Raw genomic sequence first — 90,604 nt, forward strand, 5'->3', positions numbered from 1 at the left:
TTGAAGCTCTTTTTATAGGGTTCCTTTCTTCGTAAATAGGCTTGAACTTGGCTTTCTTCTTTCGCCACATCCAGGCCTATGACAGGATCCATATGTCAATCACTTCCCCTTTTAAAATATTTACCGGCAACCTCTATCTCTCCTACAGTGTCATATCTTCGCTTGTTATACGAGATCATCTTAGATGTCCCAACCAGCCTCACCCATGTTGCTGTAAGTAGAGGGGGAACATTTTTGTGGACGGGATCAATTGAAGTCCCACTGGCCCGTTCGTTCTCCTCCGGCTACCTCTATTAAACCATTAAAAATGGCCAACCAGAAAATAAAATTCTGATTGACCTCATAATACGATATGGCCCGTTTACCGAAGAATTTATTAAATCATATAATTTGTTCTGAAGGTTTTTCTATTGCTGCTACAGACCCATTTTCACTAGTTAAATTTTATATCCTAATACTGTAACTCCTGAAAGGTGCTTAGAATGTCCCAAATTCATTTCTTATCTGATTTGAGTGGAATTCCCTTGAAGTCGTATTGTCAGTAGCTGCTGCAAATTAGAAATCATATTCAACAGAAACTAGTTATGCCTGACGTTGCTCGTTTTCAAATAACCTTAAAAGTAGCCGGCAATCTCACCAAGCACTTCTTCTTCCCTCACACTCATTCAAATGCACCTTTATCAAAAAAGTCATTCACAAAAATCATCGAACTGGGCTTTGTTCCCATCTAAGAAATTTCTCTTATTACAATCCTACTATAATTAGACAAAATATTCCATCACTATACATTATGCTAAGGATATGCAAAAAGTGGTGAACCTCTATACATACATAATATATCTGGGCGATAATACCAACAGAAGCAGAGAAACAGATTCTTGAAAAATCGTGGATCCGCTTACATAATAAAATGATATTTCTGCACATAATTCCAATGTATATGACATTTGTCATACACATAACTGACGTTTATGACTTTTAAAACTTATTGGTTTTCTCTAGCATATAGATTAGATGTATTGACAAAAGTAATTTATTGAAGGGGAAAATTATGAGTAAACAAAAACAAGCACAGTTAAAAAAGAGCGTCGCAGCTTTTGCGAAATCAGATACGAAGGCAAGTATACAACAGCTGATCAATACGATTCCTCCCTTTTTCCTAATTTGGTTTTTGGCCTATCAAAGCTTATCTGTCTCTATCTGGTTGACACTTCCACTCTTAGTGGTTGCATCGGGGTTTGTCGTTCGAATCTTTATTATTTTCCACGACTGTACACATGGATCATTTTTCAAGAATGGCAAGGCGAATCGGGTTGTTGGGTCGATAACCGGAATCATCACGCTGTTTGCTTTTGAAAAATGGAAACGAAGTCATGCGATTCATCACGCCACAAGCAGCAACTTGGATAAGCGTGGAACGGGAGATATATGGGTAATGACGGTTGATGAATATATGAACGCATCTTTTTGGGGCAGGTTGACTTACCGGCTTTACCGCAACCCGATTGTGATGTTCGGATTAGGACCGTTCTATCTATTTCTCCTATCCAATCGTTTTAACCGAAAAGGTGCCAAACAGAAGGAACGGCTGAACACGTACCTCATCAATGCATCTGTTGCCGTCATTTACGCCCTGTTAATCTGGACAATTGGCTGGCAAGCCTTTCTCATTATCCAGTTGCCCATTATCTTTATGTCAGGTTCACTGGGAATTTGGCTGTTTTATGTGCAACACCAGTTTGAGGATTCTTACTTCGAAAATGAAGAAGAGTGGGATTTTGTCAAGGCTGCTGTTGACGGAAGCTCCTATTATAAACTGCCAAAAGTTATCCAGTGGATGACAGGCAGCATTGGCTTCCATCACGTGCACCATCTAAGCCCGAAAGTCCCGAACTACCATCTGGAAAAAGCTCATGAATCGACTCCGCCGTTACAGCAGGCTACAACGATAACATTAGCCTCCAGCTTGAAGTCAATCCGCTTCCGGCTGTTTGATGAAGCGAACAAGTCTTTTGTCAGTTTTAAAGAAGTTAAAGCACTATTACGAAAGAGAAAACGTGGCATCCAAATGAATCCAAAAACATCCACCCCGCATGAAAAATAAATACGAAAAAATGACCCTCCATCGATTTGTATGGGAGGGTCATTTTTTCTGTTATACTTAACGAAAGCAGTTAGGAGGACCTGTATGCAGAAATGGTACCACATTATTCCGAAAAACACGGGGCTTAGTATTTATGCATGGATTATATTTTGTATTCTGCCTTTTTATTTTATCTTCCGTACATCTGGAACATTGGAAATTATTTTCGGTATTTTAATGATATTGCTGTTTTTCACTGTATATAGAGTATCTTTCCTGTCTGAAGGTTGGACTGTTTATCTGTCAGTGGGAATCGAAATGGTCATTAGTCTCGTAATGACAGTTCTTCTGGGGTATGTTTATTTCGCGTTGTTTTTGGCTTTTTACATCGGGAATATTCAACATAAAACCGGATTTATAACACTGTACGTGGTTCATCTAGTTACAACAATTGCTGCAGTGACAATTGGTTTTTTTACCCAAAACGACATATTCCTATCCCAACTGCCGTTTATTGTCTTTAGCGTTATTGGTGTTATGCTGCTGCCGCTAACCATTTATTTCCGAAACAAGCGGGAAGCATTGGAAAGCCAATTAGAAGCTGCTAATCAAAAGTTGTCCCAGTTGGTTGTGCTGGAAGAGCGTCAGCGGATCGCCCGTGACTTGCATGATACACTTGGTCAAAAGTTGTCAATGATTGGTCTTAAAAGCGATTTGGCAGGCAAACTGGTGGATGTAAAACCTGATAGGGCAAAAAATGAAATAAATGATATCCATCAGATAGCACGAACGGCGTTAAAAGAAGTGCGTGAAATGGTGTCAGATATGAAAGGTGCAAAACTGGAAGATGAAATTCCCCGTGTCCAAGAAATGCTGAAGGCTGCCCGGATTGATTTTCATGTGGAAGGGAACCCAGAGCTCACCAATACACCTTTATTTGTTGAAAACGTGCTCAGCATGTGTTTAAAGGAGGCTGTAACCAATGTTGTCAAGCATAGCGAGGCGTCTTCCTGTACAATCATCATTACATCATCAGCGGAAGAGATACTTATTGAAGTACACGATAATGGGATTGGTATGGTGAATAAAAAAAATATATATGCAGAAAACGGGCTTCAGGGGATGAGAGAACGGCTGGAATTTGTCAATGGCAATCTGGATATTAAAACAGGGAACGGTACAATACTGACAATTCAGGTGCCAAAAGTAATCCAGCGGACAAAATAGGAGGGTTTGTTGTGATACGCATTGTGATAGCAGAAGACCAGCGTATGCTCCTTGGGGCACTGGGATCACTGCTCGACCTGGAAGATGATATGGAAGTTGTCGGTAAAGCCAGGAATGGTGAAGAAGCGTTATCGCTTGTGCGACAGCATCATCCGGATATTTGCATGATGGATATTGAAATGCCAGTAAAAAGTGGTCTTGACGCAGCCGAAGAATTGAAGAATGACCTTTGTAAAATTATTGTATTAACAACCTTCGCACGAACGGGCTACTTCGAACGTGCGCGAAAAGCTGGTGTGAGCGGTTATTTGCTGAAAGACAGCTCGAGTGAGGATTTAGCAAACTCCATCCGTGCGGTTATTAACGGAAACCGGATTTATGCTCCGGAACTGGTTGATATGGCATACGATCATGATAACCCACTGACTGATCGGGAAAAACAAGTCATTAAGCTGATTGCTGACGGTGAAAGCACCAAAGAAATTGCCAGCCAGCTCAATCTGACAAATGGCACGGTCCGTAACTATGTCTCCGTTATCCTCGATAAACTGGAAGTGACGAACCGGATAGAAGCCATTTCAAAAGTGAAGGAAAAAGACTGGCTTCACTAAGTGGCATTGTAGAAGCACATCCTTCATCCAAAACGAAAACATCGTTCGAACAAGGACAATCATATAAAGAAAAATACTATACCAGACAAAATATCCTTTATCCGTCTGCAGTTACTTCATTCAGATAATATATTAATTGCAGATCCATCGTCACTAATGGCATGAATGGTCTCTCCAACTCATCACTATGATCTCCTGAAGTTTCCTATTACTTCAGCAGTTTCACTGATGCTGACAAACGCTTTCGGGTCAACATTTTTTATAAGCGATTTGACTAATGCCAGTTCATAGCGGGTTATAACGGTATACAGCACTTTATTTTCATGATTCGAATAGGCACCATATCCGTTCATAACGGTAATACCCCGAATTAAATTTGCAATAAGCTCATTTTTAAGCTCTTCACCTTTATGTGTGACCACCATTAGACTTAATTTTACATGACGAGTATGAACACGGTCAACGACAACGCCGGTAATGTAAATTGAAGCCATCGTATATAATGCTAGCTCCCAGGAAAAGAAAAACCCGGATACAAATACAACGATACTATTGATACCGAAAATTAATACACCCAAAGGAATATCACGTCTCTGGGTGACAACCAGCCCAATGATATCTGCTCCCCCGGTGGATCCGTAAAACCGCACAATGAACCCAATGGAAACACCTACAATGACTCCGCCGAAGACCGCAGACAGCAATGCATCATCGGTTACCTTTAGTACGGGAATATACTGCATCGACATTGACGTGATAAAGACGGAAAATATACTGTTCACTATGAATTCCTTCCCTAACCTCATCCATCCAATCATGAAAACAGGAACATTGAAAATGACGAGCCAAATACCAGCGTTTATTGGCGAAACCAGTCCCAAAATCATAGCAAGACCTGTAACGCCGCCTGATAAGACTTCATGAGGAAGTAGGAACATATTAAAAGCGAATCCTAAAACAACGGAAAATACAAATAGTACAGCATATTTATATAGATGATACATTGTATGCCTCTCCAATCCGGTTAATATAAACACCTAATGAATTTTAGGGGCAGTAAACATAAAAGTCAATATGTTATCAAAAACGGGTAGCCTATGTTAAAAAATTACTTAAACAAAGCAAAACAATTCAATAAAAATAAGTAGATGCATTCAGCAATCTATAAGAAATCAAAACATAATCAAAATAGTAAAATAAATAAAAATACGTTAGGAGGAATCACTTTGACAAAAACAAATCAAATCATCGTTCCACATTTGTGGTATAACAAGGAGGCGAATAAGCAGCAGCGTTTTATGTTTCCATTTTCCCGAATTCAAGAATTACGAATGTAACAACACTCGAAGACACACCATCAGGAGACTCCGATTTAGTCTCTTTTGAGCTGTTGGGACAGAAATTCATGGCAATCAGTGCAGGGCCTTATTTCACATTCAACCCATCGGTGCCTTTCATGGTTAATTTTGACCCCTCGCGAGAAAAAGATGCAAGCCAACAATTAGATAAAGTTTGGAGCAAATTGTCCGAAGATGGAACAGTGTTAATGCCACTCGATAAGTACCCATTTTGTGAGAAGTATGGCTGGGTTCAAGATAAGTATGGTTTGTCATGGCAGTTAATTCTTACCAATCCAGAAGGTGAAGAGCGGCCTTCTATAGTGCCTTCGCTAATGTTTGTCGGTGATAAATGCGGCAAAGCTGAAGAAGCCGCTAATTTTTATTTGTCCGTGTTTAAGCGTTCAAAACAGGGCCATATTACCCGCTATCCTCAAGGGATGGAACCTGACAAAGCAGGAACAGTCATGTTTACTGATTTTGTGGTTGAGCATTATTGGTTTGCCGCAATGGACAGCGCAAGAGATCCTAAATTCAGTTTCAACGAGGCAATCTCATTTATGGTATACTGCGACACACAAGAAGAGGTTGACTACTATTGGGATAAGCTATCTGCAGTACCTGATTCCGAGCAATGTGGCTGGCTGAAAGATAAGTATGGCGTTTCCTGGCAAATTGTGCCGAGAAAAATGGAAGAGATGATGAGCAGCCATAGTACACCGGAACAAATTGCTCGTGTTGGTCGGGCAACTCTTAAAATGAAAAAACTTGAGCTTGCAGTGTTGCAGAAAGCATACAACGGGTAACTTACCTGCATACGACGATACCCCCAGGATATCAGCTGTATTAGCTGTTCCTGACATGAAACCTCTACCGTTGCAGTGACAATATTTTCACTTGTTCAATGACTGAAAGAGACTCTGGATCCGAGAATGTATAGAACTTTCTATGATGGCCATTCTCTGGAATATTTCATGATGCGGCCATTCAAGATAACTAACAGGCGACACCAGTTGTAGGTAGATGCTCTCCCTGACTGGAAATCAGTAATTTAATTGGCTATTCAATTAATTTTATTTGATATCAATGAAAATGAGAAAAATCCTCTGCAATGGAATCTATCCATACGCAGAGAATTTTGCCTTCTTACCTACTGCAAGTTTTCTACCAATTCCGCACCCTCATTCTGAAGGGCCTCTTTCGCTTCAGCTGTAACAAATTTATCCATGCCTTTGTTGTTCAAATGTTTCAGAAAGTCATCAACTTTTTTAACAGCTTGCTGATGATGACCTTTTTCCAAATGATGTTCAGCCTGTCGTAGTTTATTGGTCAGCTGAACAGCCAATGGATGCTGCACATCACCTGAATTTATATAGTCTGTTACGGTTTGGTTTACTGATTCTATTGTTACCGTCTGCGATAAATCGAGTCCATACTTGCTAAACCCGTCTTCTCCTTCACCGATATAGGCAATATCACCATCAGTATCGACAAACTCCTGTGCATCAGGTGACGACTGGAATGTCAGTTCCGGACTGCCATTGATTGGTGCAAATGACCAGTTTCCATCAGCTGATGGATCAATCATACCGTTTTCCTGGATATAGTCGATAATGGCCTGGCGGTTTTCTATCTGCGGTGAAAGGACTACTTGGCTTCCATCCAGATTAGGGAAGTTGCCGCCCCCGCTTGCCCGATAGTTGTTGGTTGCAACAAGGAATTCCTGATCTTCTGCCACCGGTTCATCATTGTAACGTAAATATTTAATCCGATTAGCATCCGGGTTAATCAGTTCACCGTCATTATTGTATCTGGTCGGCTCTGTCACATCAATTTCATATGTGACTCCGTCAATGATATCAAAATTATAGGTTGAAAAATCGTTGTCAACAAGCCCTTGTTCCCCTTCAGCATCAGGATCAATCTGGTTAAACTGCCCGGCAGACATTTCCAGCCACTGACGGATTTCCTCACCCGTCAATCTAACGACTTTGAGCGTGTTCGGATAAACATATAAATCTGCCACATTCTTGATGGCAATCGGACCTTCTGGAATATGCGTGTAGTAGCCAGGGCCGCTTCTGCCACCTGCTTTGAACGGTGCAGCTGCTGACAGAATCGGCATGTCGTCATATTCAGTTCCCTCTACTGCATTCTCTGTATACCACTTTTGAGCATCTGACACAATTTGAACGGATGGATCATCTTTTGCCAGTGCAAAGTAACTATATATCGGAGCGGTTGTCTGACCAACTTCGGAACGGATATAATCCAATGTAGCCTGATGGTCCTCTTCTATGGCATCAAGAATTTCTTGATCAGGTTCAACAAGTGCTTCACCGTTCTCTTCATCAAACATAGCTCGCACTTGTGAACTGGAATCAATCACATCCCAATCGTTACCGTTTTTTTGCAGTTTCAGATCAACAATTCCCAAGTGATTGCCCCAGTAACCTGCTTCAACCGATGGCACACCATTTATGGTTCCTTTATCTAAGTCAACGCCAGAGATTCCGGCAAACGAATCGCCAGGAAAAACTTCGTGAGCATGTCCGAACAAAATGGCGTCAATGCCGTCAATTTGTGTCAGATTATATGTAGCATTTTCTTCACGTTCCCGCAGTTCTGTTGACCCAAGACCCGAATGTGGAACGGCCACAATCACATCCGCACCTTCCTCTTGCATAATCGGGACATATTGTTGAGCCGTTTTGTAAATATCTTTCGTAATGACTTCTCCTTCAAGATGTGCATTATCCCATTGCATGATTTGCGGCGGGACAAAACCGATCACACCAACATCCACAGTTTGCGTATTTCCATCCGTATCTGTCACTTGTTTCGGGATAATTTTGTATGGCTCAAAAAAGTGTTCATCATTGGTTTGATCATCATCGCCATCATCATAATAGACATTGGCATTAACATATGGGAAATTCGCATCATCTATCGATTCTTGCAAAAAATCGATGCCATAGTTGAATTCATGGTTGCCAATATTGCCTGTATCATAGTCCAATAAATTCATAGCCTTATAGACCGGATGAACGTCACCTTCCTCAAGTCCGTTCCTGGCAGTATAATCACCAAGCGGATTCCCCTGAATCAAGTCCCCATTATCAAACAGCATACTGTTTTCAGTTTCTGCTCTTGCCTCCTTGATGCGTGTTGCCGTCATTGCGAGTCCATATTCACTGGTCGGACTGTCCTGATAATAGTCGTAGTTGACAAGATTAACGTGAATATCCGTTGTTTCCATAAGTCTCATATCCACGATGGAATCCTCTGATTCGGCCTGAACAGAATCGGTTCCAAGCGGTATGAGTATGAATATTAGCAAGAAACCAATGAAAGATAGATTTCCTAAAGTTCCCTTTCCCATAATGCAACCCCTTTCAAAATAAGTTCATCTCTATATTAAGACAATCATAAATAGATTGAAATAGTCCAATTGACGGAAGTCAAATGGACTAATGGGGTCAGGGAAATGTCAAATTTTATAGAGAAAAATCCAGTTTTCAGGGGTAAATTCGTCAAATAATACCTCGCCGAGACGTAACCGCTGCATAAGGCGGTTACGTCTCTTTTCTACCGGTTAATCGATGCTGCCATTCTGACATACGTATGTCGTTTTCCGCGAATGGCAATCGAATAATCCATCATATTTTCTGGTATGGCGATGCCATGCTGACCGGCATCACCGATATGATGAATATCCGCTCCGGCCATTTTATTTTGCAGTGCCATTTGTTGTATCGTTTCTGTTGCTGCACCTTCCTGGCTTGTTCCAATAGCGGTTAATGCCAGTGAACCTTGTTCGTGGACGGCTTGAACCAACTGCTCTGTCTTAGCAAGTGTTGTCCCCGGAACACTGCCGACAGCCGGAAGCAGAACAGCATCCGTACCAGCCCGGGCAATTTCCGATACAACATCCTTACGTACGATGCTGCCGCCTGCCTCATTTCTGACACCGGCTCCATGCATCTTGCCGGCAATAATCATGATGTCATCCTGGAAAATATCCTTTGCCTGTCTGACTGACTTTAAAATAGCTGTATTGGTGACACCGGTTTTGGGATTGCCGGTCAGGCAGACAAAATCCACACCCAAATCCTTTGCCTTTTCCAGTGATGTACGGATTGCAGTACGCCCTTCTGGAATATTTTGGAGCGTTTCCATATGATCTGCTTCAGGATCAACCGGCTCCAAATTAATCCCCACAGGACGGCCAATCATTTTTTTCAGTTCTTCGATAACACGATGCGGATTTTCGGCAGCCAGGCCCTCAATCGCCGGTTGATCAACATCAAATAAGTTCAGCAATATCATATCCGCCCCGAAAGCAGCAGCATATTCCGCATTAGTCAATCCGGGATAGAGCGGTGTTGATGCACAAACCACCTCCGATAACAGCACCCTGCCTTCCGATGCTTCAATCGCTTGTCTCAGCTGCCGCCCATTCATGTCGGTAAAATCAGATGCGGTACAATTCAGGAATCGTTTCATATGCTACAACACCCTTTCTGAAAAATTGTGGTCTTCCTATCTTCCTATTACGACAATCATACACAAATCCCGAAAAGGGGGCATAGAAAAATTTAAATTTTATGCCCCCTGAACGCATTTCATTTCTTTTGTAGATATGAAGACTCTGACTTTTTATTACGGTACATGCTTTTCTCTCTTACATTCCGCTAATTACTAGCATTTTACAAAAGGAAGTAACCGCCTATATTACAGCGGTTACATTCATTTTTCCATATTTGATTGAAAAATTCTACCCGTACAATCAAGCTTACGGCTCACCGAATAGCATTCTGCGCTTCCATCAATATCCTTAAGTTTTCTTCAGCACGCTGAAATTGGTGTTTTTGCTCAGCGGTTCCACTATACCCCTTTTGTCTTACTTCTCTTAATAACTGCTGTGCACGCATGAGTTCCTGCTGGGACTTTTGAAAATCCTGGGGGTTATTATTTCCCTGTGCCTGCGTTACCGATCGTTCTGCTTCAAACACGGCATCAATAGCCGACTGCATATGATTGTTTTCCTGCATACCGTCACACTTTCTTTTTTACCTAGGTTTTCCCTTTAAAAGCCTTTCATTCATGTCGGATAATTTTTTAGTGGTAACTAAATGCTGATATGAATAGACATAAAGAAGACATGCTATTTGATGTTAAAGGGAAGTGTATCGATTGAGTGTTTTTATAAGTTATATTTTATTGGGATTATCACTGGCTGCTCCAATTGGTCCTGTTAATGCTGCACAGTTGGACAGGGGGATCAAAGGTGGATTCTTGCCTGCCTGGTTTGTCGGCCTTGGAGCCATCACGGCAGATGGCATTTATATGCTCGTTGTTTATTTAGGGATTGTACACGTTGTTGACACGCCGTTTATCCAAACATTTCTATGGATATTCGGTGGATTCATCTTAATTTATACTGGTATTGAAAGCATGGTCAGTGCCAAAGAATTAAAAGCAGCGCACACAAGACGTGCTGAACCTTTACATAGATCCTTCATGACCGGATTTATGCTGTCCATTATGAACCCGCTGACGATTCTATTCTGGCTTGGTATTTACGGATCTGTACTTGCTAAAACCGCAACAGAATACGGTAACCAGACACTTCTTTTGTACAGCATTGCCATTTTTATCGGACTGTTATCATGGGATGTCATTATGGCGGCTGTGTCAGGCGGATTCCGGAAAATCCTGCATCACAAAATGCTCACCATTATCTCGATCATTTCCGGGATAGCACTGATTGGGTTCGGTCTATATTTTGGTGCACAGGGTTTTTTGCTTCTGATCGAACATTAACGCGTCTCCCTGTTCCATTGACGCATCATAACGAAAACAACGATTCCGATGACTGCCAAAATTCCGATACTGATAAAAAATCCCGGCCGGTTCGTCTTATCCAAAAGAGTTCCGCTGACCCCGGCCAGGATCAATACCAAACCAGCGTAATACACCATATTTTCTTTAAAATCCGGTTTCAGCAGTTTCCGGGCAGATAGAATGATAAATGACCAGTTATACAACAACATCAACCCGGCTCCAGTCGTAACATAGGTATAAATTTTTTCCGGCAAAACAAATGACATGACTATCGATCCGACAAGCCCAAAAGCAAGCATGCCAAACGATGGGAGAGGGACAGCCAGTTTTCCTTTTTTCGCAAATAAAGCAGGAGCATCCCCATCTTCGGCGAGCGAAACAAGCACCGTTGTGATCCCATAAAATGACGCAACCATCGTTGAAAAACCAGCAATAATCAGCGCGCCATTAAACAGATGTGGGACAAAAGCAAGGCTAAAGTCATCAAGTGCAACGACAAAAGGGCTCTCATTCGTCGTAAAGTTTTCCCAGGGTACTAACATCAGCGCCAGTCCTAACGCCAGAACGTAGATCACAACAAGTGATAAAATCATGATTCTGCCGGATTTTGGTGCTTCTTCCGGCTTTCCTAAATGAATAGCCATCAGCCCCATAATCTCAATTCCGCCAAAAGCATAAAAGGCAAAAATAAGACATGCCCACAAACCTGTAAACCCAGTTGGAAACATCTCACGGACGGAATCCGGTATTTGCAATTCGGTTATCCCATCAACAATTCCAAATGCAAAAGCACCCGCTATCACGATAAACATCACAATGGCAGCTATTTTTATGACGGCAAAAATATTCTCCAGCTTGCTTAAACCCTTGGAGCCTATCAGCAATACAAACAGCCCCAAAACAGCATATCCGGATGCAAATAACCACAATGGGACATTCGGAAACCAAAAGCGGGAAAAAATGGATAAAGCAGTCAACTGGCTGCCCATGATTAATATCTCTGAGCACCAGTACATCCAGCCAACACTGAAACCTGCCCAATGGCCAAACGCCTTCCTGGCATAGGTTCGGAATGCACCTTTTTCAGGATGATCAGCGGTCAGTTTTGCCAGCGCATTAAACACGATATAGGTTGCGATTCCAGCCAGCACTATGGCGATCAGGATTGCTGGGCCGCCTAACTGAATACCAATGCTTATCCCAAGAAAAAAGCCCGTGCCAATCGTGCAGCCAATACCAAATAACGATAATTGCCACCACTTCATGTTATTGTTCTGCTGTTTACTGTCTTCTGACTGCCCCATTATAATCCTCCTCATACACCACACCATTTACAATCCCCTAAAACAGGAAAAATAATGAACAGGAAAATTTTTTGTAAATAGAGCACTTTTAGTGATACATTTTTCATAAGAAATTAGACAATGGGAGGTATGAACATTGCTGAAAAATTGGCTCAACGAAGCGAATCATACGGTTGTTTTTACTGGTGCCGGCATGTCCACGGAAAGCGGGCTGCCCGACTTCCGCTCGGCCAATAGCGGATTGTGGAATCAAAAAGACCCAGAAAAAATCGCCAGCACGGAAGCATTGAATAACAATGTAGGGGAGTTCATCGATTTTTACCGGACACGGGTGCTTAGCGTAAAAGATTACAAACCGCATAAAGGACATCGTATTTTAGCGGAATGGGAAAAGCAGGGACGTTTGCATTCCATCATTACGCAAAATGTGGATGGTTTTCACCAGGAGGCGGGCAGCGAGCGTGTTACTGAACTGCATGGAACCTTGCAAAAACTGCACTGCAAGTCATGCGGAAAAGAATATAACAGTGAGGAATATGTCAATCAGGAGTACCATTGCGAGTGTGGCGGTATATTGCGGCCTTCTATTGTACTTTTCGGGGAAATGCTGCCACAGGATGCTTTTCAATTTGCCCTATCTGAAGCGGAAAAAGCCGATTTGTTTATTGTGCTCGGATCTTCGCTAAGTGTGACACCTGCCAACCAATTTCCGCTGATTGCCAAGGAAAATGGCTCAAGACTGTTGATCGTCAACCGTGAGCCAACCGAGCTTGATAGGTATGCAGATCAAGTTATTCACGAACGGGAAATTGGTGATGTTTTGGAAGAATGGAATCGTTAATGGCGATGCGGCAGTCATCCGCAAAAGACAAAGCTGCCGCAAGAAAGGTTTAACATTTAATTACCAGTTAAATGCTTCTTTAAAATACTGGAAATGTTATCCAGCATGTCCTGGTTAATTTCCTTATAATATATGCCATTATTCATTTTAGGTTCCAGCCCTTCATTCATATCAACCACTTCAATTGAATTCGTTCCGCTATTGACTTCGAGCGTATTCAATTTATCTTCCGGCATATTCGTTTCACTTTGGCTGATGAGGTTCTTTATTTTGTCAATTGATAAGTTTTTCTTGACTTTACTTGCAGCTTGATCGTTTCGCACATCATTCTTGGTAAGTACTACAGAATCAGCAAATTCTTTCGTTGGAATAACGGCATAATAATCAACTGTCACGCTAAATAAATCTGACACACTTGCCATTGCCGACTCGGGTCCTGAGCCATAGACGTAAGCGTACAAAAGTTTATCCCTTGTAATCATCTCACCGTCTGCATCAAAAATCGGTGCATATGTATCACGTGGGATCGGTACCATTTTTATCGTCCGGTTATCACTGTTGTACGTCAGTAAAATGTTTACAGTCATACGATTATTAGTATCTTCTTTTCCCAATAATAAAACAGAAAAGGACGCATTGATCTCCGGGTGGACTGCCTGTTGGCTGTCAGATTGGATAATACCAGTATTACTGTCAGACATAAGTGAAGGGAGTAGCACAATCGTCAATATTATCACTAGGGCAGACACTGTAATCGGACCTGCATGGTTTTGAAATATTCGTAAGAAACCTTCCTTTTTACCAGGCAAGTGCTGATGATTGTCCCTAATCTTGGATATGGTTTTTTGGCGGTCTTCTTCGGTGAACTGTAATTCTTGTTCATCCAAAAAAGCAAACGTATCTTTTCCGAGCTTTTTATCACCCATAAATACCTGCCTCCTCCATCATCAATTTCAGTTTTTGCCTTGCTCTTCTCAGTCTTGTCTTAACAGTACTTGCATTAAGTTCAGTTACTTCTGCTATTTCATCAATAATGAGAGATTCATAGTAATAGAGAATGATGACTTCACGATATATTTTGGGAAGCGATAGGATATACTTACTTATTTCCTGTTTTTCTTCTTCCCTGATCATGTTATCTTCTACAGAAGGCAAGAGTGATTTCACTGCTTCCTGGACAAAATTTTTCACCTGAACCTTTCTGTGATGCCAGCTTCTCAGATAATCTTTGCATCCATTGATCGTAATGCGGTAAAGCCATGTTTTCAAAGTTGATTCATAGCGGAATTTTTCAAGATGTTGATAACATTTGATGAAGGTATTTTGAACGATATCTTTGGCGTTTTCTTCATTTTTCACATAAGTGAATGCTAATCTGACTAAATCGTTTCCATGTTCTAACATAATTTCTTCCAGAATGCTCTCTTTTTTATGATCTTCCATAACCCTGCTTGCCCCCAATCTTTCTGAAAGTCATTGTTTAGACGATACTCGAAGCAAAATGGATTCAGTATATATTGACTATGTTTAATTGATGTTACATGTCGTATTTTGTAATGTTTTGACTTTGTTTGCAGAATCTATTGCATTTTTTTCAAGTACTGGCATAATAGTTTTTGTGCGTATTTAAGACAAAGGTCCTACTATTTTTACATAATTTTGAAGGAAGGATGTTATAATGGAAGTCTTTGAACCAGAACCAACCCAGCAAGTTTTAAGAACGGCAATTTCGAACAAAAAGAGGGAAATGATTGACCTCGGAATGAAGTACGGCTTGACAGATAAAAGGACGGTTCAATGCAGTCAGCAGCTCGATTATCTTTTGAATCTGCAAAGAAGCATGAGAGAATTTTTTGAGCTTACTGGTTGATACAGATGATGTTTTACATCGTACAGGCCTAATGATACCGGAAATTGATGCTTTCCAGATCATTTAAAAATTGCTCAACTTCCTCCGGGCTTAGGCGGACAAGTATTTGATCATACAGGGTGAGAACTTGACCATCAGCTTGATCGCTGTTTTTATGCAGATAGTCAGAAAGCGTGTTCAGCTGGTTTTCGTTAAGGACTGACTCCGTTGATAGATGTTTCACTTGTTGCAGCGTAAACTCGTTTGTTCGCTCATCGAATTCACCGGATATAATTTCTCCGTTAAATTGCATGCTTTCACTCCTAAAAATTCATCATGATGCTTTTAGTTTACCCAAAATGGAGAATTTCTATTAAAAGTGCAGGATGCCAAAACGCTGAAATCGGCATGCAGTTAGAAAACTTGTCTTAACGGTTGCAGCGTCAGTTTACTGATTTCCGAATATCCGTTTTGTCCGTTTCCTGATGTTTTTTTGTCATGAACGTGACACATAAAATAACGGCCAGCACACAGCTATTTTCATTATCATGATTGATTCATCCAACCAGATGGATGCACCAATCATCGTGACAATCGGAAGGTAAACTAAAAATCTTAAAGCCTGCGAATCGCCCGAAATCTCGACCACAAAATTATAAAAAATGAATGCAATAAAAGATGAGACATACCAAGATAAGCACGTCTCGCTATGTTCAATAGTGCCACGATTGACGTTGGTATTTCGGTCATGGTCCTTTCAACACGACTAGGAGTAATAAGACCATATTGGAAATACCGCTATGACCAAAAGAGCGCCAAATTGCGGAAATAAGTGCATGTTTTTTTTACCAGTATGGAGTAGACCATCCCCCAGGAACCGATTGCCCTAATATCATACCATCGCCTGGTTCCAGTTCATATTGATGATTAAAAAAATATTGCCATCCAGTTCAATCCAAACAGTATCGAGCAAGAACACAACATCACTGATTCTCTGCAATGGAAGTGCACACAGCAAAACAGTTGCAACAGACATATAACATTTACTTGTATTATTTTTTTAATTAGAACTCATTTAACGCTTATATCCGATACAATAAAAATTCCATATCCCCGGATAAAAGAGATACGGAATTTTTGAGAAAATGACATCCTAAGAGCTTTCCAATTCTTCTTCATGACATTCCACGTTTTGAACAAGGAAGTTGGAACAGTCTAATACGCCAGCCAGCCTGCATCTGCACGGATAACTTCAGCATTAACAAATTCTGAATCATCAGAGGCCAAAAATAACGCAATTTTAGCAACTTCCTCCGGTTCACCGTTTCTAGGATTATTGTTGCTTCCGGACATAGCCCTTGCTGCACCAAATTCATCCGGATTTGCCATTGTTGTGGCGATATTCGTGTTGACACCACCAGGTGCGATTGCATTACAACGGATACCTTTTTCTGCATATTGAAATCCAACATTTTTCGTATAGCCAACGACAGCATGCTTGGAAGCCGTATATGCTGCTCCCGCTCTTGATCCGGCTATCCCTGCTGATGAAGCCATATTTACGATCACACCGCTCTCTTTTTCGAGAAAAATAGATAACGCTTTGCGAGTTGCCCGCATTAAACCTGTCGTATTAACGGACAGCACTTTTTCCCAGAGATCATCCGTTAGCTCGACTGCAGGCATCATGTTGTCCATAATACCGGCATTATTAACCAGGATATCCAGAGTGCCATACGTATCAACTGCTGCATTGATCATGTTCTGTACGTCGTCTTCTTTGGCCACGTTAGCAACAGCAGTTCTAGCAATACCTCCATTTGCTTCGATTTCGTCGACGGTTTTTTTTGCACCCTCATCGTTAAGATCCGATACAACTACTTTTGCGCCTTCTTTTGCATAAAGAATCGCTATTGCCTTTCCCATGCCAGATGCCGCACCAGTTACCACTGCAACCCTGTTCTGAAGTTTCATTGAAATCTCCCCCTATTTTGAATGCGCTTTCAAACTTTTTATCTAGTATAATTTAACTAGATAAATAAAGCAACCATTCAAGCCAATTAACCAATGTCATCCATGAAGAATTCCTGAGCGATAACAAGTTAATCATGTATTGCTTCACATACTGTGTTGATCAATCAGCTTTCTGCAAGTTTAGCCCTCTATTTAGTTATTCAGCGAAAATCAGTGCTTTTCAATTCTATTAACCTTTCTGAAAATCTCTTGACATTCAAAAATAACGGGTGTAATCTAAGTATTAATATCATAACTGAATTATAAACGTTCTTATCCAGAGAGGTGGAGGGACTGGCCCTTTGAAGCCTCAGCATCGGTCAATGACTGTGCTAATTCCAGAAAGCGTTATGCTTAAAGATAAGAAGAGTGAGCGATTGTGTATCCGGAGCCTCTTCTTATATGAAGGGGCTTTTTATATTTCCGTTTTTGATTCAGTAATTTCCTAATGGAGTGATACAATGAACAACAAATTAATTGAAGCAGTCAATTTATTGAAAGAAAAAGAATGGGTGGATCTGACACATGCATTTGGTCCTGACTCCCCTCATTTTTCAGCATTTGATCCGGCAGCGTTCGAGACGCTTTTTGATCATGATGACGGATTTTTTGCCCAGCAGTTCACTTTTCCGGGGCAATATGGAACACATATTGATGCTCCGATTCACTTTGTACCGGGAGATAAGCGCTATGTACATGAGCTGGAACTGCAGGAGCTGGTTCTCCCGCTAGTCGTCATTGACAAATCCAAAGAGGCTGATGAGGACTCTGATTTCACACTATACCCGGATGATATTCTGGAATTTGAGAAAGAACATGGTGAAATTGAACCAGGATCATTTGTCGCACTGCGCACTGACTGGAGTAAACGCTGGCCGGATCAGGATACGTTTGATAACCAAGACGAAAAAGGCAACAGTCATGCACCCGGCTGGTCTGTCGAAGCACTGCAATTTTTGTTTGAACAGCGCAACATTAAAGCCATCGGACATGAGACCTTTGACACTGATGCCGCTGTTGACATTCAGAAAAACGGGGCACTTGTTGCCGAATATTATGTACTTGACCAGGATACATTTCAGGTGGAAGTCATGACCAATCTCGATAAAGTCCCCGCAAAAGGCGCCGTAATTTTCAACATTGTGCCAAAAGTAAAAGGGGCAACTGGATTTCCGGTACGATCCTTTGCAATACTGCCTTGAACTGGCAGATTCATCAATAGCTCCACTTTTTATAAAAATACAAAAGGAAAGAGGGAATGAAAATGACTACAACTACTACAAAAGCACCATTCCGCGCAGATCATGTGGGAAGCCTGCTGCGCCCTGACCGCTTGCATGAGGCAAGAAGTGAATTTAAGAAAGGCAGCATTTCTGCTGAACAACTGCGTGAGGTGGAAAATGAAGAAATTAAACGCGTTGTGGACAGGCAAATTGAGGCCGGATTGCAGGCAGTTACCGATGGTGAGTTCCGCCGCACATTTTTCCACCTTGATTTTATGGAACATTTAAACGGATTTGAAGGCTATGTTCCGGAACACGGTTATGCGTTTAAAGGCCAGGAATCGGAAAAACGCAATGTGAGGAACACTGGTAACGTATCCTTTAATCCGGATCACCCGTTTCTACGGGATTTGAAAGACCTGATTGACATTGTTGACAGACGGAATGCTGTAAAATTTACAATTCCAAGCCCAAACATGTTTTTTAACGATGGAATCAGAAACCCAGAAATATATCCGGATCTTGAAAAATATGCGGAAGATATTATTAAAACATATCAGGATGCGATTCAGGCATTTTACGATGCGGGCCTCCGTTATTTGCAGCTGGATGATGTTTATATTGCCGGCCTTGCTTCTGACAATGTACCGTGGAATGAGGACCCGGGTGAGCAGCGTGATTATCGGATTGACCTGGCAGTCCGTGTCCTGAACGAAAGTCTGGCGAACAAACCGGATGACTTAACTGTGACAGTGCACTTATGCCGTGGTAATTACCGCTCCACATGGGCATTCGAGGGTGGTTATGACCGGATTGCTCCAAAGTTGTTTGCAAAAGGTAATGTGGACGGATTTTTCCTGGAGTACGATGATGAACGTTCAGGAGGATTCAACCCGCTCAAATACATTCCAGAAGGTGGCCCGCGAGTTGTACTCGGCGTCATTACATCCAAGTCTGGAGAATTGGAAGACAGAGGTGATGTGGTTGCACGCATTAAAGCTGCATCCGACTATGTGCCGCTTGATCAGCTATGTCTCAGTCCGCAATGCGGGTTTGCCTCCACCCATCATGGCAATGAATTAACCGAAGAACGGCAATGGGCAAAATTGAAATTTGTTGTGGACGTTGCAAAAGAAATTTGGGGATAACGATAAACAGCTTGCAGGATACAGACTCTGCAAGCTGTTTTTTTATCATGATAATCTATAAAGTGCTTTGTCCCGCTGTTTCTCGCTCGTTTTCCGCTTTGATTATTCTATGATTTTTCCTGGATTCAACGTATCATCCGGATCCAACACGCGTTTGATTTTGCGCATAACACTGAGCGCATGCCCGTGTTCGCGTTCCTGATATTTTTGTTTGCCTGTGCCCACGCCATGTTCGCCGGTACAGGTGCCGCCGCGCTCCAGTGCATAACCGACAATTCTCTCATTCAGCTGATTTGCTCGTTCAATATCGTCCGGATTTCCGGGATCAAGCATCAATAGGATATGATAATTCCCATCACCGACATGTCCGACAATACCGCCGGAAAGTCCGGATTCACCAATCGCTTCTCTAGCGTCTTTCACCGCACCAGCCAATTCGGAAATAGGTACGCAAACATCGGTGACCATCTGTTTTCTTCCCGGATGATTGTGAATGAATGCATATGCCGCATTGTGCCGTGCTTCCCACAACTTATTGCGTCCAGCCGTATCCGTCTCAAATTCAATTTGCCGGCATCGCATATCACGGACAATTTCTTCCATAAACGTGATATCTTGCTTTAGTCCTGCCTTATTTCCGTGCAGCTCCAGAAATAACGTAGGAACTTCATGATAATCAGTATCACTATATAGATTCATTTGCTTAATAGCTTCCTCATCCACGAGCTCCACCCGGGCAATCGGGATTCCAGCTTGCATAATAGCGATGACAGCATCCACTGCATCATCAACACTGACAAACTCTGCCCTCGCAGCCATAATATGCTCAGGAATCCCGATGACTTTCAGTGTCAGTTCAGTAAAACAGCCCAGTGTCCCTTCTGATCCGACGAAGAGCCCGTTCATATTATAACCTGACGATGATTTGGCTGCCAAACTGCCGGTATGTATGATCGACCCATCTGCCAGTACAACTTCCAGATCACGTACACTGTCCCGCATGATGCCATATTTAACCGATGTTGTACCACTGGCGTTTGTCGCCGCCATTCCCCCAAGTGTTGCATCAGCACCAGGGTCAACCGTAAAAAAAAGACCATACTTTTTCAGTTCCTTTTCCAACTGTGATCGGGTTACGCCTGGCTGCACTTTAACAAGAAAGTCATCTTCCCGTACTTCCAAAACCCTGTTCATATTGGCAAAATCAATCACAATGCCGCCCTGCTGTGGGATAACACTAGCCTCAAGACTGGATCCATACCCATATGGCACAACAGGTGCATCATACTTGTTCGCCAGTTTAATCGTATCCCTTACTTCATCAGCATTTTCCGGAAATACGACAATGTCCGGCAAGTACGGTGTGTGATATGATTCGTCCGAACTATGCTGCTCCAATATAGTCTCATTGGTTGTCACACGGTCTTCAGCTAAAACTTCCCGCAATTCCTCCAAAAGCTTCACACTCACTTGTGTCCCCTCCATAAAAACGTTCCCCCTCGTTATACTTTTTCCAACTACGCGAACTATCTCGCCTGCGAAATTTGAATTAGGTTCCCACACGTATCATCGAAAATCGCAAACATAACCGGACCTGCATCAGTCGGCTCCATCGAAAATTCCACCCCATGCTTTTTCAGACGGTCATATTCCGCATGAATGTCATCCACGACAAAAGACGTGATCGGGATTCCCTGCTCATAGATCACCTTTTGATAAGTTTTGGCCGCATCGTTATCATTCGGCTCCAAAAGCAGTTCCACGCCATCCGGATCTTCAGGCGATACAACGGTCAGCCATTTATAATCTCCTGCAGGCATATCCATTTTTTTCTGGAACCCTAGAACCTCCGTATAAAATTGCAGCGCTTTCTCCTGATCTTCTACAAATACACTTGTGATTTTAATTCGCATTTTAATCCTCCGTTCTGTTGCTTCCATTATAGCAGGAATGCTGGATTAATTTAATTCAAGGAGTTCTTTTTACCTGTTTTTTTTTAAAACCTCTCATGTCATAGGCTACTATGCAATTACGAGAGGTTTGTCCACTATGCAGTTGTTACTACACGACCACTTTCGTTGTCAACCTTACTTTTTGCCGACACTACTTTGTGAAATAGTAATTCCCTTTGCCTGACCCTTGCCTGATCAATTCCCTTGTTCTTATTGCTATATGGCCCCGTAACACTTTATATCTGTACTTTGTCACCCATATCACATGATACTTGATATCATATACCCCGTATGACTATTTTTTCGATAACCGTTCATACTTTTCAGCTTACAACTCAAGTATGGACATTTAGGATAAAGCTAAAAGCTGATGAAGCTGGGACAAAAGCTACCTCCACTATTACTTATCGGCTGATACACCTTATTAATACCAGTATATCAAATCGTGAAAGCGGTTTTATTTGCTTATTTCGAATTTGATATTCCTGCTGATGGCTACCGGATTATTCCCAATAGCGAAAACTCGTAATGTTATCTCAGGCAAACCTGGCAAAAGCAACCGCATCACCCTGGTCACACAATGTGAATTCCATGGTTTTCATAAAAAGATCTTATTACCGGTTCATTATGTGTCAAAAGCACTTTCTCGCGCACACCCTGATATCCTAACTAACAACTTCTCCATCAATTGTGATTCGAGGCCAGCATTCTGGTAATCAGGCAAAACCAATATGTCCTGGACATAGATAATCATGTACCAGTTCCCGACAACGCATTAAATTAAGTCCAAAAAAGCCGATCACCTCCAAATCTTTTATAACAGCGAAGGCGTGCTTTCCCGTTGATCAGATTTTCTTCATCGGTATCCATATCATAAAAAGCATACTTACCATCATAGTGCCATTGGTATGCGATTTCTTCTGCCTGCTGTTGTGTTATTATTTTAAAATCCATTTTTTCATCCCTCCTCTCTTGGATTCGATATATGTCACAAAACTCCTTTCATGATTGCAAAAATGAAATCTTTCAACTATAATATGATTGATTAATCAATCATTTAAAAAAGGAACCTCCTAAAATGGCTAAACCTAAATCCAATGAAAAACGTCAACAAATTTTTCTAGCCGGACTAAAGCTTTTCGCTGAAAACGGCTATTCCAAAACGACGATTAAAGACATAGCGCAAGAAGCCGGTATCAGCTTTGGCACGGTTTTTACCTATTACGAAAACAAAGCAGCACTTTTCCGGATCTGTGTGACAGCACCGCTCCAGGAATTCAGAAATCACATACACGATGCCCGTGAGGATATGGCATCCATGACACTGATCAAATTGAAAAATCTTGTAGAACAGCATATTAACTTTTTTATGGAAAGAGAGCATTACTTACGAGTCATTCAGTATGTCATCGGCCAGCCTGAACGCTTCAAGGAGATCGAGGCACTCGATGAATTTGCAAACGAGTTCCGGAAATTCATTCAAGACATTGTGAGAACCGGAGTGAATAAAGGATTTTTACCGGAAAGTAATCCTGAAGAGGTTAGCTATGGCTATCTTGCTTTCCTCATGGGCATGCGCCTCTCGTTTACCGACCATGCTAACGCCCACCAAACCAGCACATTTAAAAATCAGGCTCTTCGCCTATTTGGAGTTTAGGAGGTACATCAATGAGCCAATTTAGCCAGCTGCACCGCTCCATTAAAATACGGCTGTATCTGCAGTTTGCCACCACCATGACAACAATGGCCATTATGCCGTTCATAGCCATCTATTTTAGTCAGCTTGTCGGGGCAAAAATCACCGGTATTCTTGTCATGCTGGTGATTAGCTCGGGCATCATCGGTGGCTTCCTGGGCGGTTACGTGTCCGATCAGATTGGCCGCAAAAAACTGCTTGTTCTGTCCGAAATAGCAATGGGGCTTTCCTTTCTGGCGATAGCCTGCTTTAATTCACCCTGGACAATCATGCCATATGTCAGTTTTGTGCTTTTTATGGTAAACATGTTTTTCAACGGACTGTACCTTCCTGTATCAACGGCGATGATTTACGATCTCGTCCGTAAAAAAGAGCGGAATTTTGTTTTCACTGCCCAGTACTGGGTTTCCAACTTGGCCATGGCAATCGGCAGCATAACTGGTGCTTTCCTGTTTGAAGACTTTCATTTTTATTTGTTCTTGGCGGTAGCAGCAGTCACGCTGGCTTCCGGTCTTGTCACGCTTCTTTTCATCAACGAGACGTTTGTGAAAGTCAATTCTAAAGAGAGCGTGAAACCCGTATCCATATTAAGTAATTATCAATCTGTTTTTAAAGATCGACTTTTTATGACGTTCATGATCGCATCGATGCTTGTCCTGTCACTCGAAAGTCATTTAACCAATTATATCGCGGTAAACCTGGAAAAAAATATGGCAGAAACAACCTGGTTCGGTTCACTCTCGATTAATGGGATCAATATGACGGGTATTCTGCAGGCAGAAAACACACTAATTGTTGTATTTGCAGTAAGTCTGGTCACTTGGCTCATCAAACGCACCTCTGATTACAGCAGGTTAATCTGCGGCATGACAATTTATGTCATCAGCTATGCACTGCTCAGTTTTACAGTTACGCCATCGCTTCTGGTCGGTTTTATGATTTTGATTTCACTCGGCGAACTTGTCCTGGTTCCCGTTCGACAAGGTTTGCTGGCCGAGCTTACACCTGAGTCACAGCGCAGCTCTTACCTGGCAATCGACAGCTTCATGGAACAGGGCATGATGATCATCGGCGGTGCTGCCGTTACAATTGGGGGAATCGTGCCGGGCTACATGATGAGTTTAGGGTTTTTGGTGCTGGGGATGGCCGGCGTACTGCTCATGGCATCGATTATGAAGCAGCCGCAAAAGCAGGAGCGGATTTCAAGCTAGGCATTTTGCCGTACGGGAGTTTGACCAGTTGGGCTAAAAAAATGGATCTGCTCATATTGTCACAGTTTTGGCTGAAGTTCACATGGGTTCGGCTGAAACTGTTACAAAAACGTCCTCAAGTTGAGGCTCAAAAATATCCTTCAGATTCTGGCAAAGCCCCTTTCTGGCACCACACCAAGGCATTTCGCTCAATTTCTTTAACAACGCGATCTTTCCCTTTAATATAAGCATCCATATCATCAGGAAAACGAGCGGCCAAATCCAGCTTTAAACGGCTGTAGTTGTCCGCTTCATACGAATGGTGACGAAAAAAATCCCGGAATGCCAGGTGTCGTCCAATGTGGGTATTTCCCTTTTCAAAAATATGTACATGATGTGTACGATGGTCCCCTCCCTTTCTAAAAAAGCGGCGACCTGCCATGTCATTTTCCCCTTTCGCTTCATAACCAAGTGTTTCCATATCACGATTAAACTGATCAATCCGGTTAATATCTCTAACCACCGGCATGATATCGATAACTGGTTTTGCATACAGGCCTTTCACAGATGTGCTTCCAATATGATAGATGTCAAGTGTTTCTCCACCCAAAATTCTCTGCAATTTTTGTGCTTCAATATCAAATTGAAACGGCCAAAGTGTGTCGTAAGGAACAACTTCAACTTTCCGCATGACACTCCTCCTACCAATAAGGCTCTTCTTTACTTGCTAATTTCAGAAAAAACGGCATGATACTCACCATAACAGCGCTTAGAATGATAGCCAGGATTAAAGCGATCCAAACCGTCATACCACTTATGTATGGGAAAATAAAGACAAGCGGTATCGGCAATATTCCAATCATACTGCTTCGGGTTCTTGATGTGGCTGATTGGTATTGCCTTTCACCACAATGGGGACATTCCATACTGATACGAATCCGCATCATACTTTTCATCGTCTCACCCCATGACCATTCCTTCCCGCAATTCTGACATGTCGGCATAATGGAATCTCCCTTCAAAAACACCATGTTACGAAATTCGCGTACCATTTTCGACCGATTCATCCGGTTTCAATAGCACAACATCATCCTCTTCCGGAACACCGCCAATGACCAGCACCTCCGATTTATAACCGGCAACCCGCATCGGCGGAAAATTCACGACACCGACCACTTGACGACCAACAAGCTGATCCGGTTCATATCTCCGGGTGATTTGGGCCGAAGATTGCTTAATCCCAATATCCTCACCAAAATCAACTTTTAATTTAATCGCCGGCTTTTTTGCCTCCGGAAACGGTTCAGCCTTCAAAACAGTCCCAACACGTATATCCAGTTCCATAAAATCCTCAATTGTTGCCAATATAACTCCCTCCAATATGGTATAATCTTACTTTCAATATTGCCGATTTGCTGACGGATTATAAAAGATCTTTATCTAAAGATTTTCGCCAAAAGCTAGTGTAATCCTGCCTTTTTGACCATTAATCGAAAAATTTTTTATCTAAAGCTTTTAATATGACAATAATAGGTTATCATTATATAATAATAATAAAGCATAAAAATTCCTTAAGGGGAGTAGCTTTTACAGCAAAGTCGTCAATTCGGAAAATGATCTCGGCTTTGCTGGCAGCGGATTGTTGTTAGCAAGACCTTGCCAGTCATATGTGGTCAGGTCTTTTTTCATACCAAGTTTCAATTCAATCATTTGGATTGGCATCATCTGACAACAGATTGCCGGACGCTTGATTTTTAAATTATTAAGGAGCGGATAGCGAATATGAATCAATTTACGTCCAAAGGTATGCCCACTTTCATCGAGAGAGAACTAGAAATTATTGATGAACTTGTGAGGCCAAAGCTTAAGAAAAGTTCTAAGTATATGTTTGTTGCTATACCATTACTGAGTATTTCAGTTATCAATCTATTTTTTATGCTGATTATCACAGGTTACAGTCAGGACATGATGATCGCACTCGGAATCTATGCATTATTAGGTGCGATCGGAGCTGCCCTGTATAAAGAATCCAGACATGTGAATAAAGAAATACAGCAAATCGGAATGGATCATATAATTAAGCGAATTAAAAATAGTGAGCATGTGAATGATTATACGAAAGATAAATATATTAACCATATTAAAGCCAAGCCGAAATTCGGCCTGCAGACTTTTTTCAGTTTTTTGTCAGAAGAACACCGGCGGAAGCAAATGATGGAGGGCTGATAATTCAATGGAGAACCTTCAAGTGAAAGAGGTTCTCTATTTTACGTATTCCATTAACCAGCAATCCCGGTATTGACCTTCATGTAATTCATGTTCGGGGAGAAGCCGCACTTTTTTTAAATCACACTTCAGATAGCACCGAATGGCTCTCTCATTCCTAACCTGTGGATCCATCACCACGCGTTCTGCCTGTTCCTGTTCAATTAAGTAACTTGCCATCGAACAGACAAGCAGCGTTCCAAAGCCCCTATTCCTATATTCAGTTTCACCAATGAATTGATCCATTCCATAAATGACTTCAGTTCCATCATAACCATAAATTCCGCGTGTTTCCTCATCCAGCATGTAAAATTGAATATAGCCTATATCTACACCACAAAATACGGCAATACATCTGATAACCTTATCATTACGTCCATAAAAATTTTGATTAACCTTTTGTAAATCAAATGGATTGTCCCTTCCCTCATAAAATTCAAGTACTGACGGATCAGACAGCCATTTTGCGAGCAGATGGCTATCGTTTTTCTCGAAGTGCCGGACTTTCAAATGATCTTGTCGCAAAATCAATGATTCATCCCCCTTTATTCATACAAAAATCATTTCGGACGTATTCATCATCCTTGCTGACTTGGAGAAGTGTAAATGCAGTGTAGAATACCAGTATTAACTCTAATTTCGCTTGTTATGGTATGTATTGTTTAACGTTTAAGCCAACAAGGGATGCGATCAAAAAGCTTTTTTAAAAAAACTGCCCTGCTTGCCTGCTTGCTATTCGATTGCAGGGCGGTTAATTCAACTACATTGGAAGTTTGACGCCCCCAATAAAACGCCAACATTTCATAGAATTGTAATAAAGTTCTCTATACACTCAACACTCACTCTCGCTCGAAAGGCTTAATCAGCCCCAAAACAGCTCTGATATATGGAACTTCCAAACCCGTATTCTCTGCCAGCCGTACCGCCCCACCCTGCAAATGATCAACCTCAAGACGTAATCCTTTTCTCCGATCCTTGTGCATGGATGATGTGGCCTCAGGATCCAGCGCGTGTACATTCTGAATAGCCGATTCAACCTCTTGATCAGGAATCTCCGCACCATATGCTGCTGCCAATGATTGCATTTCACGAAGGATCATCTTAGCAATATGGAACGTTTCTGCATGCTCACGGATCGCTCCAATTGGCAGGTTGGCAGCTGTTGTTACGCCAGACAGCGCAGTGATGAACATATATTTTTTCCAGAGTTCTAATGAAATATTGTCACTGTATTTGGAAATGAATCCAGCATCTCGGGAAAACTCCTCCAGTCTTCTGCAAATACCTTGCTGTGAGGACTCCAGTGGGCCAAAAATTAAATGATGCATATCGCCGGACTGTTCAACATGACCTTTATCGTTCAACGAGGCAAAAATGAATGACAGACCACCGATGACCTTCTCCTTGCCAAGCTCTTCCTGCAGAACACTGATATGTTCGATACCGTTTAATACCGGCAGTACATAAGCGCCTTTATTCGTTAGGGCCTTTAAATGGGCCAACGTACCGTCTAAATGGTAACCCTTTACACTCACCAGCACGAGATCTGCAGACTCAATCTCGCTGGGTTCTGTTGCCACCTGGGGATTTTTTATCTCATAATCCCCTTGAGTGCTATTTATTTTTAATCCATTCTCTCTAATTTGTGCTGCCCGCTTTTCTCTTACTAAAAATGTCACATCCGATCCCAACTCAATCCAGCGCACCCCAAAGTATACACCTAATGCCCCCGCACCTAATATGACAATACGCAAAAAATCACTCCCCACAGTTATCATTTTATAATTTTAAGAATACTCTTTATGGTTTAGTTTGTCTATCGTGATGATTAAGCATGATAGCCTGTCAATCTTAAACCTGAATTGAAATCCGAATTTTAAATTAACCAAATTTATTGACAAAAGTGACATTTTTGCTATGCTAATTAAATCAAATGAACGTTTTTCATCAGGAAAGGAGAATAGCATGCTGCCTGATCACCAATTTCTTCGCATTCCCGGTCCGAGCCCGATCCCTCCAAGTGTCCAGCGAGCCATGAATCAGCCGATGATCGGTCATCGTGATCAAGAAACAAAACACTTATTACATAGCATTCAACCAGCTTTAAAGCCTATTTTCGGAACAAAGCAGAACGTGCTGATTATGTCCGGAAGCGGTACTGCCAGTTTGGAGTCCGCGGTAGTCAATGCAGTCCATCCTGGTGATAAAGTGCTCGTTATTGTGACAGGTGCCTTTGGGGATCGCTTTGTTCAAATTTGCGCAGAATATCAGATCGCTATTAATCGCCATGATGTTGAATGGGGAGAAGCCGTGGAACCGGGAGCAATAAAAGATTATCTTAAAAATCACCCTGGCATTAAGGCTGTGTTCGCTACCTTTTGTGAGACTTCTACCGGGGTCTTGAATCCTATTCAGGAGTTGGGACAGATTATCCGGCAACATTCCGATGCGTTATTCATCGTTGACGGTGTCTCCTGTGTCGGTGGTGTGGAAGTGAAAATGGATGCGTGGGCTATCGATATACTAATCAGTGGCTCGCAAAAGGCGCTGATGCTCCCGCCCGGACTCACGTTTGCTGCCGTGAGTGAACGTGCCTGGAAGGTTATCGAAAAGAACGACCGGCCTTCTTTCTATCTTGATTTAACTAAATACCGCGATCAGCTGGAAAATGATACAACACCTTTCACACCTGCAGTATCGCTATTGTTTGGCTTGAAGCAGATGCTTGAGCTTATCGAACAGGAGGGGCTTGAGGAGGCTTTTGCCAGACACCGGCAAATGATGAACATGACCAGATCTGCTTTCCGTTCACTTGGAATTCCGCTCTTAACAAGCGATAAGGCCGCTTCTCCCACCACGACAGCCATCAGACCGGACGATTTTGATCCGGATATACTCCGGAACGTGCTCAAAAAAGAATTCAACCTAACTGTAGCAGGCGGGCAAAAACATTTGAAAAGCAAAATATTCCGGATCGGCCATATGGGCTACTGCTCACCGGCAGATATCCTGCAAACGATTAGTATCATTGAAGTCGCCTTACGAAAAATCGGCAAGCAGGTTGAGCTCGGAAGCGGAACTCGTGCAGCGCAGGAAATCTTGCTTTCAGGAGGTTCTTAAAATGTTTAACATATTAATGGCAGATCCAATCAGCCATGAAGGTCTCGATGTTCTCCAAAAGAGCGAATTCGTAACAGTCGTAGGAGATACCGGTTTAATACCGGAAGAATTAAAAAACCGGATATCGGAATTCGACGCATTGCTGGTACGGAGCCAGACCAAAGTAACACGGGAGATTATTGAGAAAGCGATCAATCTGAAAATTATTGGCCGTGCCGGTGTTGGTGTCGATAATATTGATCTTGACGCTGCTACGGAATATGGCATCATTGTCGTTAATGCACCCAACGGCAATACCAATTCAGCGGCAGAACATACGATGGCGATGATTATGGCGCTTTCCCGGAAAATTCCCCAGGCTCATTTTGCCTTAAAAAATCACAGGTGGGAGCGCTCTAAGTATGTTGGCGTTGAATTAAAAAATAAAACACTCGGCATTATAGGACTGGGACGCATCGGTACTGAAGTTGCCTACAGAGCCAAAGGACAGCGAATGAATGTCATGGCATACGATCCATTTTTAACCGAGGAAAAAGCAGAAAAAATGGGTGTTGACTATGGTGGGTTTGAGGATGTTTTAAAACAAGCGGATTACATTACCGTCCATACCCCACTCCTGAAAGAAACGCGACACATGATCGGCCCTGAAGCTTTCGAAATGATGAAAAACGACGTGCATATCGTCAATTGTGCCCGCGGCGGGATCATTGATGAAGCGGCGTTGTATGATGCACTTGTTTCTGGAAAAGCAGCGGGTGCAGCCATCGACGTCTTGGAAGAGGAGCCATTTCAGGACCATAGACTGTTAGATTTGCCACAAGTGATTGCCACGCCGCATTTAGGTGCCAGCACCGTTGAAGCACAGGAGAATGTAGCCATCGACGTCTGCCAGGATGTCCTCAGTCATTTGACAGGTGATCTGGTCAAAAATCCGGTCAACTTGTCGTCCGTGCCGAGTGACATTCTCAGTCAGATCGAACCATACTTCCATTTGGCTGAAAAACTGGGCCATTTTCTAATCCATTTAACGAAAGATGTCCCGGAAGAAGTGAACATCTATTATTCTGGTAAACTCTCAGACGTGAAAATAGCACCAATCACCCGAAATGCTGTAAAAGGACTGCTGCAGCGACACCTCGGAAGCCATGTCAATGACGTTAACGCCCTGTATCTTGCCGAAAAAAAGGACATCACCATTCATGAAAATCGCACCTCAACAACAAAAGGGTTCACCAACATGATAACGGTTGAAGTAAAAACTAAATCAGGCGTCCGACGTGTTTCCGGTACGCTGTTGAATGGACTTGGTGCCCGTATTGTCCGGGTCGATCACTACAGTGTTGATGTGATGCCGGAAGGGCACATCGTTATCATCCACCATCAAGACTTGCCTGGTGTCATCGGAAAAATGGGGAGCCTTCTGGCCAAGCATGATATTAACATTGCCACCATGCAGGTTGACCGATCTGACATCGGCGGCGATGCCATTATGATCCTGACCATTGATAAGTATTTAGAGAAGGATGGTCTGGATGAACTGAAAGAACTGGAGGAAATTACTGACGTGACAGCAGTTGATTTGTAAAAAAGCTATGAAAAAAAGGTTAAAAAGTTAGCATGCTATGGAAAAATAACAATACCATAAATCCCAACTGACTAAAAAAGAAGACTAAATGAACGTATTTTTAAATCAGAAACGCTTGGAAGGCGTATAACCCAAGCGTTTCTTACGATTTAACTAGGCACCCTTTCATTGAACAGGATTTTTACTCAGAAGGGTCGGGTTTTCTTTCCAATATACTCATATAGTTTTTTCTGTAATAAAACAATAAATAACCAAGCGTGAGGACAAGCATTATTGCTAAGGGAAGCAGTGAATGGTCCAGAAACAAATGAAGTAAGAAAATATTGGTGACAACTGGCGATAATATTGCAACGGCTAAAGGGATATATTGATTGATTAGGAGTAAAATGCCACATATGACTTCCAAGGATTTTTCTGCTATTAATAGATATTCAAACTCAAATAATACCATTGCATCGGGACTAGTTGCTATAAAGGGGGCAATTCCAAAGATGACAAGATAACCGTTTATACCAGCAACCAAAAAAACAATCCCTAAAAATAATCTGCTTATTTGCATAAATGTTTTAGTCATCTTCACACGCCCTCTTATATGAACAATTTTCCAAGCGTTTCTAGCTTCACACACGATTTAAATGATTTTCTTTAAAACCGGACGGATACTTAAGACCATAACCAATCATCCTGTCCATACTAATATGGGCAGTCATGATCAGTCCTAAAGCCAGCAATATTGAATTCGTCAAGAGAAATCCGAAAAGAACAATGCCAATACTCAAACTATAGGTATGGAATATATTATAAATCCAAGCACCTGTTTTATGATTGATCAAATAACCCAGCATTGAGAGATCAGGTGCTAGCAGCAATACGAAAAACCAAACCCAGCTGAATTCAAAAAATACATATAAGCAAATAGTCAATAATAATACCATGAAGCCTTCGATATGCAACAGCAATTTGTTCATACTTATCACCCATTTCCTCTCCATAAATGTTCTACATGCGTTTCCTTGTGGTTAAAACTGATAAGATAGACATCTGGGTTGGATAAATTCTTCCATTGCTCAAACCCAAAGTCATTCCGAAAATATTTTAACAGCAAAGCCATCAAATTTCCGTGCGTAACCATAATCACCTGTTCGTATTCACTCACTATAACATCTTCCACAATGCCGAGTGCACGGTTGATAGCTTCTCTGCTCGACTCTCCGCCTTCAAAGATCACATCCATATCATCAAACGTTGCTTTCAATTTTTCAAGCCAATCAGGCAAATCTTTGGTACTTAAAATCCTTTCCGACAGACGCTTATCTTTCTCAATTATAATCTTTTTCTTCTCACTAAGTGGAATGGCGGATTGAAATGCACGCAGATAGGGGCTTGACACGATATAGTCAGCGTCAATATCCGAAAAAAATTCAGCTAAATCTTCAGCTTGTCTAAATCCTTTTTCAGTAAGTGATTCCTCTGGGTTTTGCCCTTTGGCTTCACAATGCCTTACAACGTATAGTTCTTTTTAATGCGTCCACTTCCAATGAAAAAATTTTGACATTTATCTATCTATCTGTTCTAATACGTTCAAAAGTTCCTTCAGCCTGGATATTTCATAAGTCGGCCTGACATCGTTAATATCAGCTGCATGATGATTAATCCAGACAGACGGAATACCAGCTCTCGATGCGCCCAGTATATCCGAATACGGGTTATCGCCCACCATGATGACTTCATCCTTCTCAACAGAGAGCAATCCAAGCGCATGATCCATAATAGAAGGATTCGGTTTGCCCTTTCCGAAACCGCCTGATATCACAATATGGTCAAAATAAGGTTTTAATCCCGGTGTTATGGCAAGTTTTCTCCACTGCAGGTCGGGTGAACCGTTCGTCAGCATAAGCAGCCGATATTTACCTTTTAATGCATTCAACACGTCAAATGTTTCCTCATAAACAAACTGTTTTTTCCCACGTTCGGTCTTAAATACTTCCGCGAGCTCGAAGGCCAGCTGCGGATTATCAACGCCCGATTCCTGCAATGATATTGTCCAGGCTTTTTTCCGATATTTGGGAGCGATTTCTTTCAACCGATTGAAAGACTCCCCTTCATCGTCAAATTCGCCCCATAAGCCTTCAAACGGGCTGATGCCAATCATTTCGGTGAAATCATATGTATCATAGGAAGCGAAAAGCTTTTGAGCATTTTTCCGAATCCTTTGTTCAAGCGCTTCTGGGTCAACATCCGATTTTTGGGAAGCGATCCCGAAAACCTTTTTAAACGCCTGATCAACACTTTTTTCATCCCAAATCAATGTATCATCCAAATCAAACATAATCGCTTTCAACATTTATGATGTACCACCTTTTAGCCAATAAAATATAATTATCAAAATGAATGATAGATTAATATTATCATTTTGCTTTTAAACAGTATATACTTATTTCAAACACAACGTTACGCAGGGAGTGAGTTCAATGCCGATTAATTTTCATGATAACAATAACCAGAAAACCTACACTACGAGAACGGCTGACGCTGGCTGGATAAATGCTGTTACAAAATTAATAGATATCGAAAAAATTGACCATGCTGCCGATATTGGATGTGGCGGCGGCATTTATTCGAAAGCTCTCGCTGGTATGGGGATTCCAAATATAACTGGATTGGATTTTTCTCAGGCAATGATTGACGGTGCTGAGTCAAATTGCCGATATTACACACAAATTAATTTTCGGATTGGGAATGCAATTCAAACAGGCTTACCTGATCATACATTTGACTTTATACTTGAACGTGCACTAATTCATCATCTTACTGATTTACAGTCATGCTTTGCAGAAGCCAATCGCATTATGAAGGAAGAGGGGACTATTATTATCCAGGACAGAACCCCAGCAGACTGCCTGCTCAAAGGAACAAATCATCACATTAGAGGTTATATATTTTCCCTATTTCCTCGTCTGGCGGAACTGGAAATGGCGCGGCGTCATAACAGCAACCAAGTATTTAATGCTTTAAAAGTATCCGGATTCAAGGATATACAATCATTCAAGATCTGGGAAACCAGAAAAAAATATGCCTCAAAAGAGAAATTGTTCACAGATATCCATTCCAGAAGTGGCCGGTCCATTTTACACGAATTAAATGATAACGAGTTAGAACAACTTATCCGACATATTGACAAACAGCTTGGCACTGATAATATTATTGAACAAGACCGCTGGACAATTTGGAAAGCAACGAAAAAATAAGGAACGATTCCATAATGGAATACCAAAAGCTTGTTTCGTGCAGGCGTTGACGTCCGGACCTTTTCGAATAAACGTCCGCAGTGACCCGGTTCAGATAAGCTACCTAAAAAATCATGGCGATCTTGTAATTATTTGCCAATAACCTTGTAAAGGGTTAATTTTATCTGGGGCCCTCTAATCGTAAAATGTCATATGTGGTTTAGCCTCTTTATAATATTCGACCCGGTCCTTTAAAGTTCCTGTATGAAACTCAAACTTATGGCCGTCAGGATCCGTAAAATAGATCGATTGTTTGTCCCGCTTATCTCTTGGGCGGCCTGTTAAAATATTGACACCAAGGCGCTCCAATTTCGTGTACGTATCATCAAATTCTGACTCATCGATGGAGAATGCTGTATGCGTATAAGACTCGTGTATTTCATTCCGAGAGATATCTTTTTCCACATTTAATGCCAGCCACAGGCCATCCAAATCGAAATAAGCTGTGCTTCTGCCTTTGACCAGCAGTTTGGCCCCAAATACTTCCTGATAGAATTGAATTGATTTTTCCAGTTCTGAAACTGAAAACAGCAGATGATTGATTTTCATCGAAATCTCCTTCCATAAATTCGCACCAATGTCAGCTTTAAATCCTGCCAAACTAGGAATTGATAATGATAGTCAACAAGTTAACCATTACAGATGGCAGTCCCTTTTTACTAGGATCGAATGTAGGTCCAAATAAACGACATTTTCCAAGAAAAATTATGACATATTCATGCTGCTTCTTTGATGTCATGAGAAGAGGTTCCATTGATAAAGGTACAAAAGTTCCAGTATGACTCTCAAAGTAGTCACATTTTGTATTAGTTCGAACGGTATCGTTCAATTAATCAAAACCCAAAACGGCCAAAACAGCCATGACTTAACGAATATCAACAGCAGTGCACCAATGACCAATCCTGACAGCAAAAATCCCATATAATGCAACCTATTTTTTATCCGGTTAAACGAATGCGCAATGGCAAGCATAAGGAAAACAAATGTCAATCCGACCGTAAGCTGGCCAATTGAAAATCCGGCCAAAAAACTGAAAATGTAGTTGCTCAATGCCGCAGCCCAATACATCTGATATCTGCCCATAACAGCAAGTACGACAAATACCAATGTCATCAGCAACAAGGTATAAGCTATAAATGTCAGCATATTTTCCCGCCTTTTTGGATGAATGATGAAATCGGGATGACAGCAGGTGATAACATTTTGGCATTTTTTATCCCAATTCTAGCGCTTCACGTGATGATATTTTGGCGGTTTACAGTGCTTCCGGTCACTTTGAGTTTTTCTTCCTGCAGCCGCCAAATAACCTAATGCAACAGCAATTGCTATAAATACAGCAATCCAGGAACCAGTCTTTATTTATTTCATCTCCAAAATGAATGAATCTTTAACTGATAACCTTTCATTCCAGTTTGATAAATTAGTGAATTCTATCAAGTCGTCTCGTTCACTTTTTTCTCTTCATCATCAAAATCAGCTGCTGGTTATCTAAACAGATTCCGGCAGTTCCAACCATTTGGACATCATTCCTGCTCCACCTCAGCACTTTGAGCAATAGACTAACCATTATCCAGGCCAGCCAACATGAAAAAGCACAATTCCTCTGGTCACCTGTTTAAAATCCCTTACTTTATGATCTCCGCGAAAGCTCTGACTGGAAAGGTTCCAAATTCTTTTATTTTCGGGGGAATAGCATAAAACCAAAACTGCTCATTTGGAATTTCCTTTAAATTACATAAATGTTCCACTATTGGTATTTCATTTCCTAATAGTATTGTGTGTACTGGTCGGGAATCCCCTGACGTATCATCGATGTTGACTGAATCAATCCCTACGAGCGCTGCATTATGTTTTGTTAAATATCTTGCAGCCTTTTCTGTTAAATATGGATGGTCCTCAAAATCTTGATCCGTATTCCAGTTCGATCCCAGCCAGTATTGATTATGACAGCTTTCCCTTCCAACTCCAGGCCATAAAAGGCTCTCTCACTTATTTTTTTGGTTTCTTCATTAACATTCACAATTATTCCTTCTAAACCTGCTATTTGATCAATCGATACTTCAGATAAATCTTTTTGCGTTTTCGTACCTATGGAAGGGGACATCGATATAAGTTCCTGTATTGGAGACCATTTCTATTTTTCCAATATGAAATTCAGTACCCTTTTCATAATGACTCCGGGATTCTTTTCTACTTAAATAGTCACATATAATCGGAACAGGAAGCCCTATAAGTTATCATTCCATTTTCAATAGAATGACTTAAATCAATATAAAATTTGTTGTACATATAATCAATCCCTTACAAAAAGATTCCAGTTCACGAAAGCGCTCATCATAAAAAATTTTTAATACCTAGGTCATGTAAAAAATCTCTTCAGCTTGAAGTCTCTTTGTTTGCTGAAAGAATTAAAACATTGGTCCCTGTTTTCATCTTTCATTTGCGTATCATTTTTTAATATTTCATGAAAAAGGATGATGAATGGGAGCGGACATTGCTGCGTTTTGAAAGACGATTATACGATAATCAATGACTAGTGCCTTATAGGGGGATCATTATGACACACAATACGACCAAAAAAGTTCCGACTCCATCTATGGATGTTACCTCCCATTCTCAAACTTCTCCCAATAACCATGCTCAACCTTTACAGTGCTTCTGAAAGTGCAAATGACTTCTTGATGGAGAACGACAAGCTCTAATCCCCGGAGCATCATGATAATTGTCAATATAGTTTTTAAAAAGTCATAACCGCAGCTTGCCAGAATGCTCTTCAAATTCCGTTTGTATTCATCAGCACTATCCGCCAACCGTCCGGATCTTCAATCGTGATACCTTTTTCTTTCCAATAGTCATTTTCCGGCGAGACTTCCGGATACCCCATCTCATGCAATCGACTTCCAACTACATCTATCTCATTTTTATTCGGGATATAGAAAACGAGCAAATTGTCTTCTGTCGGGGCAGGACACGGGCTTCCGTTTGCATGTTTTGTGAATTCCAAGTGATAAGCAGCATTCGGCATTCCCAGGATCACACCTGTATAACCATCAGGATTCGTAAAATCTGTTAACCGCTGTAATCCCAGTCCTCGCTCATAAAAATCAATCACGTCATCAAATTTGTCGGTCGGCCGGGCAATTCTGATTTGTGCTGCAGTAAAGTCGTTAAATTTCATGTCATCACGCCTTTCAGTATGAACCGCTCGTTTCATTTATTTCACCTAATTCAATTCGATTTCCATCGGGGTCCAGTAAAACCGCTATCGTACCCCAATCAAATGCCAGACGTTTATCGACAAAATACACACCGCGTTTGTCCAGTATGGCAACTGCTTCATCAAGGAATTTTACATCAAACCTCAACACAGTCGGATTTTGTTCTCGACTCTTCTCGTGTTTTGAACCAATTCCACCCTTTTCAACCATCAAATAGCTACCGGAAACATGAAATGTCACCAGATTTTCTTTTTCATTCCTGACTTCCAGCCTTAACGTATTCTTGTAAAAATCAATGCATGCATCATAATTTTCAACAAATACTATCGTCCCGAATGCTTTAAAAATCATCTGACACCTCTTTCGTTAATACGGTGATATCTGGCCAGCCATATGCTGTTTCGTTCAGATTTGCACCCACAATTGTAAAATCCGTTGTATCGAGTTTTTGACCGCCAAGTTTTTCATAAAAATAATTGGCGTCGTTATCTTTCAAAACCCATACGAGCATGGAATTGAATCCTTCCCTGACAAGTTCTTTAACGACAGGCTTGACAAGTCTTTTTCCAATTCCTTTTCCTGAACCCCTTCATTACCTCCATATTACCACAAAATATTCAAAATTCGGTGTGAAAAAGCTAAGACAAAAGAACGTTTATAAAACAAAAATCCGAACAAAGCAAGGTATACTCCGCTTCGGAATATACTTGGTGCTTGTCGTGTTGAATGAGATTTCGGGGAAGCAGCACTCCCCGCAACTCGCAGTTTAATCGGTGGATGTTTCGCTCATCGCTTTCCGCATGCGGATGGTGAGCCTCCACGTGCATGCGCACTGCGGGGTCCCACCCAGGCTTTTCCTTCCGCTGGGATCTAAGTATATTTCTCCGCCAAATGCGAACTATTGGTGGTGTATTAAACTCCTTACTTTAGTTATGTTCCAGCCTTTTTTCACCCTATTAAAAACTGCCGTGTTTCCTGCCTAATGCTGGCTTTGATTTCACATCCTGCACCATTTCAATTTCAATTCCTTGATCAATTTTTCGCGCACTCATCATTGTAAAGAGGTACGATACACCCAATGAAATGATGAGCATCAATAAAATCCCAGCTACTGTTATCATGACCGGGCTTGCTGCTTTCCAATTTAATACGGTGTAAATAAATCCAGCCGCAGATCCAAAGAACCCGTCAATATCCTGATTGAGCTGCTGGGCAAAATCGATTGCCTCAACCGGTATAAGCAGCATGACAAAGGGGATTAGCGCAACGAGCAAATACACATATGAAGCAATCATAAGCATGAATGCTGTTCCGAATTTCAGCCGGTTCTGCGGATTAGCCGGATTATATTTCGCCCCGATAGTACCGAGCCACATACCAATACTGCTGATGCCAGCCGTAACAACGGCTTTCATGACAATCCCGGTCACGAATTGAATCAGTGGCCATCCTAAGAATATACCAACTGCAACTTCAATCACTGTTAAAATCACAAAAGGAATAAGCCAGCTGATCCACAGCTTGCCGAATGCGATATCTTTCCCGGATAGCGGCAAAATCCGTAATATCCAGACTGATTTCGCCTCCCTGGCAATGGTCGAGCTGGCAACCTGCCCGTTAAACATCGCATAGATAAACAAAAGAATTGCCTGCGTAATCGGCCAGGTAACCTCATTTGGTCCACGTAGATCACTCAAGCCGCCACCGCTTGAAAGAAACCCGATAAAGCCGAATACAAAAAAGAATATTAGCGGCAGGAACACGAGCCATTCGCGCATATCACGTTTGATGGCATACCATTCTTTTTTTCCGACGGCGATAATGGGAGCATTCAGTTTTGACCCGGACTTTTTCGCGGCACCTTTCTTCCGCTTTTTCCCGCTGCCTTCACTTAATTTCACCCAACCCGTTCGGAAGCCTCTTTCAACCAGTGTTGATGTCAGGGTAAAGAAAATAACCGCCAGTATCAGCGTCATGATAAACGGCAGCAGAAAATCCATAGAACCGAATCTGGCGCCTATAATGGCTTCACTCGCCCATGTAAGCGGCACCCATTCAGGAAAGAGCGGCAGACCGGACAATATCATTTCGGGTAACGGGCGATCGTTTGCCAGGTTGGGAAGCATAAACAATAAATAAACAAATATACCGGATAACACGCTCATGACGGTCATGAACTCATTTGCCTTACTTGCCGGAACTATCTGCACTAAAAGCAGGTTAAACAAATAGGCAATCGATAAACTGATCACAATGACAGACAATAGCACAAGGAGTACGACCGGGTAATACAGTACGTTCGCATCGATGAATGCCCCATAAACAAACAATGGCACGACATATAGGACAAAAACCAATAAAGGGACCCCAACGAAGCTCTGCAAATATTTGACCCAGAAAATATATCTTGTTGGAATCGGCATGGTAAACAACAAATTCAAATCTGTCGCGGAGTACAGATGTTTAAATACTTGCGGTAACCCAAGCAGAATGATAAATCCAATGACTAATAAAAATCCGTATGACAATATTCCCGCAAACACCTGCTCTGTAACAGCATCTGCAATAGTCCAGATTCCTGCTGAAAACCAGTATAGCAGAATGGCAAATACCGCAATCATGGCCAGATAGCCGAAATAATTTTTACCAGGCTGTGATTTCATAGTATTCATGAATATTTTCCACTGATTTTTCAGAAGTGCGCTCATCATTTGGCATCACCATCATCGGAAATTTCACTGATAATCGCCTGCTGATCCTCGCCACCGGTCAACTCAAGGAAAATATCTTCCAGACTTTGATCAGCGTGACCACCGCTCGCCTTCAACTCATCCATGGTTCCGAGTGCAATGATATCGCCTTCGAAAATAATCCCGACCCCGTCACACATCTGCTCGGCGATTTCAAGAATATGGGTTGACAAAAACACTGTCATCCCCCTATCGCAAAGCTCACGAAGCAAATTCTTCAGACTGCGTGCACTTTTCGGATCAAGTCCGACTGTCGGCTCATCCATAAACAACACATCCGGTTCATGTATCAGTGCACCACAAATGGCAATTTTCTGTTTCATCCCGTGAGAATAGCTTTCAATTAAGTCATTTGCCTGCTCAGTCAGACTGAAAACCCGCAGCAGTTCATTTGCCTTCGTTTGGAACCGTTCTTTAGGAATCCGGAAAACAGATGCAACAAACTCAAGATAATCCCACCCGGTCAATTTCGGATAAAGATTGGGCTGATCAGGTACGTAAGCAATTTTCTCTTTTGCTTTGAGCGGATGTTGCCATATGTTAATGCCATTAATCTCAGCGGACCCGCTTGTTGGCTTCAACAGCCCGGTGAGCATTTTAATCGTAGTTGTTTTTCCGGCACCATTCGGCCCAAGAAAACCGAATAATTCTCCCTTTTTCACTTCAAGATTTAAACTTTTAACAGCTTCTTGTCTTCTGTATGATTTTGTAAGATTCGTCAGTTTGATTGATTGGCTTTCCATCGTTTTCCCCCTCAATATAAATCCTGGATTCATTATAACAGAGTTTTGGGATGGAATATGCCCTGAATTTATTTATATGAAGTAAAGGTCACAGCATCTTATGTTAACTTCCTTTGGATGGAATTATTTTATCAACGTATTTTTTTGTCATGGTTCATCGGGCTGTCTGTACATAAGGAAAAACATCGATGAAGGCAATAAACTCACGTAGAGGACACATTAAATTTTGGATATTCATGACAGCGACCTTTATCGGAACAGTCGGTGAGGGAACTAACGGGATAGAATAATGTAACGGAGTGGTCGCTATGAGGTTTATCGTCCGTAATGAAGTAGTGGACAGAGGATCCAAGTTCGATCTTATTTGTTAAAGTTGCTTCATCTTTTGACTTTTAAAAGAACACAATGGATTCGGTTGCAAATAAGCGAAGTAGAAAAGGCTGTTGAACAAAGGAGCAATCGGGTTGTTGATTTGAAAGAACAACCCGAAATTTAAATTTGTATATTCAAGCATTTACGAGGTATTTCTGTGATGATACAGAACAAGCCCGCTTCATGTTGTACGTGCCTGGGCTACTTGTGACTCGCCGCTAGTCTATAGCGGTTTGGCTTTAATCTATAGCGATTCTCACCCAAACTATAATACGATTCCTGCTCATTCTACAGCGATTTTCCACTTATCTATAGCGCCGCGCTGAAATCTACAGCGATTTTCCATTTATCTATAGTGCTCAAAATCCAATATCAGTAAAAAGGTAAACAATAAACTCGTTTTGTGGTATTGCCTGTAGACTCAAAGGCTTCTTTTCGAAAAATCCGCTTAATCACATGTGAAGAGTCCACTTTCAAAAACTCCCGGGCCTCACGGTTATTGATTTTATTGCCAAATAATAAATTATAATGCTGGAGTGCTGGTATGTGTGCATTCTTTGATTTTAATTGACACTTGGGGCATATCCACCCCCCCTTTATTCGTGCCATTGGCAGCGCACCACACCCTGGACAAAAGACACCACATAATAGTTCCTTGCGATCCACACTAAAATTTTCCATAATATCAATCTTCTTTGGTGTATGTGCGTCGATTAAATGAGCAGATAATTGATTTAGGTGCTCTTCTGAAAAGACGGCTGATTTATGTTTTTTTGAAAGCTCACTTATTTTGGTTAACAGCTCCTCTTTGTGAATGACCGTTTTGTCTACCGTCTTGTTGTTACCTGGATTTTTTATAATGGTGGAAGAGCTGCTGTAAATAACAAGTTTTTCTATCGGAATTGCAGGAAAATTATACTGCCGCATCCAGTTTAGTAAACGTAAATGCTGCAGATTCACCTGCTCGATATGATTCCCGAGATTCTCTTCCTCTCCATTTTTTGAGATGCGGATTGCCTGACCAAATGTATCATACATAACAGTACCGGCTATATTTTTTACTTCATTAATGAGAATAAACTTAGGAGAGAGGATCAGATTATCGATCTGGAAGTATTCGCTGTAGTCGCGGATGCGCAGATTGTGAAGGATACGGCAGGAATCGTCTTGGATGAAACTTAGTATAAAATCCAGGGACTCTTCACCATTAAGTCCTGCCCGGAGGTTTTTTGCCTTCTGATTGACTTCCTTTTTCATATAATGGTGTCCAGCCAAACGTCTGCTCAATGCTTCAGCTTTTAGTACTTCAATAGGAACATCACGAGGTTTAACAACTAATGAAGATTGCAATCATGAATCACTTCCTTTCTGTTTTATATATATTCTCTGTTGTGCTGCTTAAATCCTGCATGAGATTAAAAAATTTTAAAAAAGCTAACTCACTGTGAAACTACAGCGATTTGGCTTTAATCTATAGCGATTCTCACCCAAACTATAGCGATTCCTGCTCATTCTACAGCGGTTTTCACCTTATCTATAGCGCCGCGCTGAAATCTATAGCGATTTTGCCAGTATCTATAGCGCATTTGTTCAGTCCGACCGTTCCAGCAAAAGTCTCCATATCTTTTAGAAAAATTCCCTAGCTAATACCCATTCCATGCTTGAAAACAACGCGGAATGAGTCGAAGCATCTTCAACGCGCTTCAGGCTTTGATGAGGTGACCAGATATTATGGGGGTGGTCAACTCAAGCAGTCTGGTCAGCAGCACCGGAAAATCCTTCATCGCTCAGCCTTTCTCTTTGCCAGTATCTTATCAACAAATCGCTTCTTCAGATCCGTATAAGTCTGCTCATCATTTGCGTATTAATTCGCCAGCTCTATTTTCAGTGCCTCATACTCCCTGACAGCATCCGGATTTTCATTTGAAAAATCAAGGGAAAACAGATGCTGATTCCACCAGTCACCCTTATATTCAACGACATGGATGATGTGTGTTTTGGTCAGGTTTTTCAGATCCGAAAATTTCGCAAAAACCACTTTGCCGTCAAGAACTACTTTCAAGCGGTAGATGTCTTCTTCGGCCAGCCGTTTCCGGTCAAATAAATCCACGTCTTCCAGTGACTTCATGCCGACTAACATATCAATGATCGGTTTCGCGGATATGTTTTTGATGGCGTGCTGAATATCCACCACGGATTCGCCAATCATTTCTAAAAGCAGCTGTTTTTCCTCCAAAAACAGATCCTTCCATTGAGTAGAATGTCCAGCAATTTTAACCTGCCCTTTATGAACGCCCAGCAAAAAAATCCCCTCCCCATGAATCGTCGTGAACGATATACTCGTTACCCATAACCGGAGTTCCTGCTCCTCATTAAGAAAAACCTGAAACGTTTCTTCCTTCAAACGTTTCGGGTCTGCTTTCTTCATATAAAGCATATGGTTATCACAATCGGAGACTCAAATTTGCAAATGAATTTGCTATGCAATTGGATGTCACGTGCTTCCGGCGGGGGTGGATCGTCTGCAACATCGCTCATTATAAAATCGCACTCGGCCAAGTCATGATTTGCCAAAGACTGCTTTTCAACCGATATGAAGGTGTATATTCTGCTTATGCATGGCAAAAGCGTGCTATAGTCAAGCCGTGATCACCATTAAAACGAGCTTTTCCAATGCCACCACTCTACCCCATACAAAAAATAGCACACAAACAGACTGCGTGCTATTCTGTGTACCATTTTACATATCATGATGAGGGTTCTGTTTTTGACGCGAATGATTCCGCTGCTTTACTTTGTGGGAGCCCTGTATCGGTTCGCCGTATGGCTGTTGCGGGCTTTTTGGCAAATTCGGTTTTTCCTGCTGCTTGGGTCCTTTAGGTTTTCCACCCATATTCCATTTCCTCCTTTTCGATTTCACGCATAGCTTTTGATGAGGAAAAAGAATCTATACCAGACGATTAAAGCGCGCGATTTTACCGGAAAAAAAAACCATCAGGAAACCAGATCCTCACCATGCTTGTGGAACCCATTTTTGAGCATCTTCACATACGGCAAAAAGAAACTGATGACGACACCGGAAAATAGTGCGTTGATCAAAGTTCCAATGCCGACTGCGCCACCGAAGCTAAATGCCAGAATGACAAGCACCACACTAATGGCCGCGCGTGAATAAGAAACACCCCACCCAGTCAGGCTTGATACAACCAGCATGGAGCGATCCATCGGGTTTGGAGCGATTTTTGACTGTAAATAAAAGGCCACACCGAGTGCCATTAAAATCGTCCCCAGCAGAAGCGCTGCCCATTCACCATACCATGTGACGGGCGTCACCATATCACCAAGCAAAAATAGCCATGTATCAATACCAATTCCAGTCACAAATGACGTAATCAGAGCAAAAAACTCCGGCTTTTTTTTCTCTGCCAGGGCGTTACCGAGAACCATCGTCAATCCAACGATGATTTCGAAACTGCCAACCGTCAGCCCAAATGTCCGATGCAGCCCGACCAGAAGTGCATCAAACGGCGAGGCACCCAATGTCGATTGGATGGTTAATGCAATTCCAAGCGTTAGGATGATAAGACCTATCAGATAAAAATGTATGCCAGCACGTATTAACCGCATGAAGATCACTTCCTTTCCGTTGATGTCACAATCGTATAATCTGCCGAAAAATGAGCTTTCTGCCAGTTCCCAGCAAAAAGCTTTCGTTGATTCAAACGTTATACTACCTATTCTTTAGTTTAACAAAGGTTGACATAAGAAGAAAGATTTTAAGAAATTGAACCACACGACCAACCTCAATGTCACCTGTATATGCGCCTTTTTTCACTGCAGTCATGTCCCCAGCCTAATCATATTCTCCCTTCCATCAATACACTGCAATAAGGCTTGAAGGGAGGGATTATGTGAGCAGATCGCAAATTTATTATCTGATCGGATTAGGTCTTTTGATTGCAGCACCATTAATCTTGGCTTTTTTATTAACCAGCTTATCCGATCAGCCAGCAAGCGATCAGAACGGTAAAAATAATCAGAACATCTACTGGGGTGTCGACTCTGCCAGCAATACAGATAATAATCTATATCAATGTGTCCATGATAACTTCGGCGAGCCGGAAGTGTGGGGACGATATCTTGGTGATAAAGAGAATGTGTCAGTTGGATTGGATTCAGACGAAATAAATAATCTGCATGACAACGATGTTCGGCTATTAGTCATTTACAACCATTTCAACGATGCAACAGGCTATGACCATGGTGTCGAGGAAGCTGAACAAGCCATTGAATATGCAGAGGATTTAGGTATTCCTGATGGAGTGGCCATATTTGGTGATATCGAGCCAAATTTCCCAGTAGATACTGCCTTTATGAAAGGCTGGTATGATACACTTTCCGAATCTGCTTATGAACCCGCTCTATATGGTGTCTTTGATGAAGGAAGCGCACTGATCGAAGCCTATAAAGCAGCCGATGAAGAATTGCGGGAAAACACCGTCGTATGGACAGCATACCCGCAAAATGAAGTCACAGCAAAAGATAATGCTCCCGAATATAACCCGCAAGGACCGGATAATGCTATGGTGTACGGATGGCAATATGGGCTCGAATCCGAACAGTGCAACATTGATACCAACCTGTTCCAAGATGAGATGCTCGATTATTTGTGGAACCCGTAGATTGTTAAAGTGATAAGAAAAAGGAAGCCGATATTAGGGGCTTCCTTTTTACACTTTAGCATATCATCATTATTCCGTTACCCACTCATCAATCAGATCCTGGTTTTCTTCAACCCACTTTTCTGCACCATCAATTGGCTCTTCAGCTTCATTTACGTAGCTCATCAATTGACCAATCGATTCGTCGTCCATTTTCCAGTTCTTCATCCATTCGCTCACTTTTGGAAAATCATCGGCAAAACCTTGACGTGTCGCATGGTGAATTTTTTCAACCTCACCATATACATTTTCCGGGTCTTCAAGATATTTCAAATCGAATTCTGAAAATACCCGATGCGGACTCCAGAGTGGTGAAACAATCGGCTCTTCATTCTGGATGGCTTGATCGATTTCCTCAATCATGGCCGGTTCGGAACTTGGAAGCAGTTCATACTCAAGGTCATATTCCTGGATCAATTCTTCTGTCACTTCCATTGTCCCTGCGCCCGGGTCAAAACCGGTAATCTCGCCTTCGAACATTTCCTTATTCGCATTCAAATCTTCAATACTGTTGATGTCTTCCAGGTATGTCGGTACAACAAGACCAACTTTTGCGTTGTCATACCAAGTCTCATCTGAAAAGAAAACTTGACCCTCATATTCTTCGAGATAATTCTTATCCTGAATAGGCAACCATACTTCCAGGTTAATATCCAGTTCATCTTCTGCCAATGCTTTCATTATGGTACCCATATCAAGCAGATTCAAATTCACATTGTACCCTTTATCTTCCAGAATTACTTTCCACATATTTGAAACTGCAATATTTTCAGCCCAGTTAATTTGTGCCATCTCAATTGTACCTTTCTCTTCCGATGAGCCATCTCCGGAATTGGCGTCTTCTGATTCAGAATCGGAATCATCTCCACACGCTGCTAAAATAACGACTAATGCTAGTCCAATTAGAAAAAGTTTATTTTTCACGAAATTCATAGATGTATAATCCTCTCCTCATTATGATTATTCTTCTGGATATTTTGGTAAAAACTCAAAAATTTCCTCTGATCGTATACTTGCGACCAACCGCTCCAGCCAGCGATAGTAATTCTTGGACTGGTCAAGCTGGTCATAGATTTTCCGTGCTTCCTCCGCTAATTCCGGTGAAACATTTTCATCCTCAAAAATTTGATCCAATTCAAATTCGGCATACTTAATAGCTTCCATGTTCATTTTTGCTTCACGATCCCACATCTGACAAAAATAGGACATAAATGAGTGGAAGAAATTCTTTTCAGCTGCATACGTATGTTTCCGGGAACCACGCTGAAATTTCTTTTTAACCATCTCGATCTCCTGCAGTTTCCGTACACTTGTGCTCATACTCGGTTTGCTCATGCCAAGTTCCTCACGCATTTCATCAAGATTCATCTGATCCTGGAAATACATGGTGGCATACAGTTTACCGGCTGCGGGTGTTACGCCATATACATCCATCGTTTCCGCAATGGCATCAATAACATAATCTTTTGCATTGGCAATCTTCTCTTTTGCCATTTCATTATGTGAATCGGCCATGCCTTCACCTCACTTTAAATAAATTTAATACGTTAAATATATTCTTTACAAACTTAATCATAACGTATATTAAAAATATGTCAAATAACAACAGCAATCTAATATTTATCCGCCATTTTAGCATCATATCATTTTTACTTTGACAGATAGAAATAGACGTGGTAAATTTGATTTGTTCAAAACGTTAAATAACTTTTTAACAAAATTAATAATAAAAGGAGGTTTACCGTTGGACATCAAAAAACAGTTTATAAATGGAACATGGGTGACATCCAATACTGATGCCGTCCGTGACATTATGAATCCTTACAATCAGGAAATAATTGCAAAGGTTACAGAAAGCGATGAATCCGACGCAAAAACAGCGATTGCTGCAGCAAGAAAAGCTTTTGATCAAGGCGAATGGCCAGCAACCCCCGCTACTGAACGCGGGAAAATCGTCCATAAAATAGCTGATTTTATTGAAAGGGACAGAGAAGAATTGGCCGAGCTTGAATCACTCGACACAGGTAAAACAGTAGAGGAAAGCCGCGGTGATATGGATGATATTGCTGGTGTTTTCCGATATTACGCGGAAATGGCTGACAAGGACGGCGGCGAAATCATCGACTCACCGGTTCCAAATTCAATCAGCAAGGTAATCCGTGAGCCCGTTGGCGTATGCGGACAAATCACACCATGGAACTACCCGCTGCTGCAGGCATCCTGGAAATTGGCACCGGCATTGGCAGCAGGCAATACACTTGTAATGAAACCAAGTGAAATCACACCGCTTACGTCTATAAAAGTATTTGAATTAATAGAAGAAGCAGGTGTTCCTGCAGGTGCTGCAAATCTTGTTCTTGGCCCTGGTAATACAGTTGGTGCAGAGCTATCCATAAATAAAGATGTCGATCTCATTTCATTTACGGGCGGCATTGAAACAGGTAAAAAGATCATGCAAGCAGCCAGTTCCAATGTGAAAAAACTGGCACTTGAACTTGGCGGGAAAAATCCGAATGTAGTGTTTGCCGATGCTGATTTTGAAACAGCGGTTGATCAAGCGATGAACGCAGTATTTTTCCATGCCGGACAAATTTGTTCAGCGGGTACACGGCTGATTGTGGAAAAAAGCATTCATGACAAATTCGTTGATGCGCTGGTTGACCGTGTTAAAAACATCCGACTCGGCAGCGGCTTTGACGAATCAACTCAAATGGGACCGCTTATTTCTAAAGAACATTTAAATAAAGTTGTGAATTATGTAGAAAACGGTAAAAAAGAAGGCGCAAAAGTCGCTGTCGGCGGAGAGCGTCCCGATGATCCGGAACTGCAAAACGGATTTTTCTATTTGCCAACTGTATTGACGGATTGCACGACTGATATGAGCGTTGTGCAAAACGAAGGATTCGGCCCGGTCATTACCGTGGAAACATTCACGACCGAGGAAGAAGCGGTCCGTCTCGCAAATGATTCAATTTACGGCCTTTCCGGCGGTGTCTTCACAAATGATATTGCCAAAGCAGAGCGCTGCGTTGCCAAAATGCGGATGGGCACTGTCTGGATCAACGAATTCAACCTGTACTTTCCGCATGCACCATGGGGCGGGTTTAAACAGTCCGGCATTGGCCGTGAACTTGGCAAGCCAGGCCTGGAAGAATATCAGGAAACCAAGCATATTTTTCAAAATCTGAATCCTGAACCGCTTAACTGGTTTTAATAGACATTTATCCGGTAAAGAACATCCCATCGAAACATTAACAGATCCGTCCTGATTCTGTGGACGGTTACATGCGATCCTGCATCACACTTTAAAATTAAAATACAGGAGGAATCATTGATGAGTTTAAACATGAAAGTAGAACACATGCACAATTTCCATACATTTGAAATTCCAACAGCCATCAAACATGGTATTGGAGCGATCAAACACATCGGCGAGGAAGTTAAAAATCTTGGCGCCTCAAAGGTGCTCCTCGTTACCGATCCGGGCATCTATAAAGCCGGCGTTACCGAACCGGTCGAAAAACACTTGAAACAAGCTGGCGTTGATGTTGTTGTGTTCAATAAAGTTGAGCCAAACCCACCAGTACGTCTGATTGGTGAAGGATCCAGCGTTTTCAAAAAGGAAGGCTGTGACGGTCTTGTAGCAGTCGGCGGCGGAAGTTCCATGGATACTGCTAAAGGCATCGGCGTTGAAGCGACGCACGAAGGCAGTGTGCTGGACTACGAAGCAGCTGAAGGCAAAAAACCGCTGGAAAACCGTATTCCGCCACTGACGACGATTCCGACAACTGCCGGAACTGGTTCTGAAGTGACACAATGGGCGGTTATCACCGACGAAGAGCGTGAATTCAAATTCAATACCGGCGGACCATTAATTGCAGCACATTTGACGATTCTTGATCCGGAACTGCATGTATCCATGCCGCCACATGTCACAGCCATGACCGGTATTGATGCACTGGCACACGCAATCGAATGCTACACCATGCATTTCGCACAGCCAGTAACCGATGCAGTAGCATTGCTCGCTATGGAATATGTCGGCAAATATATCCGCCGAGCATATGCTGACGGCGGCGATCTGGAAGCACGTTATGGCATGGCACAGGCAGCAATGCTCGCAGGATTGTCTTACGGGAGTGAATCAGCCGGTGCCGCACACGCGATGTCCCAAACACTTGGCGGTATCATCCCAGTAGCACACGGTCAATGTGTTGCAGCAATGATGGGACCAGTTCTTGAATACAACTGGAAAGGGCATCCGGACAAATTTGCCCGCATCGCACAAGCACTGGGCGTTGATACATTCCATATGACAACCGAAGAAGCGGCCAAAGAGGCGGTTCGAGAATTGTACCGGCTAGCAGAGGATCTGGACATCCCGAGCCTGGAAGAACAAGGTGTTTCACCAGAAATGATCGACCGCCTGTCCAAAGAAGCGATGAAAGATCCGCAGACAGTCGGCAACCCACGCGATCTGACTGAAAAAGACTATCAATGGATTTACAAACGCTGCTTCAATCTGGTACCAAAAACGATATAAGATGTATAGGGAAGCAACTTGGCATGACGCCAAGTTGCTTTTTTATGGTTTTGTTGAAGTCGACATTGTGGGATTTCTTGTGTGAACTTCGGTAATTTTGCTCCCAACTTCGGGATTTTAACATATTTTCCAGATAAATCTTAATTTCCTCCCGCTGCTTCTACCTATTTGTTCGAAGTTTTCTTTTTGTAGTAGATATTTAACAATATAAGCTCTATCTAACTGCAAAAAATCCCTCGGCTGCCGATTATTAATATTATTCACTTACCAACAGTGCATAGTCTGTCAATGTAGTTCGGTGCCCTGTTTTTGAAATGCAGCCGCAAGAAAAATACCGCCATTTTCCGCTTTTCTAATCCATGGGAACAGCACTGAACACCGGACAGATAACGCCTTTGATTAAATCGTTATATCCAATATTCAATTTTTCCATCCCATCGCCCTCTTCAGCTACATGTTCCTCAAGTAGCTGATAGGAAAGTTTCATTAACTGATTTTCAGAGAAACGTGGGGATTGATGTCTTTTCATAAATGGTTCAACTTTGGAAAGCACTTTATCGCGATGCATAACGATATCTGAAATAATTTTATCGTTGGTAATGTTTCGCAAGTAAGTATCGCCGCGACTGTAGACAACTATTTTTTCAATGGGAACAGGAGGGAAATCATGCTTGCGGAGCCAACTGAGATACCTTCTATACTGGAGGTTTGTCTGTTCAACAGGGCTCCCGAATACTTCCACTATCGCCATTTATGATCCGGTAAGTCTGCCCCATATACCAAAATGCATGTTGTAATGAATATTTTTAACTTCCATAATGAGATGGAAACAGCGGGATAAAAGCAGAAAATCCATTTGAAAATGCCCATATTGATCGAGGAGCCTGACATAATGAAAAATAAAGAAGTCATCTTCCGGAAGAAATTGAAGTTGATATTTCATAGTATTTTCGCCTTTCTATCCTGAAAGCAGATTTGCCGTTCGATTACTGATTTTTTCCTTGAAAGGATGAGTGTCTGATGTCCCACCGTCCAAAGCCTGTGCACGCAGAATATGCCCGGGGATAACAAGGGGTTTGATAAACAATGAAGCACAACCTCTCTTATTTAGTTTTAAAATTCAATTCCAAATGTTTATTTCGACGTTTTTCTGTTAAAGTCCGACATTCCTGAAGCAACATTTTCAGCCAATATGAACTTGTCGAGCTCACTCCTAATACTCTGGGTCCATCATGCGCATTTCCTCCACCACATCCTCAAGATCTGCCGGTGTGATCAAATAGATCGAGTAACCGCCTTCCGTCTCTTTAGCTTCCTGGTAAAAATAACGATTGCTGCCGGGAAATTCCTCGTCCAACAGCAGCAAACACCCGTCACTTTTATCAATCAGCCATTTGTTGTTAGCCTGGTATTGATACGGTCCGCTATAGCCGCCTTTGTAGAGTGGCCTGTAAAAATCGGCGATCGCTGCTATTTCCTGATACACTTGCCGGATAGGCTCCGGCCAGCGCTCCTCCTGATTTTCAAACGGCGGGATAACAGCAAGCTTAAGACCATACTTCTCCCGCAGATCCAGCACAACTTCACCGGTCCATAGTTCGACGCCCATTTTCCCGGATATAAGCACCCACTCAAGTCCGTACTCAATAAATCCGATCAGCCTTTTTTCAATTGCTGTTTTAATATAGGCAATCCGTTCGTCATCCGATTTGAAAATATTAATTTCCATTGGTTTGTAACCTGTTATAGCTAATACTTTCATGGTGTTTTCCACCTTCCTTGCAGCTTGTTACCGTCTGGCTGATTCCGTCCGAAAAATGGGCCCATCATAAACATACGTATGATATTCGCCGGACTCCCCCATTGGGCATACATCCTTATACATCATAATATCTTTAACAAATGAGCCATCAATCCTCCGACCAACCCATTTATCGGGCAGCTTATCAACATCGGCCTTGATCACTTCTGCATGAAAACCAAGCGATACAAATTGATGCAGCAGACCAGAAACATCCCTCTGCTCCGACCACAATGGATACATGGCTTCAATACTTGCTGCTGCAGCCACCTGCTCACCCCATTCACGGTGACCTTCCAGATAAATATCGCCGAATGCAGCCCCATCAATTCCATAATGCCACTTCAATTCGTTTAAATAAAAAACAAAATCGTCCGTATATGTACCAAAATCTGTTTCAACAAAATGGATGGGAATTCCAAGCCGCTCCGCCTGCCTCATTATGCGCTCACGCTTTTCGTCATGGGCAACAGTAGCCAGACTCTCTTTCCATACCGTCGTAAGAAGGCAGCACACATCAATCCGCTGCTGCTGCAAATAGTATAATGCCAGGCAGCTGTCCTTGCCGCCACTGAATGACAATGCCACTTTCCTTCCCATAGATATCACTCCCTTTTGCTTAATAATATACCGCCTGCGTCACTCTAAAATTTTCCATTTATTGTATGAAACCTATGTTAGTATAAAATCGTAACACAGTAAACAGACATATGAAGGAGGTGAATACAGATGCTGATTGAGTTGCTGTATGATTTGTTTGCCGGGATATCCCCGATGTATGTTTATTTGGGTATTGTCCTGTCCATCATTTGCACTTTTCGATTAATGCATATCAATCTAAACAACAGCACGCTACGCAACCAAGAATATATTAAGGAATACCACGCACTGCAATTTAAGCTTATGCCAATGTGCGAAACACTCGGTGATTCCCGTGATATTCATGATTGGATAACACATACAACCAAACGCATGGATGCACCTGATGACGATAGTGACTGCCACTCCTTCTCGTTGACACAAACCAGATTAAAACGAGGAGGACAACAATGGAGCAAAAATCTGTATTCACTTTTTTGGGAAAATATAGCTTAATTGCGGTTACGTTATTAATATTTTTGACCGGATGTGCGGCCGACGGGGGAACATTCGGCTTATCTGACCATTATTTGATTGATCCATTCTCATATTTTATCAAAAATATGGCATCGCTGTTCGGGGACAATTACGGCCTGTCCATCATTGTTATGACATTCATAATACGCATAACGCTCATGCCTTTTATGCTCAAACAAATGAAAGGCAGCCGTGACATGCAGGAAAAAATGAAACTACTGAAGCCTGAAATGGACAAGTTAAAGGAAAAGTATAAGAACAGTAACAACAAAGATGCCAACATGCAGATGCAGCAGGAAATGATGCAGCTTTATCAGAAACACCAGATCAATCCAATGTCATCGATCGGCTGCTTACCCATGATCATTCAATTTCCCATCCTGATCGGATTTTATTATGCAATCAGAAGGACACCGGAAATTGCGTCACATTCATTTTTGTGGTTTAACCTTGGGGATGCTGATATTTTGATGGCACTGATCGCTATGGCAGTATATTTCATACAATTTAAGGTTTCACAAATAGGCATGGACCCAAATCAGAAAAAACAAATGGCTGTGATGGGACTCATCTCCCCCATCATGATTGGTGTAGTTTCTTTTGGGGCACCGGCCGCACTCCCGCTATATTGGGCGGCAGGCGGACTGTTTTTAATTGTTCAGACGATTATTGCAAAAAAACTTTTTAATGCGCATAATGCATTATCTAATTCTTAAAAAGGGAACTGCGGGAAGACCATTCAGAAAGATCAGCTATTATTTTTCAACGTGAAAATGTTACGGGAGGCCAAAGGCATGACAATACCTGTGAAACAAATAAAACTTAGACGAATAAAAATGATGTTGAACGATCCATTCACAACCAGTTTTGGAACGATGCAGGAGAAAGAATTTTTTATCACCGAAGTGCTCGATAACGATGGCAACCACGGGTTTGGTGAATCTGTTGCATTCACAAGCCCCTGGTATAGTGAGGAAACCGTTGAAACAAACCATCATATCATGAAAGATTTTCTAATACAGCGGCTGCGGAAAAACATTCTCCATCACCCGGATGATGTACTGGAAGTTTTCAAGCCAATCAAACGAAATAATATGGCGAAATCTGCATTGGAAGGGGCAATCTGGGATCTTTATGCCAAACAAAATCAGATACCACTTGCTGAAGCACTAGGAGGCACGAAAAAAGAAATAGACGTTGGTATCAGCATCGGAATTCAGCCAAGTGTGAATGACCTGCTGCAAACAATCGATCACTATGTCAAAGAAGGCTATAAGCGGATCAAGATCAAAATTAAGCCTGGCTGGGACTATGATGTATTAAAAGAAGTCCGGAAGCATTTTCCTGAAACGCCCATTATGGCGGACGCCAATTCAGCCTACACGCTAAAGGACATCGATCAGCTGAAAAAATTAGATGAGCTGGATTTAATGATGATTGAACAACCTTTGGCACATAATGACATTGTCGACCATGCCAAATTGCAGGCCACTCTCGGGACACCCATCTGCCTTGATGAAAGTATTCATTCATTGGAAGATGTCAGAAAGGCTATTGAATTAAAAAGCTGCAGCATCATCAATATAAAAATTGGTCGAGTCGGCGGTCTGTCTGAAGCAAAACGGATACAGGATCTTTGCCAGAAACATGATATCGATGTCTGGTGCGGCGGCATGCTCGAAGCTGGTGTCGGCCGGGCACATAACATCGCATTAACGACACTGCCGCAATTCGTACTGCCCGGTGATACAGCCGGATCTTCGCGTTACTGGAAAAAAGACATCATCAAACCAGAAGTCACTGTACATGATGGCATGATAGCTGTTCCGGACAAACCGGGTATCGGTTATGAAATTGATGATGAGGCTTTGGATGCTTTCACTGTAAAGGAAGAAATTTTTAACTTATGAGAATCACTAATAAAACGCCCTGCACAATCTACTGTGCAAGGCGTTTTTTAAACATTCATTATTTCGTAAATTCCTCTGTCAGATTTGTAACGATTTGCTTCTTTCGGGAGACAACGCCCTTCAGCAGTGCTCGGTTTTGATTATCCAATGTGACATCAAATGCTTTTTCAACATTGCCTTTCGCGTTGCCCAATGCCAGAACATCTGAATCGTTTTCCAAAATATCAGTGGCGACAAATAGGAATAGTTCCAAACCTTTGTCACTGATAATCTGTTCCATTTCTTTTTCAATTGCATCCTGTGATTCATAAATTTGACTGGTATCAACAGCATTAACCTGTGCGATTTGGACTTTCGCATCACCCATTGTAAATTCTTTCGCATCCATTGTCACCAGATCAAATGCTGATTTATCACTCAAGTCAGCACCGGCTTTCAGCATTTCAAGACCATACGTTTCGAGATCCACCCCAGCAATTTCAGCCAGTTCATATGCAGCCTCCCGGTCCGACTGTGTGCATGTTGGCGACTTTAAAAGCAGTGAATCAGAGATAATGGCAGACAACAGCAATCCGGCGTTTTCTTTGGAAACAATCACACCGTTTTCTTTATGCATTTTATTCAAAATCGTAGCTGTGCATCCAACAGGCTCCGCACGAAAATAAAGCGGCTCCTTCGTTTCAAAGTTGGAAACACGGTGATGATCAATAACCTCTGTGATGCGTACGTCAGCAATATTGTCCACGCTTTGCTGAAATTCATTGTGGTCAACCAAAATAACGTTATCGACATCATCATCCACTTTTTCGATAAATGCCGGTGCTTCCACACCAAAATAATTCAGCGCAAACTGTGTTTCACCGTTAATTTCCCCTAGTCTGGCCGGATGCGCCTCCACACCCATCTTATTTTTCAAATCAGCATATACCAAAGCAGAACAAATCGTATCGGTGTCCGGGCTTTTGTGTCCAAAAATTAAGGTCTTGTCCATATATCATTACTCCTTTAGTGCAAATATCTTTTTCTCTATCTATTAGATTATCATAAAAATATGTCGAGTGAATACTAATTTGTTGTGTTTAATGTTTCTGTTGCATTCCAGATTTTATCATAGGTATTATAGTCATTTAATGCAATATCAAGATCATGAAATATTCGATGCAGGGAACGTACCCTACTCGAATCCTCCTCATTCATGACTGCATTTGCCAATTCCTGGATATGTTCCAGGTCTTCCTGCAGGGCCCCATCTTCCACATCCGGCAGCTCTTCGTCAAGGATTTCCAGAATAGCATTTGCTTCCTTTCTTTGCTCGTCCCAATCAAGTGATGAAATACCACCATAGCCAGTCGTCTCATTATAAAAATCATGCGTATCCGAAACAAATTGCCCAATATCCTGATTTTTTTGGCCAACCGTTCCCCGTACTTCCTCTAAATGCTCAACATCTTCCTCCGACATATCGTCTGCTTCTGTTGCTTGATCATCACTGTTAAATAACGTCATTGGACCTAGATCAAAGAGATTAAAAAAGAATACAGCGGAAGCTATTAGCGTTACAGTGATGACACTCGTGAATGTCCATCCGAACCATCCCATTCTGAAACGTTTTCGTTTAGCCAAAAAGACACTCCTAACATTGAATTGTTTATAGTATGACACACAGGCTATGCATTTTTTTGCACTGCACTTAATAATGCCAAAAAGCCTTATGATATAAATCGTCAATCCCTTTCATTATACCATTGAATAATGGATTGTTTGATGGCCGCATCGTCTGTTTCCTGTACGCCATATCCGCCAATATAAACAACCCTTACATAATATTCATGTCCACTTTTAAACCTGACCAAACAGTAGTCCTCTTGAGGTGATGGGGCAATTTCAACAATCGTTTCTCCCTGATATTCATCATAAATCTTGGCCTTTTCATCTTCACCTAAAGTCCATGATACTTGCGGCTCTTCCATTTTCCGGGAATACTTCGGCGTATCCTTTTTCTTTGAAGACCCTATTTTTTGATTAATTAGATGCAGCAGTCTAATATTTTCAGCAAATCCGATGAACAGCATCCCCATGACAAAACCACCGACCGTCCAAACAAAAAAGATTGACCATCCTGCTCCTCCATAATACACATTCGACGTCGTGATAATCAGACCAATGATCAGCCCAGCCGCCATTTGGGCTACCCCAATAATAAATAATATTTTGGCAATCATATTTTCATTCATTTCTAGTTACCCCCTTGTTTTACACCTGAAGCGACACTGTAGGTTATGTTGCGGTTGAGTCATTGCTGATCTACAGCAATTTTTCTCTAATCTATAGCGCTTCGCTGCAATCTGCAGCAAATGGAAATGTCTCCTTCTTTATCAAGTCTGTTATGTAAAAATTTAACCATAGGATTAACTGCCCGTAAATGTCCGATTCTGTTCAACTATCATTCAGCGGAAAGTACACCCGCTGAATGAAGTTTCACTTTATCCCGCATGTAACGGGCAGTAAATCCCCATTTATAAACTGATTTAATATTCAAAATTCAACCGTAGCATTAACTGCCCGTAAATGTCCGATTCTGTTCAACTATCATTCAGCGGAAAATACACCCGCTGAATGAAGTTTCACTTTATCCCGCATGTAACGGGCAGTAAATCCCCATTTATAAACTGATTTAATATTCAAAATTTAACCGTAGCATTAACTGCCCGTAAATGTCCGATTCTGTTCAACTATCATTCAGCGGAAAATACACCCGCTGAATGAAGTTTCACTTTATCCCGCATGTAACGGGCAGTTAATCCCCATTTATAAACTGATTTAATATTCAAAATTCAACCGTAGGATTAACTGCCCGTAAATGTCCGATTCTGTTCAACTATCATTCAACGAAAAGTACACCCGCTGAATGAAGTTTCACTTTATTTTTTGCTGATTTTTTCTTATAGTTGATGCAGAGAATGAGAAAGGATTTTTTTATGAACAGATTTATTATCATTGGTGCTGGGATACTGGGTGCTTCTACTGCATACAAACTTGCCCAATCGGGGGCAAAAGTTGTCATCATTGACAGACATGATACTGGGCAGGCCACCGATGCTGCGGCCGGGATTATTTGTCCGTGGCTCTCCCAGCGTAGGAATAAAGCATGGTACAAGCTGGCAAAAGGCGGCGCACGCATTTACCAAGATTTAATCCGGGACCTTGCTGAAGATGGTGAGACGACAACAGGCTATGCGCAAACCGGGGCGATCAGCATTCATACCAATGAGAAAAAACTCACTGAAATGAAGGAACGTGCGCTGAAACGTCGTGATGATGCACCGGAAATGGGTGACATCACGCTTCTTGATAAAGAACAAACAAAAGAAATGTTTCCACACCTTGCTGAAGACTATGCATCTGTCCATGTCAGTGGCGCTGCCCGCATTAATGGACGTGCGCTACGGGATGCCCTTATACATGGTGCCAAAAAACATGGTGCAAAAATCCATTATGGCAATGCCGAGCTGATCCAAAAGAGATCCCGTATAACAGGCGTTACCGTGAATGGCCAAACGGTCGAAGCTGATCAGGTCATTGCTGCATGCGGTTCCTGGATGCATGAACTGCTCAAGCCTCTGGATATCTATTTTAAGGGTACATCCCAGAAAGCGCAAATTTTGCATCTGCAGTCACCTGAAACCGACACTTCCGATTGGCCCGTTGTCATGCCACCCAATGATCAATTCATGTTAACCTGGGACGACCGGATTATTATTGGTGCCACCCATGAAGATGATGTTGGCTTTGACAGCCGCGTAACGGCCGGTGGACTTCGCGAAATTTTATCCAAAGCCTTGGAGGTGGCTCCAGGCTTGGCGGATAACACTGTGCTGGAGGCACGCGTTGGTTTTCGTCCCCACACTCCGGGATACTTACCGATTATTGGCCCACTTCCCGGCTTTGACGGGCTTCTAGTTGGTAATGGACTTGGTTCCTCAGGTCTTACAACAGGACCATTTGTCGGAACCCAGCTGGCCAATCTGGCACTTGGAAAAGAATTAGAGATTGATTTGGCTGATTATGATGTCGCCGGTGCTTTAGGCAGCTGATGGCATTTATCACCATCATTTACAGCTAGGAACGGTTTTTCTAATCTTATAGCAGGGATAATACGAGGGGGGCATCTCTATGGGGAAAAAAGCCGTTTTGCTCATTGTCGTTTTAACACTGGCTGTATTACTTGCCGGCTGGCTCTTTTTACAACATGTCATGATTGATTATGATGTAGACCGGGATATATCGCAGCCGGTTCAATCTGAAATCAATAAGAGAACATAACTAGTCATATAGGCCACGAAGAGAATCGCACACGGCAGGTGCTCTTCTTTTTTACCGTACTTGATGCATGTTCGTTCCCCGGTGCCCAGTGTACTTCCACCACATTACTCCCAGCTTTTCTTGTTGTTATCCTCAATGATTCCTAATACAACATCAGAGACTTCAGGGGAACGCAGCAGTTTATCGGTTAATTCAAATTTTACATCATCCGCCTCAGCCAGCGATAAACCTTTTGTCAATTCCACAGTGCCTTCCACATGATACGTACGCCCTTCCTGAAGGACGCGCATTTTATAAATATCGACTACCTGCTCTTCTTCCAGCAATTGCCCGGATATCTTTTTTTCCACTTCTGCCGGCGCTGAAACTCCAATTAACCCAACCATATTATCATAACCGACCCGAAAAGCTACAAACAGCATCAGAACGCCAATCAGCATCGTAAAAATACCGTCCGCCCGCAGCATTCCAAAAATCTGTGCCAGTAATACGCCAATCAACGCAAATATCGCACCGGATGTAGCAACCAGATCCTCATAAAACACAAGTCTTGTAGCAGGTGACGCCTTTGGAGCGCTTTTAAACGCCTGCACTAACAACCACCCATCGCGATCCTCTTTCGTTTCTTTGGTAATTTCCTTCATCGCTTTCACTAAAACAAAACCATCTACCAGAAGAGAGGCTGCAAGCACACCTATGTTCAGCCAAATATTACCGGATTCAGAAGGTTGCTGAAACAGATGCCATCCTTCTTTAATCGTTTCATATGCCATTACTGTAACAACAACGACAGCAACCATACAAAATATGTTAATAACTCTTCCAAAACCGGTTGGGAAACGTTCTGATGGCGGCGCTTGAGCCAGTATGCTGCCCAAAAAAACAAACCCTTGGTTAACGGCGTCTGCCAGTGAATGCATCGTTGTTGCAAACATAGAACCGCTCCCGCTGAAAAAAGCAGCAGCTCCTTTGATCCCAGCCAGAAACGTATTGCCAAGGGCAGCAACACCAGAAGACGTATTCCCTTTTTTAACACGTTCTACAAACCCCATCATAAGTCCTCCTGAAACCAATAAAGCTACTAAATAGGATTCTTTAGTGAAGGGATTCTATACATTAAAAAAGGTTCATTTCCAGGGTTACCTTACATACTCTTTTGCAAAAAATCATAAACCCGATAATTATTTTTTCCTGATTTTTTGGCCTTATAAAGCTGTTTATCAGCATGCTTCAGCAAAGTATTGGCTGATTCGGGTGAGTATGGTGACGAAATGATAATACCTAAACTGGTGGTTGTATAGAATTCGTTATTTTCAACATGCCACATTTCATTGATCACCCGAAGAATCCGGCCGGCCACGTTTGTTACATCCTGCTGAGATTTTGCATTCGGCAGCATCAGAATGAATTCATCACCGCCAAGCCGGGCTAATAAATCGCTTTCACAAATAACACTGCTGATTCGGCGGCCATATTCCTGAATAACTTTATCCCCAATATCGTGACCCATTCGATCATTAATGGTTTTAAATTGATCCAAATCCATCATGATGATCGCTAAACGTCGTTTCGTCCCCTTTATGGTTTCCAGTTGTGAGACCAGCTGTTCCATAAAGTAACGGCGGTTTGGCAATCCCGTCAACGGATCGTGATAGGCCATATGCTGAAGCTGCTGTTCATAATCTTTGCGGAGCGTTATATTTCGGGAAACCACCACCATATGGGTAAACTGTTCCTCTTCATTATAAACCGGCGTACCACGAAGCTCTGACCATATGTAATCTCCAGTACCGTTTTTTTGCCTGAATTGTTCCTTCCATGTCGTATGGGTAACGATCGAATGTGTAAACGAATTCTGCAAGTGGTCCACGTCATCCGTGTGGACATTATGCAAAAAGTGCTGGCCAATATATTCATCTGTTTCATGATCAAGAACCTCTTTATAAGACGGTGAAACATAAACGATATACCCATACTTGTTGATCATTGTGATTAAATCATTTGAATTATCCGCGATGATTCGAAAATGATCTTCACTTTCTCTGTATTTTTTGCCCAGTAAAATTTGATCATTAATATCTTTAAAAATACCATAAATCCCGACAATTGCTCCCTCAATAACAATCGGTGTGAATTTCACTATGACTTCAACCACTCCGGATGACTTGTGCAGCACACGCAGCTGTCGCATTTGCGGTTTGCCTGATCGGACATTTTTAAATATCTCGTTGGCAATTTCAATATCATCGGTATAAATCAGATCAGTAAACAGACTATTGCGGATCTCCCTTGTCTGATATCCGAAAACAGACGCTGCGGCATTGTTTCCATTGAGTATATTGCCGCTTAAATCCAATGATAAAATAGCATCCAGATTATAATCATAAAGTGACCGGTATTTTTGTTTATTCCGATCCAATTCATTTTTCGATTTCTGTATTCCGTATTCAGTCAGTTTACGCTGAGTAATATCTTTCACAAGTGCAACAATATGGATACATTGCCCGTTATCGTAAAGCGGGGTTAATGTTGTTTCCGAATATTTAATACCATCCGGCGACTCATAACTATCTTCATATGTCATGACTTCTTGTAAATCGAGTACTTTCTTGTATTTTTGTGTTAAAAATTCCGCTGTCTGTTTTGGATACACGCCATGAAACGTCTTGCCGATTACTACTTCCGTGAGCATTGTGCGTTCTTTTGCCGCATCGTTTAAAAATTCATAATAAAAGTTTTGATCCCCATCCACTCTTATGATAAATACCATTTCCCTTATTCCATTTGTGAGCACATTATGAAAAAATCGTGACGCAGCAGCATTCATCTTCGTCCCTCCTTTCTTGCTATATATTTTATGAAATGGATATATTAGTTCCTATTATATACTCTTTTCACAATTTTTCTAGTACTTTCAACCTAATTTTTTGTATTTTACGGTTATTTCCGAATAAAAAAACTGAGTCTCGCTTTGAAGACTCAGTTTTTGATGATCGTCTTGTTTTATTTAATAAATCGTTTTCCGTAATCTTTAAAAACAAAATATTTCACCATAAAAAAGCTGGCTAGGAATGATAGAAGCATGGCCAATCCTTTCGCTATATTATAACGCATCCAATTTGGAACAGCTATATAATCCAGCCATTCATTAACACCCAGAAAAACAAGATTGCTGACTCCCAGGCTGATAAGCCCCTGAGCGATAAACAGAATGCGCTGGCGGTTGCTTCCCTGCGCTGACCGTTTAAATGTAATGCTTGCATTCCAGTAATAGCTATTGGCCACTGCCAATGTATACGCGATTGTGTTGTATAATAAAAGCAAAATCCGATCATCTGTATGGAATAAAATTAATAACAGATTTAACGTCCCAATATCAATTCCTGCATTCGCAAAACCAATCACGCCAAACTGCAGAAATTGTAATGGGCCACGTTTAGGTTTACGCTGTGCCATGGAACTCCTCGTTTCAGAGGTCTGATGCTAGATGCCGGAATAAGGGAAATCGATGAGACAGCAGATTCCATGATCCAAACCTTCCCTGATTCAGATGTTTAAACAAAAGGAAAGCTGACTGCATATATCAACTATTTCCTCTTATTTATTTTCAGTTTCCAGATTGGATGGATCAATATTATAATGCCTCATCGTCTTTCCTTCTATCCCGATAATTTCCTTGTAGTAATCAAGCACTTGCTTCGATTGGGCATCCCAGCCCATTTCTTCAATATCACTGCGGGCAGCTCTTGCCAAGCGCTTACGCAGCGTTTCATCAGCAAACCGGAGCACGGTATTCGTAAAATCGCCCTGCTTGTCCTTGTCATAAAGCAATCCGGTACGGTTGTCCTCAATCTGTTCACAAGTTGGCCCGCTTTTGGCAGCAACCAATGGCAGCCCTGACGCCATCGCTTCTGTAATCACAAGACCAAGCGTTTCGGACGTTGACGGGAATACAAACAAATCTGATGACGCATACGCTTTGGCAAGTTCTTCCCCATGCATAAATCCGGTAAATACAGTATTTGTGCCTTCAAAGTGTTTTTCCAGTGACTGGCGGTGCGGCCCGTCCCCTACAATCGCCAGTGTAAATTCATCTGAGGCATCCAATACCGATTTAATTTTTTCGATTTCTTTTTCCGGGGCAAGCCTGCCAACAAACAGCAGCAGCTTTTTATTTGACTGTCCGTCTGAAAGTTTCTCTCGCATTTTCTGGTCGTACTTATCCGGATGAAACAATTCCGTGTCCACGCCCCGCTTCCAGACGTGAACATTATAAAAGTTCTGTTCCTCCAGCTCTTTCTTAACGGCTTCGGATGTGCAAAGATTCAACTCTGCCTGATTATGAAGCTTTCGGAAATACCACCATAAAAACCCTTTAAAGATAGGAAGATTGTAATAATCCGCATATTTCGGCACCTGAGTATGGAAGGACGCAAGCATCGGAATCCCGAGTTTTTTTGCATAATGGACACCGGACATTCCTACCAGCGCCGGATTGACGACATGAACAACATCCGGCTCATACGCTTCAAGCATTTTTTTGACTTTTCGCGTCGGCAGTGAAAATTTTTTAGAACGATAAAAAGGGAGAGTGCGGGCTGGAACCCCCTCTATTTTGACGCCTTCAAATTCATACACACCAAGGTCAGGTGCGATAATGCGAACATCATGACCTTCGTTTTTAAAGTAACGAATACAAGCTTTTAGTCTAGTGACCACGCCATCTGTTGAAGGTATGAACGTCTCCGTGATTATGGCAATTTTCAATGACGACACTTCCTCAATTGTTGATCTAGATTAAAATATGTGATTGAATGATTAGCCTTGACCTTATTTCCACGAAACTTGCGGGAGCACGTTTTCTTTGATGACCCGATCCTTATGATGAACGACTGTTTTAAGAATTTCACGAATGACTTCATCATCCAGCAAATGCGGTTCGAGTCCAAGGTCTCTCAGTTTGGTATTTTCTGCTTTGAAGAAGTGTTCCTCCAATTCTACCCTTGGATTATCAAGGTTTGCGATCGTTGTTTCAAAACCTTCTTCATGTGCAACCTTTTGTACTTTTTCGGCAAGCTCACCGACAGAAAACTCTTCCGTAAACTGGTTGAACACCCGGAATTCGCCTTTGTCAGCAGGGTTTTTGGCGGCAATTTCAATACAACGGACTGTATCCTCAATATTCAGGAATCCGCGTGTCTGTCCACCTTTTCCATATACGGTCAGATCATGGCCAATCGTCGACTGGATAATAAAACGATTTAACGCTGTTCCGAATACCCCGTCATAGTCTAGACGGTTCGTCAGCGCCGGATCCATTTTTGTTTCGTCCGTATCCAACCCATATACAATTCCCTGGTTTAGATCAGTTGCCCGGATACCCCAAATTTTGCAGGCAAACATAATATTATGGCTGTCATGCACTTTGGATAGGTGATAAAAAGAGCCCGGCTGCTTCGGATATGGCAGGACATCTTTTCGTCCTTTATGTTCAATTTCAATATACCCTTCTTCAATCGGAATATTGGGTGTGCCATATTCACCCATTGTACCCAATTTGATCAAATGGCAATCCGGTACGATTTCCTTAATCCCATAGAGAACATTCAATGTACCTGAAACATTATTCGTTTGTGTAAATACAGCGTGTTCCCGATCAATCATCGAATATGGCGCTGAACGTTGTTCAGCAAAATGCACAAATGCATCAGGCCTCTCTTGTCTCAGGATCTCCCGCAGAAAGTCATAATGCGTCAAATCACCATCATAGGTGCGGATTTCCTTTCCAGTCAGTTCCTTCCATTTTGCCACCCGTTCTTCCAGTGCGGCAATAGGCGTAATGGAATTCGAGTGCAGTTCCTGATCCATTTTTCGTCTGATCATATTATCGATAATAGCTACATCATGGCCTTGTTTGGATAAATAAAGAGCAGTCGGCCAGCCACAAAAACCGTCTCCTCCAGCAACAATTATTTTCAATTCATTTACCTCCAGTTTCAGGTATTTTCACATCTAATCTTCATTCCTATTGTTCCAGGAATATGATAAAACAAAGTTGTACAAGGATCCATACATATAAAAAAATATCATGTTATCGATTTGATTACAAATGATGAGATGCTATACCTGTTTCTGCAGGTTAATGAACAGCTTCCGATATGCATCTGCTTCATTCGTCATCCCCAGTTCCTGGTAAATTTTTGATAACCATTTGAGTGGCTGCGGATCCTCAGGCTTTAGTTCCATTTCCCAGCTGAAACACTCGATTGCCTGCTCCGGCTGGCTGAATTCATAATATAATTCCCCCAGAACCTGCATTTGATCCAGATTATCACTGAATTTTTCCATTGCATCTACTTTTAGATAGATCGGATGGACCGCGCGCTGCTCAATAAAAGGCTTCAGCAGCTCCTTAATAAAGCCCGGCTCACTCGTATTCAATAATATAGCGGTGTATCTGTGAATAAGATGTTCAGCTTTTTCAGGATGCCAATCAATCGTCAGTTTAAACAACGTTTGCAGCTGTTCGGGTTGTAACGAGAGAGATGCCAGATCCAATTGTTCGAGCATTCCTCCAATTGATTCCGTTTGTGGGGGTTCAATATAATAATCGGGGTCCTCAAGTATGTTCAGAACTTGCTCAATTTTATTCAGCTCAATGTATATTTGCAGGAGATCCTGTTTTAGTGGTGCAAAGCGGGGCTGCTGGTGGTACAGATTTTCAAGAATGCACATGGTTTGTTCTTTATCAAAATGCCGGTTCAACAAATTTAGAAGAGGGTAATAGCTGTTTTCTGACGGGTTTTCAATTAACTTGTCTCCATAAAGAGCCATCATATCGATCCATCTTGATTGCTTATCAAGCAAGGTGATGAGCCGGTGAAAACAATCGTCCTGATCCTTTTCGGAACTGAGTACTTTTTCAGCAAAAATCAAGTCTTTATCCAGCACTTTCTCGGATTGATGATGATACAGATCTGCATATTCCCTAAAGCTCCAGTCACTGGAAAGCTGCCTGACCAAGCTGTGGCCGGGTGCAAAGTCCATTAAAATCCGGACAATTCGATAGCCCAAAAAGTTCTGCCCATTCCTGCGATAGGTATAAAATATGGATGTAATTTCGTTAAATAGCTGTTTTTTGGAAATGAATGATTCAAAGAATGTCAGAATAAATGCCTTTTCCTGAGGAGTATAATGCTTATCCAGTTTCTTCAGAAGTGGTTCGAAGCGGGTGGTACGGCATGGGTGGTTGGCAGATAATAGTTCATCGATAAATGGGTGCGGTGCATTGAAGACCATGCCCTGTTTAAAGGCAGAAGCGATGAATGAACAGCGCCTTAGTTTTTTGGCTTTTACAGCGGTGAGGAAGTCATGTTTGTAAAAGAACAAGTAATAGGCTTCATGATTTTTACTCCAGGCTTCTATAATCCCAGCACCAAGGTAGAGTACCATTCTTTCTGCGTGCAACTGAAATGACTTCTGCTTGTTTCCATAAATATAAAACTGATCCGAACTCATACGTGCACCTCCTGCCTTTTTTGCTATTATAACATATTTGGCCTCACAACAATATAGAACTCATCCGGCATTACCGGAGCCTGAGCTATATCTGTTCGTATGCACCAAAGCTACTCGATCAACAACACGGCGCATCTGCAAATAGGAATACTGGAACAGCGGACTTTGGATAAAGGTAAAAATAAATGTAAAGATAAATACAGGACCACCCAGGATCAGTCCAATGATTAACACGGTACTTTCGGTGATCATGCGAACCTTTCCAATGGAAGCCCCCGTTTTATCAGAAATCGACAGCATAAACCCATCACGCGGACCCGAACCAACGCCTGCAGCATTATAAATGCCGCCGCCAAGACCCATGACGACAATGCCCGCAATGATAACAAGAACATCCGGCCAGGTGTTAGTCGTCTTTGGAAGGAAATCAAGCCACATATATAAATCGACAAAAGTGCCAACCAGCACCGCATTCAAAAAAGTCCCGATTTTAATGTAGGACTTATCCAATATCCAGGATATAACGATCAGTACAAATGAAATGATGATCGCCCAGGATCCGATGGACAATCCAACTAAATCAAATAAGGCTACATTCAATACATCCCACGGGTGAATCCCCAAATGCTGCATGTTTACCGTTATGGTGATCCCCAAACTAAAAATCATAATCCCGATAAAATAAATGGACCAGCGAAAAATGCGAATCATGTCTATGTCCTTCTTTCTATGTGCAGTTGCGGAATTTTCATTATATCATAAACGGGGGGGTTGACTAATGATATAATGCTTAATCAGCTGTTTAGATCAGCATAAATGGATCCTGACAAAAGCCCTGCAGAAAAACAAATCCATTGGGACGTGACTCCTCGATTAAGTATTCCCGATTCAAAATCTTAGTTTATCTTTCACGTTAACCTCAGCGTGAAAACAATTGATATCCCATGTACATGGCCATCCCCCATATAATAATAGCGGAAGCCTGGTTCATTCGTTTTAACAGTTGTCCATTTTTATCAAGTTGACCAAGCTTTCTTCCAGCTACCGCCAAAGTTAAAAACCAAACCCATGAAACCCCTATACACGCTGCCGTAAATAACCACTTTTCATATCCCGTATAGACAAGAGAACTGGTTCCAATTATCCCAATTGTATCCATAATGGCATGCGGATTAAGCAATGAAACAGAGACAGCAAATGTCACCTGACGTTTTGCCGATAATTTGTTCGACTGTTGTTTACCACTTTGTTCAGATTGGCTTTTCCACATGACCCACCCCATGTAAACTAAGAAAAAAAATCCCCCTATAAACAGTAATACTGTTAACCACTCAAAGTTAAAAACAATGAAGGAAACACCGGCTACAGCCAAATATATTAATAGCGTATCAGAAAAACCCGCTGCCATAATAACAGGCAAAACATTGATAAATTTTAAATGTGTTGCCCCTTGGTTAAATACGAATATATTTTGCACGCCTAATGGCAATATTAAACCAAATGCCAGCATCACACCATGAAGTAATGCCTCCATTGTTTTCCCCTCCCTTGCATCCCTATTCAGGATAACGGAGAATGATCCACCTGTCTCCAACCATTTGGATAGAAATTGACCCAACCAATTTGATAAAATGACAATCCGACAGGCATATTAATGTCGGAAAGAAGACGGGATCAATTATTAACGATTTCTAATAAGGAATCCCTTCCCATTATTGAAGATGATGTTTACGGTGATCTATGGTTTGATAACCCTCCGCCAAAACCGTTGAAGGCGAGGGATAGGCAGGGAAATGTTCTATATGTAGGAAGTATTTCGAAAAACATTGAGTCCGGGGCTGCGAATTGGATGGATTGTTGGACCTGACCCTGTCATTGAACGTTTGTCCGATATTAAAATGCAAACGGATTATGAGTCAAGTTCCTTATCACAGTATGTGGTTGATAAATGGCTTGCAGACGGAATCTATGAGGACTATTTAAAACAGATAAGGGAGCAATTAAAATTCAGAAGAGGCTTTACCATTCAAATATTAACTGAATATTTTTCAGAATTGGCAACCTGGAATATTCCTAAAGGTGGTTTTTATATTTGGCTTCGGCTGCAGCCCAACATTTCTATCCGAAAATTATTTTATGCAGCCCTTCAGGAAGGCATCTTGATAAATCCGGGAAGTATATACGATAAAAATGATCAAGATCACCTGCGCTTATCCTTCTCATTCGCTTCCATGGAAGATCTAGAAAAAGGGTTAATACGTTTATCAGAAATGATTAAAAACCTTTAGCGGTAGTTGTTTAAAGCGACAGCGCACTAAAAGGCTATTGATATTTTTTGCTTTCGGTTATGAATCATTTAATTCCAGCGGTTTAAGGTTCCAGCTGTTAACTTTCATGAACTTCCTTTAATTAAAAACACAATCTTTATTCTCTGTTTAAATATGGTATTTTTTGTTCAGATTATGTTTATCTGATTTTATTTAAATATCTGATCAATAGGAACACAACAATCATCAGGAAAGAAATCAGCAGCCAGCCAAATGTATACCCACTATGATCCACAATCACTCCAAACAATGGAGGGATTAAAATTACACCGAGCGATCCCAAAGTAATACTAAAGCCGCTTGATAACCCCGCTTCTTCTTTTGACACCAGCTCAGATGCCAAGTTCATCCATATCCCATTAAACCCCGACACGGAGAAACCAAATAGTAAAAACAGCGGCACCATCAACTCAAATGGTGTACCCGCTGGGAGAAAAGCGACCACGATACTTGCGAAAAAAGTAATCATGACAATAATCGTCATGACTTTCAATCTTTCTCCCCCAAAAACCCGATCACTGATAATTCCCCATCCAATCCTGCCAAATGACCCGCCCACTTCGGAAACGACAAACAAAAATCCGGCAAACACTAGATCAATACCGATCTGTTCATACGTAAATAACACAAGATAAGTATTTAAACACATTTGCGCCCCATTAATTCCCATTGCACTGAGACTGATTAATAATAATGGTTTATTTTTCACCATTTTCAATGTGGCTGATAATGTAGAACGGACAGATATCTTTTGATTTTTGGAAGGTTTCTCGTTATCTGGATCTCTGTAAAGAAAGAATGCCAGGAATCCCGTCGCTATCAATCCGAGACTCGCCAGTAAAACAGCGGTTCTCCACCCATAGGTCTCAGCTAATGGCAATAACAAAATAGCTGACAGCGCGGATCCAAACGTAATCCCCATTTGTTTGATTCCCATTGCCGCTCCTCTTTTATTTTTGGGAAACCAATAAACAATCCCGCGGTTGCTAGTAGGGTGCATCCCCCCATACCCTATCCCCCCAATCATAACCAACAATAACATTAGTACAAAGGTGGATTGGAAGGTCATTAATAAAAAACTGATTCCCAAAGCCGAAGCCAGCACAACCAGCAACGGCCTTGATCCGAACCGGTCAACAAAGAAACCGGTCGGTATAGAAACCAGTGCCTGTCCTAAAAACAGGGCAGATGGCAACAGCCCAACTTGCGCTTTCGTCAAATATAAATCTTCTTCAATAAGTACTCCCAGCGGCCCGAGACTCCGACCAATAAACGCTACCATGATTTGTGCCAGAAGCAGCCATAATAGCATACGCCAGGGCTTAAACCTACCTGAAGCTGCATTATGAATGGGAGAATTTATCATCATGAGTCATCTCTTTTCCAAAAACTGACGTGCTCGTTATAACGCTACGACCTTCTTTGCTTCGTTCTCTTCTACTGCGGAAACATTCATAATAAGGCTTCCGCTGACACATATGACGATGTTCAGAAGAAGTCCCCATAACCCGCTGGCAATACCTAATAAAGATAGATTGAAAACCGTCATCAGAGAAGCCACCAATGTACCTGCAATCATTCCCGTAAAGACAGCTTTGGTATGCAGGCGATTCCAGTACAGGCCGAGGATCAATCCCGGTGATATCTGAATCAGTAATTCAAACTTCAATACAAATATCTGATAAAGTGTTGCCGGCGGGAACCATGCAACTAAAATCAGGATACCTACTGCCACGACACCTACCAGCTTACCAACGAGTAATTTTTTACGCTGAGAAGCCTCAGGGTTAATGTAATTTCCGTATAAATCGTTCGAAATAATCGAAGAAAATGTCAGTAATATAGAATCAGCGGTGGACACTATCGCTGCAATAACTCCACCAAACAGCAAAGTCATAGCCCAATAGAAAATGACGTTCTGACTCGCAATGGTACTTGCCATCATACCTACGAGCTGTTCGGATTCTGCAGTAGATAAATCAGGAAACGCATTAATACCGATAATCCCTATGATGAACACCACCCCTGCAGTTAAGAAGGGCATCCAAGCCATTCTGCTGAATGAGCGTTTTAGTGTTTTTTCACTCTTTGCCGAGAATATTCGCTGAATAGCGTGAGGATAAACCGCAGCACCAATTCCAATCAACACAAGCAGGCTTAACCAATTCATCACACCTGGTGCATCAGGAATTCCCAGTTTCTCAGGAGAAAAAACCTGCATGTAATCGGCTGAGGTAGGCAAGCCGCCAAAATAAATAATAGATCCGATCAAAAGCATAAAGACACCAAACAATAGTGCGATCCCTTGTATGGTATCTGTATAAGCTACGGAGCGCATCCCGCCAAGCCATCCGTAAATCAGCATGATAACGACAAAGAAGATAACACCGAGCTGATAGGGAATCGTTCCTCCGGTTAATCCAGACACTCCTTGCCCGATAGCTACTAATTGTTCAAGTAAGTAGTTACCCAGACCGTAAAGCATGAGTAATGAAGCTAGAATTGTAACCGCTTTCGATTTATACCGTTTTTCAAACCACTGGGCAGGTGTAACCAATTTATATTTCTTACCAAGGGTATAAAGTCGCGGAGCAAATAAAAGATATGCCATAATAATCATAATGAAAAAAGGCACGGATACTAAGTATTCAAAGCCCTGTCGATACGCAGACGGGGGGTAACCGATAACCGTATTTCCACTATATTGTGTAGCAAAAAAAGTGAAAAACAGAACCATAACACCGAGTCCTCTGCCGCCAAGATAGTACGCATCCAGACTTTTATGCATATTTCTGTTTTTTAAAAACGTTAAAACACCAACCCCAAGCATAATCAAACCGTACACAGCAAGAATCAAAATACCTGACCAGCCCGAAAAAGCTAAATCCATAAGTTACTTCACTCCTTCCTTTTCATTAGCTTCATTTTCCTCTTCCAGCATCCAATGATGTTTGATCACATAAGATAAAAAAGCTGACAGAAGCATAGACGCAATAATAATGATGACGGCCCATAGCGGCATTCCATAGATTAGAATATCCCCAAAACTTTCTGGGAAATACCACGGGGTTATTAACGCCAGTAAAATACCAAATACAATCCATACTTTTTTGTTTTTGATCGGTTCTTTTTTCGGCTGACTCATCTCTATTCCTCCTTTTTGGATTTCAAATATTCAGACATTAAATGATGTAAGCATCACACCGGTTTTCGCCCATAGATTTGTGTTACACAGCGTGCAGGTCGTTAATTTTGCCTGCTTTAATGACTTGTCCCGGTACCTCATGCCCCAAAACAGCCTCCAGTTGTTTAGAGGCGGAAATCAATTGATCAAGATTTGCGTTCATTTGATAATCCATGAAGGCGAGCATATGGACAAGATCCTCAGTACATATATTGCCAGTGGCTCCCGGGGCAAACGGACAACCTCCCAAACCTCCCAGAGAAGAATCAAATCGTATCGCTCCTGCCCGGATTGCCTCCATCACATTCGCCAGACCCATGCCGCGGGTATTATGGAAATGCATCGTTAACTGCAAATCAGGCCAGCGATCCAACATCTTTGTACATAGTTGATAGACCTGCTTCGGTGTCGCCATCCCAGTCGTATCAGCAAGTGTGACCCCATGTGCTCCCAGTTCAAGATATTGTTCAGTCAATGTCAGTATTCTATCTTCTCTGATAGTGCCTTCGAATGGACAGCCAAAAGAGGTAGCCACTGATCCGTTAATTTTAATCCCAGTACCAGTGAGAAAGCTGGCAATATCCTGGAAACCCGAAAAGGATTCTTCCACTGTTTGACTAACATTCTTCCGATTATGCGTTTCGCTGGCTGAAACAACAAGATTCACCTCATCAGCCATACAGGAAGCGGCACGTTCTGCACCTTTAACATTTGGGATCAAAGTGGTATACGTGACATCCTGCTTTCTGTCAATACCCAGCATGACATCCTCCGCATCCTTCAAATTAGGGACAGCTTTCGGTGACACAAACGAGGTTGCTTCGATTTTATCGACTCCCGCATCAGCCAGCCGGTTGATTAAATCAATTTTTTTCGCTGTCGGTAAGAACTGATCCTCAATTTGCAGGCCGTCTCGTGTCACTACTTCCTGTACATAAATTCGCTCCATCCATTTTCACCTCTTTCTTAAATAATTCCCTGTTCTTTCAGATGGTGGATTTTGTTATCATCATAGGCTAGCCAATCCTTCATCACTTCGTCCGTGTGCTGTCCGAGATCAGGACCAAGCCATTTCGTTTCTCCAGGGGTCTTACTCATTTTCGGCACAACTCCTGGGATTCTCAGTGACTCTTCTTTGTTTAATGTAAAGTTCTCGATCATTCCCCTGCTCAAATAATGGGGATCTTTCACAATGTCTTCGATACTATAAATCGGGCCGGCAGGAACCTTTGCATCATCAAGCACCTTCAAGGCAGTTTCAATATCCAGCGTTTTCGTCCAACCTTCAATGACCTCGTCGAGGAAATCTGCATGGGAAGCTCTGCCGCTGTTGCTTTTAAAACGTTCATCTTCACCTAATTCGGGCCTTCCAATCGCTTCCATTAAACGTTTGAAAATGGCGTCCCCATTCCCGCCGATCACAATATATTTGCCATCGTTACATTGATACGTGTTCGAAGGTGCTATACCTGGCAGCGATGATCCAGTTCGTTCCCGGATCGCGCCAAGTTTATCAAATTCAGGCAGCGAGCCTTCCATTAAACTGAACACGGCTTCATATAACGCAACATCAATAACTTGTCCTTTTCCAGTCCCTTGCACATCCCGATGGTAAAGGGCCATCATTGCCCCAATCACGGAATACATGGCAGCAAGGGAGTCGCCCAGACTGATGCCTACCCGTGTCGGCGGCCGATCCGGATATCCGGTGATATGACGCAGCCCGCCAATCGACTCTCCGACACTGCCGAAACCTGGCTTATCACGGTAAGGACCTGTTTGGCCATAGCCGGATACCCGGACCATCACTAAGCCGGGATTGACAGCAGACAATGCGTCATATCCAAGGTTCCATTTTTCCATGGTCCCCGGTCTGAAATTTTCGATGAGAATATCACATTCTTTTACGAGGGATCGAATGATTTTCTGCCCTTCTTCGCTTTTTAAGTTGACGGTGATTGACTTCTTGTTTCGGGATTGCAACTTCCACCATAAGGAAGTCCCTTCATAAATATGGCGCCAATCACGCAGGGGATCTCCTTTTCCCGGCGTTTCCACCTTTACGACGTCAGCCCCAAACTCCGCCATCAGCCTCCCCGCAAACGGACCGGCAATCAGACTGCCTAATTCGAGTACCTTAACGCCTTCCAGACTTTGCCCCATACGCCTCACTCCTTTAACGCGCTAGTTAACACATTTTGTTTCCTTTGTTACCGCTGTATTCATAACGGAATTATCCACCAAGTTTCATTATCAATTGGGGGACTAGGATTAATTTTCTGTATTTTATATTACATTTTAACAATTTGTATACAATCATGCAATATTATTTACAAAAATCCGTATTTTTGCCAGAATAACCCTATTTTTGTATACAATATCTTTGTGAAAATTGAAACTTACAACTTATTCCTATACAATAAAAAAGAGGTGTTAAACAAAATGGATGCATATACATATATCAAAAAAGCCATTCTGCAAGGAGAATTCCCCCCAAAAATGAGACTCACCGAAGAATATTTGGCCAATGAACTGCAAATGAGCCGCACACCTATCCGCGAGGCATTGAAACATTTGGAATCGGAAGGACTGACGGTCTCCATGAAAAGGGGTGTTCGCGTTCGGCATTATACAAAAGAGGATATTCAGCAAATATATGATTTGAGGACACTTTTAGAAGGATACGCAGCTTCCCAAGCTTCCATCTACCGCACTAATCAGGATTTACAGGAAATGAAAGCAGCCAATGATAACTATGAGCAGACAATCAATGACTATTTTAAAAACGGCGAATCAACAATCGAGGATGTCTTGGAACTCAATCACAGATTTCACGATTGTGTGATAAAAGCTTCTCAAAATCAGCATGTTTATGCCCACATTTCAAAAGTGGTTGTTTTGCCATTGATATTCCGTTCCTTCTATTGGTTTAATGAAGATCAATTGAGGTATTCCCTTGAAGCCCATCACACGATTCTTAAAGCAATACAGGAGCAGGACATGGAGCGTGCACGTGTCGCGATGTATGAGCATATTTATCATGGAAGAGATCAAGTCTTGCCTCATATAGGCGACATTGAAGAGGATTATTCGATCTATAAAAAATAAGGTAAAGCGCTGCATATCACATTGAATTAGCTATGCATACGAGTGTTTTGCTCAAAACAACCGGAGAGAAACAAAAAGCAATAAGGGAATTCGAACATGAATTGAACCTTTCCTTTATCACATTTATATATGCATAAATTGCTGCGATTGGGTAATGCGGTTATGGCTGACGGTGTTTTTAACGCCAATGGAATCAACGGGCGAATTTTCCCTGCTTGACGTTTGCGATATTTCAGAAGCAGCAGCGAAAATTTTATGTGATAGTGATGAAAATATATTGCAGCACACCCAAGCAAGCTACACGAATAGATTTAGCAGTCTAAAAGTAAAAGTCCGGAACACATTGCCCCGGACTTTGGACTTCTTGTTACACATGATCTCTTGGTATTTCTTTTTTCCAGGTTTTATTAAAAACTTCTTTGTTATTTTCAAAAGCTATCATGGTATTTGTTAAATGAAATGTTGTCTCATCACTGCTCATTTTACTGTATGCCTTCAATCTTGTCTGCCACTTGCCTCGTCCGACTTTCAAATCCCATTCACTTGTAACATATGCTGACAGCGGGTCATTTCCCTTGATGGTATAGGTGTTCTTGTTGATACTGCCATACTCCAAGCCATTGTCCAACAGGCGGCGCTCGCCTTCATCGGAGTAATCTTCCAGTATCCAGATATCATTCACCTGATCATGTATGAGATTTCGTGTTCGCTCCTCTTCCCGAAGAATTTCCTTCTCCATCACTTCAGAAATTTCAGGTCGTTCAAAATGTTGCTGCCATGATGCGTCCTCCTGCCGCGGTGTTCGAATTGGCAAATCGATATGTGTTCCAGCACCGCTGTAGATAGACAAAGTCACTGGTTTAGGTGAAGGCCATGCTTGTGGCCAGTAGGTCGGTGCAACAGACACTTCCAGACGATGACCCGCTGGTACTTGCTGTCCAAGGACATCCAGGCCGATTTCTACAGTATATATCCTGCCCGGCATAAGCGGTTCAGGATGTTCATGTGAGTCACGATGGGTGAGATTCAACATGCCCCAGCTTATCAGTGTTGACTCGCCAGTTGGCGCTTTATCGCACAATCTGACAGCAAGAATCGCATTCTCCTGATCGACCGACACGTTCGCATGGAAAACGGGTCTACCTAGCAGCTCGATCGTTTCGTCAAATGGTTCAGACGTGAACACGACTGATTTGCCATTTTCGAGACGCTGATCGGCAGGTAGATCTCCCGGCTGGCCAAATGGACAGAAAACGCCTGCGTAATAGCCGTGTTCCTGCTTACCCGGAATAATCATTTTTTCCTCATCTGTTACATGCCGGGCAAGTTTTCCTTTAGAAAACCAGAATGATTGACTTGTGACATTGCTTGACGGCCATGTGTGATCGACCACCCATTTTCCCGGGCGCTCATCATATGTCACTTCCGGCAGTTCGCTGTTCTGAATCCAGGATATCAGCTGCGGTTCGTCTTTGATGCCGGTATCAATTCCTTTGAGCCATTGATCCCACCAGCGCAGGCATTCCTGCAAGAATCCGATAGCAGGTTCAGGAATGGCCACTTCCGGAAATTCATGTGCCCATGGGCCAATCAGTCCTTTGGCATGCGGCAAATTTTCCAACATCCGTAATACTGCATCCGTATAGCCGTCCTGCCAGCCACTGACCGCAAACACCGGTATATTCACTTTCGAATAATCTTCACACACGGAACCATGTTTCCAGTACTCATCGCGACGCTGATGCCTCAGCCAAGACTCCACAAATGGCGATGTATTCAACCGGTCAAGCCAGTTTTCTTTCCAGCTTTTCCCCACAACAGACGGATCTTGCGGTCTGGCATTATACGCAAACATCGTGGATGCCCACCAGAGCATATCCTGCCCCATAACATTGCCGCCACGGTAATGGACATCATCCGCATACCGGTCGTCCGTCGAGCAGAGCGTTATAATCGTTTTTAGTGCCGGATGCTGTCGTGCAGCGACCTGCAGGCTGTTGAAACCGCCCCAGGATTTTCCGAACATGCCGACAGAGCCGGTGCTCCATGGCTGTTCTTCAATCCAGTCAAGCACTTCGAGACAATCGTCCTGCTCCTGTTTCAAATATTCATCAAGCAGCACACCATCCGAATCACCGGTTCCTCTGATATCCACCCGGATACTAGCATATCCATGTCCGGCAAAATAAGGATGCCGTGCCGAATCCCGGATGGCCGTAAAATCATTTTTTCGATATGGAAGGTATTCAAGCAGCGCCGGGACCGGATTGTCATGTGCATCATCCGGAATCCAGATCGTCGCTGCCAATTTTGCACCGTCGGACATCGGAATCCATACATGCTCCCATTTTTTGATTGATCTTGGATAGTCTGTTTTCACTCGTCTGTTTACGTTATCCCGTATATTAAAAACCAATTTATTCAGCCTTTCTATCTTTCGTGTTGAACCATATGCAAAAAACATGCTACAGCTGCAGGTCCACGTTTATTTCGAATTGTTTTTCCAGCGGGATTACATGCATCACGCTCTCGTAAACATAAAGCAATGTTTTTTCGATTGCTTCCTCTTTGGTGAATTCCCGCCGCTTGTTCATCATGGTATTGATCATACCTTTCCAGATCATCAATGTGATATCTGCAATGAAATCGACATCTTTTTGTTCAAGCATTTCCTCATCCACTGCACTTTGTATATATGTGGCGCTTCGTTTAGCAAAACTATGCTCCATGACGAGATTTTTGATTACCTCTGGCAACCCAATCAGATCTTCCTTGTAAATCCGATAGTATTCATCGAGAAAATCCTCCGGTGTCGAACCAAGATCCTCCATGAAAATTACCGAATAAATTTCCGGCTGCTCGAATGAATAAATGCAGAAGCATTTCCATGCATACAGCCACTTCTCTATTGTGTTGGACCCCTTGCTCATGTAAACAGGAAGATCTTCTATATAGTCTGTAGTAAAACGCATTGCCGCAAAAAACTTCAAATGAGATAAATCCCTGAAGTAATTATAGGCAGTTGAACTAGTAAAACCAGCTTGACCGGCTATTTTGCGAATTGTGACATTCCGGATTCCTTCTTTTTCAATCACGTCTACCGCCGCGTCCAAAAAATATCGCCACATACGTGCTCGTTGAATATCCTTGCGACTGGTGCTCAATGGTTATCACCTCTCGTCAAACAATTTTAGTGTTTGCTTTTTACATAAGTGTGCAATTGTTCACCCTCTTTGAGCCATTTAATCAATGAGGCTCCCATCAGTACGTACATAATGAGTACAGGTACCGAAACTAGTACAGAAGATGTTTGAACAACATCCAGACCGCCCGCAACCGTCAGACTGATTGCAAGCGTGGATAAAAGAATCCCCCACATCAGCCGATGCCACTTAGCAGGTTCAGAACTCATATCAAGTTCTTTCGTCGCAACACTAGCAATCACATAACTGGCAGAATCCAATGATGTTGCTAAAAAGACAAATCCGAGAATAACAAAGAAAGCTGAAACAAGAACCGGAAGCGGCAATGACCCAAGAACTTCAACAATGACGGACGTTTCACCCTGTTCAGCAAGAACACTTGTTAAATCTAATTTTCCTGTTAAGTCAAGGTTCATCGCATATCCACCGAATACACCAAAGTAGAGCCAGCTGCCAAGCGATCCCCAAAGCAAAACATTTGAGACAAGTTCTCGGATACTCCGGCCTCGCGAAATTCGTGCTACGAAAATACCGATGAACGGAGCTGTTGCCGCAAACCAAGCCCAGTAAAAGACAGTCCATGCCTGCGGAAAGCCGCCTTGGTCAATCGGATCCGTATACAAACTCATGCGCATAAAATTATCCAGCATAATTCCCATACTGTTGGTGAAGTACGTCAATATGAAAAGCGTCGGTCCGACAATAATAACGAACAAGGCAAGGCCAAGTGCCATGTAAACATTCCAGTCACTTAATTTCCTGATTCCTTTATAAAGGCCAAGATATGCACTGGAACTGAAAATAAATGTCCAGATAATAATGATAATAATATTCAACCATGTGGAAGGCTCAATGCCAAACAAATTACCTACGACAGCTGCCACCATCGGTACACCCAGGCCCAATGACGTCCCAAGTCCACCGATCATACTCCAGATGACAAGTACGTCAATTACCTTTCCAATCAGACCATCAGCTTGTTTTCCCAACACTCCCTGACAGGCTGTACTGATTTTCAGTGAGTGATTTTTCCGGACAAAAAAACTGTATGCCATGACCACAGCAGGAAGCGCATAAAGTGCCCATGCCGAGATACCCCAGTGGAACAAACCATAACTCACAGCATGTTCGGCAGCGTCTGTTGATTCAGCTTCAAATCCAAACGGCGGGCCGGTATAATAGTATAACGGTTCTACAATCGACCAAAACATTATGCTCGTTCCCATGCTTGCACAGAAAAGCATACCACCCCAGCTGAAACGGGAAAACTCCGGCTTGTCTTCAGGATTGCCCAGTTTTACCCGTCCGTAACGTCCGAACATCAGCCAAATAAGTATAATAAACAATCCAATTGTCAGAAACTCAAACGCCCAGTCCAGACGATATGTCAGTCCTGTCATCATATTTGAGATAATCGGCCCTGCCGTGTCACGAAAAATGACAAGCAGTGATGTTGCAACAACGACCAGTATTAATGATGGCCAGAAAACGGTCTTTTCAATTCTTGATTGATTCATAACGTTATTACATACCTCCAATATAATCTACTGAACAAAGCTCTAAACCAGCCTGGCTTCCAATCCATCGGAAATACGCGTGACACACCGGGTACCACCCCACCGTTACAATCACTGTATCGGAATGTCGGCAACTCAAGTGCCGGAGATGTAAATACCTCATCCGATTGTGTTGACCATTCCTTTCTGAAGAACGAGATCATTAGCAAAGCGGAAGCGGAAGTAAGATCCCTCCCTCATGTTCAGAGGGGCTCTGATTAACTTTGTCGGATGCTATTGCAATTTGAATTCCCCTTCTTTTTAAGCACCCCAATATGAACATATTCATATTATGAACGTGTTCATATTAACATAATTATAGAATTTGTCAAAAAATAATGAGTTGAATCTATTGAACACAAATTCTGTTCTATATAAGGATCAGTATGCGTTATATTAAAAATGTACAGGAATGTGATAGCATAAATAGTAAAGAAACCTATGTATTTCAAACAAAATAGTGACACAGTGACAAACCAAAAATCACACTGAACGACAGTATACGCATCCGGGCCTTTGGCTTTGGGGCATACAAATTGTTGGGAAATGACGATACAGTTCCCATTGCTAGTGCCATTAATCACCGCTATTGTTTAATTGAATCAGCTTACAGCTATGAAAATGAATAACAGTCGGAGCGCATTGAAGCGGACATCCGTACCACTGCAGATTGCATATTACATCAACGCTTCCTGGCAGATATACAAAAAGCATATTATTTGATGAGGCGAATCGATTCCGTAATAAAGTTGAAGCTGCTTGTACCATAATGATTTCTGTGTAATTCCCGGCCGATTTCGGTAATCACCGTTGTTATTTTTCATTTTTTGTTATACAAATAGAGGGGTTTATATTTTGGGGGATGGGCTATACGAAAAAAGAATGGCTGTAGACCAGTAGTATTTTTTCAAAAGTAAATGACATCTTGGTTCATGCCAAGATGTCATGGTTACATGGATAAAATGAAACAGAAAAGGCTGCATCAGAAGAACATACGAAAGTTTATATCACCACTTATCAGTATGGATCCTCTTCTTTTCCAATTACATTGAATCTATCGCTTCCTTAATGCGCTTCGTTCCACCTACGACCTGAAATTCCTTTCCAATCGTTGTATCATTTTCCAGGCTGGCAACGATGACATTTGCCACATCCTCTCTCGGAATTTCGCCCATTTCCACTTCAGATCCTGCCTCAATTAGACCGGTTCCTTCATCATTTGTCAGCAAGCCAGGATGGATAATCGTATAATCCAAATCGGTTCCTCGCAGCCATTCGTCCGCATAATGCTTTGCTGCAACATATGGTGCAAAGGATGAAGGAGCTTCCTGGATTGCTTTACGTCTCGTGTCAAACGAACTAACCATAATAAATCGTTTCACTCCTGCAGCTTTTGCCGCCTCGATTGTTTTTACCGCACCATCCAAATCCACCATAATGGTTTTGTCTTTTCCCGTGTTTGGCCCGGATCCTGCTGTAAATACGATCGCATCAATACCATCAGCAGCTGCTGCTATTGTTTCGATATCCTGTTCCAGATCCACCACTGCGGTTTCCGCACCCAAATCTTCAAAAAAAGACGCTTGTTCCGCGTTACGGATCATTGCCTTGGCTTCCAGGCTATCGCTATCCTCAATAAATGAAACCAGATGTTTGCCAATTTGGCCATTTGCCCCTACAACTAGAATTCTCATTTTCTCCATCCTTTCTGCGTAATGAAATAAGGACCCCAAGCTTGAGATCTTCCATTTTAATCCTTATCTTTATCATAAATCGATGAGAATAACACTGTCCAGACTTCCGCACAGACATACAGTCTTGTCGATTACTACAGTTCTGCCCATATCGTCTTAAAAAAGACATAAACAGTCAAGTTACACCTTAAGAGACGGACTATTAATGGATAAAATGGTTAACAGCTGCTGGTTAAGTTCCTGTATAGTTGTATGATATCCTTGTCGATGCCATTCAATTAACATACCGAGAATAGCATTCGTCTGATAGCTGATAAAATAATCCAAATTTATGTCCTGTTCCGCTTCCAGGTCTTGTTCAACGATGGACTCCTTCATAAATAAACGTACTGTATCAAATAGTAAATAAAAGTACATCATCGGAATTCGTTCATCAAAGATAATTTGATAGAAACCTTGGTATTTCTTTACATGATGAAATATTTTAATCATGTTCGCTTCAATATTCTCAATATGAAAGTTCGTTTTATAATAAGGTTCCTTATAAGATTCCCGTAAATCCTCGACAATCACCTCAAAGTAATGTTTAAACACTTCATGGACATTTTTATAGTGCAGATAAAACGTTCCCCGGTTAATGTTTGCTGCACGACATAGTTCTGCGACGGTAATAGCTTCCAAGGGTTTCGATTTTAATAGGGATAATAAAGCATGGCGTAAGCTTTCCTGCGTTTTTATAATCCGCAGATCCTTTTTCAAATTTTTTCACTCCATTACTGAACACTTTCAAGAATAAATGTTGATTACTTAACACTTTTTGTATTTCCGTTGTTTGTAGTTCCTACCATCATCCAGTATAATTTTTAATGAACAGATGTTCAATAATTTTATCAATTATTTAGGAGGACAATGGGATGAAATTAAAAGACCAAGTAGCTATTGTGACCGGAGCAGCTTCAGGTATGGGAAAAGCAATTGCAGAATTGTACGCCAGGGAAGGTGCAAAAGTAATTGTCGCCGACCTTAACTTAGAAGGTGCCGAAACAGTCGTTAAAGAAATCGCACAACGTAATGGAATGGCTAAGGCAGTAGAAGTAAATGTTGCGAAACAAGAGGACATTGATAACATGATTGATACCGCTGTCAATGAATATGGAACGTTAGATATTTTAGTAAATAATGCTGGTATTATGGATGGATTTGAACCTGTTGGTAATATTGTTGACGAGCGATGGGACATGATTTTTGATGTTAATACCAAAGGTGTTATGCGAGCGATGCGCAAAGCAATGCCAATTTTCCTGGAAAAAGAAAGCGGGATTATCATCAACACTGCTTCGACTGGTGGTTTAAATGGAGCCCATGCAGGCGCAGTATACGGAGCATCTAAACATGCTGTCATTGGCCTGACCAAAAATACAGGTTATATGTATGCACAGAAAGGTATACGTTGTAATGCCATTGCACCAGGAGGCGTGGAAACAAATATTGGTTCGTCTATGAAAAGTCTTAATGAGTTTGGTGCCAGTCGTACAAAAGCTGCACAAGATGTGATGCCTCGAACAGGTAAGCCGGAGGAAATTGCACAGGTTGCATTATTCTTGGCATCTAGTGAATCAAGTTTTATAAATGGTACAGTGCTCACAGCAGATGGTGGATGGACCGCTGCGTTCTAGTAAATCTTCATATCCAAAAGGGGCTATCCCGGAAATTCGTCAATGGGGGGGATTTCCGGGATAGCTCTTTCCTGTGAGCTGTTAAACATTAGAAGCTGGATTTAACTGGACATTATGTAAGGATTTGTAGATATAGTGCAACAGATCCTATGATCCTTTTAAAACTCGATTTGTTAATGGGGAAATTACAAAAGAAGAATTTTCACGAATGAAACAGGAATTAGAACAAAATCGAAAAAGGCTTGTTAAGTAAAGTGTGTAAGTTCAGATATATTTAAGAACCCGATCCTTTAATCGATCATCAACTAATAGCTGGTTAATGGCTAAAGACCAATTCTGAATGTGGCCACCTTCCCATTTGGACTCTAATTCTTTTACACGTAAGAATAGAACTTTTAAGAGAGCGTTCTCGTACGGGAATGCTCCTTTTTTGTTACTTTGCGGAAGCTGGCATGTACACTTTCTACTGCATTGGTTGTGTACATGATTTTGCGTACTGCACTACCGTAATTAAAAAGCAGCTGAACGTGATCAATGTTCAGAACCCATACATCAACAGCACCAGGATAGGAAGACTATTTGTTTAAAGGATTTATTATTAAAGTTATAATCTATAAGTGCTAAGTCCACAACAATCTTATCCTAGACATTAGAAATAGGCACTAGTAAAGAAAGATTCCATTCCAACTTTTTATTTCTCGCTTTTATTTTCTAAAATTGAAAGAAATACTTCCAAATTTCTAGATATCCATTTATCTTTATGAATAGCAGTATATATCCCTAACGAATTATATCCTACATTAGCTTCCATTTCCTCAAGCTGATTTCTTTCTAACTCATCCTTAATAATGAAATGTGGTAGCATTGATTTACCTAGTCCACATAAAACGTATTTTTTAATAGCCTCTACACTTGGCAGTTCTACTTTTAAAATTGAATCCTTTCCCTGCTTATTTATATACGCTTCAACTGCTGGTCTCCAACTACATGAGTATTCCGTGATGAGCATTGTTCCTTCAATTTTTTTCTGGTTTTCTTTTTTTACAGACTTTACTAGAGAAAGATTTTCATTCTTTAATTTATTTTCAATTAGGTTTTTTCCCTTCCAATTAGATAATTCAATTAAAAGTGCAACATCAATATCACCATTCTTTAACTGATTAGAAAGATTGTCATAATCAAGTGATTTTATAACTAATTCAACTTTAGGATATTTTCCCATAAATTCCGATATGATATCAGGCAACCAATAAATCATTATGGATTCACTTGCCCCAATAGTGAGTTGACCAGAAGGCATATCGTCAGAGGAGTTCAATACTTCTTTAGCCTTAGAATAAAGCTGAATAATATCTTCAGCAAATGGAAGAAAGTCTTTACCTGCTTGGGTCAGTGTTATCTTTCTTCCTAATCGATCAAATAGTGGTTTCCCCAACTCTTCCTCCAATTCCTTAATGTGCCCAGTAACTGATGATTGAGCATATCCTAACTCATCCGCAGCTATTTTAAATCCACCCTTTTTAACAATTGTTATAAAGGTTATAAGGTGACGATGTTCCATTTTTCTTATCCTCCTTTAAATCAAATATCATTTTTATTGAATTAATTTATCAAATATATCTATTTTACTGAATTTAATTACTACTTTAAACTGAATATATAGCAAATTCAATAAAAAAATGAAAAGAGAGAGGGTTAAAACATGAGGATATTAACAGTTGTTACTCATCCAAGAGAAGATTCTTTAACTTTTAAAGTCGCTAAGCGATTTGTAGAGGGATTAAAGGATGCAGGTCATGAAACAGAGACATTAGATTTATATCGTAGTAATTTTGATCCCATGTTATGGGAGAAAGATGAGCCGAAATGGTCCTCTAACGAACAAAGTTTCTCTTCAGAAGTAGAAATAGAAATGGAAAGATTGAAAAAGGCTGATGCATTGGCATTTGTATTTCCACTTTGGTGGTGGAGTATGCCAGCAATGCTGAAGGGGTATATAGACCGTGTTTGGAACTACGGATTTGCATATGGACCAAATAAACTTGATCATCGACATGTATTATGGCTAAGTCTAGCTGGTGCACCCATTGAAAGGTTTACAAAAAGGAAATACGATGAAATGATGGAACATTACTTTAATGTAGGTTTAGCTGATTATTGTGGGATATCCAGTTCAAAATTTCAACTTTTATATGAGACAATTGATCCAAAACCGGGATACATGGAGGACTGGCTTAACCAGTCTTATCAGTTAGGACTGAATTATGCCAAAGAATAATAAAACCTCTTCCTTAGTCATGTGTAGAAGGGGTCTTATCAATACTCCTTCATTACCTACTAAATACTGTTTTCTTAATGAAGGAGTATAGTGTTTTTAAGACTTATGTTACTACGAAAAAGTTTTTAGTCTTGCAACGCCTATAATTATAAAGGATATACAAACTAATTTTGCTACACTTTTATTTTCATTAAAGAAATACATACCAATAATTACACTTCCTATCGAGCCAATACCCGTCCATATTCCATAAGCCACACCAATAGGGAGCAATTCAACTGCTTTTGCTAAAAATGAAAAACAAAGCGAAACCCCAACATTTATTTTAGAGCCTCTTTTTCTAACTTAACCTCAAAAAATGAAAAAACTCAAAAACGTTGGTATATCAACATTTTTGAGTCAATTAAAATCTTTAATCGAAACCTATTTTTACTTGGTAATACCGGTGGTCGGGGTCGAAATAGCAGGTAAAACGCTGATTTAATAATGTTTTCCAGATAAATTGTGTAAAAAATGTGTAAATTAACTATATTATTTTGTAGAGTAGGTTTTATTTATTACCTGCTCTTTTTTTAGGAAAATTAACTAAACTTCTTTAATATTCCTGTTCACTTAAATCATCAAAGCTGTTTACAATACTCCATAATTTCCCTGATTGTTAAATATGATTTTTCTATGTCATAGTATGGTTGTAATGTGCAGCAAATGGCTTCTTTTATTTATTAGTTGCAGGAACTATATGTTTTTAATTCAAAAACCGATTTTGGGGCAGTTGGATTCCGCCCCAGTGGCTTATATTGCATTGGCCATATTCATTATCACCAACAGCAACCACAGTACCATCCGATTTTAGACCGACGGAGTGGGTACACCCCGCAGCAATCGACACTATATCGCACCAATCATTTACATTACATTGACCATACTTATTCCAGCCCACAGCAACCACCGTTCCATCCGATTTTAGACCGATAGTATGTTTACTCCCCGCTGCTATTGACACAATACCGTGCCAACCGCTTACATCACATTGGCCCTGTTTATTCAAACCCATAGCAGTCACTTTTCCATCAGATTTAAGACCAATGGTATGAAGATAACCCGCTTTTACCATCACGATATCGCACCAATCATTTACATCACATTGGCCATACCGATTATTACCCACTGCCATTACCGTTCCGTCCAATTTAAGACCGATTGTATGCCAGTCACCAGCTGCTACAGAAACTATATCATTCCAGCCTCTTACATTGCATTGGCTTTCATGATCTCGACCCACAGCAACCACCGTTCCATCCGTTTTAAGCCCAATGGTAAAACGCCACCCCGCCGCTACCGCTACAATATCACGCCATTCATTTACATCGCATTGGCCATTATTATTCCACCCCACAGCCTTCACTGATCCGTCAGATAGAAGACCTATAGTATGAGCATTACCGGTGTTCGTAGCCAAATGAACATTACCAGCCGTAACTGCCACAATATCGCACCAATCGTTTACATCACATTGGCCATATTTATTATCACCCACTGCCATCGCCGTGCCATCAGATTTAAGCCCAGCGGTATGACGATGACCCGCTGCTATGGTATCTTTAAACCAATTTTTCACTTTTAACACCTTCTTTTGGTAAAATGTATCCATTTTTTTATCCGCTCGAAAAAAACCTATTTTTATTCTTTACTTTTCTAGCTATTTTAACTTGTTCCTTTTGTTCAATAAAAAGACCAATCTCTTCTTAAAATTCTTATAAAAACTTATTAATCGGTAATATCGTCGATCGCTTGAATAGCTAGTCCCAAAGCTTTAATTCTTCTATCTAAAAGCGTTCTTTGAGGACTACTACCTGTCTTTAACTTACCATAAACTCTCTCAATTGATGGATATAAACCAGTAAGAATGCTCCGAGCATCCGCTAGTTCTGTCTGAGTATAATTATGTTGCTTTTGATTCCAAACGTATTCTAATATGTCTAAACCAATCTTACAAGCTTTGAGTCGTTTCTTTACTAATGTGGTATTTGCACCTTTCTGAGTCATTTGAGATAAGGCATTTTTGAGTTTACCGATTGTTGACTGGAATGATTTAATTGATTCCAATTTAACTTCATTTGATACCTTTTCCATATTAAAAGTATCCTCTCTTTCCTTATATAATTATTTTTCTCAACTCAATTTTAAGTATATCAGTTTAAAGAAATATTCTATTTTTATATTCAAGAATCTCTCTCTATAAGTATTTATGTTAATATAAAGTGAACTAAGGACTTTAAACTTTTACTTGAAGGTTGTGCAGAATATGAAATATACAGTCAAACAAGTGACAGAAATAGTGGGTGTAAGCAATACAACGTTGAAAAGGTATGAAAAAAGTGGGCTAATTCCTCCTGTATTCTATACAAAGGGTCATCAGAGGAGATATGAAGAAATTCATTTGACAGCATTTAAAACGATTAGAAAACTCCTACAAGGATTTGGAACACCTATAGCTTATAAGTTAATGAGGTTAGCAAAAGAGTTGAAATTCACTAAGGCACATTGGATTATTGCACAGGAGCAGAAGAAATTAGTAGAAGAAAGAGAGCAACTGAAGCAACACAAGGAATTACTATTAGCTTTACCCAACCAATCAATAAAAATTAATAGAATGCGTATAGGAGAACTTGCAAAATTCGTTAATGTTGAAACATCTACTATTAGATATTGGGAAGAAAGAAATTTAATAAGAGGTATAAGAGATGATTCCAATGGCTATCGCTACTTTGAAGAGCACGAAGTAAAAAAAACAATCATTATTTCACTTCTAAGAAAGACAGTCTATTATATTGATAAAATAAAAGAAATTATAGAGGGAACTCATGATGAAGATCTATCCAATATAAGAAAACATTATTCTCTCACGGAAAAGAAGAATGATATGTATTTGGCTAAACAATTAAATGCTATTTCTTTATATATGAGATATTGTACTGACTTAATGGAAATCAAAAATGATAATTAAAAATATCTTTGAAGAGTGAATATGCCTCGTGAGAGTTAATCATTTTTCTTGTCAAATTTGCGGCTTACTTTCATAAATGATCATATTTTCAATTTTGAGCTTTTCACAGCCTTCTATAAAAGCATTATCAACTATAAATACACATAGTTGTTTTATTTCACAAGTTTAAAAATAAGCTGTTGCGCAGTATAGGTCTATTATACATTATTGACATACGATTTTTTATCCACATTACTGGTCCAAGAAATTAATTATCGTAAAGAAAACTTTTATGGAACTTCTCCCAAAGTAAGTCTAATGATTACATTTTTTCAAGCATTCAATCAATTTGAAGGTAGCATAATTGTCTTAACAGAAACAAAAGTGATACAACAAATGGATGAAAGGTGAAGCTCAGGTGTGAAAAAAGTAAAAGTAACAAAGTGTGGAACCTTTACTTGATACATCTTACAGATGTAGTGGAAGTAACATGAGACAGTTTAGTCATAGGAATTAAATAAAGACCTATTTGAATTTAATAGATTTTTACGCAAAATAAAATTAAAACAACGCAATTTAAAATCCATCTTAATCTACTTGGAATCATACATAGTTGAAGTATAAATAAAGTAATGTTATATTGATTATTAATAAATGACTCTGGATAGGTTTACACTAAGTTAGACAGATTCGTTAAGGTCATATAAGCTTGATTCAAATAAATCTGAGGAGAATCAAAATGACCAAGCGAAAAAGAAGAACATTCTCACAAGCTTTTAAGGAACAAATCATTCAGCTACATGATGCCGGGAAACCAAGAGGTGAAATCATTAAAGAATATGATCTTACCCCTTCAGCCTTTGACAAGTGGGTTCGTCAACATCAATCCAGCGGCTCCTTTCAAGAAAAAGACAATCGTACACCAGAACAGGAAGAGTTGATCAAGCTTAGAAAAGAAAATCAAAAGCAGGCCATGGAGAATGATATTTTAAAGCAAGC

The 90,604-nt window shown here is 41.4% G+C and carries 92 protein-coding genes, 6 pseudogenes and 1 riboswitch; of the genes and pseudogenes, 31 read left to right on the plus strand and 67 right to left on the minus strand.

Going from position 1 to position 90,604, the window contains the following annotated elements; genetic code table 11:
* Positions 1–1,051: 1,051 nt before the first annotated feature.
* The 3 genes from desA (at position 1,052) to BM195_RS14250 (ending at position 3,921) form a co-directional block, all read left to right on the plus strand.
* The gene (gene desA / locus BM195_RS14240) at positions 1,052–2,104 is read left to right on the plus strand and encodes a Delta(5) desaturase DesA (RefSeq protein WP_090239894.1); all 1,053 of its coding nucleotides are present in this window, start codon (positions 1,052–1,054) and stop codon (positions 2,102–2,104) included.
* A gap of 84 nt (positions 2,105–2,188) precedes the next feature.
* Positions 2,189–3,310 (plus strand): sensor histidine kinase, encoded by a 1,122-nt coding sequence (locus tag BM195_RS14245; protein WP_090239901.1) that lies wholly within the window; start codon positions 2,189–2,191, stop codon positions 3,308–3,310.
* 11 nt (positions 3,311–3,321) lie between these two features.
* Positions 3,322–3,921 (plus strand): response regulator transcription factor, encoded by a 600-nt coding sequence (locus BM195_RS14250; RefSeq protein ID WP_090239905.1) that lies wholly within the window; start codon positions 3,322–3,324, stop codon positions 3,919–3,921.
* A gap of 185 nt (positions 3,922–4,106) precedes the next feature.
* Here BM195_RS14250 and BM195_RS14255 read toward each other — a convergent pair whose 3' ends face one another.
* Positions 4,107–4,925, minus strand: a complete 819-nt coding sequence (locus BM195_RS14255) for a YitT family protein (protein WP_090239910.1) — start codon at positions 4,923–4,925, stop codon at positions 4,107–4,109.
* Between the two features lie 222 nt (positions 4,926–5,147).
* Between BM195_RS14255 and BM195_RS14260 the strand changes: the two are divergent.
* Positions 5,148–6,064: pseudogene (locus BM195_RS14260) on the plus strand (VOC family protein).
* Between the two features lie 344 nt (positions 6,065–6,408).
* Here the strand turns inward: BM195_RS14260 and BM195_RS14265 are convergent.
* The 3 genes from BM195_RS14265 to BM195_RS14275 form a co-directional block, all read right to left on the minus strand.
* Positions 6,409–8,640 carry a bifunctional 2',3'-cyclic-nucleotide 2'-phosphodiesterase/3'-nucleotidase gene (locus BM195_RS14265; protein ID WP_090239914.1) on the minus strand — a complete coding sequence of 744 codons (2,232 nt, stop codon included), beginning with the start codon at positions 8,638–8,640 and terminating at the stop codon, positions 6,409–6,411.
* A gap of 206 nt (positions 8,641–8,846) precedes the next feature.
* Positions 8,847–9,764, minus strand: coding sequence for a DUF7916 family protein (locus tag BM195_RS14270; RefSeq protein WP_090239919.1), 918 nt, complete (start codon positions 9,762–9,764; stop codon positions 8,847–8,849).
* A gap of 296 nt (positions 9,765–10,060) precedes the next feature.
* A complete protein-coding gene (locus BM195_RS14275; protein ID WP_090239923.1) occupies positions 10,061–10,312 on the minus strand; it encodes a hypothetical protein in 252 nt (83 codons plus the stop codon).
* Between the two features lie 142 nt (positions 10,313–10,454).
* Between BM195_RS14275 and BM195_RS14280 the strand changes: the two genes are divergently transcribed.
* Complete coding sequence (locus BM195_RS14280; protein ID WP_090239927.1) at positions 10,455–11,084, plus strand: LysE family translocator; 630 nt, start codon at positions 10,455–10,457, stop codon at positions 11,082–11,084.
* Here BM195_RS14280 and BM195_RS14285 read toward each other — a convergent pair.
* The gene (locus BM195_RS14285) at positions 11,081–12,409 is read right to left on the minus strand and encodes an amino acid permease (RefSeq protein WP_090239931.1); all 1,329 of its coding nucleotides are present in this window, start codon (positions 12,407–12,409) and stop codon (positions 11,081–11,083) included. The genes BM195_RS14280 and BM195_RS14285 overlap by 4 nt on opposite strands.
* 136 nt (positions 12,410–12,545) lie before the next feature.
* Between BM195_RS14285 and BM195_RS14290 the strand changes: the two genes are divergently transcribed.
* The gene (locus BM195_RS14290) at positions 12,546–13,250 is read left to right on the plus strand and encodes an NAD-dependent protein deacylase (protein WP_090239936.1); all 705 of its coding nucleotides are present in this window, start codon (positions 12,546–12,548) and stop codon (positions 13,248–13,250) included.
* A gap of 56 nt (positions 13,251–13,306) precedes the next feature.
* Here the strand turns inward: BM195_RS14290 and BM195_RS14295 are convergent, their stop codons facing one another.
* Positions 13,307–14,176, minus strand: a complete 870-nt coding sequence (locus BM195_RS14295; protein ID WP_090239941.1) for an LCP family glycopolymer transferase — start codon at positions 14,174–14,176, stop codon at positions 13,307–13,309.
* Positions 14,169–14,693, minus strand: a complete 525-nt coding sequence (locus tag BM195_RS14300; RefSeq protein WP_090239945.1) for a sigma-70 family RNA polymerase sigma factor — start codon at positions 14,691–14,693, stop codon at positions 14,169–14,171. The genes BM195_RS14295 and BM195_RS14300 overlap by 8 nt, the downstream gene beginning before the upstream one ends.
* Before the next feature lie 235 nt (positions 14,694–14,928).
* On the opposite strand from BM195_RS14300, the gene BM195_RS14305 reads away from it, so the two are divergent.
* Positions 14,929–15,120, plus strand: coding sequence for an aspartyl-phosphate phosphatase Spo0E family protein (locus BM195_RS14305; RefSeq protein ID WP_090239949.1), 192 nt, complete (start codon positions 14,929–14,931; stop codon positions 15,118–15,120).
* Between the two features lie 28 nt (positions 15,121–15,148).
* Here the strand turns inward: BM195_RS14305 and BM195_RS14310 are convergent, their stop codons facing one another.
* Together BM195_RS14310 and BM195_RS14315 are read right to left on the minus strand one after the other, a co-directional pair.
* On the minus strand, positions 15,149–15,412 hold the full coding sequence (locus tag BM195_RS14310; protein WP_090239954.1) for a hypothetical protein: 264 nt from the start codon (positions 15,410–15,412) through the stop codon (positions 15,149–15,151).
* Between the two features lie 902 nt (positions 15,413–16,314).
* Entirely contained in the window at positions 16,315–17,073 is a 759-nt protein-coding gene (locus tag BM195_RS14315; RefSeq protein ID WP_090239962.1) for an SDR family oxidoreductase, read from the minus strand.
* 309 nt (positions 17,074–17,382) lie between these two features.
* A riboswitch (SAM riboswitch) is annotated at positions 17,383–17,479 on the plus strand.
* A gap of 94 nt (positions 17,480–17,573) precedes the next feature.
* On the opposite strand from BM195_RS14315, the gene BM195_RS14320 reads away from it, so the two are divergent.
* Both BM195_RS14320 and BM195_RS14325 read left to right on the plus strand, forming a co-directional pair.
* On the plus strand, positions 17,574–18,314 hold the full coding sequence (locus BM195_RS14320; protein WP_090239967.1) for a cyclase family protein: 741 nt from the start codon (positions 17,574–17,576) through the stop codon (positions 18,312–18,314).
* A 62-nt stretch (positions 18,315–18,376) separates the two neighbouring features.
* A complete protein-coding gene (locus tag BM195_RS14325) occupies positions 18,377–19,483 on the plus strand; it encodes a 5-methyltetrahydropteroyltriglutamate--homocysteine S-methyltransferase (protein ID WP_090239974.1) in 1,107 nt (368 codons plus the stop codon).
* Positions 19,484–19,585: 102 nt separating this feature from the next.
* On the opposite strand, the gene BM195_RS14330 is transcribed toward BM195_RS14325, so the two are convergent.
* From BM195_RS14330 to BM195_RS18385, 4 genes and pseudogenes are all read right to left on the minus strand, one after another.
* The gene (locus BM195_RS14330; protein WP_090239978.1) at positions 19,586–20,968 is read right to left on the minus strand and encodes an FAD-binding oxidoreductase; all 1,383 of its coding nucleotides are present in this window, start codon (positions 20,966–20,968) and stop codon (positions 19,586–19,588) included.
* A gap of 41 nt (positions 20,969–21,009) precedes the next feature.
* Complete coding sequence (locus tag BM195_RS14335) at positions 21,010–21,396, minus strand: VOC family protein (RefSeq protein ID WP_090239981.1); 387 nt, start codon at positions 21,394–21,396, stop codon at positions 21,010–21,012.
* Positions 21,397–21,613: 217 nt separating this feature from the next.
* A pseudogene (locus BM195_RS18660) lies at positions 21,614–21,753 on the minus strand (transposase); the annotation flags it as partial.
* 462 nt (positions 21,754–22,215) lie between these two features.
* Positions 22,216–22,389, minus strand: coding sequence for a hypothetical protein (locus tag BM195_RS18385; RefSeq protein WP_170848272.1), 174 nt, complete (start codon positions 22,387–22,389; stop codon positions 22,216–22,218).
* Between the two features lie 124 nt (positions 22,390–22,513).
* Between BM195_RS18385 and BM195_RS14345 the strand changes: the two genes are divergently transcribed.
* Together BM195_RS14345 and BM195_RS14350 are read left to right on the plus strand one after the other, a co-directional pair.
* Positions 22,514–23,092, plus strand: coding sequence for a TetR/AcrR family transcriptional regulator (locus BM195_RS14345; protein WP_090239989.1), 579 nt, complete (start codon positions 22,514–22,516; stop codon positions 23,090–23,092).
* An 11-nt stretch (positions 23,093–23,103) separates the two neighbouring features.
* Positions 23,104–24,342 (plus strand): MFS transporter, encoded by a 1,239-nt coding sequence (locus BM195_RS14350; RefSeq protein WP_090239993.1) that lies wholly within the window; start codon positions 23,104–23,106, stop codon positions 24,340–24,342.
* A gap of 127 nt (positions 24,343–24,469) precedes the next feature.
* Here BM195_RS14350 and BM195_RS14355 read toward each other — a convergent pair whose 3' ends face one another.
* The 4 genes from BM195_RS14355 to BM195_RS18905 form a co-directional block, all read right to left on the minus strand.
* Positions 24,470–25,012, minus strand: coding sequence for a GrpB family protein (locus BM195_RS14355; protein WP_090239997.1), 543 nt, complete (start codon positions 25,010–25,012; stop codon positions 24,470–24,472).
* Between the two features lie 10 nt (positions 25,013–25,022).
* Complete coding sequence (locus BM195_RS14360) at positions 25,023–25,325, minus strand: TIGR04104 family putative zinc finger protein (protein WP_170848273.1); 303 nt, start codon at positions 25,323–25,325, stop codon at positions 25,023–25,025.
* 28 nt (positions 25,326–25,353) lie between these two features.
* Positions 25,354–25,686, minus strand: coding sequence for a chaperone CsaA (gene csaA / locus BM195_RS14365; RefSeq protein WP_090240004.1), 333 nt, complete (start codon positions 25,684–25,686; stop codon positions 25,354–25,356).
* A gap of 222 nt (positions 25,687–25,908) precedes the next feature.
* Positions 25,909–26,031, minus strand: a complete 123-nt coding sequence (locus BM195_RS18905; RefSeq protein ID WP_280141271.1) for a hypothetical protein — start codon at positions 26,029–26,031, stop codon at positions 25,909–25,911.
* A 72-nt stretch (positions 26,032–26,103) separates the two neighbouring features.
* Between BM195_RS18905 and BM195_RS14375 the strand changes: the two genes are divergently transcribed.
* On the plus strand, positions 26,104–26,547 hold the full coding sequence (locus tag BM195_RS14375; RefSeq protein ID WP_090240010.1) for a DUF5392 family protein: 444 nt from the start codon (positions 26,104–26,106) through the stop codon (positions 26,545–26,547).
* A gap of 36 nt (positions 26,548–26,583) precedes the next feature.
* Here BM195_RS14375 and BM195_RS14380 read toward each other — a convergent pair whose 3' ends face one another.
* Together BM195_RS14380 and BM195_RS14385 are read right to left on the minus strand one after the other, a co-directional pair.
* A complete protein-coding gene (locus BM195_RS14380; RefSeq protein WP_090240013.1) occupies positions 26,584–27,117 on the minus strand; it encodes a GNAT family N-acetyltransferase in 534 nt (177 codons plus the stop codon).
* Between the two features lie 308 nt (positions 27,118–27,425).
* Positions 27,426–28,340 carry a ketopantoate reductase family protein gene (locus BM195_RS14385; RefSeq protein WP_090240017.1) on the minus strand — a complete coding sequence of 305 codons (915 nt, stop codon included), beginning with the start codon at positions 28,338–28,340 and terminating at the stop codon, positions 27,426–27,428.
* A gap of 211 nt (positions 28,341–28,551) precedes the next feature.
* On the opposite strand from BM195_RS14385, the gene BM195_RS14390 reads away from it, so the two are divergent.
* Both BM195_RS14390 and serA read left to right on the plus strand, forming a co-directional pair.
* Positions 28,552–29,706, plus strand: a complete 1,155-nt coding sequence (locus tag BM195_RS14390) for a pyridoxal-phosphate-dependent aminotransferase family protein (protein WP_090240021.1) — start codon at positions 28,552–28,554, stop codon at positions 29,704–29,706.
* Position 29,707: 1 nt separating this feature from the next.
* Positions 29,708–31,291, plus strand: a complete 1,584-nt coding sequence (gene serA / locus BM195_RS14395) for a phosphoglycerate dehydrogenase (RefSeq protein ID WP_090240025.1) — start codon at positions 29,708–29,710, stop codon at positions 31,289–31,291.
* A gap of 181 nt (positions 31,292–31,472) precedes the next feature.
* On the opposite strand, the gene BM195_RS14400 is transcribed toward serA, so the two are convergent.
* The 4 genes and pseudogenes from BM195_RS14400 to BM195_RS14415 form a co-directional block, all read right to left on the minus strand.
* A complete protein-coding gene (locus BM195_RS14400) occupies positions 31,473–31,865 on the minus strand; it encodes a hypothetical protein (protein WP_090240032.1) in 393 nt (130 codons plus the stop codon).
* 46 nt (positions 31,866–31,911) lie between these two features.
* The gene (locus tag BM195_RS14405; RefSeq protein ID WP_090240170.1) at positions 31,912–32,259 is read right to left on the minus strand and encodes a DUF4260 domain-containing protein; all 348 of its coding nucleotides are present in this window, start codon (positions 32,257–32,259) and stop codon (positions 31,912–31,914) included.
* A 5-nt stretch (positions 32,260–32,264) separates the two neighbouring features.
* Positions 32,265–32,792 (minus strand): annotated as a pseudogene (locus BM195_RS14410) (histidine phosphatase family protein); the annotation flags it as partial.
* A gap of 54 nt (positions 32,793–32,846) precedes the next feature.
* Positions 32,847–33,635: an HAD family hydrolase gene (locus BM195_RS14415; protein WP_090240037.1), complete on the minus strand. Its 789-nt coding sequence runs from the start codon at positions 33,633–33,635 to the stop codon at positions 32,847–32,849.
* Between the two features lie 127 nt (positions 33,636–33,762).
* Between BM195_RS14415 and BM195_RS14420 the strand changes: the two genes are divergently transcribed.
* The gene (locus BM195_RS14420) at positions 33,763–34,539 is read left to right on the plus strand and encodes a class I SAM-dependent methyltransferase (RefSeq protein WP_090240041.1); all 777 of its coding nucleotides are present in this window, start codon (positions 33,763–33,765) and stop codon (positions 34,537–34,539) included.
* Between the two features lie 174 nt (positions 34,540–34,713).
* On the opposite strand, the gene fosB is transcribed toward BM195_RS14420, so the two are convergent.
* From fosB to BM195_RS14480, 12 genes are all read right to left on the minus strand, one after another.
* Positions 34,714–35,127 carry a metallothiol transferase FosB gene (gene fosB / locus BM195_RS14425; protein ID WP_425283925.1) on the minus strand — a complete coding sequence of 138 codons (414 nt, stop codon included), beginning with the start codon at positions 35,125–35,127 and terminating at the stop codon, positions 34,714–34,716.
* 276 nt (positions 35,128–35,403) lie between these two features.
* Positions 35,404–35,724, minus strand: coding sequence for a hypothetical protein (locus tag BM195_RS14430; RefSeq protein WP_090240045.1), 321 nt, complete (start codon positions 35,722–35,724; stop codon positions 35,404–35,406).
* Positions 35,725–36,457: 733 nt separating this feature from the next.
* Entirely contained in the window at positions 36,458–36,682 is a 225-nt protein-coding gene (locus tag BM195_RS18670) for a hypothetical protein (RefSeq protein ID WP_244535774.1), read from the minus strand.
* Positions 36,683–37,351: 669 nt separating this feature from the next.
* Complete coding sequence (locus tag BM195_RS14440; protein ID WP_090240175.1) at positions 37,352–37,756, minus strand: VOC family protein; 405 nt, start codon at positions 37,754–37,756, stop codon at positions 37,352–37,354.
* Positions 37,757–37,769: 13 nt separating this feature from the next.
* Positions 37,770–38,147, minus strand: a complete 378-nt coding sequence (locus BM195_RS14445; RefSeq protein ID WP_090240048.1) for a VOC family protein — start codon at positions 38,145–38,147, stop codon at positions 37,770–37,772.
* The gene (locus BM195_RS14450) at positions 38,137–38,367 is read right to left on the minus strand and encodes a GNAT family N-acetyltransferase (RefSeq protein ID WP_090240051.1); all 231 of its coding nucleotides are present in this window, start codon (positions 38,365–38,367) and stop codon (positions 38,137–38,139) included. The genes BM195_RS14445 and BM195_RS14450 overlap by 11 nt, the downstream gene beginning before the upstream one ends.
* 385 nt (positions 38,368–38,752) lie before the next feature.
* Positions 38,753–40,468 carry a putative ABC transporter permease subunit gene (locus BM195_RS14455; protein ID WP_170848274.1) on the minus strand — a complete coding sequence of 572 codons (1,716 nt, stop codon included), beginning with the start codon at positions 40,466–40,468 and terminating at the stop codon, positions 38,753–38,755.
* A gap of 35 nt (positions 40,469–40,503) precedes the next feature.
* A complete protein-coding gene (locus BM195_RS14460; protein WP_090240057.1) occupies positions 40,504–41,289 on the minus strand; it encodes an ABC transporter ATP-binding protein in 786 nt (261 codons plus the stop codon).
* Positions 41,290–42,033: 744 nt separating this feature from the next.
* Positions 42,034–43,011, minus strand: a complete 978-nt coding sequence (locus BM195_RS14465; RefSeq protein ID WP_090240059.1) for an NERD domain-containing protein — start codon at positions 43,009–43,011, stop codon at positions 42,034–42,036.
* 514 nt (positions 43,012–43,525) lie between these two features.
* Positions 43,526–44,098 carry a GrpB family protein gene (locus BM195_RS14470; protein WP_244535775.1) on the minus strand — a complete coding sequence of 191 codons (573 nt, stop codon included), beginning with the start codon at positions 44,096–44,098 and terminating at the stop codon, positions 43,526–43,528.
* Positions 44,099–44,401: 303 nt separating this feature from the next.
* On the minus strand, positions 44,402–44,554 hold the full coding sequence (locus BM195_RS14475) for a small acid-soluble spore protein P (RefSeq protein ID WP_090240062.1): 153 nt from the start codon (positions 44,552–44,554) through the stop codon (positions 44,402–44,404).
* 101 nt (positions 44,555–44,655) lie between these two features.
* Positions 44,656–45,288 (minus strand): YczE/YyaS/YitT family protein, encoded by a 633-nt coding sequence (locus tag BM195_RS14480; RefSeq protein WP_090240064.1) that lies wholly within the window; start codon positions 45,286–45,288, stop codon positions 44,656–44,658.
* A 284-nt stretch (positions 45,289–45,572) separates the two neighbouring features.
* On the opposite strand from BM195_RS14480, the gene BM195_RS14485 reads away from it, so the two are divergent.
* On the plus strand, positions 45,573–46,343 hold the full coding sequence (locus BM195_RS14485; RefSeq protein WP_090240067.1) for a glycoside hydrolase domain-containing protein: 771 nt from the start codon (positions 45,573–45,575) through the stop codon (positions 46,341–46,343).
* Between the two features lie 69 nt (positions 46,344–46,412).
* On the opposite strand, the gene BM195_RS14490 is transcribed toward BM195_RS14485, so the two are convergent.
* Entirely contained in the window at positions 46,413–47,315 is a 903-nt protein-coding gene (locus BM195_RS14490) for a glycine betaine ABC transporter substrate-binding protein (RefSeq protein ID WP_090240070.1), read from the minus strand.
* Between the two features lie 27 nt (positions 47,316–47,342).
* A complete protein-coding gene (gene cudC / locus BM195_RS14495; RefSeq protein WP_090240073.1) occupies positions 47,343–47,897 on the minus strand; it encodes a choline uptake/conversion transcriptional regulator CudC in 555 nt (184 codons plus the stop codon).
* Between the two features lie 229 nt (positions 47,898–48,126).
* Here cudC and betB point away from each other — a divergent pair, with 229 nt between their 5' ends.
* The gene (gene betB, locus BM195_RS14500) at positions 48,127–49,596 is read left to right on the plus strand and encodes a betaine-aldehyde dehydrogenase (protein WP_090240076.1); all 1,470 of its coding nucleotides are present in this window, start codon (positions 48,127–48,129) and stop codon (positions 49,594–49,596) included.
* 120 nt (positions 49,597–49,716) lie between these two features.
* Positions 49,717–50,925 (plus strand): choline dehydrogenase, encoded by a 1,209-nt coding sequence (locus BM195_RS14505; RefSeq protein WP_090240078.1) that lies wholly within the window; start codon positions 49,717–49,719, stop codon positions 50,923–50,925.
* A gap of 352 nt (positions 50,926–51,277) precedes the next feature.
* Here BM195_RS14505 and BM195_RS14510 read toward each other — a convergent pair whose 3' ends face one another.
* The 4 genes and pseudogenes from BM195_RS14510 to BM195_RS14525 form a co-directional block, all read right to left on the minus strand.
* Entirely contained in the window at positions 51,278–51,676 is a 399-nt protein-coding gene (locus BM195_RS14510; protein WP_090240080.1) for a hypothetical protein, read from the minus strand.
* Positions 51,677–51,871 (minus strand): annotated as a pseudogene (locus tag BM195_RS14515) (nuclease-related domain-containing protein); the annotation flags it as partial. It abuts the gene before it with no gap.
* A 267-nt stretch (positions 51,872–52,138) separates the two neighbouring features.
* A complete protein-coding gene (locus BM195_RS14520; protein WP_090240085.1) occupies positions 52,139–52,687 on the minus strand; it encodes an SLOG family protein in 549 nt (182 codons plus the stop codon).
* Positions 52,688–52,714: 27 nt separating this feature from the next.
* Complete coding sequence (locus tag BM195_RS14525) at positions 52,715–53,326, minus strand: Dph6-related ATP pyrophosphatase (protein WP_090240088.1); 612 nt, start codon at positions 53,324–53,326, stop codon at positions 52,715–52,717.
* Between the two features lie 129 nt (positions 53,327–53,455).
* Here BM195_RS14525 and BM195_RS14530 point away from each other — a divergent pair, with 129 nt between their 5' ends.
* From BM195_RS14530 to menC, 3 genes are all read left to right on the plus strand, one after another.
* Positions 53,456–53,821 (plus strand): hypothetical protein, encoded by a 366-nt coding sequence (locus tag BM195_RS14530; protein ID WP_090240091.1) that lies wholly within the window; start codon positions 53,456–53,458, stop codon positions 53,819–53,821.
* Positions 53,776–54,558: a membrane protein insertase YidC gene (yidC, locus tag BM195_RS14535; RefSeq protein WP_090240093.1), complete on the plus strand. Its 783-nt coding sequence runs from the start codon at positions 53,776–53,778 to the stop codon at positions 54,556–54,558. The genes BM195_RS14530 and yidC overlap by 46 nt, the downstream gene beginning before the upstream one ends.
* A 78-nt stretch (positions 54,559–54,636) precedes the next feature.
* On the plus strand, positions 54,637–55,752 hold the full coding sequence (gene menC, locus BM195_RS14540; RefSeq protein ID WP_170848275.1) for an o-succinylbenzoate synthase: 1,116 nt from the start codon (positions 54,637–54,639) through the stop codon (positions 55,750–55,752).
* Positions 55,753–55,810: 58 nt separating this feature from the next.
* Here menC and BM195_RS14545 read toward each other — a convergent pair whose 3' ends face one another.
* From BM195_RS14545 to BM195_RS14555, 3 genes are all read right to left on the minus strand, one after another.
* Positions 55,811–56,743: a manganese-dependent inorganic pyrophosphatase gene (locus tag BM195_RS14545; protein ID WP_090240096.1), complete on the minus strand. Its 933-nt coding sequence runs from the start codon at positions 56,741–56,743 to the stop codon at positions 55,811–55,813.
* Positions 56,744–56,817: 74 nt separating this feature from the next.
* Positions 56,818–57,375 carry a hypothetical protein gene (locus tag BM195_RS14550; RefSeq protein ID WP_090240098.1) on the minus strand — a complete coding sequence of 186 codons (558 nt, stop codon included), beginning with the start codon at positions 57,373–57,375 and terminating at the stop codon, positions 56,818–56,820.
* A 101-nt stretch (positions 57,376–57,476) separates the two neighbouring features.
* Entirely contained in the window at positions 57,477–57,986 is a 510-nt protein-coding gene (locus BM195_RS14555) for a hypothetical protein (protein WP_090240101.1), read from the minus strand.
* A gap of 744 nt (positions 57,987–58,730) precedes the next feature.
* On the opposite strand from BM195_RS14555, the gene BM195_RS14560 reads away from it, so the two are divergent.
* Together BM195_RS14560 and BM195_RS18390 are read left to right on the plus strand one after the other, a co-directional pair.
* A complete protein-coding gene (locus BM195_RS14560) occupies positions 58,731–59,846 on the plus strand; it encodes an NAD(P)/FAD-dependent oxidoreductase (RefSeq protein WP_090240103.1) in 1,116 nt (371 codons plus the stop codon).
* Between the two features lie 79 nt (positions 59,847–59,925).
* Positions 59,926–60,075 carry a hypothetical protein gene (locus BM195_RS18390; protein ID WP_170848276.1) on the plus strand — a complete coding sequence of 50 codons (150 nt, stop codon included), beginning with the start codon at positions 59,926–59,928 and terminating at the stop codon, positions 60,073–60,075.
* A gap of 104 nt (positions 60,076–60,179) precedes the next feature.
* Here BM195_RS18390 and BM195_RS14565 read toward each other — a convergent pair whose 3' ends face one another.
* The 8 genes from BM195_RS14565 to BM195_RS14600 form a co-directional block, all read right to left on the minus strand.
* Positions 60,180–61,127: a cation diffusion facilitator family transporter gene (locus tag BM195_RS14565; protein WP_090240106.1), complete on the minus strand. Its 948-nt coding sequence runs from the start codon at positions 61,125–61,127 to the stop codon at positions 60,180–60,182.
* Between the two features lie 92 nt (positions 61,128–61,219).
* Complete coding sequence (locus BM195_RS14570) at positions 61,220–62,902, minus strand: sensor domain-containing protein (protein ID WP_090240109.1); 1,683 nt, start codon at positions 62,900–62,902, stop codon at positions 61,220–61,222.
* A gap of 176 nt (positions 62,903–63,078) precedes the next feature.
* The gene (locus BM195_RS14575) at positions 63,079–63,531 is read right to left on the minus strand and encodes a GtrA family protein (RefSeq protein WP_090240112.1); all 453 of its coding nucleotides are present in this window, start codon (positions 63,529–63,531) and stop codon (positions 63,079–63,081) included.
* A 141-nt stretch (positions 63,532–63,672) separates the two neighbouring features.
* A complete protein-coding gene (locus BM195_RS14580; RefSeq protein ID WP_090240115.1) occupies positions 63,673–64,842 on the minus strand; it encodes a glycosyltransferase family 4 protein in 1,170 nt (389 codons plus the stop codon).
* Positions 64,843–64,905: 63 nt separating this feature from the next.
* On the minus strand, positions 64,906–66,054 hold the full coding sequence (locus BM195_RS14585; protein WP_090240119.1) for an NAD-dependent epimerase/dehydratase family protein: 1,149 nt from the start codon (positions 66,052–66,054) through the stop codon (positions 64,906–64,908).
* A gap of 141 nt (positions 66,055–66,195) precedes the next feature.
* Entirely contained in the window at positions 66,196–67,593 is a 1,398-nt protein-coding gene (locus BM195_RS14590; protein ID WP_090240121.1) for a tetratricopeptide repeat protein, read from the minus strand.
* A gap of 60 nt (positions 67,594–67,653) precedes the next feature.
* The gene (locus BM195_RS14595) at positions 67,654–68,304 is read right to left on the minus strand and encodes a YczE/YyaS/YitT family protein (RefSeq protein WP_090240123.1); all 651 of its coding nucleotides are present in this window, start codon (positions 68,302–68,304) and stop codon (positions 67,654–67,656) included.
* Between the two features lie 208 nt (positions 68,305–68,512).
* Positions 68,513–69,127 (minus strand): LysE/ArgO family amino acid transporter, encoded by a 615-nt coding sequence (locus BM195_RS14600; RefSeq protein ID WP_090240126.1) that lies wholly within the window; start codon positions 69,125–69,127, stop codon positions 68,513–68,515.
* Positions 69,128–69,247: 120 nt separating this feature from the next.
* On the opposite strand from BM195_RS14600, the gene BM195_RS19025 reads away from it, so the two are divergent.
* Together BM195_RS19025 and BM195_RS14605 are read left to right on the plus strand one after the other, a co-directional pair.
* Entirely contained in the window at positions 69,248–69,460 is a 213-nt protein-coding gene (locus tag BM195_RS19025; RefSeq protein ID WP_342028041.1) for a hypothetical protein, read from the plus strand.
* Entirely contained in the window at positions 69,420–69,881 is a 462-nt protein-coding gene (locus BM195_RS14605) for an aminotransferase class I/II-fold pyridoxal phosphate-dependent enzyme (protein ID WP_342028042.1), read from the plus strand. The genes BM195_RS19025 and BM195_RS14605 overlap by 41 nt, the downstream gene beginning before the upstream one ends.
* Positions 69,882–70,059: 178 nt before the next feature.
* Here the strand turns inward: BM195_RS14605 and BM195_RS14610 are convergent, their stop codons facing one another.
* The 5 genes from BM195_RS14610 to BM195_RS14630 all read right to left on the minus strand — a co-directional run bounded on the left by BM195_RS14610 (position 70,060) and on the right by BM195_RS14630 (position 75,267).
* Positions 70,060–71,289 (minus strand): MFS transporter, encoded by a 1,230-nt coding sequence (locus BM195_RS14610; protein WP_244535776.1) that lies wholly within the window; start codon positions 71,287–71,289, stop codon positions 70,060–70,062.
* A 33-nt stretch (positions 71,290–71,322) separates the two neighbouring features.
* Positions 71,323–72,810, minus strand: a complete 1,488-nt coding sequence (locus BM195_RS14615; RefSeq protein WP_090240128.1) for a sodium:solute symporter family protein — start codon at positions 72,808–72,810, stop codon at positions 71,323–71,325.
* Positions 72,811–72,813: 3 nt separating this feature from the next.
* The gene (locus BM195_RS14620) at positions 72,814–73,065 is read right to left on the minus strand and encodes a hypothetical protein (RefSeq protein WP_090240130.1); all 252 of its coding nucleotides are present in this window, start codon (positions 73,063–73,065) and stop codon (positions 72,814–72,816) included.
* Positions 73,066–73,147: 82 nt separating this feature from the next.
* Positions 73,148–74,053, minus strand: a complete 906-nt coding sequence (locus BM195_RS14625) for a hydroxymethylglutaryl-CoA lyase (RefSeq protein ID WP_090240133.1) — start codon at positions 74,051–74,053, stop codon at positions 73,148–73,150.
* Between the two features lie 17 nt (positions 74,054–74,070).
* The gene (locus BM195_RS14630) at positions 74,071–75,267 is read right to left on the minus strand and encodes a CaiB/BaiF CoA transferase family protein (protein WP_090240135.1); all 1,197 of its coding nucleotides are present in this window, start codon (positions 75,265–75,267) and stop codon (positions 74,071–74,073) included.
* 279 nt (positions 75,268–75,546) lie between these two features.
* On the opposite strand from BM195_RS14630, the gene BM195_RS14635 reads away from it, so the two are divergent.
* Positions 75,547–76,212: a GntR family transcriptional regulator gene (locus BM195_RS14635; protein ID WP_090240138.1), complete on the plus strand. Its 666-nt coding sequence runs from the start codon at positions 75,547–75,549 to the stop codon at positions 76,210–76,212.
* A 367-nt stretch (positions 76,213–76,579) separates the two neighbouring features.
* Here the strand turns inward: BM195_RS14635 and BM195_RS14640 are convergent, their stop codons facing one another.
* The 5 genes from BM195_RS14640 to BM195_RS14660 form a co-directional block, all read right to left on the minus strand.
* Positions 76,580–78,628: a CocE/NonD family hydrolase gene (locus BM195_RS14640; protein WP_090240183.1), complete on the minus strand. Its 2,049-nt coding sequence runs from the start codon at positions 78,626–78,628 to the stop codon at positions 76,580–76,582.
* A 49-nt stretch (positions 78,629–78,677) separates the two neighbouring features.
* Positions 78,678–79,376 (minus strand): TetR/AcrR family transcriptional regulator, encoded by a 699-nt coding sequence (locus tag BM195_RS14645; RefSeq protein ID WP_090240141.1) that lies wholly within the window; start codon positions 79,374–79,376, stop codon positions 78,678–78,680.
* A 26-nt stretch (positions 79,377–79,402) separates the two neighbouring features.
* On the minus strand, positions 79,403–80,932 hold the full coding sequence (locus BM195_RS14650) for a BCCT family transporter (RefSeq protein ID WP_090240144.1): 1,530 nt from the start codon (positions 80,930–80,932) through the stop codon (positions 79,403–79,405).
* A 1,082-nt stretch (positions 80,933–82,014) separates the two neighbouring features.
* Entirely contained in the window at positions 82,015–82,665 is a 651-nt protein-coding gene (locus tag BM195_RS14655; protein WP_090240147.1) for an SDR family oxidoreductase, read from the minus strand.
* Between the two features lie 180 nt (positions 82,666–82,845).
* Positions 82,846–83,424: a TetR-like C-terminal domain-containing protein gene (locus tag BM195_RS14660; RefSeq protein ID WP_090240149.1), complete on the minus strand. Its 579-nt coding sequence runs from the start codon at positions 83,422–83,424 to the stop codon at positions 82,846–82,848.
* Positions 83,425–83,579: 155 nt separating this feature from the next.
* On the opposite strand from BM195_RS14660, the gene BM195_RS14665 reads away from it, so the two are divergent.
* Together BM195_RS14665 and BM195_RS19210 are read left to right on the plus strand one after the other, a co-directional pair.
* Positions 83,580–84,341: an SDR family oxidoreductase gene (locus BM195_RS14665; RefSeq protein ID WP_090240151.1), complete on the plus strand. Its 762-nt coding sequence runs from the start codon at positions 83,580–83,582 to the stop codon at positions 84,339–84,341.
* A 163-nt stretch (positions 84,342–84,504) separates the two neighbouring features.
* A pseudogene (locus tag BM195_RS19210) lies at positions 84,505–84,594 on the plus strand (SHOCT domain-containing protein); the annotation flags it as partial.
* An 11-nt stretch (positions 84,595–84,605) separates the two neighbouring features.
* On the opposite strand, the pseudogene BM195_RS14675 reads toward BM195_RS19210, so the two are convergent.
* Together BM195_RS14675 and BM195_RS14680 are read right to left on the minus strand one after the other, a co-directional pair.
* Positions 84,606–84,916, minus strand: a pseudogene (locus tag BM195_RS14675) (transposase); the annotation flags it as partial.
* Positions 84,917–85,032: 116 nt separating this feature from the next.
* A complete protein-coding gene (locus tag BM195_RS14680) occupies positions 85,033–85,902 on the minus strand; it encodes a LysR family transcriptional regulator (protein WP_090240154.1) in 870 nt (289 codons plus the stop codon).
* A 141-nt stretch (positions 85,903–86,043) separates the two neighbouring features.
* Between BM195_RS14680 and BM195_RS14685 the strand changes: the two genes are divergently transcribed.
* Entirely contained in the window at positions 86,044–86,619 is a 576-nt protein-coding gene (locus BM195_RS14685; protein WP_090240157.1) for an NAD(P)H oxidoreductase, read from the plus strand.
* Between the two features lie 111 nt (positions 86,620–86,730).
* Here BM195_RS14685 and BM195_RS19215 read toward each other — a convergent pair whose 3' ends face one another.
* From BM195_RS19215 to BM195_RS14700, 3 genes are all read right to left on the minus strand, one after another.
* Positions 86,731–86,943 carry a DMT family transporter gene (locus BM195_RS19215; RefSeq protein WP_090240160.1) on the minus strand — a complete coding sequence of 71 codons (213 nt, stop codon included), beginning with the start codon at positions 86,941–86,943 and terminating at the stop codon, positions 86,731–86,733.
* 421 nt (positions 86,944–87,364) lie between these two features.
* Positions 87,365–88,270 carry an RCC1 domain-containing protein gene (locus BM195_RS14695; RefSeq protein ID WP_090240162.1) on the minus strand — a complete coding sequence of 302 codons (906 nt, stop codon included), beginning with the start codon at positions 88,268–88,270 and terminating at the stop codon, positions 87,365–87,367.
* Between the two features lie 116 nt (positions 88,271–88,386).
* A complete protein-coding gene (locus BM195_RS14700) occupies positions 88,387–88,752 on the minus strand; it encodes a hypothetical protein (protein WP_090240165.1) in 366 nt (121 codons plus the stop codon).
* Between the two features lie 172 nt (positions 88,753–88,924).
* Here BM195_RS14700 and BM195_RS14705 point away from each other — a divergent pair, with 172 nt between their 5' ends.
* Positions 88,925–89,626, plus strand: a complete 702-nt coding sequence (locus tag BM195_RS14705) for a MerR family transcriptional regulator (protein WP_090240167.1) — start codon at positions 88,925–88,927, stop codon at positions 89,624–89,626.
* Positions 89,627–90,344: 718 nt separating this feature from the next.
* Positions 90,345–90,604: transposase (locus BM195_RS14710; RefSeq protein WP_139224008.1), on the plus strand; the 260-nt coding region annotated here is incomplete at its 3' end.

Source organism: Lentibacillus halodurans (assembly GCF_900112045.1).
Lineage (GTDB): Bacteria > Bacillota > Bacilli > Bacillales > Amphibacillaceae > Lentibacillus > Lentibacillus halodurans.

What these genes read in the sequence shown, in the direction of transcription:
- desA (WP_090239894.1), top strand. Translation starts at nt 1,052, where the DNA reads ATGAGTAAACAAAAACAAGCACAGTTAAAAAAGAGCGTCGCAGCTTTT.
- BM195_RS14245 (WP_090239901.1), top strand. Translation starts at nt 2,189, where the DNA reads ATGCAGAAATGGTACCACATTATTCCGAAAAACACGGGGCTTAGTATT.
- BM195_RS14255 (WP_090239910.1), bottom strand. Translation starts at nt 4,925, where the DNA reads ATGTATCATCTATATAAATATGCTGTACTATTTGTATTTTCCGTTGTT.
- BM195_RS14265 (WP_090239914.1), bottom strand. Translation starts at nt 8,640, where the DNA reads ATGGGAAAGGGAACTTTAGGAAATCTATCTTTCATTGGTTTCTTGCTA.
- BM195_RS14270 (WP_090239919.1), bottom strand. Translation starts at nt 9,764, where the DNA reads ATGAAACGATTCCTGAATTGTACCGCATCTGATTTTACCGACATGAAT.
- BM195_RS14275 (WP_090239923.1), bottom strand. Translation starts at nt 10,312, where the DNA reads ATGCAGGAAAACAATCATATGCAGTCGGCTATTGATGCCGTGTTTGAA.
- BM195_RS14285 (WP_090239931.1), bottom strand. Translation starts at nt 12,409, where the DNA reads ATGGGGCAGTCAGAAGACAGTAAACAGCAGAACAATAACATGAAGTGG.
- BM195_RS14295 (WP_090239941.1), bottom strand. Translation starts at nt 14,176, where the DNA reads ATGGGTGATAAAAAGCTCGGAAAAGATACGTTTGCTTTTTTGGATGAA.
- BM195_RS14300 (WP_090239945.1), bottom strand. Translation starts at nt 14,693, where the DNA reads ATGGAAGATCATAAAAAAGAGAGCATTCTGGAAGAAATTATGTTAGAA.
- BM195_RS14305 (WP_090239949.1), top strand. Translation starts at nt 14,929, where the DNA reads ATGGAAGTCTTTGAACCAGAACCAACCCAGCAAGTTTTAAGAACGGCA.
- BM195_RS14310 (WP_090239954.1), bottom strand. Translation starts at nt 15,412, where the DNA reads ATGCAATTTAACGGAGAAATTATATCCGGTGAATTCGATGAGCGAACA.
- BM195_RS14315 (WP_090239962.1), bottom strand. Translation starts at nt 17,073, where the DNA reads ATGAAACTTCAGAACAGGGTTGCAGTGGTAACTGGTGCGGCATCTGGC.
- BM195_RS14320 (WP_090239967.1), top strand. Translation starts at nt 17,574, where the DNA reads ATGAACAACAAATTAATTGAAGCAGTCAATTTATTGAAAGAAAAAGAA.
- BM195_RS14325 (WP_090239974.1), top strand. Translation starts at nt 18,377, where the DNA reads ATGACTACAACTACTACAAAAGCACCATTCCGCGCAGATCATGTGGGA.
- BM195_RS14330 (WP_090239978.1), bottom strand. Translation starts at nt 20,968, where the DNA reads ATGGAGGGGACACAAGTGAGTGTGAAGCTTTTGGAGGAATTGCGGGAA.
- BM195_RS14335 (WP_090239981.1), bottom strand. Translation starts at nt 21,396, where the DNA reads ATGCGAATTAAAATCACAAGTGTATTTGTAGAAGATCAGGAGAAAGCG.
- BM195_RS18385 (WP_170848272.1), bottom strand. Translation starts at nt 22,389, where the DNA reads ATGGATTTTAAAATAATAACACAACAGCAGGCAGAAGAAATCGCATAC.
- BM195_RS14345 (WP_090239989.1), top strand. Translation starts at nt 22,514, where the DNA reads ATGGCTAAACCTAAATCCAATGAAAAACGTCAACAAATTTTTCTAGCC.
- BM195_RS14350 (WP_090239993.1), top strand. Translation starts at nt 23,104, where the DNA reads ATGAGCCAATTTAGCCAGCTGCACCGCTCCATTAAAATACGGCTGTAT.
- BM195_RS14355 (WP_090239997.1), bottom strand. Translation starts at nt 25,012, where the DNA reads ATGCGGAAAGTTGAAGTTGTTCCTTACGACACACTTTGGCCGTTTCAA.
- BM195_RS14360 (WP_170848273.1), bottom strand. Translation starts at nt 25,325, where the DNA reads ATGCCGACATGTCAGAATTGCGGGAAGGAATGGTCATGGGGTGAGACG.
- BM195_RS18905 (WP_280141271.1), bottom strand. Translation starts at nt 26,031, where the DNA reads ATGATTGAATTGAAACTTGGTATGAAAAAAGACCTGACCACATATGAC.
- BM195_RS14375 (WP_090240010.1), top strand. Translation starts at nt 26,104, where the DNA reads ATGAATCAATTTACGTCCAAAGGTATGCCCACTTTCATCGAGAGAGAA.
- BM195_RS14390 (WP_090240021.1), top strand. Translation starts at nt 28,552, where the DNA reads ATGCTGCCTGATCACCAATTTCTTCGCATTCCCGGTCCGAGCCCGATC.
- serA (WP_090240025.1), top strand. Translation starts at nt 29,708, where the DNA reads ATGTTTAACATATTAATGGCAGATCCAATCAGCCATGAAGGTCTCGAT.
- BM195_RS14400 (WP_090240032.1), bottom strand. Translation starts at nt 31,865, where the DNA reads ATGACTAAAACATTTATGCAAATAAGCAGATTATTTTTAGGGATTGTT.
- BM195_RS14405 (WP_090240170.1), bottom strand. Translation starts at nt 32,259, where the DNA reads ATGAACAAATTGCTGTTGCATATCGAAGGCTTCATGGTATTATTATTG.
- BM195_RS14415 (WP_090240037.1), bottom strand. Translation starts at nt 33,635, where the DNA reads ATGTTGAAAGCGATTATGTTTGATTTGGATGATACATTGATTTGGGAT.
- BM195_RS14420 (WP_090240041.1), top strand. Translation starts at nt 33,763, where the DNA reads ATGCCGATTAATTTTCATGATAACAATAACCAGAAAACCTACACTACG.
- fosB (WP_425283925.1), bottom strand. Translation starts at nt 35,127, where the DNA reads ATGAAAATCAATCATCTGCTGTTTTCAGTTTCAGAACTGGAAAAATCA.
- BM195_RS14430 (WP_090240045.1), bottom strand. Translation starts at nt 35,724, where the DNA reads ATGCTGACATTTATAGCTTATACCTTGTTGCTGATGACATTGGTATTT.
- BM195_RS18670 (WP_244535774.1), bottom strand. Translation starts at nt 36,682, where the DNA reads ATGTCCCCTTCCATAGGTACGAAAACGCAAAAAGATTTATCTGAAGTA.
- BM195_RS14440 (WP_090240175.1), bottom strand. Translation starts at nt 37,756, where the DNA reads ATGAAATTTAACGACTTTACTGCAGCACAAATCAGAATTGCCCGGCCG.
- BM195_RS14445 (WP_090240048.1), bottom strand. Translation starts at nt 38,147, where the DNA reads ATGATTTTTAAAGCATTCGGGACGATAGTATTTGTTGAAAATTATGAT.
- BM195_RS14455 (WP_170848274.1), bottom strand. Translation starts at nt 40,468, where the DNA reads ATGAATACTATGAAATCACAGCCTGGTAAAAATTATTTCGGCTATCTG.
- BM195_RS14460 (WP_090240057.1), bottom strand. Translation starts at nt 41,289, where the DNA reads ATGGAAAGCCAATCAATCAAACTGACGAATCTTACAAAATCATACAGA.
- BM195_RS14470 (WP_244535775.1), bottom strand. Translation starts at nt 44,098, where the DNA reads ATGCTTTATATGAAGAAAGCAGACCCGAAACGTTTGAAGGAAGAAACG.
- BM195_RS14475 (WP_090240062.1), bottom strand. Translation starts at nt 44,554, where the DNA reads ATGGGTGGAAAACCTAAAGGACCCAAGCAGCAGGAAAAACCGAATTTG.
- BM195_RS14480 (WP_090240064.1), bottom strand. Translation starts at nt 45,288, where the DNA reads ATGCGGTTAATACGTGCTGGCATACATTTTTATCTGATAGGTCTTATC.
- BM195_RS14490 (WP_090240070.1), bottom strand. Translation starts at nt 47,315, where the DNA reads ATGAATTTCGTGAAAAATAAACTTTTTCTAATTGGACTAGCATTAGTC.
- cudC (WP_090240073.1), bottom strand. Translation starts at nt 47,897, where the DNA reads ATGGCCGATTCACATAATGAAATGGCAAAAGAGAAGATTGCCAATGCA.
- BM195_RS14505 (WP_090240078.1), top strand. Translation starts at nt 49,717, where the DNA reads ATGAGTTTAAACATGAAAGTAGAACACATGCACAATTTCCATACATTT.
- BM195_RS14510 (WP_090240080.1), bottom strand. Translation starts at nt 51,676, where the DNA reads ATGGCGATAGTGGAAGTATTCGGGAGCCCTGTTGAACAGACAAACCTC.
- BM195_RS14520 (WP_090240085.1), bottom strand. Translation starts at nt 52,687, where the DNA reads ATGAAAGTATTAGCTATAACAGGTTACAAACCAATGGAAATTAATATT.
- BM195_RS14525 (WP_090240088.1), bottom strand. Translation starts at nt 53,326, where the DNA reads ATGGGAAGGAAAGTGGCATTGTCATTCAGTGGCGGCAAGGACAGCTGC.
- BM195_RS14530 (WP_090240091.1), top strand. Translation starts at nt 53,456, where the DNA reads ATGCTGATTGAGTTGCTGTATGATTTGTTTGCCGGGATATCCCCGATG.
- yidC (WP_090240093.1), top strand. Translation starts at nt 53,776, where the DNA reads ATGGAGCAAAAATCTGTATTCACTTTTTTGGGAAAATATAGCTTAATT.
- menC (WP_170848275.1), top strand. Translation starts at nt 54,637, where the DNA reads ATGACAATACCTGTGAAACAAATAAAACTTAGACGAATAAAAATGATG.
- BM195_RS14545 (WP_090240096.1), bottom strand. Translation starts at nt 56,743, where the DNA reads ATGGACAAGACCTTAATTTTTGGACACAAAAGCCCGGACACCGATACG.
- BM195_RS14555 (WP_090240101.1), bottom strand. Translation starts at nt 57,986, where the DNA reads ATGAATGAAAATATGATTGCCAAAATATTATTTATTATTGGGGTAGCC.
- BM195_RS14560 (WP_090240103.1), top strand. Translation starts at nt 58,731, where the DNA reads ATGAACAGATTTATTATCATTGGTGCTGGGATACTGGGTGCTTCTACT.
- BM195_RS18390 (WP_170848276.1), top strand. Translation starts at nt 59,926, where the DNA reads ATGGGGAAAAAAGCCGTTTTGCTCATTGTCGTTTTAACACTGGCTGTA.
- BM195_RS14565 (WP_090240106.1), bottom strand. Translation starts at nt 61,127, where the DNA reads ATGGGGTTTGTAGAACGTGTTAAAAAAGGGAATACGTCTTCTGGTGTT.
- BM195_RS14570 (WP_090240109.1), bottom strand. Translation starts at nt 62,902, where the DNA reads ATGAATGCTGCTGCGTCACGATTTTTTCATAATGTGCTCACAAATGGA.
- BM195_RS14575 (WP_090240112.1), bottom strand. Translation starts at nt 63,531, where the DNA reads ATGGCACAGCGTAAACCTAAACGTGGCCCATTACAATTTCTGCAGTTT.
- BM195_RS14590 (WP_090240121.1), bottom strand. Translation starts at nt 67,593, where the DNA reads ATGAGTTCGGATCAGTTTTATATTTATGGAAACAAGCAGAAGTCATTT.
- BM195_RS14595 (WP_090240123.1), bottom strand. Translation starts at nt 68,304, where the DNA reads ATGATTCGCATTTTTCGCTGGTCCATTTATTTTATCGGGATTATGATT.
- BM195_RS14600 (WP_090240126.1), bottom strand. Translation starts at nt 69,127, where the DNA reads ATGGAGGCATTACTTCATGGTGTGATGCTGGCATTTGGTTTAATATTG.
- BM195_RS19025 (WP_342028041.1), top strand. Translation starts at nt 69,248, where the DNA reads ATGTCGGAAAGAAGACGGGATCAATTATTAACGATTTCTAATAAGGAA.
- BM195_RS14610 (WP_244535776.1), bottom strand. Translation starts at nt 71,289, where the DNA reads ATGATGATAAATTCTCCCATTCATAATGCAGCTTCAGGTAGGTTTAAG.
- BM195_RS14615 (WP_090240128.1), bottom strand. Translation starts at nt 72,810, where the DNA reads ATGGATTTAGCTTTTTCGGGCTGGTCAGGTATTTTGATTCTTGCTGTG.
- BM195_RS14620 (WP_090240130.1), bottom strand. Translation starts at nt 73,065, where the DNA reads ATGAGTCAGCCGAAAAAAGAACCGATCAAAAACAAAAAAGTATGGATT.
- BM195_RS14625 (WP_090240133.1), bottom strand. Translation starts at nt 74,053, where the DNA reads ATGGAGCGAATTTATGTACAGGAAGTAGTGACACGAGACGGCCTGCAA.
- BM195_RS14630 (WP_090240135.1), bottom strand. Translation starts at nt 75,267, where the DNA reads ATGGGGCAAAGTCTGGAAGGCGTTAAGGTACTCGAATTAGGCAGTCTG.
- BM195_RS14635 (WP_090240138.1), top strand. Translation starts at nt 75,547, where the DNA reads ATGGATGCATATACATATATCAAAAAAGCCATTCTGCAAGGAGAATTC.
- BM195_RS14650 (WP_090240144.1), bottom strand. Translation starts at nt 80,932, where the DNA reads ATGAATCAATCAAGAATTGAAAAGACCGTTTTCTGGCCATCATTAATA.
- BM195_RS14655 (WP_090240147.1), bottom strand. Translation starts at nt 82,665, where the DNA reads ATGAGAATTCTAGTTGTAGGGGCAAATGGCCAAATTGGCAAACATCTG.
- BM195_RS14665 (WP_090240151.1), top strand. Translation starts at nt 83,580, where the DNA reads ATGAAATTAAAAGACCAAGTAGCTATTGTGACCGGAGCAGCTTCAGGT.
- BM195_RS14680 (WP_090240154.1), bottom strand. Translation starts at nt 85,902, where the DNA reads ATGGAACATCGTCACCTTATAACCTTTATAACAATTGTTAAAAAGGGT.
- BM195_RS14685 (WP_090240157.1), top strand. Translation starts at nt 86,044, where the DNA reads ATGAGGATATTAACAGTTGTTACTCATCCAAGAGAAGATTCTTTAACT.
- BM195_RS14695 (WP_090240162.1), bottom strand. Translation starts at nt 88,270, where the DNA reads ATGGATACATTTTACCAAAAGAAGGTGTTAAAAGTGAAAAATTGGTTT.
- BM195_RS14700 (WP_090240165.1), bottom strand. Translation starts at nt 88,752, where the DNA reads ATGGAAAAGGTATCAAATGAAGTTAAATTGGAATCAATTAAATCATTC.
- BM195_RS14705 (WP_090240167.1), top strand. Translation starts at nt 88,925, where the DNA reads ATGAAATATACAGTCAAACAAGTGACAGAAATAGTGGGTGTAAGCAAT.